Below are 112290 nucleotides of genomic sequence, written 5' to 3' on the forward strand. Positions count from 1 at the left end.
AGGCGTACTGGGGCCCGTCGGACATGAAGCAGTTGTAGGTCCTCAGAAGACGGCGAACCACATCGCGATGTAGTGGCAGATGGCGGCGACGGCGGTGCACGCGTGGAAGAACTCGTGGTGCCCGAACGTCGTCGGCCACGGGTTGGGCCATTTCAGTGCGTACAGCACACCACCGATGCTGTAGAACGCGCCGCCGACGATCAGCAGCACCACCGCTGCCACCCCGGCGCCGTGCATGATCGGGCCGATGAACCAGGCCGCCACCCAGCCCAGCAGGATGTAGAGGGGCACACCCAGCCAGCGCGGCGCCGACGGCCAGAACATCTTGAGGGCCACTCCGGCCAGCGCTCCGCTCCAGACGATCCAGAGCAGCATCACGCCGTCCTGTTCCGGCAGCGCCAGCACCGCAAACGGTGTGTAGCTACCGGCGATGAAGACGAAGATCATCGAATGATCGGCGCGCTTCATCCACTTACGGGCATCTGCGGAATGCCAGTGCACGCGGTGGTAGGTGGCGCTCACGGCGAACATCGCAACGATGGTCAGGGTGTATACCAGCGTGGCTATCCCGGCTCGGGTGGATTCCACTGCCCAGGACACCGACACCAGCGCGGCACCGCAGAAGACTGCGACGACGGCGGAGTAAAGATGGATCCAACCGCGGGCGCGTGGTTTGCCGAGGATCTCTGCAACACCGTCGGCAATGGCTTCGGGGAAATCCTCGGCGGAGTGCCGCCGCGGATCTTCGGTGCCGATCGATGCCGACATGTCACCTCCATAGCGGCCGAGACGGACCTGGCCTGATCGCCACATTAGTCGGCGGCACTGGCGGATTCCATGGCCCGCTGCTGTGGCGGTGGGCACGGCACTGCGAGCTGGCGGTCTCATGTTCAGGGTCGGCGGATTAAGGCTCGCCGGTGCCGTAGTTTTGGTAGGTGCACAGTTACATCTGCACTTCCGACGAAGCACCTGCACTCCCGACGACAGCGACGAAACCGGTAGCTCCATGGACCTGATCCCTCCGCGCCTCAAAGAGCCGATGTACCGGCTGTACGAGATGCGGCTGCGCCAAGGGCTCACGCGGTCGCGGTCCGAGCTGCCGCGCCACATCGCGGTGCTGTGCGACGGCAACCGCCGGTGGGCCCGCGACGCCGGATACGACGACGTGAGCTACGGCTACCTGATGGGGGCGGCCAAGATCGCGGAGATGCTGCGCTGGTGCCAGGAAGCCGGCATCGAGATGACGACGGTGTATCTGCTGTCCACCGAGAACCTGCAGCGCGACCACGACGAGCTGGCCGCGCTCATCGAGATCATCACCGGCGTCGTCGAAGAGATCTGTGCACCCGCCAACCGGTGGAGTGTCCGCACCGTCGGTGACCTGTCCCTGCTGGGGGAGGAGCCGGCCCGGCGCGTGCGCGATGCGGTGGAGAGCACAGTGGGCGCAGTCGAACCCCATGCGTTCCACGTCAATGTCGCAGTCGGGTACGGCGGACGGCAGGAAATCGTCGATGCCGTCCGTTCCCTCCTGTCCAAGGAGCTGGCCAACGGCACCGCCACCGACAAACTCGTCGACGCTGTGACCGTCGAGGCCATCTCGGAGAATCTGTACACCTCCGGGCAGCCCGACCCCGATCTCGTCATCCGCACCTCCGGCGAGCAGCGGCTGTCGGGGTTCCTGTTGTGGCAGAGCGCGTACTCGGAGATGTGGTTCACCGAGGCGCACTGGCCGGCGTTCCGCCGGGTCGACTTCCTGCGCGCGCTGCGCGACTACACCAAACGGCACCGGCGCTTCGGAGCCTGACCATGCTCACGCTCTCCGCAACGGTGTTCGCGTTGAGCTGGTGGTTGGGCATGTATCTGTTGGCTCGCGATCCGGGTAAACCCGTGCTGGTGCTCGCTGCGCTGGGGCTGTGCAGTTTCGCGGTGGTGGTCGCGTTGGATGCCATCCGGGTGATCGGTGTCGAACAGCTCGGTCGGATCGAGATCTACCTGGTGGCACTACCCGGTGTGGCCTGGTTCGCGGTGCTGCTGGAGTTGGCCCGGCCCGGCGAACGATGGCGGGTCAAAGAGTTCGGCTTGGTGGCTGCCGTGGCGGTGTCGGCGTTGGCGGGTGCTGCGCTGGCCGGCGGTGTGGACGGGCCGCTTCGGGCCGGGCACTGGTTGATGTTCACCGTGATCTCGGTGTCGTCGCTGGCGGCGATGGCCAGGGTGTTCCTTCGGCCGCAGCGCCCGGGGACGGTGACCGGGGTGCTGATCGTCGCGACGTTGTTCTTCGCGCTGGGTAACGCCATCCTGGTGATCCCGCTGGGGCTGCTGCCGAGTTGGCTTGCCTTGGCGTCCACGGGTTTCGACATCCTGTTGCTGGGGGTGGCCGTTGCACTGTGGGATGCCTTCGACGAGGGGCAGGCGTTACGGGCGGGCATGCTGCGCTCGTTCGTCGGCTCGGCGCTGGTGGCGGCGGTGTTCGGTGGGCAGGCGTTGATCGGCCTGGCGGTCATCCGGTCTTCGGCGGCTGGCCCGGAGGCGCAAGTGGTGGTGGCAGTGCTGCTGTTCACCACCTTGGCCGTCGCTCTGACCATCACCGTGCTGGCCGATCCGTTGGCCGGGGTGCTGGACCGGATGGCATTCGGCCCGCAGCTGCGCAAGGACCGGGCAGCGCTGCGACGCACCGAGGCGGCGCTGCCGTTGCGGGCGGCAAACCCGCTGGAGGACCTGGATGACGAGACCTTTGCGCGGCTGACCCGCCGCGCGCTGGGGCACTACGGCGACCTGTCCAAGCTCGTCGCCAGCCCGTTGACCGCGCTGCCTGTCATAGACCAGCGGTTGGCTGCCCGCGGCGCTGCGGATCAGCCGCTGGAGCGCGCCGCCGAACTCAAGGCCGTGCTGGCCGACCGCATCGCCGCGCTCAAGCCCCGCGACGGCGGCGACTTCGGCACCAGCGAGCAGTGGCGGCATTACAACTCGCTGTACTTCCCGTACGTGGCGGGAGTGCGGGCCTATGCCCAGAGCGCCACCGCAGCGGGGCTGGATCCCGTCGCCCGGCAGGCCTGGCAGTGGATGGTGACCGAGGTTCCGCAGCGCTCGCTACACAACTGGCAGAACGCGGCAGCCAAGTTGATTGCGGCCGATCTGCGCGCGCAGGTGAGCATCTGGCAGTAGTTGGCAGTGGCGTGCGTCGACCTGGCAGTGCCTTCTGAGCAGCATCGATGGCGAACCTTCGATGAAGAGGAGCCCTCATGACCGCCGTTGTCACCCCGACCGATTCCCTGCTGCGCCTCGCCCTGCGGCTGGATGCCACGCTCACCGGATTGTGCGGTGTGGCGCTGGCCGCGTTCGCTGAACCCCTGGCAGCTCTGACCGGATTCCCCCCCACCCAGGAGTACGTCGTGGGCGCAGGGCTGGTGCTCTACGGCGTGGTGGTCTATTGCCTGGCCGGGCTGCGATCGGTGCGCAGCGCGGGTCTCGGTGTGGTGGTTGCCAACCTGGTGTGCACGGTCGGCGCGCTGGCGGCGTCGGCCGTCCTACCCGTCACCACCCTCGGTGTGGCCGCGCTGTGGTTCAGCGCCGTGTACACCACGGCGTTCGCCGTCGTCCAGTTCCTGGGGGTGAGGCGTATGGCTTGATCTCTGCGCGACGGAAGAGGTTACGTCGCGTTCTTTCTGGGATTTGGGCGTGATTCCAACCGCTGAGCGACCGGAATCACGCCCAAATCACAACTTGCGCAGGCGCAGGCGGTTGATCGAGTGGTCGGCGTCCTTGCGCAGCACCAGCGTGGCGCGCGGCCGGGTGGGCAGGATGTTCTCGATGAGATTGGGCCGGTTGATCGATTGCCAGATGTCGCGGGCGGCGAACAGCGCCTGCTCGTCGGTCAGTGTGGCGTAGTGATGGAAATGCGACGCCGGATCGGAGAATGCGCCCGCACGCATCGCCAGGAAGCGAGACACGTACCACTGCTCGATGTCCTCGATGCGGGCGTCGACGTAGACGGAGAAGTCGAACAGGTCGCTGACCATCAGCGTCGGCCCGGTCTGCAGGACGTTGAGGCCCTCGAGAATGAGGATGTCGGGGTGCCGGATGACGTGTTTCTCGTCCGGCACGATGTCGTACAGCAGATGTGAATACACCGGCGCGCACACCTGATCGGCGCCGGACTTCACCGTGGTGACAAACCGCATCAAGGCGCGACGGTCATAGCTCTCCGGAAAACCTTTGCGATGCATCAGGTTCCGCCGGGTCAGCTCGTGGTTGGGGTACAGAAATCCGTCAGTGGTCACCAGATCGACGCGCGGATGGTGACCCCACCGGGCCAGCAGTGCCTGCAGCACACGGGCGGTGGTCGACTTGCCGACTGCCACGCTGCCCGCCACGCCGATGATGAAAGGCACCGGCCGGTCCGGGTTCTGCTGCGGCTCCCCGAGGAACTCCGCCGTAGCCGCGAACAACCGCTGCCGAGCGGCAACCTGCAGATGGATCAACCGGGCCAGCGGCAGATAAACCTCTTCGACCTCCAGCAGGTCCAACTGCTCACCGAGGCCACGCAGGCCCACCACTTCTTCCTCGGTGAGCTTCAGCGGAGTGGACATACGCAACGCCCGCCATTGACTCCGGTCGAACTCCACGTAGGGGCTCGGCTCGCTCAGGCGCGCCATGCGTAGTTCATACCGCATTACCGCGAGCGCACGAACGTTAGGTGGCCGCTACCGTGTCGAACATGGACTCCGACACCCTGATCCGTGAGTACCTGCTGCTGGGTCTGCGATTCGACCGCATCGAGGAGGGTTACGTCGACTCCTTCACCGGCGACCAGGCGCTGCGTCAGGCCGTGGCACGTGAGCCGGCCCCCGATCCGGCCGACCTCAGCCGCCAGGCGCGCCATCTTCTCGGCGCACTCGGCGAGACCACGTTGGAACGTCCCCGCGTCGATTATCTGGCCGCCCACCTGCGGGCCCTGGACTGTGCGGGACGGAAGTTCGCCGGGGAGGCAGTGGGTTTCGTCGACGAGGTGCGTGACTATTTCGACGTCTCCATCAGCAAAGGCGACCCCGACCGCTACCGCGAGGCGCACGCCAAGCTCGACGCCGCCCTGGGCGGCAGCGGCTCACTGCTGGAGCGCATGCAGGCCTACCGCGCCAAGGAGGAGATCCCGCCGGAGCGTCTCGGCGAATGCATCGAAGCCTTCTCCAGCGCGCTGCGCGACCGGGTGCGCGCCGAGTTCCCGCTGGATGCCCGCGAGACCATCAACTACGAGATCGTCACGGACAAACCGTGGTCCGGGTTCAACTACTACGAGGGCGACTACCGCTCCACTGTCGCGGTCAACGCCGACCTCAAGCAGCAGATGTCCAATTTGCCGCGGCTGGTGGCACACGAGTCCTACCCCGGACATCACACCGAGCACTGCCGCAAAGAAGCGGGCCTGGTGGAAAAGCAGGGGCAGCTGGAGCAGACGATCTTCCTGGTCAACACCCCGCAGTGCCTGATGGCCGAAGGACTGGCCGACTTGGCGCTGTACGCGGCGGTGGGGCCCGGGTGGGGAGCATGGGCGACGGAGATCTACGCCGACCTGGGGTTGACGTTCGACGGGGAGCGGGCCGAGGCCATCTCCGAGGCGTCGGCGCAATTGGCCGACGTCCGCCAGGACGCCGCGCTGATGCTGCACGACGAGCACCGCGACGCCGACGACGTGGCCGCCTTCTTGCAGCGCTGGCTGCTGGTCAACGACGCCCGCGCCCGCCAGGCGCTGCGCTTCCTGTCCTCACCGCTGTGGCGTGCCTACACCAGCACCTACATCGAGGGTTACCGGCTGTTGCGGGGCTGGCTGGACGCCCGGCCCGCCGAGGTGAGCCTGAGCGCACAGTTCACCCGGTTGCTCGACGAACCGCTGATCCCGTCCAGCCTGCGAGCGGCGTGACTAGCGGCTTCTCCCGCGGGATAGGCTGGGCGGCATGAGTGTCGAGTCCGATTCGTACGTGGCCCCGGGGGCCGACTACGCCGCCACCGCCAGCGAGGCATACCAGGCCGCGCTGCGCGTCATCGAGTCCGTCGAACCCCGGGTTGCCGACGCCACCCGCAAAGAGCTTGCCGATCAACGTGATTCGCTGAAGCTCATAGCCAGCGAGAACTATGCCTCGCCTGCGGTGCTGCTGACCATGGGCACCTGGTTCTCCGACAAGTACGCCGAGGGCACCGTCGGGCACCGGTTCTACGCGGCCTGCCAGAACGTCGACACCGTGGAGGCGCTGGCCGCCGAACACGCCCGTGAGCTGTTCGGGGCCCCGTACGCCTACGCACAACCGCACTCCGGCATCGACGCCAACCTGGTGGCCTACTGGGCCATTCTGGCGGCCAAAGTCGAAGCGCCGGGCCTGGCTGACCTGGGCGCCAAGCACGTCAACGACCTGTCGGAAGCGGACTGGGAGAGCCTGCGGGCCAAGCTGGGCAACCAGCGGCTGCTGGGTATGTCCCTGGACACCGGCGGTCATCTCACGCACGGATTCCGGCCCAACATCTCCGGCAAGATGTTCCACCAACGCCAGTACGGCACCGACCCCGAGACCGGTCTGCTGGACTACGACGCGGTGGCCGCCGCTGCTCGCGAATTCAAGCCGCTTGTGCTGGTGGCCGGCTACTCCGCCTACCCGCGCCGGGTGAACTTCGCCAAGATGCGTGAGATCGCCGACGAGGTGGGCGCGGTCCTGTTCGTCGACATGGCACACTTCGCCGGCCTGGTGGCGGGCAAGGTCTTCACCGGTGACGAGAACCCGGTGCCGCACGCGCACATCACGACGACGACGACACACAAGTCGCTGCGTGGTCCGCGCGGTGGTCTGGTGCTGGCCACCGAGGAGTTCGCCCCGTTCGTCGACAAGGGCTGCCCGATGGTGCTCGGCGGTCCGCTGTCACATGTGATGGCCGCCAAAGCCGTGGCGCTGGCCGAGGCCCGTGCGCCGGAGTTCGCCGTGTACGCGCAGCGGGTGGCCGACAACGCCAAGGCGCTGGCCGACGGGTTCCTCAAGCGCGGCGCCAAGTTGGTCACCGGCGGCACCGACAACCACCTCGTGCTGCTGGACGTCACCTCGTTCGGCCTCACCGGCCGCCAGGCCGAAAGCGCCCTGCTGGACTCCGGTGTGGTGACCAACCGCAACGCCGTCCCCAACGACCCGAACGGCGCGTGGTACACCAGCGGTATCCGGTTCGGATCGCCCGCGCTGACCAGCCGCGGTTTCGGCGCCGACGACTTCGACCGGGTGGCGGAGTTGGTTGTCGAGGTCCTCTCCCACACTCAACCGGAGGGAACCTCGAAGGCGAAGTACTCCATCGCCGACGGAGTTGCGGCGAAGGTGCACGCTGCGGCGTCCGAGCTGCTGGCCGCCAACCCGCTGTATCCGGGCCTGCAGTTGTAATTTGCCGTTGATTGACATCGCGGTCAATTAGCTTGCAGTTACGTCATTCTTGTGTGAGATGAATCATTTGCTGTATGCCGCTATCGGCGCACGTGGGACAGTACGCTCTTCGAAGTTAGATTCAACTGGACCCGAAGGTGCTTCGTGCGATGCGTCCCTATCTCACCGCTGGATTCGTCGTGTTCGGCGCTGCCCTCGGCGCCGGGGCCGTCTCGGTTGTGACCCCGGAACCGGATACTCAGGTGGTCGTCGGTGTGTCCGCGGCCGACGAGCCGTTACCGCCGCCGCCTGCCGCTGTCGAAACGCTGATCCGCCCGGTTCCGGCGCCCGAGACCGTCGCCCCCGTGACCTCCGTCGTCACCCCGGTGGCACCAACCCCTCCGGTGGAGCGAACCCCCGTGAAGTGGGCGTTCACCCCGAATGACATCCGCACCTCCGTGGTCTCGGGCCGGTCGGACACCGCCGCCGAGACGTCGTCGCCGTCGGGATCGGGAGGCGTGGGGTTCACCGCCGATCTTCGTCCGTTGCAGTCCGGCGGCATCGCAGCCGACGTGGCTGCCTCGTCGGAGGAGTTGATGCGCCAGTCCCGCAAGACCGTCGACGACGTAGTGTCGGTGGTCCGTCCCCCCGCCCCGAATTCAGGGACCTAAGTCCTCAGTTCGTCAGACACGCTGGCTGCGATTTCAGGGAAAGTGTTAACTCGGGTTACGGTTAACTCATGGCTGAAACACCTGTCGCCAACACCCTGACGCTGGAGCTCGAGCCGGTTGTTGCGGAGAACTACCAGCGACACGTCGACTCCGCCCATGAGTGGTTCGCCCACGACTACGTGCCCTTCGACCAGGGCAAGAACTTCGCGTTCCTCGGTGGCACCGACTGGGACCAATCCGAGGTCACGCTACCCAAGCACATCGTCGACGCCCTCGAGATCCTGCTCATCACCAAGGACAACCTCGCCGCCTACCACCGCGAACTCGTCGAGCACTTCATCCTGGAGTGGAAGTGGGGCCGCTGGCTGGGCCGGTGGACCGCCGAGGAGCACCTGCACGCCGTGGTGCTCCGCAACTACCTGGTGGTCACCCGCAACTGCGATCCCACCGCCAACGAGGATGTGCGCGTCGAGCACGTCATGAAGGGCTACCGGGCCGACCAGTTCAGCCAGATCGAGACCCTGGTGTTCATGGCGCTGTTCGAGCGCGAACACGCTGTGTTCTGTCGCCGGCTGGCCGAGCAGATCGAGGACCCGGTGCTCAAGGGCATGGTCGAGAAAATTGCGATCGACGAGGAACGTCACGAGCTGTTCTTCTCCAACCTGGTGCGGTGGTGCCTGGAGTTCGACGACGTCGAGACCATCCGGGCCATTGCTGCTCGCGCTGCCGCGCTGCAGGTGCCCGGCGCCGACATCGACGCCTACGCCGACAAGCGGGCGCTGGTGGCCGACTCCGGGATTTTCGGTCCTGACCAGCTGCGACAGGTGATCTCCGACGAGATCGTGGCGCTGGGTCTGGGCGACGAGCCCCAACTGGCCGAATTCGTAACGCGCTAGCCATATTGAGGTGCGGCGCGCCTGCTGAGCGAGATCCCCGCAACGGGGGTAGCGTCGCACTCGATGGCCAGCAACTTGCTTCGCTATCCGGGCGGTACTCCCGTAGCTACTACGGCAGGGCCGGCCCGGCCCTGGTGCCGCAGCGCCCGCTGAAATATCTCCGCGGGGCCGCGCGGAGTCGAGGAGCGCCACGTGACAAATTCGCTGGTTCGGACGTACGTGCTCGACACGTCTGTTTTGCTCTCGGATCCCTGGGCCTGCACCAGGTTTGCCGAACATGAAGTAATAGTGCCGCTGGTGGTGATCAGCGAGTTGGAAGCCAAACGCCATCACCATGAATTGGGCTGGTTCGCCCGCCAGGCACTGCGCATGTTCGACGATCTCCGACTGGAGCACGGACGCCTCGACCAGCCCATTCCTGTTGGGACACAGGGTGGCACGTTGCAAGTCGAACTGAACCACAGCGATCCCAGCGTGTTGCCGATGGGTTTTCGGACCGAGACCAACGACGCCCGTATCCTCACCTGCGCAGCCAATCTGGCCGCTGAGGGCAAGCTCGTCACCTTGGTCAGCAAGGACATCCCGCTGCGCGTCAAGGCCGGCGCGGTGGGGCTGGCGGCCGACGAGTACCACGCCCAGGACGTGGTGACCTCGGGCTGGACCGGGATGGCAGAACTGGACGTGGCCGCCGAGGACATCGACAGCATGTTCACCGACGGCGAGATCGACCTGGAGTCGGCGCGAGATCTGCCGTGCCACACCGGCGTTCGGTTGCTGGGCGGCAGCTCCAGCGCGCTGGGCCGCGTGAATCCCGACAAGCGTGTGCAGTTGGTCCGTGGTGACCGCGAAGTGTTCGGCCTCCGGGGAAGGTCGGCCGAACAGCGCGTGGCACTGGATCTGCTGCTCGACGAGTCGGTGGGCATCGTGTCCCTCGGCGGCAAGGCGGGTACCGGCAAGTCGGCTCTGGCGCTGTGCGCGGGCCTGGAGGCGGTGCTCGAGCGCCGCACCCAGCGCAAGGTCGTGGTGTTCCGGCCGCTGTACGCGGTGGGCGGCCAGGATCTCGGCTACCTGCCCGGCAGCGAGAGCGACAAGATGGGGCCCTGGGCGCAGGCCGTTTTCGACACCCTCGAGGGTCTGGCCAGCCCGGCCGTGCTCGAAGAGGTGCTCAGCCGCGGCATGCTGGAAGTGCTGCCGCTGACCCACATTCGCGGCCGGTCACTGCACGACTCGTTTGTGATCGTCGACGAAGCGCAGTCGCTGGAGCGCAACGTGCTGCTGACCGTGCTCTCCCGCCTGGGCAGTGGTTCGCGGGTGGTGCTCACCCACGACGTGGCCCAGCGCGACAACCTGCGGGTGGGCCGGCACGACGGTGTGGCCGCGGTGATCGAGAAGCTGAAGGGGCACCCGCTGTTCGCGCACATCACCCTGCTGCGCAGCGAGCGGTCGCCGATCGCCGCCCTGGTCACCGAGATGCTGGAGGAGATCAGCCCCGGCGCGCTGCCGTGAGTCTGCGATTTGGGCGTGATTCCGGTCGCTCAGCGGTTGGAATCACGCCCAAATCCCTCGTGGTTCTGCTGGCGGTGATGCTGTGGCTGGCCCCGACGGCTGCGGCGGACGACGTCGACTGTTCGGTGCACAAATGTGTGGCGCTGACGTTCGATGACGGGCCCGGCCCGTACACCGACCGACTGCTTCAGGTGCTGGCTGCTGACGACGCCCGGGCCACCTTCTTCCTGGTGGGTGACAAGGTGGCCGCAGATCCTTTGGCAGCCAAGAGAATTGCCGATGCGGGGATGGAGATCGGCAATCACACCTGGAGCCATCCCGACCTGACGACCCTTCCCGCAGCCGAGGTCGCCGCGCAGCTGAGTTCGACCACCGACGCGCTGGTGCAGGCGACCGGCGTGCGGCCCGCTGTGATGCGACCCGGTTTCGGGATGATCAACGACGCGGTCCTGGCCGAGGTCGGGCGCCAGGGGATGGCGGCGATCAACTGGGACGTGGTGCCCTATGACTGGATCAACGACACCGACATCGCGGCGTCACGCGCAATCCTGATGGAACAGATCAGACCCGGCTCGGTGGTGCTGCTGCACGACACCTTCGCCTCCACCGTCGACCTGGTGGCGCAGTTCCTGCCGGTGTTGCGCGCCAACGGGTATCACCTCGTCACCGTCAGTGATCTCCTGGGACCACGCGTCCCCGGCAGCAACTACGGTGGCCGGGACAACGGTCCGCCGGCGCGCGTGCTACAAGACATGCCATGACGGCCGAATCCGCCTTCGCCCTGACACTGCTGGTGCTGGCGTACGCAGTGGTGTCCGGAATCGTGGTCAAGTGGTACGTCGCGCCAGCCTTGATCTTCGTGGTCGCCGGCCTCGGACTCGGTCCGTTCGGCCTGAATGTCATCGAAGTCGATTACGACGCAGGTACATTCACCATCCTGGCGCAGTTGGCGCTGACCGTGATCCTGTTCAATCAGGCAGCGGAACTGGACCTGCGCAACGTGCTGCGGCGCGGCCACTTCAGCCTCCGGTTGATCCTCGTGGGAATTCCACTGACTTTGGTCATGGGCACAGTCACCGCGTTGTTGATCCTGCCGGTCATGCCGGTGTGGGAGGCCGTGTGCCTGGCAGCGATCGTCGCGCCGTCCGAGGTGGCTCTGATCGAGGCGCTACTGGAGGACCGCCGGATCCCGGAATCCGTCCGCCATGCAATGTCGATGGAAAGCGGCTGCTACGACGGATTCGCACTCGCTGCCCTGTTCGCCGGATTGGCCCTGGCGACAGATCGTTCCGAGGCCGACACCCCCGGATGGGGCTGGTTCCTGATCAAGGCGGAGTTCCTGTCGTTGGGGGCAGGTGCACTGGTCGGATTGCTCGGCGGCCTGGCCGTGGCCAGCTCCTACCGACGGGGCTGGATCAGTGAGATCTGGGCGCAGTTGGCGACGCTGGCACTGGCGCTGCTGTGCTTCCAGGTGGGGGAGATGTTCCACGGCAGCGGTTTCGTCGCCGCCTTTGCCGGCGGTCTGGCTTTTGCGGCGCTGGCGCAGCGAAGCGGCGCGGAGGTGCCGCACCAGGTGCCGGATGCCGCCGGGCATCTCCTGGAGTTGTTGGTGTTCGCGCTCTTCGGTGGGGCCGCGATGATCATCGCTTGGCGCGAGGCCGACTGGCGAGTGGTGCTGTTCGCCGTGACGGCGGTGTTCGTGGTCCGGGTGGTCGCGGTATGGCTGGCGCTGCTGCGCACCGAGATGCCCGTGCGCAGCCGACTGTTCATCGGGTGGTTCGGCCCGCGTGGCATCGGCACCGTGGTGCTCGGGTTACTTGTGGTCAAGGAAGGCGCCATCGAACAGATTGACCTCATCACCCAGACCGTGGTGGTGACCGTGACACTGAGTCTGGTGGTGCACAGTGCGACGGCGCCGCTGGGCATTCGGTTCGTCCAGCGGGACCGACTGGCGCCCCGGCATTGACATGTCGACACGGGCATCCGGCCCCGCTGGTGTGATGAGTGCTCTACGCTCAGCGGCTATGAGAGCGGCAGTGGCACTGGCTGGGGCATTGGTGGCAACAGCGATCGGGATGGCCCCCGCAGCGCAGGCCGACCAGATCGGCTACCTGGTCAACGTCACGGTCAAGCCGGGGTACAACTTCCCGAATGCCGACGCCGCACTGCAGTACGGCAACCTGCTGTGCGACCGGATCCGCGGCGGCGAGCCCTACCCGATGCTGGCCCGCTCGATCAAAGACTATTTCCACACCGATGAGTACGGCGCGTCGTACCTGCTGAGCCAGGCCACCGGTGAACTGTGCCCGGCGCAGATCTGGGCGCTGCGGCAGTCGGCCGGCGGCTACACACCCCAGCCCTAGACGGGAGTTGGGCGTGATTCCGACCGCTCAGCGGTCGGAATCACGCCCAAGTCGCTCTCAGTCGCCGTCTTTGACCTTGGCCATGGCCAGCACGTCCAGGCGCTTGTCCAGCTCGGCCTCGGACAGCTTGTCGCCGATCAGGCCCCGGTCGATGACCGTCTGCCGGATGGTCTTCTTCTCCTTGAGGGCCTGCTTGGCCACCGCGGCGGCCTCCTCGTAGCCGATCGCCGAGTTCAGCGGCGTCACGATCGACGGCGACGACTCGGCCAACTCCAGCAGATGCGCCTCGTTGGCCACCAGACCATCGATGCAGCGACCGGCGAACAGTTTGGAGACGTTGGCCAGCAGCGTGAACGACTCGAGAATGTTGCGGGCCATCATCGGGATGTAGACGTTGAGCTCGAAGGCGCCGGAGAGGCCACCGACGGTGACGGCCGCGTCGTTGCCGATCACCTGGGCGGCCACCTGGGTGACGGCCTCGGGGATGACGGGGTTGACCTTGCCCGGCATGATCGAGCTGCCCGGCTGCAGGTCGGGCAGTTGCAGCTCGCCGAGGCCGGTCAGCGGACCCGAGCCCATCCAGCGGATGTCGTTGGCGATCTTGGTCAGTGACACCGCGATGGTCTTCAACGCACCGGACGCCTCGACCAGGCCGTCGCGTGCTGCCTGAGCCTCGAAATGGTCCTCGGCTACCCGCAATTCGGCCAGCCCGGTGTCGGCCACCAGCACCTCGACCACCTTGGGGCCGAAGTCGTCGGGGGCGTTGAGGCCGGTGCCGACGGCGGTGCCGCCGATGGCGAGCTCACCAAGGCGCGGCAGTGTCGCCTTCACTCTCTCGATGCCGGCCTGCACCTGGCGGGCGTAGCCGCCGAACTCCTGGCCCAGAGTCACCGGCACGGCATCCATCAGATGGGTGCGGCCGGACTTGACCGTGGTGCGCCACTGCTTGGCCTTGGCCGCCAGCGACTCGTGCAGTACCTCCAGGGCCGGAATCAGATGCCGCACAGCGGCTTCCGTGGCGGCGATGTGCGTGGCGGTGGGGAACGTGTCATTGGAGCTCTGCGACATGTTCACGTGGTCGTTGGGGTGCACCGTCACGCCGTGCGCCGCCGCGATGGAGGCGATGACCTCGTTGGCGTTCATGTTGGAGCTGGTGCCCGAGCCGGTCTGGAAGACGTCGATGGGGAACTGGTCGTCGTGCAACCCCTCGGCGATCTCGCCGGCGGCGGCGATGATCGCGTCGGCCTTCTCGGCGTCGAGTAGTCCGAGGTCTTTGTTGACCTGGGCGCACGCTGCCTTCAGCAGGCCCAGTGCGCGGATCTGGGTGCGCTCCAGGCCCCGGCCGGAGATCGGGAAGTTCTCCACGGCGCGTTGGGTCTGGGCGCGCCACAGCGCGTTCTTGGGGACGCGCACTTCACCCATGGTGTCGTGCTCGATGCGGTACTCGACGGCGTCGTCGGCGGTCATTGGCTCCCTTTGCTCTGTTTTTACGGAAGTGGATGGGCGGCGGTCTTGTCCCCGGTGAAGTTCACCGCGGAGTACTCGTTGAGTTTGGACAGCCGGTGGTAGGCCTCGATCATGCGGACGGTGCCCGACTTGGAGCGCATCACGATGGACTGCGTGGTGCAGCCGCCGCCGAAGAACCGCACGCCCTTGAGCAGGTCACCGTCGGTGACGCCGGTGGCGCAGAAGAAGACGTTCTCACCCGAGACCAGGTCCTCGGTGCTCAGCACCCGATCCAGGTCGTAGCCGCGGTCGATGGCCTTCTGGCGCTCGTCGTCGTCGGTGGGGGCCAGCTTCGCCTGGATGGCGCCACCCATGCAGCGAATGGCGGCTGCGGCGATGATGCCCTCCGGCGTACCGCCGATGCCGACGAGCATGTCGGTGCCCGAGTCCGGCCGGCAGGCCGAGATGGCACCGGCGACGTCACCGTCGGAGATCAGCCGGATGCGGGCGCCGGCCTGACGCACCTCGTCCATCAGCTTGGCGTGCCGGGGCCGGTCCAGGATGCACACCGTGACGTCGGCGACCGACGCCTTGCGCACCTTCGCGATGCGCTGGATGTTCGCCGCGATGGGCGAGGTGATGTCGATGAAGTCCGCGACGTCGGGCCCGACGGCGATCTTGTGCATGTAGAACACGGCCGACGGGTCGAACATCGCCCCGCGTTCGGCCACCGCGAGCACCGAGATGGCATTCGGCATGCCCTTGCTCATCAGCGTGGTGCCGTCCACCGGGTCGACGGCGAAGTCGCAGTCCGGCCCGTCGCCGTTGCCCACCTCTTCGCCGTTGTAGAGCATCGGGGCGTTGTCCTTCTCGCCCTCACCGATCACCACCACGCCGCGCATCGACACCGAATTGACCAGCTCACGCATGGCGTCGACGGCCGCGCCGTCGCCGCCTTCCTTGTCTCCGCGTCCCACCCAGCGGCCTGCGGCCATGGCGCCGGCCTCGGTGACACGCACCAGTTCGAGGGCGAGGTTGCGGTCAGGGGCTTCGCGGCGGCGGGTGGGCTGCTCGGACGGTGCACTCATGAGCAGTCATTGTCCCAGAAGCCGACACCGCCGTGGGAGCTGGGATACTGGTCGTCGTGACGACGGAACCGCAGCAGACGCCGGGTGACGCGGGCCAGGCGGTCCCGGCACTCAAAGAGGCCAAGCCGCGGCTGCTGCAGGACGGTCGTGACATGTTCTGGTCCATGGCACCGCTGGTGCTGGGCTGCATCCTGCTGGCCGGTCTGCTGGGCATGTGTTCGTTCCAGCCCAGCGGGCCCACCCAGGGCTCCGTCCCGACCTACGACGCCGAGGCAGCGCTGGGCTCCGATGCGCAGACGCTGGGGTTTCCGGTCCGGCTGCCGAAGCTACCGGAGGGCTGGCAGGCCAACTCCGGCAAGCGTGACGGCCTCGACTCGGCGCGCACCGATCCGGCAACCGGCCAGCGCACCCGTGCGCTGCTGTCGAACGTCGGCTACCTGACGCCGGACACCAAGTTCATGAGCCTGACCCAGAGCAACGCCGACGAGGACCGGCTGGTCGCCTCGATCCTGCCCGGCGCGTACCCGACCGGTGCCGTCGACGTCGGCGGCCGCCAGTGGGTGGTTTACCAGGCGGTCTCCGAAAACGGCCGCGACGAACCGCTGTGGACCACCAGAATCGGATCCACCCAGTTGGCCATCACCGGAGCTGGGTCGCCGGAGCAGTTCCATACGCTGGCCGAAGCCACGCAGTCGCAGTCCCCGCTGCCTGACGCCTAGGCCGGTCGGCAAGAAGGAGACACATGTGAGCGCACCCGAAGCCGATCTGACGGGCTGGACGTGCGCGCCGTTCACGGGCGGCGGCTACACCCACGACGTCTACCGCAAGGGTGCGGGCCCGGGAGTGGTGCTGATCCCGGAGATGCCGGGATTGCATCCCGGTGTCCTGGCGCTGGGAAACCACCTCGTCGACAACGGGTTCACCGTGGCGGCCCCGTCGCTGTTCGGTACCCCGGGGCGTCCGGCGCTGCACCCGTCGGCGGTGCCGACCCTGGTGCGGGGCTGCATCGCCAAGGAGTTCTCCGCATTCGCGACCGACAAACAGCGGCCGGTGGCCATGTTCCTGCGCGCGCTGGCCCGCGACCTGAACGCGAACACGCCGGGCAAGGGAGTCGGCGTCATCGGACAGTGCTTCACCGGTGGGTTCGCGTTGGCGGCCGCAGTCGACGAGAGCGTGCTGGCGCCGGTGCTGAGTCAGCCGTCGCTGCCACTGCCGCTGACGCCGAAGCAGCGCCGCGATCCCGGGGTCTCCGAAGGTGAGCTGGAGATCATCTCCCAACGCGCCGCCACCGAGGGGCTCTGCGCGCTGGGCCTACGGTTCAGTGAGGACTGGATGAGCCCTGGGGACCGTTTCGTCAGTTTGAAGAAGCGACTGGGCGACGCCTTCGAGGTCATCGAAATCAATTCGGGCCCAGGCAATTCCGGCGGGTTCTCGAGGGCAGCCCATTCGGTGCTCACCGATCAGGTGCGTGAGGTCGACGGACACCCGGCCTACGAGGCGCGAAAACGCGTCGTCGAATTTCTGGTCGAACGGCTCGGCTAACCCCGCGGCAGTGGCGTTTTGCCCGTGCGGTCCACCTGGCGAGAGAAGTTCCAGGCGGACCGCACGGCCCCTCTAATCAAGTACCGATCAGCGAACGTTCACGCTGACAGTGGGTTTGGAACGCAGGTCGACGAACGTGGAGACGATGTTCGCGTCGTAGAGTGGCGCATCCGACAGCCGCTTGACGACAACGTGATAGCCCTGGCTCTCCAACTCGGCGATGGTGTCCTGGGCGTTGCCCACCGCGGTGGGAGCTGCCAACGCAGGGGCGGCAAAGCTCAGGGTTGCCGCGGTCAGCGCTGATCCGATGGCGATGGCAGTGGCGGGCCTGTTCATGATCTGCGCTTCTCTCCTGGGCGACGCGATTTCAATCCGTTCTATGGTTGTTCAACGGGCAGTCCGGTGCGCTGATTTCCGATTGGCAGTGATTGCGCCAGAGCTGGCAGCAATTGGGCGCCCAAAGCGGGCGACCCGCGCAAGCAGTTTCGAGTTGCGCGGGAGTTGGAACAAATTTAACTTGGACCCATCAGCCCCTTGATCTGCGCTCAACGGCGACTCGCGGTGATCGGCTGACTCGCCGCGCGCCAGCCAGCCGGCAAGACCTAGGGAGTGGTCATGGAGACAGCTGATTTGCAGGATGTCCTGCGTCGGCTGGACCGTCTGGAATCCGAAAGCGCAGTGCGAGCGGTCAAGGCGCACTATATGCAGTGGGCTGATGAGAAACGCCGTCTCGGCATGGGCGAACTGTTCTGGGAAGACGCCGTGTGGGAGGAACTCGACCTCACCGGCCAGACCGTTCCCGGGGCGCGCTGGGACGGACGCGACGCGATCGCGCAGATGTTCAACGAGAGCCCGGAGCGGCTGCACTTCACCGTTCACTATCTGATGAACGAAGAGATCACCGTGACCGGCGATACCGCCGTTGGTCGGTGGAAACTGTTGGAGCCCTGCACTGTTCGTGACGAAACCGCAGTATGGCAGGGCGGCCACTACGTCGACGACTTCGAACGCCGCGACGGCGTCTGGAAGATCAGGCACCTACGGCTGACTCTGGACTTCCAGACCCCGTACCACGATGGTTGGCTACGGACGCCGTTCCTCGAGAGCGTGCAGTCATGACGACCGGGCGGGCCGGCGTCGACGACCCTCTGCGGGTACACCAGGGTTTCCGCCTTGACCGCGGGTCCTGATCAGCGCTGAGTTCTGCCTGCTGACCGTGGTGGTGCCGGTGCCGACGTCTCGGCGTGCGCCACATTTTCACCTTCTTCCCGGCGACTGACGACAGCCTGACAGTCAGCGCCGGTACCTCTGCATCCTGCTTTGCCCAAAGGGCGCTTCGTGCAGGACTTTTCATACCTACTTTCCGATTGGGAAACTCATGCCAGAGCAGATCGTTGGGGTGACCGATGGCGACACAGTCACCTATCCCAGTGGTTGCAGTGTTGTCGACTCCGGATTGATCGCCGACAATTCCGCAGCGGCCGGTGGCGGGTCGGGCGCATTGTCACGCGGCTCGGCCGCGTCGGCGGGCGGAATGTGGATGGGGGTCAGCAAGCTCCCGCCCGGGCATTCGTCGGTGCCGCACCATCACGCCGACCAGACATCGCTGGTGTGCATTGTCGGAGGTGCCATGCGCTTTCGTGTGCACGGACCTGACGGCGTCGAGGAGTTCTCCGCCTCCGCTGGCCAGATCGCAGTCATACCAGGCGGTTTGGTGCACGAGGAGTTCAACGACCTCGACGTCGAATGCCTCTGCGTGGTGACTCGCAACAGCGAGAAGCCGATTGTCCGCAACGTCTGAGACCACCTGACAGTCCAACCAGGAGCCCTTCAGTGAACGAGATCCCACCCCTGGTCCGTGATGTCCTCGACCGCCTCGGACTGCCCGAGGCCGACGTCACCACCGCCCGCACCATGCCCACCGAGGTCTACACCTCCGAAGAGTTCTACGACTTCGAGAAAGAGGCCATCTTCGCCAAGGAGTGGCTGTGCCTCGGCCACGTCAGCCAGATCCCCGACATCGGCGACTATTTCTCCATCACCGTCGGAGACGAACCATTGATCGTCACTCGTGACAACGACGGCGCGGTCCGGGTGATGTCGTCGATCTGCCAGCACCGCGGATATCCGGTGGTGGACACCAGCGAGACCGGCAACACCAAACAGTTCCGCTGTCCGTACCACTACTGGGCGTACGGGCTGGACGGTGAACTGGTGGCCGCGCCGGAGATGAAAGAAACCTGCCCCATCGCCGAACTTCGCAAGGAGACAGCGCTTCCCAACCTCAAAGTGGAGATCTGGTTCGGCATGATCTTCGCCAACATGGACCTCGAGGCGGCACCGCTGGCCGACCAGCTGACCAAACTCGCCCCCGAGATGGAGATCTACGACGTCGCCAACCTCGAGATCACCGCGCCGCAGGAGTTCCCCGGCCTGCCGTGGAACTGGAAAGGCATGCACGAGAACGCACTCGAGCCCTACCACACCTCTTTTGTGCACATGGGCTATCACGATGTGGCTCCGGCGTCGATGGCCGAGTTCGTGGAGTTCGAGGACTCGGACAACGTGATCATGCACCCGACGAACTACCGCTATATGGATGCCGGTTTCAACCCGACCGGCAAGGCGATCCTGCCGATCCTTCCCGGCCTCGATGATCTGCACCGCAGCCGCATCATGTTCGCCTCGGTGCTGCCGACGGTGTTCTTCGCGTTGAGTCCCGAGCAGGTGTTCTACTTCCTGATCACGCCGGAGGGCGCGAACAAGATGACGCTGCGGGTGGCCTGGCTGTTCCCGGCGTCCACCAAGAAGGCTCCCGGATTCGACTGGGCCTTCCAGATGCAGAACGCCGTCAACCAGGTGATCAACGATCAGGACATGGTGACCAACGAGCGGATGCAGAACGGGCAGCGCTCCCGGTACGCCAAGCGGGGGCGTTACAGCTGGCAGGAAACCACTCTGCCCCAGGTCAATCGGTGGCTGGCACTGCGTTACCAGGCGCATGCCAAGTCGTTGTCGGCCGACGCATGATCCGCCGGGGAGGGTGACGGTGTCGGTGGGCGAACTCGCCGCGGACGGTCGACGAGCCCAAGGGACGAGGAGCAGACAGACCCGCCCGGACGAGACGGCGCGGCCTGAGGTGCGGTCGGTTCCCGGCGGTGCCGCCCCGCAGAACGGTGGTCGATTCAATCGCGCGGCGCTGGTGTGGGCGGGCTGGTGGGTCGGCACCGTCGCCGTAGTGGTCGGGCTGTGGGAGGCGGTCAAGGCCGTCTTCGCCGTGCCGGACGCCACCATGCCGCACACCTGGTCGGTGCTGGCGGCGCTCGGCGAGCGCCTGCCCAACGGTGACAACCGCGCAGTGTCACTGCTGGGGGCGCTCGCGGTCACCCTGCAGGAGGCCACCGTCGGGTTGTGGGTGGGCGTGGTGATCGGCGCGGGGATCGGTGTTCTGTCCGCGAAGTCGCGGTTCGCTTCGTTCACGCTGACGCCGGTTCTTGTTGCCACGCAGACATTTCCGCTGGTGGCCGTCGTACCTGCACTGGTGATCATCTTGGGTGACGGATGGGTGTCGCTGGCGCTGATCGCGGCGATCCTGGCGTTCTTCCCGATCTATGTGGCAGTGGCCCGTGCGATCACCGACACCAGCCGAGAGCACCGCGAGCTGTTTCGCAGCTGTGGACTGTCGAAAACCAAGGTGTTCACCAGTCTGGAGATGCCGCGGGCCACCCTGGCGGCGGTCAGCTCCATCCGCACAGCCACAGCGCTGGCCGTGGTGGGAGCCATCGTCGCGGAACTACCCAGCGGAAGACCCGACGGAATCTCCATGACGTTGTTGTCCGCGGCGTCCTACTACCTGACCGACCCCGAGGCGCTGTGGTGCGCGGCGCTGACGGCCATGGCAGGAGGCGTCCTGCTGGTGTACGCAATGTCCGGATTTGCCTCTACGGCAGCCCGTTTCGCGCTGCGCATTCCCACGGAAGCGAAGGAGTCGAGATGACCGTCGACACCAGCATCGGCACATCGGATGCAATCGTCTTGCACGACGTGGTCAAGTACTACGGGTCGAAGCTGATCCTCGATCACGTCAGCCACACCTTCGAGCCTGGTTCTTTCGTATCGCTGATCGGGCCGTCCGGCTGCGGGAAGTCGACGCTGCTGCGGATGATCGGCGATCTGGAGCCGCTGAGTTCCGGCCGGATCGACGTCGGTGCGGGCACTCCGGAGACCGCGCGGCGTGGCCACTCGATGTCGATGGTGTTCCAGTCGCCCAATCTGGTGCCGTGGCGATCGGTGCGACGCAATGTCGAACTTCCCCTGGAGGCAATGGGTCTACCCGCAGCCGAACGGAAGGAGCGGGCTACCCGCGAGCTGATCAGGGTGGGCCTCGGCGAGCACATCGAGGCCGGCCCGCGCACGCTCTCGGGCGGTATGGCGCAACGGGCGGCGATCGCCAGAGCACTGGTCAGCGACCCGCGCATCGTGCTGATGGACGAGCCCTTCGGCGCGCTCGACGAGATCTTGCGTGAGCGGCTGAACTACGAGTTGCACCAGCTGTGGGCCAGCACCGGCAAGACCATCGTGTTCGTCACACACAGCATCGCCGAGGCTGTGGCGCTGTCCACCGACATCCTGGTGATGGGCCGCGATCCCGGTCGGATCATCGGGCACATCCCGGTGGCACTGCCCAGGGAGCGCCGCCCTGAACTTGCCGAGACGGAGGAGTTCTTCAAGATCACCACCGAGGTCAGACGGCAGTTGTCGGTGGGGGCCGGCGGATGACCACACTCACGAGGACACGTGGCGGGTCCGCGCTGCGGACAGCGGCGATGTATCTGGGGCCGACCGTCACCGTGGCAGCAGTGATCGTGTTGTGGCAGTTCTGGGTCACCGCCGCCGGGATCAAGCCGTTTGTACTGCCCGCGCCGGTGGCAGTGTGGCAGACGTTCATCGAACGGCCCGCGTTCTTCTTCGGATTGGGTGTCAACACCCTGCAGGAGGCGTTGGCGGGTCTGGTCTTCGGGTGTGTCGCAGGTACTGTCACCGCGCTGGCGGTGTTCCGCACCAAGGGTCTTAGCCAAGTCACCGAAGCCATGGCGGCCGCCCTGCTCGCGCTGCCCATGGTGGCACTGGTGCCGCTGTCCAACGTGTTCTTCGGGCTGACGCCGGCCTCGCGCATCTTCGTGGTATCGGTGGCGGTGTACCCGATTGCGGTGAGTTTCCTGCTCACGGGCCTGCGTGGCACCGACCAGGGTCTCATCGAGGCCTTCCGCTCGATGGCAATATCACCGATGAAAACCACAGTTGCGCTCTATGTTCCGTCGATGCTGCCATCGGCGATGAGTGCACTGCGGGTCGCGGTACCCACGGCTTTCTCGATCGCGATTGTCGCCGAGTTCTTCGGCGGTGAGCTCACCACACTGGGCACCTTCATCAAGTCGACGGCCGTGCAGTCACGAGTGGCCGACATGTGGGGTGCGGCGCTGGTCGCCTTTCTCTTCGCCCTGGTGCTCTACCTGGCGCTGTCGCTCGTGGACAGGTGGGCGCTGCGCTGGCACAGCTCCCGCCAACCATCCTGACCTTCACCGAAACACAAACTGATACAGAGGAGTTCAATCATGTTGTTTGTCGAGAATCCCAAGAAGCAGTTGGGTGTCGTGATCGCCGGACTTGCCACCGTTGCACTGGTGGCGGGTTGCGGCGGGGGTGACGACACCGAGGCCGCGTCCGACGGTCCGGTCACCGTCGTCACCGGGTGGGTGATCCAGCCCGAGTTCGCGTCGCTGTACGCCGCCGACGCACTGGGGTACTACGAGGAGGCCGGCTTGGACGTGACCATCCAGCCCGGTGGTCCCGACGTCAACGCCGAACAGTTGGTGGGGGCGGGCAGCGCGCAATTCGGCATGGACGCAGGCAGTAACGTGCTGACGTCCAACGACGTCGGCACCGGCCTGGTGTCCCTGGCGCAGTTGGAGCAGGAATCCTCACTGCGGCTGCTGTCCTGGACCAAGGACGGATTGACCACACCGGAATCCTGGCGGGGCAAGCGAATCGGCATCTGGTCATCGGTGAACTCGCTGTACGCCTCACTGGCCAAGCACGGGATGAACAAGGACACCGACGTCACCCTCGTGGAGCAGGGCTTCGACATGCAGCAGTTCCTCAGCGGCGAGCTGGATCTGGCATCGGCCTACAGCTACAACGAGGTGGGGCAGGTGTACCAGGCGGGCGTGCCCGAGCAGGACGTCCTGGTGTACAACTATGCCTCCGACGACACCGACACCATCGGACTGCAGCTGTTCGGCAACGGTGAATACGTGGCGGCAAACCCGGAGCAGACAGTCGATTTCGTGGCGGCCACGCTGCGTGGGCAGGCCTACTGCCGCGACAACCCGGAGGATTGTGTGCGAATTGTCGGCGAGGCCGGCGCCACCATGGACGCGGATTTCATGCTGTGGCAGATGAACGAGATGAACAAGTCCATCTGGTCATCGGACAAGCCGCTGGGCACCCTGGACGAGGCGGCGTTCCAGCAGACCGCCGACGTGCTGTCCGAGACCGGCGTCATCAAGAGCGCACCAGATCTGACGACTCTGATGCAGACCGACATCTACGACCAGGCTGTCGAGAAGGTCGGCGACACCGACCTCACCAACGCCACCTTCGCGCCTCTGGAGAACGTGGCGCCATGATCTCGACCCGAGAGGTTGTGTTCGAGAACGTCTTTCACCCCCTGACCGACACCCGGTCGACGGTCAGCATGACCGTGCCCTCACCGGCCGCGTCGGCTCCCGCCGTCATCGACGGCACCGATCTGTGGGCGCTGCCGGGGATCTACGACGGTGACGCCCACATCCCCTTGCTGAAGCAGGGGTTGCGACACCAGGAGATCCACAGCCCGTTGCGTGGCGGCGTGTCGCACGTCAACATCGCATTGCAGTGGCAAGAGGTGCGCCACTTCGACGTCAGCGCCATCACGCAGTTCTGCGCGTCCACGCGGTTGCCCCGCTACATCCCGGTGCTGTCCATCGAGCCCGAAGACACCGACGATTTCGCCGATTGGCTCGCCGAACACGGTGAGCTGATCCGCACCACCTGGGCCCCGGTGTGCAAGCTGTACTCGCCGGACCCGAACTTCACGGTGAACATCGAGGCCATCTGGCGGGCAGGCCTCAAAGCGGTCGTCTACGCCTGGGACGACGAGGCTTTGGAGTGGGTGGTGGATCTGCACGGAGGGCCGCTGCATCACCGGCACGCTCGTTCCAAGGTGTCGGCAGACCTGATGCGCTCCACACCGGGAGCCACCATCCAGACGTCGCCGCACTACCTGCTGGAGCTGGCTCCGGACCGGGCCGAGCGGTTGCATGTCCTGCCGCCGGTGCCCGGCGGAGTCGAGCGCACGTCGCTGCTGGATGTCCTGGACACCCATATCGACATGATCGCCACCGATGACAATGCTCCGATCCATGGTGCCACCGGGCCTGGATTGTCCAGCCAGCGCTACCTGCTCTCGGCGTTGCTGACGCTCGCCGACGTCGAAGGTATTCCGCTGACTCGGCTCTGGCCGAAGGTGACCGAAGCTCCGGCAACCATTTTCGGGACGTCGGAGTTTGTCGAGCCGTCGACCGTCATCGTCGACCCGGCGGCCCGGACGCCGGTGGGGCTCGAGACCGGCGCGGACATGCGCAATCCCTATGTGGGGTTGGAGTTGGTGGGCGCGGTGGTCGCGATGACCAGCGGAGGGCACGGCGTGGTGTTGTGACCCTGGGGCAGCGCAGTCGGCGTCCGGCCCGCCTGCCATAACTGACCCGCAGTCACTTCTGGGCGCACAGTGGGCGACAATTCCGCCCACAGGTGACCGGCTGTCAGGCGCTGTGTCGGGTGGGGCTGGTGGTGCAGCAGCGTGGGAGCGTGGCAGCGACGGCCAGGCCGCTAGGGCTTGCCCGTCCGCTCCCGGTGTTTGCATCCCGGCCAGCAGCACGGCCGGCGCATCCCTTCCTCGAGTTCCTCTTGTGTCCGCCGGATCCGGCGCTCGCGGGTCTTCTGCTGCTTGGCGTCTTCGACCCAGCAGATGAACTCGTTGCGGGCCAACGGTGTGATGTCCTGCCACGCCGCCAACGCCTCGGCATTGGCGGCAAGCGCGGTGCGCAGATCGGCGGGCAGCTCATGCACCACGCCGCCGGGAACTGCGGTACTCATGCGTCCTCCTCGACGGGTTGCGGGATCTTTGCCTTCGGCCTGGTGAACCGGTTGAGCAATGACTTCCACAGGGAGGTACGGGGTTTCACCTCCGCTTCGGCTTCGGTGCCGATGTGGTGGTGTTCCAGTTCCACACCCTTGTATACGGCCAGGTAGACGCTGATGGTGGTGACGATGATGATCATCAACACCGGGCCCAGGATGATGCCCCAGAAGCCGAACATCTGCAGGCCCGCGAATACCGACAACAGCATCAGCGCCGCATTCAGATGTGCTTCCTTGGGGACCAACAGCGGCCGCAGCACGTTGTCGATGTTGGTGGTGACCACGATGTGGAACACCACCACGAAGATCCCGCCGACCACGTTGCCGAACAACGCCATTCCGATGCCCAGCGGAATGGTCAGGATGCCGCTGCCCAGAGGGATGAACGACAGTGCGGTGAGGAAGATCGCGAACATGAAGAACGCGTCGTGGATTCCGCCGATGTAGATCGAGATGGCGCCGGCCACACCCTGGCACACCGCGATGATGAACTGCCCCTTCACGGTGGCTTTCACCATGGCGCCGATCTTGGCGATGTAGAGGTCGGACACGTCTTCGCCCAACGGGTTCAGATGCTTGATCAGATCGATCACCTTGTGCCCGCCGATCAACAGCGACAAGAAGACGTAGAGGAAGATGATGGCCGAGGTCAGCGTGCTGAACGCGTTGCCGGCCGTGTCGCTGGCGAAGCTCAGCGCCGCCTCGCCGACCGTCTGCCCCACCTTCACCATGTTGTCGCGAATGGAGTCCATGGTGAGCTTGATGTCGAGGAAGGGGACACGCGCCAGCAGTTCGTTGGCTGTGGCCAGCAGTCGGTTGCCCAGTGCGCTGAGGTCGGTGTTGTCAACCCAATTGCTGATGCCCGCAACCATTTCGGTGATCTGTAGGACAGCCAGGAAGATCACCAGCGAGATCGGCACCGCGACCGCGGCGACGGCGCACAGCAAGGTCAGCGTGGCCGACAACCCCACGCTCATCTTGAGGCGGAACCGCCGGAATACCGGCGTGAACAGATACGCGGCGACTGCGGCGATGACGATCAGGACGAAGTAAGTGCGCAGGAAGTACGCACCGAAACCGAGGGCCAACACCGTCAGGATGGCCAGCGCCCGCTTCTGCGTGACGGTGAAATCGGTGATCATTGCGCCCAATACTAGGGGCTTATTGCGCTTGACCTGCGAACTTCATCAGGTGGTCATGGATATTGGGGTAGCGCTTCAGATGCGCGCCACCGTTGAGGTCGAGCACCTCGCCGGTGAGCCACGACGACTTCTCCGAGCACAGGAACGCCACGGCATCCGCGATGTCCTGCGGCGTGCCGGTACGCCCGAGCACCGTGTTCTCGACGTATTCCTCGACCACCCCGGGGATCATCGCCGCCGCCTCGGTGAGTGGGGTGGGCACGAAGCCGGGGGAGACGGCGTTGACCCGGATGCCGCGTGGTCCGAGTTCCAGTGCGGCGACCTCGGTGAGCATCGTCAGGCCGGCTTTCGCCGAGCAGTAGGCGCTCATCCCGATACCTGGCTGGCGGGCGTTCAGGGAGGCCAGCGAGACGATCGATCCGCCGTCACCCATCCGCTGTCCGGCGTGTTTGATCACCAGAAACGAGCCGGTGAGGCACACGTCGACCACCTCGCGGAACTGCTCGACAGGCAGGTCGACGATGAGGCCGAAGCCACTGAAGCCGGCGCAGTTCACCACCACCGCCGGCGAAACCTCGCCGAACAACGCTGCCACCGAGGTTTCGTCGGTCACGTCGACGAACGCCGATGTGTGTGGCGCGCCCAGTTCGGCGGCGCGGGTCTGCGCGCCCTCGACGTTGCGGTCGGCCAGCGTGACGGTCGAGTCGGCGGCCAGGGTCTGCGCGACGGCCCATCCGATGCCGGAGGCTGCCCCGATGACGACGGCGTGGCGGCTCATGACTTGTCCTTGGTGGCCGCCGGGCGCGGGTCGCCCCACTTGGCGGTCACAGCGCCCCACGGATCGGCATAAACACCAGGTGCCTTGTAGTACGCCGCACGGCGGGTGAGGATCTGATGGACCAGGGGTGCGGCCAGCCGCAGCAGCGGACGTCTCCAGCCGGCGTTCTCAGCGGTCTCGATCAGCATGTCGGGCCATGAATGACGTTGGAAATCAAGAATTTCCTGTGACCTGGTGGTGTCCATCCAATCGGTGGCGAACCACTTGGTGTCGCTGTCGGGGTCACCTTTGCGGCCGATGGGCAGTGCGCCCACCAAACCCATGGCCGCCGCGGTGGCTGGCGCGATGTCACCCTGGGTCAGGCGGTGGGTGCGGTCCCCGCCGATCAGCAGGGTCTCACCCAGGCAATCGGCGGTGGTGGCGGCCGCGAACGCGCGGGCGACGTCGCGGACGTCGACCGTATGGATGTGGCCGTCGGTTGGCAGGACCCCCTCGAAGAAGAGGAAATCCGGATTGAGATCCAAAGACATCCGGACGGTGAGCACCCCACCCAGGCGCAGAATCGCCCAATCCAACTGCGACGCCCTGAGCAGCGCTTCGGCTTCGACCTTGTGGGAGCCGTAGATGTCGTAGGGCGCCACGGGGGTGTCCGCGGTCAGGGCATCGGCGATGTGGTGCGGGTTGCGGGGGCCGTAGACCGCGACGCTGGAGGCCAGGACGAAGCGTGGCGGGGTGGCCTGTCCAGCGGCCGCGGCCAGCAGGTTGGCGGTGCCGCCGACGTTCACCTTCTGGGCCAGCTCGTGTCTGCTGTAGCAGTGCGGTGCGATGACGGCGGCCAGATGGATCACCGAGGTGGGCACCACGTCGGCGAACAGGGCATCGACGGCCGCGGGGTCGGTCAGGTCGGCGTAGCGCACCAGCACCCCGGGTGGCAGGTCCGCTGCGGCCTCCCGGTTGGCGGGGATGTCCAGGTCGGTGGCGATCACCCGGCGCCCGTCGGCCGCCAGGTGCGCCACCGTGGCAGAGCCCACCAACCCGAAGGCTCCCGTCACCAGTACCGTCATGCGTCTCCCTCAGCCTGAAACTGGAACGTGTTTCAGTGACCATACTGGGCCTTGCATCAGTGGGGAAGGTGCGCTGATGGCCTCCTCGCAGATCCGTGGCCTCCTTGTGGTTCGTAGCTCAGTCATCCAATGACTGCCGGTCAGACCCGCCGGATGCAGCGAAACCCGATGTGGCTCATCCCGGTGTCGACGGCCTGGGGACGTCGGGCCGACGGCCGGTAGCGCAGGCAGTAGCTGTCTGCGCACAGGAACGACCCGCCCTTGATGACCCGTCGGGCGACACCGGAATGTGGGTCGCGCGAGTCCTGGGCACAGCACGGCGAGCTGGTCCGGTCCTGGCCGTAGAAGTCTGAAGTCCATTCCCAGACGTTGCCCGCCATGTCGAACAGGTCGTAGCCGTTGGGTGCGTAGCTGCCTACCGGTGTGGTGACCCCGTAGCCGGTCTCGGGAAGGTAGGGAAACTCTCCGTGCCAGTAGTTGGCCAACCGCGCGCCGGCGGCTTCGGGCTGGTCTCCCCAGACGTAGGTGGCATGGGGCAATCCGCCCCGGGCTGCCACCTCCCATTCGGCCTCGGTGGGTAGTTCGAGATCGGCCCACTGGGCGTACGCCGCGGCATCCTCGAAAGCGATGTGCACAACGGGGTGGTGATCACGGCCGGTGAGACCGGAACGCGGCCCGCGGGGGTGGTTCCAGCACGCGCCGGGTGTCCACGTCCACCATAACGACAGGTGCCGCAGGTCGACGGGCCCGGTGGTGCGACGGAACACCATCGAGCCGGGCTGCAGGTTCTCGACGGGAGCGCGCGGGTAGTCATCGGGATCGAGGTCTCGCTCGGCAACGGTGACATAGCCTGTGTCCGTGACGAATTGGGCGTACTGCGAATTGGTCACCTGATATCGCTGTATCCAGAACCCGTCGACGGTGACTTGGTGTGAAGGGGCCTCTTCCGGGTAATGGTGATCAGAGCCCAGGACGGCGGTCTGCCCTGGGATCCACACCATGTCCTCAGTTGCCAAAAATCCGGTTCCAGTCCTCGCGCATGCTGGCCACCATCCAGCTGTCGGCCGCAGCCTGTCGGAGTGCCCTTTCCGCGCCTGCGGTGTAAGCGAATTCTCGTGCGGTGTCGTCATGCTGGACCAACATCGCCATCGACGGCCATCGACCGGACATGGTGTACTGCAGCATCTCGATGTCCCCATTGGAGTTGCCGGCCGCGAAGATGGGACGCCGACCGGTCCGGCCCCAGATCCGCACCGGCTTCACCGGACCGTCATCGAGGAATTCCGGGGTGGCCGTCGTTCTCAGATGTCCGTCCACAAAATCCAGGCCCACGGAACTGCCGATCACCCGTTCCGGTGGTATGCGGTACAACTGCGCGGTCACCGGCCGCATGAAGTCGCGGCCACCTCCAGAGACGATGAACGAAGTGAACTCTGCCTTCTCGAGGAACCGCAACAGTTCGATCATCGGTGCGTAGGTGCAGTCGGTGTAGCGGCGACCCAGAGTGGGGTGGCAGGCGTCGGCGAAGAAATCCCTGACCCGCCGCGCGTGCTCCTCGACGGTCAGTCCCGCGTAGGCGGAGAGCATTCCGCGTGCCAGGACTGCCAGCGCGGAGTCGTCTCCGTTGTAGTGCTTGGTGACTGCGTTGTCGAACCAGGCCAGATCTCCCTGAGCGGCGGCGCGATACGGCTCGGCGTCGAGCAGGCCGGGATCTGCAGCTGCCTGCTCGGCGAGTCGACGGATCAGGAAATCGAGCTGGATGTAGGCGGGCTTCTCGCACCACAACGTTCCGTCGTTGTCGAACACCGCGATTCGATCTTCGGGGGCCACTTCGGCCGCGGCACGATGCACGAATTCGATGATCGCCGACTTCGCCGGCCCCTCATTCCACGAGTCCAGCATCTAGTCCTTCGCCAGAAAATCCTGGAGCTTTTCCAGCGCCTGATCGATGGTGAAGCTGGCCGGTGGATGCCTGGGCGGGAACTCCTTGAAGGACTCGAGGAACTGCGTCACGATCACGCTGGCGTAGAACACCAGGAACGCACGGCGAATCATCCAGTCGTAGTAGGTGTTCGACGTGATATCGGCGCGTTCGAAGGGGTCGGTGCGCAGGTTGAACAGTTTCGGCACGCGTAGCGGCGTGAACGGCTCGGCCCACACTTGCAAAGTGCCCTGGCAGCGTTGCTCCTGGAAAACCACCTTCCAGTTGTCGTAGCGCAGACCCAGGACGTCGCAGTCGTCGGAGAAATAGATGAAGCCCTGGCGCGGGCTGTGCTCGTCGAGACCAGTGAGGTACGGCAGCAGGTTGTAGCCGTCGATGTGGACCTGGAATCCGTCGTGGCCTTTCTTCAACTTGTCCACGATGTCCGGATCACCCGCGGCGGCGAGGAAGGTCGGTAGCCAATCATGGTGCTGAACAATCTCATTGGAGATGGACCCGGCGGCGATCTTTCCGGGCCAGCGGATCATCTCCGGCACCCGGAACGCGCCTTCCCAGTTGGTGTTCTTCTCGCTGCGAAACGGTGTCGTCGCGCCGTCGGGCCAGCTGTTGGCATGCGGTCCGTTGTCGGTGGAGTAGATGACGATGGTGTCCTCGGCGATGCCGAGTTCATCCACTGCGTCCAGGATCTGCCCGACATGGCGATCGTGGTCGATCATCGTGTCGTGGTACGGCGACTGCCAGCGCCCGGCCTGCCCCACGCTCTCCGGCTTGGTGTGGGTGAATAGATGCATGTGGGTCATGTTCATCCACACGAAGAACGGAGTGTCGGCCTCGACCTTGCGTTTGATGAAGTCGATGCAGGCGCCGGTGGTCTCGTCGTCGATGGTCTCCATGCGCTTCCTGGTCAGCGGCCCGGTGTCCTCGATGCGCTGCTTGCCCACCGGCCCCCAACGGGGATCATCGGGCTCGTCGGACACCTCCTCGGTGGCCCAGCTGCGGATCACGCCACGCGGTTTGGCCGCGGCATACATGCGCGGGAACACCTCTGGGTCGGGGTAGTCCTCGTTCTCCGGCTCCTCCTCGGCATTGAGGTGGTACAGGTTGCCGAAGAACTCGTCGAAACCGTGCGCGGTGGGCAGGTATTTGTTCAGGTCGCCGAAGTGGTTCTTGCCGAACTGGCCGCATGCGTAGCCAAGCGGCTTGAGGAGTTCGGCGATGGTGGGATCCTCGGCTGCCCAACCGATGTCGACCCCGGGTACGCCGACTTTGCTCATCCCGGTGCGGTAGACGCTCTGGCCGCTGATGAACGCTGCCCTGCCCGCGGTGCAGCTCTGCTCACCATAGGAGTCGGTGAAGCGCATGCCCTCGGTGGCGATGCGGTCGATGTTCGGGGTGCGATAGCCCATCAGGCCGTCGCTGTAACAGCTGAGATTGGTGATCCCGATGTCATCGCCCCAGATGACCAGGATGTTGGGTTTATCGCCCGGCATGTCTGCCTCCGCCCGTGCTGGTGGGTCACTCGAACACTAGGCGATCAGGCGTTCAAAGAACATGCCGTCATGTCGGATCTCAGGAAATGCTCATGACGATCCGCGAAGGGAGTTCAAAGCGGCGAAATGTCAACGTCGGCATGGGCTTGTGTGTAAGGCTGACAGTCAGTACCGAGTCGGGACAGGAACATTTTCGAGTGCACCGCGCAGCAGGTGTACCGGTACCTTCTACGCTCCGGGCTCAGGTCGATTCGAGATGTGGCCGACTCCAGGAGGCTGACGCGGTGAACGAGGATTTTCACGGCAGGATCGAACTCGACGTCCGCGATTCTGTCGCGGATTGGACGCCATACGAGCTGAAGAAGGCGCCGGAGGGCGCGCCCAACGTCCTTGTTGTTCTCTATGACGACACCGGCATGGCGTCATGGTCGCCGTTCGGAGGCCGGATCAACATGCCGGTGATGCAGCGGTTGGCCGACAACGGCTTGATCTATTCGCAGTGGCACACCACGGCGTTGTGCTCGCCCACCCGGTCCTGCTTCCTGACCGGCCGCAACCACCACGTGAACCGCTGCGCCTCCATCACCGAGGCGTCCAACGGATTTCCCGGCTCTGCGGCGCGGTTGCCCGCCGAGTGCGCCACCGTCGCGCAAGTGTTGCAGGACAACGGATACAGCACGTTCTGGGTGGGCAAGAACCACAATGTGCCCGAGGAGGACGTCTCCAGTGGCGGCAGCCGCTCCGAGTGGCCACTGCAGAAGGGCTTCGACCGTTTTTACGGTTTCCTCGGTGGTGAGACCAACAACTGGTACCCGGACCTCGTCGAAGACAATCGATTCATCGACCAGCCCTATGGGCCCCAGGACGGCTATCACCTGTCCAAGGACCTCGCCGATCAGGCTCTGCGCATGCTGCGTGACCAACAGGCCACCAACCCGTCCAAACCCTGGTATCTCTGGTTCTGCCCCGGAGCCAACCACGCGCCGCACCACAGCCCTGTCGAGTACGCCGAGAAGTACAAGGGCATGTTCGACGACGGGTACGAGGCCTACCGGGGTTGGGTGCTGCGGCGGATGGTCGAGAAGGGAATCCTGCCCGAAGGTACCGCGATGACGCCGCTCAATCCGTTGCCCGCCGACGTGGCTGTCGAGGCGGACTCGGTGCGGCCGTGGGACTCCCTCAACGCCGACGAGAAGCGACTGTTCGCCCGGATGGCCGAGGTGTTCGCCGGATTCTCCGAGTACACCGACGCCCAGGTCGGAAGGATCGTCGATTACCTGGAGCGCACCGGCCAGCTGGACAACACGTTGATCTTCTATTGTGCGGACAATGGCGCGTCCGGTGAAGGATCGCCCAACGGGTCGGTCAACGAGAACAAGTTCTTCAACGGCTATCCCGACGAGTTGGCGGAGAACATGAAGTATCTCGACACCCTCGGCGGCCCGGACACGTACAACCATTACCCGACTGGTTGGGCGGTGGCGTTCTCGACGCCCTTCCAGATGTTCAAGAGGTATTCGCAGTTCTCCGGTGGCACCTGTGATCCCATGGTGGTTCACTGGCCGGCCGGGTTCAAGGCCAAAGGTGAAGTGCGACAGCAGTATCACCACGCCACAGACGTAGTCGCCACCATCCTGGACGCCGCGGGACTGGAGATGCCCGACACCTACCGGGGCGTGAGGCAACGCCCGCTGGATGGCGTTTCGATGCGGTACAGCTTCGATGCAGGCGATTCTCCGACCGCCAAGAAGCGGCAGTACTACGCCATGCTGGGAACCCGAGGTATCTGGCAGGACGGCTGGAAGGCGGCAGCCATCCATGTACCGCTGAGCTCGACCGGGCACTTCGACCAAGATCGTTGGGAGCTCTACCACGTCGACGAAGATCGGTCGGAATCAAAGGATCTCGCCGCAGAGCAGCCCGAGAGGCTGAAGGCTCTGGTCGCGACCTGGTTCGACGAGGCCGAGAAGAACTTTGTCCTGCCCCTCGACGATCGATCGGCCACCGATCTGTTGACCATCGAACGGCCGCAGTCCGAGCCCACCCGTAACCGCTATGTCTACTATCCGGGCACCGCACCGGTGCCCGAAGGCGTCGCGGTCAACGTCCGCGGGCGCTCCTACAAGATCATCGCCGACGTCGACATCACCGCCGACGCAGCCGGTGTGATCTTCGCCCACGGTTCACGATTCGGCGGACACGCCCTCTTCGTCAAAGACCACAAGCTGCACTACGTGTACAACTTCCTGGGCATCAAGCCCGAACAGGAATTCATCTCGGAGGTACTGAGCACCGGTCGACATGCACTCGGCGTCGAGTTCGTCAGGGAAAGTGCCGGCGAGCACGGCGAGTCACACGGCACCACGACGCTGTATGTCGATCAACAGATTGCGGCGAAGGGTTCGATGCGGGCGCAGATCGGCAAGTTCACCCTCGCCGGTGACGGGTTGTGCATCGGTTACGACAGCGGCGACAATGTGTCGTCCCACTACGTCAATCCCGGAACATTCACCGGGGAACGATTCTGGGAGTGGCGGTGGATGTCGGTGAGGAGACCTATCTCGATCTCGAAAGGGAGGCTGCTGCGGCGTTTGCTCGCGACTGAGCTTCAGGCGCGCACAGGCTCGCCCGCGGCGGCTTTCATCTTCGCGAAGAGGTCGGTGTAGTAAGGCAGGCACTCACGAAGCGCTTGCTCGGTGGTGAACAACGGTTCGTAGCCCAGGTCGCGGCGGGCCTTGTTGATAGAGAAGTAGTTGTCCAGCGAAATGCGTTCGATGGCAAGCGGTTCCAGCAGCGGCTTGGGCAATCCGAACCGGAAGTGCAAGAACTGCCACACGGTCATCACCGTCAAGACCAATCGCGCCGAGATTCGGAACGTCGGCCATGGTTGCCCGCATGCCTGCACCACCGGTCGGGAGAACTCGAACATGTTGATGGGCTCACCGTCGTTGATGAAGTACGCCTGACCGGGAGCCGTGCCGCCCGGCACCAGATGCTCGGCGGCCAGGATGAACCCGTGCACCAGGTTGTGCACGTAGGAATTGTCCAGCTTGACGTTCTTGTTGCCCACCAACACTTTCACGTGTCCAGCGAGTACCGACTCGAACACCTTGCGGAACATGGTCTGGTCGCCGCGGCCCCAGATGCCCGACGGCCGGATGGAGCACGTCAGCAACCCGTTTTCGCCGTTGGATGCCAGCACGAATTTTTCCGCCACCACCTTGGTCTCGGTGTACAGGTCGTTGAACCGACTGGTGTAGGGCATGGTTTCATCACCGCCGGAGATGTTTTGGCCGCCCATCACCACGCTGTTGGACGCGGTGTAGATGAATCGCGACACTGCGGCTCGTTGGGCAGCGTGCACCAGGTTCTTGGTGCCCTCGACGTTGACTGCGAAACTGCGCCGCCGGTACTCCTCTGTCACCGAGGCGCCACCCATCAGATCGATGATGGCCGCCGTGTGGAAGACCGTGTCGACACCCTCGACAGCGCGGGCCACGTCCGCGGGATTGCAGATGTCGCCGACGAATGTCGTCAGGTTCGGGTGGGGCTCGACCGTGGACGGCACCCGGTCGAAGGAGTGCACCTGCAGCCCACGGTGCAGGAGTTCGGTCACCAGGTTGGCGCCGACAAAACCGGAGCCGCCGGTGACCAGGACACGTCCGAGCTCGGTGGTCAACGTTGCATCGCCCATACCGGGCAGCATACGTGACGAACTGAAACAGGTTCTAGTTTATCCCGAAGGGGTATCAGTCGTCATCGGGGTCGTCCTCGTCGCCGGCCAGCGCGTCCTCCACGCGCCGACGAGCTCCAGCTAAGTGTTCCTCGCAGCGTTTGGCCAGCTTCTCTCCTCGTTCCCACAAAGTCAGCGACTGATCAAGATCCAGTCCACCCTGTTCGAGCGTGCGGACGACGTCGATCAGTTCGTCACGGCACTCCTCGTAGCCGAGCTCGCTAATGGGAGTAGTCTCCTCGGTCATTTCAGCCCCTGTCTTCTGGGCCCGGCCTACGTTCGCCCTCGTCCCCGTCTGCTTCGCCGGGGGATCTTCAGGGCTCCGAGACCGGGCCATCACTGACTGCTGTCACTGCTCCGTCCGCCACCCGGATACGTAGCCTCGTCCCGGCTGGTGCGTCGGCAACCGTACGCAACACATCCGTTCCGACCTGCACCACCGCGTAGCCCCGCGCCAGCGTCGCCGCCGGGCCCAGGGTGCTCAGGCGCGCCGACAGGTGCTCGACCCGGTCGGTCTCCGCGGCGATGAACCTGGTGACGTCGCGGCGCAGCGCCGCTCGTGCCCGTTCGATCTCGTGACCCCTGTCGTCGATCGCGCGCAGCGGATCGGACAGCACCGGACGGCTGCGCAGCTGCGCGATGTGGTGCTCCTCGCGGTGCACCCAGTTCCGCAGGGCCCTGGCGCTGCGTAGGCGCAGGTCGGCGACCAGCCGCTGCTCGGCCACCGCGTCGGGGACCACCTTCTTCGCCGCATCGGTCGGGGTGGCGGCGCGCAGATCGGCCACCAGGTCGCACAGCGGGTTGTCCGGTTCGTGGCCGACGGCGCTCACCACCGGTGTGGTGCACCTGGCGATCTCGCGGCACAGCGTTTCGTCGGAGAACGGCAGCAGGTCCTCGACACTGCCGCCACCGCGGGCCAGCACGATCACGTCGACATCCGGATCGCGGTCGAGACCCCGCAGCGCCTCGACCATCTGCGCCACCGCGGTGGGCCCCTGCACGGCACTGTTGCGGATGGCGAACCGCACCGCAGGCCACCGCGCCGTCGCCACCGACACCACGTCGTGCTCGGCGGCGCTGGCTCGCCCGGTGATGAGCCCGATCTGCGACGGCAGAAACGGCAACGGCCGCTTCAGGCGGGGATCGAACAACCCCTCGGCATCGAGCAGCCTGCGTAGCCGCTCGATCCGAGCCAGCAGTTCACCCACGCCGACAGCGCGAATCTCGCTGATACGCAAGCTGAATGAGCCATTGCGGGTGTAGAACTGCGGCCTGCCCAGCATGATCACCTGGGTGCCTTCGGTCAGCGGTACCGGCGCGTTGACCACCAGGTCACGCGGGCAGCTCACCGTCAGCGACATGTCCGCCGCCGGATCGCGAAGCACCATCCACGCCGTGGTGTGCCGCACCTTCAGCTCCGTCAGCTGACCTTCGATCCACACCATGCCGAGCCGGTCGATGTACTTGGCCACCCGGGTGGCCACGGCCCGCACGGGCCAGGGATTGTCGGGAGACTTCCCCTGTTCGGGTTCGGTCACTTGGCCGAGGCGCGGGTGATCCTGTTGGCCAGCAGGGTCTGGAACGGGGCGCGCGCCTTGGTCGACTCTTCGTAGGCCAGCAGCGCCTCGAGGTCGGCCACCGACAGCGACTGCAGCCGGGCCCGCAGCTGTGCCAGCGTCAGCGCCGTGTAGTCGATGTCTGCAACGATTCCTGGCGCGTCAGCCGAGGGCTCGGGGGTGCTCACCGTATTCACCGGCGACTCGTCCTCGGTCACCGAGTACAGCGCAAACCGGCCCTCGGTGAGGCGTTCGCCGTTGGTCTCCGGCGCCGCCGTCGGGGACTCGTCTTCGTCGAAGGTGGCCCACTCCGGGTATTCGTCTTTGGGAGGAAACAGGTTCTCCAGGGTCTCGTCGCCCTTGATCACCAGGTCAGCGACGTCCTGCTGGACCTTCATCACCAGCTGCGCCATCTGACTCATGAGCGTCATGGGGTAGGTGACGATGGTCTGCGGCAGTTTCATGGTCTCTTCGACGGCGGTGGCCGCTACTCCCACCAGCAGGCGAACTCCGTACGGTGCAGTAGACATGGCAGCCAGCGTATCTCTGACCGGTCGATGAGCCCGAGGGACGAGGGGGAGGGAGGGCCGGTCGCGTGTTTCTGACCGGTCGATGAGCCCGAGGGACGAGGGGGAGGAGGGCCGGTCGCGTGTTTCTGACCGGTCGATGAGCCCGAGGGACGAGGGGGAGGGAGGGCCGGTCGCGTGTTTCTGACCGGTCGATGAGCCCGAGGGACGAGGGGGAGGGAGGGCCGGTCGCGTGTTTCTGACCGGTCGATGAGCCCGAGGGACGAGGGGGAGGGAGGGCCGGTCGCGATTCTCTGAGCTGCCAAGTGGCCCGGTTAGACCGCGGGAAAGTACCCTGGCACCATGCCGCCTACCGTCAACATGGGGATTCCCGGAGCCACTCTGGCAGTGGCTCGATCTTCTGGGAACCAGAAGGTGGCCAAGCGAGTCCTGCTCGCTGAGCCGCGCGGCTACTGCGCCGGCGTGGATCGTGCCGTGGAAACCGTCGAACGTGCGCTCGAAAAGCACGGCGCTCCGGTCTACGTCCGCCACGAGATCGTGCACAACCGCTACGTCGTGGACACACTGGCCAAGGCAGGTGCCGTCTTCGTCGAGCAAACCGACGAGGTGCCCGAGGGTGCCATCGTGGTGTTCTCGGCCCACGGTGTCGCGCCCACGGTCCACGAGGAGGCGGCGGCCCGCAATCTGAAGACCATCGACGCCACGTGCCCGCTGGTCACCAAGGTGCACAACGAGGCCAAGCGCTTCGCCCGTGACGACTACGACATCCTGCTCGTCGGCCATGAAGGCCACGAGGAGGTGGTGGGCACCGCTGGTGAGGCACCCGATCACGTACAGGTGGTGGACAACCCCGACGCTGTGGACAAGGTGACCGTTCGTGACCCGAACAAGGTCATCTGGCTGTCGCAGACCACGTTGAGCGTCGACGAGACCATGGAGACAGTGCGCCGGTTGCGGGAGAAGTTCCCGACGCTGCAGGACCCTCCCAGCGACGACATCTGCTATGCCACCCAGAACCGTCAGGTGGCCGTCAAGGCGATGGCGCCCGAATGTGAGCTGGTGATCGTCGTCGGCTCGAAGAATTCATCGAACTCCGTCCGCCTGGTCGAGGTGGCGCTCGGTGCCGGCTCCGACTCGTCCTACCTGGTGGACTACGCCGAAGACATCGACCCGGCCTGGCTCGAAGGCGTCACCACCGTCGGCGTCACCTCGGGTGCGTCGGTGCCCGAGATCCTGGTGAAGGGCGTGCTGGAGCGGCTGGCGGACTACGGCTACGGCACGGTACAGCCGGTCACCACCGCCAACGAGACCCTGGTCTTCGCGCTGCCCCGCGAGATCCGCCCGGCGCGCCGCTCTGTGTGACGTTCAGGCGTCGTAGCGCCAGCGATCCGAATCCAGACTGTGCTTGGCGCGCGTGCGCGGCCGGGTGCGGTGTTCCACCCGATCCTCGCCCTCAGTGGTGTCCCCTCGGTAGCGCACGCGTGACACCGGGTGATGCGTGCTTCCACCGTTGGTCGCGGGACGCCGCCGCGGCGCCTCGTAGGGCTCGGGCGGGTAGGGCTCATAGGACTCATGACGATCGGGGCGCCGACGGGGCCGCTCATAGGAAGTCCGAGCATCCCACTCCCTGGGGCTGCGGTCACGCGGATCCCGCTCCCGTGGCTCGCGTTCCCGCGGGCGGTAGTCCCCCCTAGAGCGTGAACCGGGCTCACGTGGCTCACGTGGCTCACGTGGACGCCGCCGCGGAGCCTCGGGGTCCACGTCGCGCACAGGGCGGCGCTTGCGCGGCGGCTCGGCTTCCAGGTCATCGATCGGTGGACGGGCGTGCCGCGAGCGGGTGGCCGGCGGGCGCTTGGGGCTGCGGGAGCTGGTGGAACGGCGGCTGGTGCTCTTGCGGGCTGCGGACCGGTCGACCTTGTGCGCACGAGGTTGCTCGTCGCTGTCCTCGATATCCTCGGGATCGGTGCCGTTGATCAGCGCCGACAGCTTGGCGCGTAGCCCGGCGAACGCGGGTGTCGCATGGTCGTCTGCGCTCTCCTCGTCGGTGTCAGGCGCTGAACGCGAACCCAGATACCAGCGACCCGCACCGATCAGCAGCACCACCGCCGACGTGGTGAGCATCAACACAAAACGTTCGATCAACGGGTAGCCCGCGTTGATCAGGATGTCTCTGATCCCGGAGATGTTCGCCTGGTGGAACAGGAAGTAGGCGCCGGGGACCGCCACGAACAGCAGCAGTGGCGGCTGCACCACAGCGGTGAACAGACCGTTCTGCCGTACCGCCAGCACCGCCGCAACACACCCGATGACATAGAGCGCCGCGAAGACGGACGTCAGCTCCTTGTTGCCGGATCCGGCGTCGAAAGCGAACCCGATGACGGTGGCGGTGACAGCGATGACGATGGCTCCCCACCACGGCACACCGCGGAAATTCGGGTGCACCGAGCGCTGGGCGGCCGGTACCGTCGGCCTCGCTCTCTGTGCTGACACACGACGACCGTACCGGCTTTGTATGCGGGACGACGGCCAGCGCCCGTCCGACCCGCATGTCGAGTCTCTACACTTTGGGTCCTGTGAGCTTGAACCTGGGAATCGTAGGCCTGCCCAACGTCGGAAAATCGACGTTGTTCAATGCGCTGACGCGCAACAACGTGCTGGCCGCCAACTATCCATTCGCGACCATCGAGCCCAATGAGGGCGTGGTTCCGCTGCCCGATCCCAGGCTCGGTGAGCTGGCGAAGATCTTCTCGTCGGAGAAGCTGGTGCCTGCGACTGTGACGTTCGTCGACATCGCCGGCATTGTGAAAGGCGCCTCCGAGGGTGCCGGACTGGGTAACAAGTTCCTGGCCAACATCCGTGAGTCCGACGCCATCTGTCAGGTGGTGCGGGTGTTCGCCGATGACGATGTGGTGCACGTCGACGGCCGGGTGGATCCCGCGGCGGACATCGAGATCATCAACACCGAACTGATCCTGGCCGACATGCAGACACTCGAGAAGGCCATTCCGCGGTTGGAGAAGGAAGCCCGCAACAACAAGGACCGCAAGGCCGTGCACGAGGCGGCGGTGGCGGCGCAAGAGGTGCTCAACTCCGGTACCACCCTGTTCTCGGCAGGCACCGACACCGCTCTGCTGCGTGAGCTGAACCTGATGACCACCAAGCCGTTCCTGTACGTGTTCAACGCCGACGAGACGGTGCTCACCGACGAGGCGAAGATCGCCGAGCTTCGCGGGCTGGTGGCTCCGGCCGACGCGGTGTTCCTGGACGCCAAGATCGAGGCCGAGTTGGCCGAGCTGGACGACGAGTCCGCCATGGAACTGCTGGAGTCCATCGGCCAGACCGAGAAGGGTCTGGATGCCTTGGCGCGCGCGGGTTTTCACACGTTGAAGCTGCAGACCTATCTGACGGCCGGGCCCAAGGAGGCCCGCGCGTGGACCATCCACCAGGGGGACACCGCACCCAAGGCCGCCGGGGTGATCCACACCGACTTCGAGAAGGGCTTCATCAAGGCTGAGATCGTGTCGTTCGACGACCTGGCCGCCGCGGGTTCGATGGCCGCCGCCAAGGCTGCGGGCAAGGTGCGGATGGAGGGCAAGGACTACGTGATGGTCGACGGCGACGTGGTGGAGTTCCGCTTCAACGTGTGAGTCGAAGCCGGTTAGGCCCGGCCAGCGAAGCGATCTGCCATTCGCAATGTTCCGCTGACAGCGTCGCTACGCATATATATGCATAGCGGAGCTGTCAGCGGAACATTGCGGACGGGCACCGTCGCTCGGCCCGCGGCAGACGCTGTTCGGCTGCGGAATCTGGTGGACTTCCGGTTCAACGTGTGAGTCGAAGTCAAGGCGTAGACCCTCCTGCTGGACACCTGTCCAGATATCGTGGTCATCACCTTGATGAGGACGGAGATGGGGCAGAGATGAGCAAGGTTCCGAGCCGGGAGGCCCGCTTGGCGCACGCATCCAAGCACGCCGATCTGTGGAATGCGGGCAAGAAGGACGAGTGGGTGGCGTCATGGCGCACCATCTGTCCCGGGGAGGTTCGCATGTTCGACCCCGTCGGCACCGAGGAGAAACACGGTTTCGCAGCCGCCACGTCGGATGCCTTCGACATGTTTCAGTCGATCCTCAAGATCAAGATGATCACGGTTCAGGTCAATGGGAACGAGATGGCATGGGTGTGCGAGAACCACTTCGGCAAGGAACCGAATGTCGGCGTTGCGCACAGCATCGAGACCTTCGCCTGGGACGACGACGGGAACCTACTCATCAAGACCTATTACCCGATGCCGGAATCTGTCGGTGGCGATGCCGACCCATACGCCCATCTGTTGGAGGGCCAGAAGTAGTCAGCGTGGTGGAGTTCCGAGTTCATACAACGTCTGATTCGCGGAGAAGAACTGAGCATGGAGTTCAACATCAGAGATGCCACAACGGTTGATCTTGACCAGGCCGCTCGCACACTGGCTGCAGCCTTCGACACCTATGCCTGGACCCGGTGGTCGATTCCGGAGGATGGCTACCGAGGTCGCCTGGAACAGCTGCAGCGGCTGTACCTCGGCTACGCACTCGACGAGGGTGTTGTGCTGGTCAGCGACCAGCTTCGTGGAGTGATTGCACTGCTTGCACCGACGGCGTCTCCGCCGACGGCCGAGTTCCAGGATCAGGTTGCACGTTTGCACGGCGGGCGACTTGCAGACGTAGCACGAGTAGCGACTCCGGCTCCGCCGGAGAGTGCCTGGAACCTGGCCACGCTGGGCGTCCCCCCCGATGATCAGGGTAAAGGCCTCGGCGCTGCACTTGTTGCGGCCGGCCTGGCTGCGATTGACGGATCCGACACCGGCAACGTCGCGCTGGAAACGTCGGATGAGCGCAACGTACGACTTTACGAGCGTGCTGGGTTCGCGGTCACTGCAACGACAGCCATCGCTGAGGGGCCGGTGGTCTACTCCATGTTTCGCCGCGCTCGTCCTTGATGGACCTACGTCTGGGGACAGCTCCGCTTCAGGATGCAGCTGGACCGATGCCGTCAAAGATCCGACGACGAACTACTCGCCATTGCTGCCGAGCTGACAGATGCGCATGGGATTGCCGCTGCGCAAACGGGTTTGTGCACAGCGCCCACAGCTGCGGGCTACGCGGGACAAGTGCTCGCCTAGTGTCATACGCATGTCGAGTGAGGTTGTGATCCGAAAAGTTCGGGGAGCGGAGGACTTCCCGGTGCTCGTGGACATATGGCGCAGCGCGGTGGCCGCCACGCACGATTTCCTCGAGGAAAAGCATCGGGCGGACATCGAGGAACGCCTGGCCACGACGTATCTACCTCACGTGAACCTCGTTGTCGCAGAGCGCGATGGCGAGCCGGTCGGCTTCGCGGGAACGGATTCCGGGAAACTGGAGATGCTGTTCGTTGACGCCGAATCCCGCGGGAGCGGTATCGGAACCGCACTGTTGGAGCATGTAATTGCCACGCACGACGTGGTTTCTGTTGATGTCAACGAGCAGAACGACCAGGCGGTCGGTTTCTACGCACATGCAGGTTTCGTGGTGGTTGGGCGCAGCCCGGTCGACGGAGACGGACTGCCCTACCCGTTGTTGCACATGACGCTTCCTTGTGAGAGTTAGGCGAGCGCAGCGATTGGTGTCGCCAGCAGCGATCACGATCCTGCAGACAACCTCGTACTGATGCTGACTCCGCCGCTGGAGTTGGGTCGGTGGGCGTGGACGGTCCTGCTGGTGAACACGGTGAGCGTGAGAGGTGGCTCGCGCTTCGCGAGGCTGAACTGGCGCGACGTCATCGGGTGGCCGATGAACGGGAGCGAACGCCTGGACCGCATCGACGAGAAACTAGACCGGTGGCGGCGCAGGCTCCTCGGGCGGTGGTCTGAGCGCCACCACCGCGGACAGGATCAGGATGCCACCTGCCACCGTCACCCAGGTCAGTCGCTCACCGAGTAGGGCAGCCGCCAGCAGTGCCGCCGACACCGGCTCAAGTAACGTCGCGACCGTCGCCGCCGAACCGGACGTGGTGCGCAACCCCAGGTAGAGCAACCCGTAGGCCAGGGCCATGGTTGCCACCCCGAGGTACAGCAGCAGAGCCCACGACGCCGCGTCTCCAGGGAGAACGGGTTCGTCGGTGACCAGTGCAAAAGCCAGGAACGGCGCCAGCACCACCGCGCCGGCGGTGGTGGCACAGGCGTTGAGGGATACCGCGTCCACCCGGACGGCCAGGTGGTGCCCCAACACCGTGGTCGCCGCGTAGGTGGCGCCCGACAGCACCGCCAGTCCGATGCCCAGCGCAGTGTTGCCGCCGGACGTCGGGGCCACGTGGTCGGCGCCGAGGCTGACCACTACGAGCCCGGTGAGCGCGGCCACCAGAACAGTCACGTCACGCGGCGTCGGGAGTGTCCTTCGCGTCGCGTGTTCCCAGGCTGCCGTCAGCACCGGCGCGAGTCCCAGCGCGACCACCGTCGACACACTGACACCGACCATCAACACGGAGACGAAGTAGAGGCCCTGATAGATCGCGGTGCCTGAACCGACCGCGACAGCCAGCAGCGGGTGGGTGCGGAACGTGGTGACCAGGGTGCGCCACCGGCGGGTTGCCAGCAGGAACAGCAGGACGGCCACAGCGGCCAGGAGCATCCGCCAGGCGCTCGTCGTCATGGCGCCGAGCCCGTCGCGGTTGTGCAGGAGGGTCGCCACCAGACCGCCTGTGCCCCAGAGCACTCCGGCGGTGCTGACGTAAAGCAGCCCCATCCGACTGGTTCTGGATTCTGGCGTCACCGCAACAACCTAGCGTCTGCCTGTTGTCGCCGTCGCGCGCATTTCCGGGCGGTCAGGCGCGCAGAACCGAAATCTCCTTGCCCAGTTCATAACCCGCCACCAAGGGCAGGTCGTCACCACTCCAGAACGAGCCGGGATCAAAGTAGTTCTCCCGTTTCTCGGTGTTGACCAAACCCATCTCCTCGTAGGTGATGGCCACGGTCTCAGCGCAGTAGGCGGTTTCGAGGCCGACCCGGCGGGTGGTCTTGCTTCGTTCTGCAGATTCTCGAACCTTCTTGTGTACGAACGGGATTCCGCGGGTCCAATCGCTCAGCGTGGGCAGTCGTCCCCGCATCCACCGACCGGTGAGGCGGGCGGTGGTGGGGAAGGCGGTGCCGTTCATCCGCGCGATCACCTTCAGCATGGCGTCTTCTTGGGCGCGCGTGGCATACGGCGAGAGCTGGCGCAGCCAGCACCGCTGCTCGTATTTGGTCATCCACTGCTCCACCGCGGCGCGCAGATCATTGAGTTGGACGCCGCGGTGGTTGGTGCCCGTCCACAGATCCAGGAGTTTGTCACCGAGTTCGGCGTGCCAGATCAGCGGCGGCAGGTCGTCGATGGCCACGGTCATTCCCACGTGGTTCACCGGAGCGTTGGTCATGGTCTGGATGGCCCGGTCGGGGCCGGAGCCGCCGCGAAACAACCAGATGTCACCGGTTCGGGTGACTTCCAGTGCCTTCTCCAGGGACACGCTGTGGTTCCCGATGCTCGCGCTCACCCCGGCAGCTTAGGCACACTGTCGGGGTGCGCAACGTATGGAAGTGGATCGGGCTGGCCGGTGTTGTCGGGGTGGCCGCCGGCGGTGTGCTCGTCGCCCGTGACCAGCGTCGGCGAAATGCATACACGCCGAACGAGATTCGCGCCCGGCTGCATCAGCGTCTGGCCGAATCGGAGTCCGGCTCCTGACTAGTGGCTCAGGGCCCGGAACCACAATGCGGTCAGCGTGTCGATCAGCACCTCGGATTCGACGGGCACGCTGGCGTCGATGATGGCAGCGTGCACCTGCGCCTCTGTTCCAGCCACCAGCATGGAGGCCACCAGCCCACGGTTGTCGTGAGCAACGTCGAGTCGCTCGAGGTGCCGCGCAACCTCCTGGGCTATCGCGGCGTTGGCGGTGCGCAATCGCTTCAACAGTGCTTCGGACCTGGGTGCACTGTCATACAGAAGGCGGTGAAGCTGCGGTTCCTCGACGTGCAACCGCACGTTGACTTCGATCCCGGCGCGCAGCGACTCCCGCAGATCGGGACGTTCCTCCCGTAGGCGGGAGAACACCGCCATCATCGATTCCTTGGCGCCCGCCAGATGCCGGTCCGCCAAGGCGTACAGAAGTGCGTCTTTGTCCGGGAAGTAGTGATACAGCGTCCCGATCGAGATGCCCGCGGCTTCGGCGACCTTGTTGGTGGTGGTGCCCGTGTAGCCGAGCTCCTCGAAGGTCTTGGCGGCGACGTCGAGCACACGCTCGTAGGTTTCGCGGGACCGTTGCTGTTGTGGAGAGTTACGTGGTTTCGGCATCTAGTTGCATTTATGTCGGTGAGCGCGTGATCTGTGTGATCGCCACTCGCGGCGTTATTCGCAACGTACCCCAGACTGCGACGCAGGCGCATCAACTGTCGATTTCAACTATCTTCACGCTATCGCCAAGTCCGGGAACGGGTATCGATAGAAATGTGCACCGGGTCGAGGGCGTGAATTGTGGAAGCGTGGTTCTGCATTTCCTCGGGTTGCGACACAATCACGTTGACCGACAACATGATCCATCAGCGAGTGACGAACTGGACCACCGCCTCGCTGAACGCGTCGTTGTCGTCGCCGGCGGCGGTATGGCCTGCGCCGGACAGTTCGATGAACTCCGTCCTGGGAACTTTCTGTAAGAAATCGTTGACCCCCTCGGCGCTCACCACGTCGGAGAGCTTGCCGCGAATCAGCAACAGCGGAATCTGCAGGCCCATCGCTGCCTCTTCCAGCTTGTCGGTCCGTTCGAACGGGTCGTCGGCGGGTTTGGTGAGGAAGGCAGGGTCCCAGTGCCAGTACCACCGGCCGTCGCGCTGCCGGAGGTTCTTCTTGAGGCCTTCGGGGCTGCGCGGCTTGCTGCGATGCGGCAGGTACTCGGCAACGGCATCGGCGGCCTGCTCAAGCGAGTCGAAACCGTGCACGTGGTTGAACATGAAGTCCCGGATGCGAGCGCTGCCGGATTTCTCGAACCGCGGAACGACGTCGACGAGCACCAGCTTGGCGACACTTTGCGGGCCGGCTTGGCTGGCCACCAGGATGCCGGTCAGCCCGCCCATGCTCGCGCCGATGATCACCACCGGCGGGCCGACGGCTTCGATCAGTGCGTGGACATCGGCGGCCAGGCTCTCCAGCGCATAGTCGGCGTCGGGGGAGCGGTCGCTGTCGCCGTGGCCACGGGTGTCGACGGCGACGACGTGGAAGCCCCTGTCGGCGAGTACCTGCCCGGTCTTCTTCCAGGAGTGTCGGTTCTGGCCGCCGCCGTGCAGCATCAGGATCGACGGACGGGGTGGCGGGAAGGATCCAGACCCCGACTCCCGCCGGTTCCATTCGTCGGCGACCAGGGTGAGGCCATCGGCGCCGGCAAACTCGACTGTCGTGGGTGTGGTCAACAGTGCGTCCTCTCGATACCTCGGGTATCCGACGTTACGACGCCAGCTGCTCGGGCTGTACACGTGGGGGCCTGAGCTGCGTCGCCTGGCTCGTCAGGCCAGCAGGCGGCCCAGATGGGCTGCCGCGGCGTCCATCACCGCCGTCGCCGATATGTGGTCCTCGCACATCATCACCTGTGCCGCCGACTCGGTGAGCACCGCGATCAACACCCGCATCAACAGGGCCCCGTCGGCCGAGGCATCCAGGTCCAGGTCGGTCAGTAGGTCGCGGAACCAGGCCTGCATGCTGTCGCGACGGATGCGCTCGTACCCGGGCGGTACGTCGTCAGCGGAGAGGATGGCCGCGACGTCGCGGTGCACCCAGATCGCCTCCAGATAACCGCGGGTCTGCGTGTCGAAAGTGGCGTGTGGCCCTGCTTCGGCCAGCTGGGTGCCGACGGTGTCGCTGAGCCTTTCGTGGATGGCCAGGAACAGTTCCGACTTTCCGCCGAAATGGTGATAGATGCTGCCGATGCTCGCACCCGATGTGGTCACCACGTCACCGATGGTGGCGGCGGTGAAACCGCGTTCGCGGAATACCCGGGCGGCGGCATCCAGAATGCGTTGTTGGGTCGCCGTCGTCTTGGCCCAGCGGCGCCGCTTGACGTGTGTCAATTCCGGCTGGCGGCCGGAACCGCCATCGGTCGTCAACGGCGCGGTCATATACGGACGCTAACGCCGGAATCGCCATTAGTTGTGTTATTCGGAATAGCGTTCTAGAACCGTGATCATTTTCCGTGCCAATTTGTCATTCTGCAATTCTCATTCGCGCATTCCGGGGCTTCCAATTTGCTGGCGGACGGCTTGCGGAACCGATGTGACGCAGATCGCGCAGACCCTGCGCTTCGGTGCGCTCGATGTGCGAAGATCGCAGGCGTCACAGGGTGGCCGCAGGTGAGGCTTCGCCGAGGTCACGCAAAGTGTTGCTCGTCTTGAAATGCGTGGTGTACGTTCTTCGGGCGGTCTGTGTCATGAGTCACAGTTTTGGCGGGAAGAGGGTCTGTGTCGGAGGGAAATCAGCGGCTCATGCGTTTGATGCACGTCCGGTCGATATCTCAGACGAACACGGGCAGAAACGGCTACTCGGAAGGGCGCGTTTAGTGGCCACGCCGGAGTTGATCGCCAAGCCGGTGCGCTCCGTCGGGGGCTTCTTCGCGATGACGCTGGACACCTTCGTCGCGATGTTCCGCCCGCCGTTCGCGTGGCGTGAGCTGATCCTGCAGACCTGGTTCGTGGCCCGGGTGTCGATCGTGCCGACACTGATGCTGTCGATCCCCTTCACGGTGCTGTTGGTCTTCACCTTCAACATCCTGCTGGTCGAGTTCGGCGCCGCCGACTTCTCCGGAACCGGAGCCGCCATCGGCACAGTCACCCAGATCGGCCCCATCGTCACGGTGCTGGTGGTCGCGGGTGCCGGCGCCACCGCCATGTGCGCCGACCTCGGCGCCCGCACCATCCGTGAGGAACTCGACGCGCTGCGCGTCATGGGCATCAACCCCATCCAGGCCCTCGTCGTGCCTCGAGTGCTGGCCGCCACCATCGTCGCGCTGATGCTCTCGGCCTCGGTGGTGGTGGTGGGCATCGCGGGTGGCTTCTTCTTCTCGGTGTTCGTTCAGCACGTCACCCCCGGTGCGTTCGTCGCGGGCCTCACCCTGATCACCGGCCCCGCCGACGTCATCATCTGCCTCGTCAAAGCCACCCTGTTCGGCCTCTCGGCAGGCTTGATCGCCTGCTACAAGGGCATCTCCGTCGGCGGCGGACCGGCGGGTGTCGGCAACGCCGTGAACGAGACCGTGGTGTTCACCTTCATCGCCTTGTTCGTGATCAACGTGCTGGCAACGGCGGTGGGCGTGGAGGCCGACGTATGAGGATGCCAGTATGAGGACGCCAGCATGACGGCCGTCCACGGCAACAGTCCGCGCCTGCAACGGACGTTGAAGAGCTGGACCGACGGCTGGAACCGCATCGGTCTGCAGACCAAGTTCTACGGCTACACCCTCAAGGGCATCGTCGATGCATTTCTGTACTACAAGACGGAGATCATTCGGCTGATCGCCCAGATGGGACTCGGTGCGGGAGCGCTGGCTGTCATCGGCGGCACCATCGCCATCGTCGGATTCCTCACCCTGTCCACCGGCGCCCTGGTCGCGGTCCAGGGCTACAACCAGTTCGCCACCATCGGTGTAGAAGCGCTCACCGGGTTCGCGTCGGCCTTCTTCAACGTCCGACTGATCGCCCCGCTGACCGCAGGTGTCGGCATGGCCGCCACCATCGGCGCCGGCGCCACCGCGCAACTCGGTGCCATGCGCATCAACGAGGAGATCGACGCTCTCGAGGTGATCGGCATCCGCACCATCGCGTACTTGGCTTCGGCGCGGGTGATCGCCGGCGTCGTCGTGGTGATCCCGCTGTACTGCGTGGCTGTGCTGATGAGCTTCCTGGCCGCGCGCGTGGGCACCACCTTCATCTACGGCCAGTCCACCGGCGTCTACGACCACTACTTCCGGACGTTCCTCAACCCGGTCGACCTCATCTGGTCGTTCCTGCAGGCGATCGTGATGGCCCTGGTCATCATGCTGGTGCACACCTACTACGGCTTCACCGCCTCCGGCGGGCCCGCCGGAGTGGGCGAGGCAGTGGGCCGTGCCGTGCGGACATCGCTCATCATCGCCGCGCTGGTGACCGTCATGATCTCGCTGGCCGTGTACGGCCAGTCCGGCAACTTCAACCTCTCCGGATAGGCGGGGGTCACGTCATGGACTTCGCGGAGAAGGAACAGGGCAGGGGACTCCATCCCGGGTGGTGGACGGCGATCCTGCTGCTCGTGATCGCGGCGTTGGTGTTCGGCACCGCGGCCCTGTTCTCGGGGTCCTACAAGACCTACGTCCCCGTCACCCTCACCTCCGATCGCGCCGGTCTGGTCATGGAGACGGGCGGCAAGGTCAAAATGCGCGGCGTTCAGGTAGGGCGGGTCAGCCAGATCACCGGCGGATCGGAACCGGTCAGCCTCAAGCTGGAGATCTATCCCGACCAGATTCAGCACATCCCGGCCAACGTCGAGGCCGAGATACGCGCCACCACCGTCTTCGGCGCCAAGTTCGTCGACCTGATCTACCCCGAGCACCCCAGCTCCGAACGGCTGGCCTCTGGTGCGGTGGTCAAGTCCCGCAATGTCACCACCGAAGTCAACACGGTGTTCCAGAACCTCGTCGGGGTGCTCGACCATGTGGACCCGATGAAGCTCAACGCGGTGATCTCCGCGCTGGCCGAAGGGGTGCGAGGCCAGGGCGAGCGCATCGGGCAGGCCACCACCGACTTCAACCAGGTGCTGCTGGCGCTCAACCCGCGCGCCGACACCATCCGGGCGGACTGGCAGGCGCTGGCCGGCTTCAGTGATGCCTATGCCGGTGCGGCGCAGGACATCCTGTCCACGCTGAGTGCGGCATCGGTCACCAGCACGACGGTGGTGGAGAACGCCAAGCCGCTGGACGCCTTGCTGCTCAACGTGATCGGGCTGTCCAACAGTGGTATAGCGCTGCTGGCGCCCAACCAGGAGAACCTGATCAAGGGCATCAACAACCTGGAGCCCACCACCAACCTGCTGTTCAAATACAACCCCGAGTACACCTGCATGCTGGTGGGCGCAAAGTGGTTGCTGGACAACGGCGCCTACGACGCGACCGGAGGCAACGGCAAGTCCTTCATCGTCGACGGCGGGGCGCTGGCAGGTGACGACCAGTACCGCTTCCCGGACCACCTGCCGATCATCGGTGCCAAGGGCGGTCCCGGCGGGCGTCCCGGTTGTGGGTCGCTGCCCATTCCGGACCAGAACTGGCCGGTGCGGGCGCTGGTCACCAACACCGGCTGGGGCGGCGGTGTGGACATCCGACCCAACCCCGGCATCGGTTTCCCGGGCTACGCGAACTACCTGCCGGTCACCCGAGGCATCCCCGAACCGCCGAGCGTGCGCAATCTGTTCGGCGGCCCGGCGCCTGGGCCGAACGTCGGCAACCCGCCCAAGGTCATCCCCGAACCTGGCGACTGGCCTTACGGCGCACCGATGTACGCGCCGGACGGCACCCCGCTGTGGAACAACCTGCCGCCTGCGCCGCCGCCGGGGCTGCCGCGGGCACCCGGGCCGACGCCGGGATCGGAGCCCTTCTTCGTTCCGGCCCCGGGCCAGACGCCCACACCGCTGCCGCCGGTCCCGACCCCGAATCCGGCCGTCCCCGGCTCCTAGACCACCCGTCCGTTCCGTCAGCGAGAGGTAACTGTGAAAGACAACCTGGGAGGCGCCATCTGGCGCTTGGGCATCTTCCTGGTTGTCTGCTTGTTGGGTATGTTCTCCCTGTTCGCGGTGTTCGGACAGCTGCGTTTCGACAAGGAGCAGACCTACCGCGCCGAGTTCAGCAATGTCACCGGCCTGAAGGCCGACGACTTCGTGCGGATCGCTGGTGTCGAGGTGGGCAAGGTGAAAAGCCTTGCCATCAGGGATGACTCGACGGTGCTGGTGGAGTTCAGCGCCCAGGACTCGGTGGTGCTCACCGAGGGCAGCCGCGCGGTGATCCGCTACGACGACCTGATCGGCGGCCGCTACCTGCAGTTGGTCGAAGGTGCCGGCGGCACACGGAAACTGAACCCCGGCGACACCATCCCGCTGGCGCAGACCGAACCCGCACTGGATCTCGACGCGCTGATCGGCGGTTTCCGGCCGCTGTTCCAGGCGCTGAACGCCGACCAGGTGAATGCGCTCACCGGCCAACTGATCAGCGCCCTGCAGGGCCAGGGCGCCACCATCGGATCGTTCCTGTCGCAGACCGCCTCGCTGACCAACACCCTGGCCGATCGCGACCAGCTCATCGGAGAGGTGATCGTCAACCTCAACAGCACACTGGGTTCCCTTGCCGGACAGAGTGATCAGTTCGGCAAGGCGGTCACTGCCCTCTCGGAACTGGTGGCCGGACTGGCTGAGCGCAAGGACGACATCGCCACCGGCCTGGCCTACACCAACGAGGCCGCCGGCTCCATCACCGCCCTGCTGTCACAAGCGCGGCCGCCGCTGAAGAAGGTGGTCACCGAGACCGATCGCAGCGCGGGCATCGTGCTGGCCGATCACGACTACTTCGACAATGTGCTCAACACTCTGCCGGACGCGTATCAGATCCTGAATCGCCAAGGCATGTACGGCGACTTCTTCAGCTTCTACCTGTGCGATATCGCCCTCAAGCTCAACGGCAAGGGAGGCCAGCCGGTGTATGTGAAGGTGGCCGGCCAGAGCACCGGGAGGTGCGCGCCGCGATGAAACCCTTCGCTGAACGCAATTCGTTCGTCATCGGCCTGGTCGGCATCGTCTCCATCGTCGCGATCGTGCTGCTGGCGCTCAACTACAAGAAGCTGCCGTTGATCAACTCCGCGACGTCGTACTCGGCCTACTTCGCCGAGACCGGTGGCCTGGACAGTGGCTCGCCGGTGCAGGTCTCCGGGCTGCAGGTGGGGCAGGTCACCGGGGTCGAACTGGACGGCGCCCAAGTGCTGATCAGCTTCAACGTCAACGACAACGTGCGCCTGGGCAACCGTGCCGAGGCGGCCATCAAGACGAAAAGCGTTCTGGGCTCGAAGTTCCTGGAGGTCACCCCTCGTGGTGACGGCCAGCTCGATGGCCCCATCCCGACCGAGCGCACCACCCCGCCCTACGAACTGCCCGACGCCCTGGGCGACCTGACCACCACCATCAGTGGCCTGAACACCGACCAGCTCTCGGATTCGTTGCGGGTGCTGTCGGAGACCTTCTCCCAGACACCGCCGGACCTGCGGATCGCGGTCGAAGGCGTGGCCCGATTCTCCGAAACACTCAATGCCCGCGACGCTCAGCTGCGGGAGCTGCTGGGCAATGCCAACAAGGCCACCACCGTGCTGGCCGAGCGCAGTGACCAGGTGGTCTCGCTGATCGCCAACACCAACGCACTGCTCGCCGAATTGCAAACGCAGAGCAGCGCGTTGGACCAGATCTCGAACAACATCTCGGCGTTGAGCCAGCAGCTGGTCGGGTTCATCGACGAGAATCGCTCCACCATGCGGCCCGCGCTGGACAAGCTCAACGGCGTGTTGGCCACCATCGAGAACCGCAAGGACCGGGTGGCCAAGTCCATCGGCATGCTCTCCACCTATGCCATGGCGCTGGGTGAATCGGTGGCCTCGGGTCCGTTCTTCAAGTCCTACATCGCGAACCTGATCCCCGGCCAGTTCAGCCAGCCGTTCATCGACGCGGCCTTCTCCGATCTCGGTCTGGACCCGAACACCTTGCTGCCCACCGAACTCACTGATCCGCAGATCGGCCAGCCGGGCACTCCCGCGCTACCGGTACCGTTCCCGCGCACCGGCCAGGGCGGCGACCCGCGGCTCAACCTGCCCGACGCCATCACCGGTAACCCCGGTGACCAGGGCTGCGGTCCACCCGGCATCCCGTTGCCCGGACCCACCGGTTGCTACCCGTACCGCGATCCGGGACCTGCGCCTGCACCTGGTGGCCCGCCGCCAGGACCGCCTGCCGCCGCCCCGCCGGGTGTCGCGACCACTCCGGTTCCGTCGGTGGCACCGGTGGTCATCCCGGCCCCCGGTCAGGTGCCCGGCCCGGCAGATCCGGCGAACCCGGGAGGTGGACAGTGACCCTTTCCCGGAACTCCAGAATCGGTGTCGGCATCGTCATGGTGCTGATCCTCGTCGCCGGTATCGCGGTACTGCTGCGACCGGGCGGCCCCGCCAACCGGACGAATGTGGTGGGCTACTTCGCCAACAGCAACGGCATCTTCGTCGGCGACGACGTGAAGATCCTCGGCGTCACGGTCGGCAAGATCGACAAGATCGAGCCCGAGCCCGAACGCGTCAAGATCTCGTTCTGGTACGACAGCAGCCACGACGTGCCTGCCGACGCCATGGCCGCCATCCTGTCACCTGCACTGGTCACCGGACGCGCCATCCAGCTGACCCCGGCCTACACCGGTGGCCCGGTGATGGAGTCCGGCGCGGTGATTCCGCAGGACCGCACCGCAGTGCCGGTGGAGTACGACACCTTCCGCCAGCAGTTGCAGCGTCTGACCGACACCCTGGAGCCCACCGAGGCCGGAGGTGTCAGCACGCTGGGCTCGGCCATCAACACCGCCGCTGACAACCTGCGCGGCCAGGGCGCCAACATCCGCGACACCGTGATCAAGCTGTCGCAGGCGTTCTCGGCGCTCGGTGATCACTCCACCGACATCTTCTCCACCGTCAAGAACCTGTCGATCCTGGTCTCGGCGCTGCAAACCAGCACCGACCTGATGCGTCAGCTCAATCAGAACCTCGCCGACGTCACGGGCCTGCTGGCCGACGATCCCGACGAAATCGCTTCGGCCATCCGGGATCTCAACACCGCCGTCGGAGAGGTGCAGACGTTCGTCGCCGAGAACCGGGAAACGCTGGGCACCACGACCGACAAGCTGGCATCGGTGACGCAGATCCTCAACGACAACCTCGACGACGTTGAGCAGCTGCTGCACATCGCGCCGAACACCCTGCAGAACTACGTCAACATCTATCAGCCCGCTCAGGGCGCAGCCACCAGTGTGCTGGCGATCAACAACTTCTCCAACCCCATCTCGTTCCTGTGCGGCGCTATTCAGGCGGCGTCACGGCTGGGTGCTGAGCAGTCGTCGAAACTGTGTGTGCAGTACCTCGCCCCGATTGTGAAGAACCGGCAGTACAACTTCCTGCCGATCGGGCAGAACCTGTTCGTCGGCACACAGGCCCGCCCCAACGAGGTGACCTACAGCGAGGACTGGCTGCGGCCGGACTACATTCCTCCGACGCCGCCCGCCCCACCCGCTCCGGCGTCTCCATTGCCGGCCGAGGCTGCCGCACCTCCACCACCTCCTGCGCCTGCCTCGCCGTTGGCGGCAGAGGCCGTGCCCACCGATCCCGCCGCCGGTCTGCCGGGCCTGATGGTTCCGGGAGGTGGATCGTGAAACGTGTCCTCGCAGTGGTGACCGCGTCCGCAGGCGCCGTGGTTCTGTCGGGTTGTGGTGGCTGGACGGGACTGAACTCGCTGCCGCTGCCGGGCACCGAGGGGGCGGGGCCCGGTGCGTTCACCATCACCGCGCAGATGCCCGACGTCGACAACATCGAACAGAACTCGCGGGTGCGCGTCGGTGACGTCACCGTGGGCAATGTCAGCAAGATCGAACGCCAGGGCTGGAATGCATTGGTGACCATGACGCTCAACGGTGACGTGCAACTGCCTGCCAACGCCACCGCCACAGTGGGGCAGACCAGCCTGCTGGGCTCCCTGCACATCGAGTTGGCTCCGCCGAAAGACGTTGCGCCGGAAGGCCGTCTGGTGCAGGGTTCGGTGATCCCGCTGTCGTCCTCGGGTGCCTACCCCACCACGGAACAGACGCTGGCCGCGGTGTCGCTGATTCTCAACGGTGGCGGCATCTCCCAGGTGCAGGACATCACGCTGGAGCTCAGCACCGCGTTCGCCGGCCGCGAAGGCGACCTGCGCTCGTTGATCGAGCAACTCGACAAGTTCATCCAGTACAACAACGACCAGAAGAACGACATCATCGCGGCCGCCGAGAGTCTGAACAATCTGGTGGGGCAGTTCGCCGAGCAGAAGCCGGTGGTGGACCAGGCGCTGCGCACCATCCCGGACGCCCTCGAGGTGCTCAAGGACCAGCGCGAGCAGCTGTCCGAGGCGTTGGTACAGCTGGGCAAGTTCAGTGCCTTCGCCGCGGATTCGGCCAACCAGACTCGTGAGGCACTGGTCCAGGAACTCAAGGATCTGGGCCCGGTGCTGCAGTCGCTGGCCGACGCGGGTCCGGCTCTGACCCGGTCGTTGAGCTTCTTCCCGACGTTCCCGTGGCCGAAGGAGACGATCAGCAACTGGATGCGCGGCGACTACGGCAACCTGAGCCTGGTGTTCGACCTGACGCTGAGCCGCATCGACAGCGGCTTTTTCACCGGAACCCGGTGGGAGGGCGACCTGACCGAGTTGGAACTGCAGTGGGGCCGCACCATCGGTCAGCTGCCCAGCCCGTACACGCGAGCCAACCCGCTGATTGTTCCGTACCGCTGGGACCAGGGGCGCTGACATGCATCTGAGCAAGAAGATCCTGACACAGCTGGTCATCTTCATCCTGATCGCCGTGACGGCGGGCGCGGTGATGATCTTCAACTTCATCAACCTGCCCGCAATGCTGTTCGGAGTCGGGGAGTACCGGGTCACCATCGAGTTGCCCGAAGCTGCCGGCATCTACCAGCGCGGCAACGTCACCTACCGCGGTACCGAGGTGGGACGCATCGAGGATGTGAGGCTCAGCGACGACGGGGTGGAAGCGACGTTGGTGCTGCGTTCCAACCAGAAGATCCCCGCCGACCTCGACGCCGAGGTGCACAGTCAGTCGGCAGTGGGTGAGCAGTACATCGTGCTGCTGCCGCGTAGCGGTGACGGCCCGGACCTGGCCGACGGCGATGTGATCCCGATGAACCGCACCACCGTGCCCACCGATGTCAACACCCTGTTGGATGCGACAAACCGTGGCCTGCAGGCGATTCCGAACGACAACTTGACCACGGCCATCGACGAGGCGTACATCGCGATTGGCGGCCTGGGCCCTGAGATCTCTCGGTTTGTCAAGGGCTCAACGGCTTTGGCGATCGACAGTCGCGCCAATCTCGACGAGCTGACCACGCTGATCGACCAGTCGCAGCCGGTGCTCGATTCTCAGACCGACACCGCGGACTCCATCGGTGCCTGGGCGGCGCACCTGGACACCATCAGCAGCCAACTGCGTGACCAGGATCCGGCGGTGCGCGGGGTGCTGGTCGAGGGCTCGGGTGCCGCCGACGAGGTGCGCGCACTGTTCGACCGGTTGCAGCCGACACTGCCGGTGCTGCTGGCCAACTTGGTGAGCGTGGGTGAAGTGGCCATCACCTACCAGCCCAACCTGGAACAACTGCTGGTGCTGCTGCCGCAGGGTGCCGCCGTCACCTCGGCCACCGGTGTGGCCAATCGGCACACCAAGCAGGACTACAAGGGCGCGTACCTCAGCTTCAACCTGAACCTCAACCTGCCGCCGCCATGCACCACCGGCTTCCTACCGCCTCAGCAGCAGCGCCCGCCCGCCGCGGTGGACTCGCCCGACCGGGTGGCAGGCAACCTGTACTGCCGGATTCCGCAGGACTCGTCGTTCAATGTCCGCGGTGCCCGCAACGTGCCGTGTGTGACGGTGCCTGGCAAACGTGCGGCGTCCGTGCGTGAGTGCGAGAGCGACGAGGTTTACGTCCCGTTGAACAACGGCTTCAACTGGAAGGGTGATCCGAACGCGACCAACTCGGGTCAGGCGATCCCGGACGTCCCGCCCGGCATGCCACCTGCGGAAGCGCCGCCGCCGCCCGCCCCGGCTCCGCCGCCCATCGCGGCCGCCGAATACGACCCGAGCACCGGCACGTACGTTGGACCCGACGGGCATGTGTACAAGCAAGCCGATTTGGCCCGCGGTGCCGCAGAGGAGCAAACATGGCAGACGATGCTGCTGCCCCCGAAGGGAAGCTGAAGGGGGAATCCGAGGAGTCGGAGACCCCCGAGGCCGACGAGACCCCTGAGGGTGCGACGGAATCGCCTCGAGACGACGACGCACAGGACGTGACGGACTCCGACTCCACCGAGGTTGAGGACGAGAACGAGGACACCGCTGACGATGCGGAAGCCGAGGACTTCCCGGAGGAGACCCCGGCCCCGGTCAAGGAGCCGATGTCGCCGGTGAAGCTGGCGGTGATCATCGGCGTGGTGGTGGTACTGGTGCTCGGCGGCACGGTGGGCTGGCTGGGATACCGCTCTGTCGAGTCCAAACAGCTCGCCGAGCAACGCAGTGTCTTCCTCCAGGTGGGCAGGCAGGCCGCACTGAACCTGACCACCATCAACTTCGCAACGGTGGACGCCGACGTGCAACGCATCCTGGACTCGGCCACCGACTCGTTCTACGACGACTTCTCCGCACGTACCCAGCCGTTCGTGGATGTGGTCCGCCAAGCCCAGTCGACATCGGTGGGTGAGGTCACCTCGGCCGGCCTGGAGTCCGAGGACGCCGACGGGGCGCAGGTCCTGGTGGCCATCACGGTGCGGACCTCCAATGTCGGTGCGCCGGAACAGGAACCGCGAGCATGGCGGATGCGGATCTCGGTCAAGAAGGTGGGCGAGGACACCAAGGTGTCGAATGTGGAGTTTGTGCCGTGACCTCAGAGGACAAGCTGACCGAGACCACCACCGAGGACACCACCGACGTGCCGACCGACACCACCGACACTTCCGACGAGTTGATCGACAGCACCGTCGAGGAGGTGCCGCCCTCCGAGCAACCGGAGACTGCCGCGCAGAAGGCCGGGATCAACTGGCCCAGGGTGCTTGCGTTCGGCGTGCTGCCCGCGCTGGCCCTGATCCTCGGTGCTGCAGCGGGCTTCCTGAAATGGCAGGACTCGTCGGTGCGCAACGCCGACGTCGTCCGCATCGAATCGGTGCAGATCGCCAAGGACGCCACCGTCAGACTGCTGTCCTACAAACCCGACACGGTGGAACAGGACCTGGGCTCCGCGCGGGATCTGCTCACCGGCGAGTTCCGGGACTCCTACACCCAGCTGATCAACGACGTGGTGATCCCGGGTTCCAAGGAGAAACAGATCTCGGCGGTGGCCACCGTGCCCGCGGCGGCCTCGGTGTCCGCCGAACCCAACAAGGCCGTGGTGCTGGTGTTCGTCAACCAGACCGTGGTGGTGGGCTCCGATGCGCCGACCGGCACCACCTCCAGCGTGCAGGTGACGATGGACCGGGTGGGGGACCGCTGGCTGATCTCCGAGTTCGATCCGGTCTGATCCTCGATGGCCGCTGACTCCAGGTGGATCGACGTCGCTGCTTCCGGCGTGACGCTCAAGGCACTGACCTGGGGGCCAGACAGCGGCCCGGTGGCTTTGTGCCTGCACGGTTTTCCCGACACCGCGTTCGGCTGGCGCAAGCTCGCACCTCATCTGGTGGCGGCCGGGTACCGAGTGGTGGCACCGATGATGCGCGGGTACGCCCCGTCGGGCTTCCCCGTCGACGGCGCCTACCACGTGGGTGCCTTGATGGACGACGCGCTGCGGGTTCGCGACGCCGTCGGTGGTGGGGACGACGACCTGCTGATCGGCCACGACTGGGGTGCCATCGCCGCGACCGGACTGGCGGCGATGCCCGACAGTCCCTTCCGCAAGGCCGTCATCATGTCGGTGCCACCGTCGGCATCGTTCCAGCCGCTGTCGCAGGTCCCGCATCGGCTGCGACTGGCGGCTGGACTTCCTCGCCAGTTCACGCGCAGCTGGTACATCGTGTACTTCCAATTGTCCTGGTTGCCGGAACGCTCCGCCAACTGGGTCATACCGCGGCTGTGGCGGCAGTGGTCACCCGGTTATGCCGCGGACGAGGACCTGCGCCACGTGCTGACAGCCATCGGTGCGCGGGAACGCTGGCGGGCTGCGCTGGGCCCGTACCGCGCGACCATCCGCAACTACACCCCGCCGCAGCGGTATGCCGAACTGCACCGGCATTGGCTCTCGCCGCCCCGGGTGCCTGTTCTCTACCTGCACGGCCGCGACGACGGCTGCGCCTCCGCCGACTACACCGAGTGGGTGCGGCGCATTCTTCCCGACGGCAGCCGTACCGAGATTGTCTCTGCTGCAGGTCATTTCCTGCAGCTCGAGCAGCCGGACACAGTGGCGCGGCACATCGTCGAATTCGCCGCCGGCTAAGCGGTGTCACGTCTTGCGGCGGTCGACGCCCAGTCGTACTGGATGTCGGCCAAGATCCCCAACGACCAGTTCCTGCTTTTTGCGTTCGACGGCGCACCCGCCGCCGAGCCGATGCTGGCGCAGGTGAGGCGGCGGGCCGCGGTCTGCCATGACCTGCGCTTGCGGATTCTCGACGACCACCCTGCCCGGTTTCCTCGATGGGTGTTCGCCGATGTGCCAGCGTTTGCCGAGCACGGCGCCGCGGACTGGCGCGGCTGTCTGGACCGTGTAGCGGGTCTCGCCGAGCATCAGTTGCACCCCACCGTTGCGGCCTGGCGGCTGCACGTGTTCACTCCTGTCGAGGGTGTCCCGGGCGCGTCAGGTGCGGCCACTGTTGCGGTGCTACAGATTTCGCATGCCCTTGCCGACGGGACCCGCAGTGCTGCTCTTGCGGGCTGGTTGTTCGGCCGGGCGCAGGTGGTGGCTCCCGTCATCGTTCCGCGCCGCGGCAGCCTGCTGGCCCGATCGGTCACCGCCGCGCGCACCCACAACCAGCAGCTCAGCGATATCGAGTCCGGGCTGCTGGCAGCCGCGCCGGCGCCGCGACCGGCGCTGCTCACCAACGCCGCACCTGCCGGACGTCGCCAGGTGCGCACTCTCCTTCGGCCCCGCGCCGCGCTCGACGGACCCACCGTCACCGTCGCTGCCCTGGCCGCGGTCGGCACTGCTCTCGCCGACTATCTCGGTGAGCGCGGTGCCGACGTGTCGCAGCTGGCCGCCGAAGTGCCGATGGCGCACAGCGGTATCCGCCTTGCGCACAACCACTTCCGTAATGTCGGGGTTGGCCTCTACCCGGGTGTGGCAGACCGCATGGAGCTGATCGCCGCCGACCTGGCTGCCGCCAGAACCCGTGGCGAGCATCCGGCAGCAGTGGCTGCACGACGGTCTTTCGCCGCGGTACCGGCACCACTGCTGCGGTGGGGTGTCCATCAGTTCGATGCGACGGCCCGCTCGCCGGTGGTGACCGGAAACACGGTGGTCACCAGCGTCAACCGCGGGCCCGCCGACCTGTACTTCGGGGCGGCCCCGGTGCTGTTCACCACCGGCTACCCGGCACTGTCGCCGATGATGTCGTTGGTGCACGGTGTGCACGGCCTCGGGGATACCGTGGCCGTGAGCGTGCATGCCGCCGAATCTGCAGGCGATATCGACGACTATGTCGACCGTCTGGAACGCGCACTGGGCTGAGACGTAGTCTCTGACGGGCAGGTGTCCGTCGAATGTTGACCGCTGTGTGTCCATCCCACGTCGCGGACTCCGTTCTGCGCAACCACATCACGCACAATGCGACCGAGACGTGGTGCCACTACTGGACCCCACCGACGCAGGCGTCCACCCCATCGCGGTGACATTCGAGGTCTTCATGGCAGCGTTCATGGCGGGCGTCGACCTGCACTTCCTGGCGGCAACCAACTCCGGTACGGTCGCGGCACGCACCGTCGCCGACGAAATCTCGTCTGCTGCAGGCATTTCACAGCCTGACCTCACCGCGGACGTAGCCGCGTATCTGAGCCCCACCTCGGCATGGCACGTTACTTCTTCGCCACCAGTTCCACCGGGTCCGGCGACATGACCGCCGATCAACTGCTGCAGGTGGTGTCCGACGTCGGGTAGCACACCCCGGAAGTCTGGCCGGTGCCGTGTCCTGTCCCGCTGTACCGGGCACGGATGGCACTGTCGAAAGGCGAAGCGGCGCAATGGGTGCACGCAGCCGATCTGGGCTCGCCGCCTGCCAGCCGCGCGGCGGCCAACCGGATGAGCCCCGCGGGCATCAGCATCTTCGACGCCGCCAGCAGGCTGCAGTACTGCGGACTGCGGTTCCTGCAGCAGTTCGTTTCCGACGTCACCCTGCCCGTCGAACTCGACGGCCGCGAGCACATCGACTACGTGGCCACGCAGGTGTTCACCGAGTACGTGCGCTACGCGTTCCCCACACATGTCGATGGTCTGATGTTCCCCAGCACGCAGGGCGGGGGAAACAACGTCGTCGTCTTCGTCGGCCCCGATGCCTGCGCGAACGCCCGGATCTGAAACCGAGGCCACCCGCATCACGATGAACCCGCGCAGCGTCACAACCAGCAGGGTGATGACCGTCGCGCGCTGATGGATGCCGAGAACTGTTCCGAAGAACTGATTCCACCGGACTAGAACACGTTCTAATCTGACTGGCATGGGATTTCTCAAGCAGACCACCCCCCAGATCGATTTCGAGCAGTGGAGCAAGGGGACGCGAGCGGAGAAGATCGTGCCGATGGCCCGGCACTGGGCCGAGGTCGGCTTCGGCACCCCGGTGGCGCTGCATCTGTTCTACGTGGTCAAGATCCTGGCCTACGTCCTGGGGGCCTGGCTGGTTGTCCTCACCACCCGCGGTATCGACGGTTTTTTCAACGTCGGACAGTGGTTCAACGAGCCCATCGTGTTCCAGAAAGTGGTGTTGTACACCATGTTGTTCGAGGTCGTCGGCCTCGGCTGCGGATTCGGCCCACTGAACAACCGCTTCTTTCCGCCCCTGGGATCGATCCTGTACTGGCTGCGGCCAGGCACCATCCGGCTGCCGCCGTGGCCGAACCGCATACCGCTGACCAAGGGTGACAACCGCACGCCCTTCGACGCTGCGGTCTACGGCGCACTGCTGGTGGTCTTGGTGATCGCGCTGTTCTCCGACGGGGTGGGTCCAGGCGCCGGTGTGCTGCCCGCCTGGCAACTGTGGGCCGTGCTGGGTCTGCTGGCGCTGATCGGATTGCGCGACAAGGTGATCTTCCTGGCCGCACGCGGGGAGGTCTACGGATCACTGGCGGTGGCGTGCCTGTTCGCCAGCTCTCACGTCGTCGACATGATCATTGCCGCCAAACTGGTGTGCCTGGTGATCTGGATTGGCGCTGCCACCTCCAAACTCAACAAACACTTCCCGTTCGTCATCTCCACAATGATGAGCAACAACCCGGTGTTTCGGCCGCGCTTCATCAAACGTGGTTTCTTCGAACACTTTCCGGACGATCTGCGCCCGGGCTGGCGGTCACGCTTCCTGGCGCATTTCTCCACGGCCATCGAGGGCCTGGTACCGCTGGTGCTGTTCTTCTCCCACGGTGGCTGGCCCACGGCCATCGCGGCGTTCATCATGCTGTGCTTTCACTTCGGCATCCTGAGTTCCATCCCGATGGGAGTGCCGCTGGAATGGAATGTGTTCATGATGTTCTCGGTGCTGGCATTGTTCGTCGGGCACTCCGACATCGGCCTGGGGGACTTGCAGAGCCCACTGCCCATCGTGCTGTTCGTCGTCGTCGCAGGCACCGTCGTCATCGGAAACCTGTTCCCGCGCAAGGTGTCCTTCCTGCCCGGCATGCGCTATTACGCGGGCAACTGGGATACCTCCCTGTGGTGTATCAAACCTTCGGCCGATGCCAAGATCGCGCAGGGCATCGTGGCCATCGCCAGCATGCCCGCCGCGCAGCTGGAGAAGTTCTACGGCAGCAAAGAGGCCGCGCAGATCCCGATGTACATGGGATATGCGTTCCGCGCCTTCAACACTCACGGTCGGGCTCTGTTCACCCTGGCGCACCGGGCGATGGCCGGGCACAACGAGGACGACTACACCCTGACCGACGGCGAGCGCATCGTGTCGACGGCCATCGGCTGGAACTTCGGCGACGGGCACATGAGCAACGAACAACTGGTGGCCGCACTGCAAACCCGCTGCCACTTCGAGCCGGGCGAGGTGCGCATAGTCATGCTCGACGCCCAACCCATCCACAAGCAGACCCAGCACTATCGGCTGGTAGACGCCGCCACCGGCGAGTTCGAAACCGGCTACCTCAACGTCGCCGACATGGTGACCCGTCAGCCCTGGGACGACACCGTTCCCGTGCACGTCACCAGGAGCAGCTCCGTCAGGCCGTGATGGCCTCGGCGATCGGAGTGTCACCGCTGCTGAACTCGATGGTGCGCTTGATGGTGGAGTCGTCGGCCAGTGTTGCCGCCGCCACAGCGGCGACATCGTCACGGGGTACCGACCCGGCCTGGTTGATGGCGATGCGCCCGGTTCCCGGGTCGAGGGTGAGGGTGCCGGGGCCCAGGATGGTCCAGTCGAGATCGGTCTTCCGCAGGTAGGCATCGGCGGCGGCCTTGGCCTCGGCATAGTGATAGAACGAATTCGATTCCGGTACACCATGGTTGGGGCCCGCGCCGAAGTAGGACACCATCACGAATCGCTTGGTGTCGGCTTGGCCGGCGGCATCCATCACCCTGATGGCGGCATCGCGGTCCACGGCGTAGGTCCGCTCGGGGTTGCCGCCGCCGGCGCCCGCGGAGAACACCACGGCATCCTGGCCCTGCAGCAAGGCGGTGAGAGCGGCGGTGTCGAGGTTCTCGATATCGGCCACGACAGGCTTGGCGCCGGTGGCGGCCACCTCGTCGGCATGGTCGGGGTTGCGGAACACCGACGAGACTTGCTGACCGTCGGCGCTCAGGATGCGCGCCAGACGCAGCGCCACCTTGCCGTGGCCTCCGATGATGGTGATGGCAGACATGATCCTCCTCGATCTGGAGGCCGGCCCTGTGCCCTTCTCTGGGCTGGGTGTTACCCCCTGCCCGGCTCCTTTGTCGCCGCGTCGGTGACCGACCCGCTGGCTTGGTCTGTCAGTGTCCAACCCTCGGCAGCGGGCCAGAAATTCCGCCCCACATGTTCCGAGTGCCCGCACGAGGTGTTATGAACGATGCAGGCAACCAACTAACCGGTTGGGCGTACTACGAGATCTGGAGGGAAGGTCCATGGCTGAAGCCGTGATTGTCGAGGCAGTGCGGTCCCCGGTCGGTAAGCGCAACGGTGGTCTGTCCGGAGTGCACCCGGGCGAGCTGTCGGCGCAGGTCCTCAATGGCCTGGTGGAGCGCGCAGGTGTAGACCCCGGGATCGTGGAGGACGTCATCTGGGGCTGTGTCATGCAGGCCGGTGAACAGGCCCTCGACATCGCGCGCACCGCAGTGTTGGCGGCGGGTTGGCCCGAGACGGTGCCCGGCGTGACGGTGGATCGCCAGTGCGGCTCCAGTCAGCAGTCGGTGCACTTCGCGGCGGCAGGCGTGGTGGCCGGTCACTACGACGTGGTGGTCGCCGGCGGTGTGGAGTCGATGTCGCGCACCCCGATGGGCTCCTCGCTGGCCAACGGTGGCCATCCCTACCCCGACGCGTTCCGGGCCCGCTACAGCCAGACCCCGAACCAGGGCATCGGTGCCGAGATGATTGCTTCGCAATGGGGCCTGGATCGGACCATGCTGGATCAGTTCTCCCTCGGATCTCACGAAAAGGCGGCTGCAGCACAGGACTCCGGTGCGTTCGACGACCAGATAGTGGGGATCAAAACCAAGGACGCCGACGGCAACGACATCGCGATCACCAAGGACGAGGGCATCCGCCGCGGGGGTTCGGTGGAGAAGCTCGCCGGTATCAAGCCCGCCTTCAAAGAGGACGGCGTGATCCATGCCGGCAACTCCTCGCAGATCTCCGACGGCTCGGCCGCGCTGCTGTTCATGTCCGCGGAGAAGGCGAAGTCGCTGGGCCTGAAGCCTCTTGCCAAGGTGCACACCGCGGTGCTGGCCGGCGCGGACCCGGTGATCATGCTGACCGCCCCCATTCCCGCCACCCAGAAGGCGCTGCAGCGTTCCGGGCTGTCGCTCGACGAGATCGGCGTGTTCGAGGTCAACGAGGCCTTCGCGCCGGTACCGATGGCGTGGCTCAAGGACATCGGCGCCGACGAAAAGAAGCTGAACCCCAATGGCGGGGCCATCGCGCTGGGCCACCCGCTCGGCGGCTCCGGCGCCCGCATCATGACCACCATGCTGTACCACATGCGGGACAAGGGAATTCAGTACGGGCTGCAGACCATGTGTGAAGGTGGCGGCCAGGCCAACGCGACCATCCTCGAGCTGCTGTGACCCAGCTGGAGGCACCGGCTGCATTGACCGAGCGGCGCGGCAATGTCCTGATCATCACGCTCAACCGGCCCGAGGCCCGCAACGCCGTCAATGCTGCGGTGAGCACGGCCGTCGGTGACGCACTGGCCGCCGCGCAGGCCGATCCCGACGTGCGGGTGGTGGTGATCACCGGATCCGGTGACAAGTCGTTCTGCGCCGGGGCGGACCTCAAGGCGATCTCGCGGCGGGAGAACCTCTTTCACCCTGAGCATCCCGAATACGGTTTCGCCGGGTACGTCAGCCATTTCATCGACAAGCCGACCATCGCCGCCGTCAACGGCACCGCGCTGGGCGGCGGCACCGAACTGGCCCTGGCCAGCGACCTGGTGATCGCCGAGGAACGGGCGAAGTTCGGGCTGCCCGAGGTCAAGCGGGGGCTGATCGCCGCCGCCGGTGGGGTGTTCCGGATCGTGGACCAGTTGCCTCGCAAGGTGGGCCTGGAGCTGATCCTGACCGGTGAACCGATGACGGCGGCCGACGCGCTGAAGTGGGGTCTGATCAACCAGGTGGTGCCTGACGGAACCGTGGTCGACGCCGCGGTCGCCCTGGCCGAGCGGATCGCCGGCAACGCGCCACTGGCCGTCCAGGCCAGCAAGCGGGTGGCCTACGGCGTCGACGACGGCGTCGTCACCGGTGAGAAGGACGGGTGGTCACGCACCATGAAGGAGATGGTGGGAGTGTTCCGCTCCGAGGACGCCAAGGAAGGACCGCTGGCATTTGCGGAGAAGCGCCAGCCGGTCTGGAAGGCGCGTTAGACACCGCGAGCAGACACAAACTCGAGCGATTTCGCGACTGCGGGCTCGAGTTTGTGTCTGCTCGGCGTAACTAGGCCGGGGCTACCGGGACGGTGGTTGCCGTCGCCTCGGCGGGCAGGCTCTCAGTCGGGACCGGCGCAGGCTCGGTGGTCTCGGTGGAGCTGGTCTCCGTCGGCGAGGTGGCGGTCTCCGTCGGCGACGTCGTGGTGGTCGCGGTGCCGGGCAGGGACTCGGCCGGGTTCAGCACAGTGTCGATCATGTAGATCTTGGCGCTCTGTGCGGTGATGCCGCCGCACACCACCTTGGCCACGTCGTCGACCTTGATATCGCCGCCGCTGCCGGTGACGGTGAGCTGCGAGCCCTGCTGCGAGGTGAGCTTGCCCTTGATGATGTCGGGCCCCAGGTAGCCCAGCGCCATGTGGTAGTACAGCACGCTGGTCAGCTCTTCGGGATTGGACTTCAGCAGCTCCAGTTCACCGGGCTCCATCTTCGCGAAGGCCTCGTTGGTGGGAGCGAAGACGTTGTACGGTCCGTTGTCCAACACGCCCGCCAGGTTCACCGCAGGGTTCACCTGACCGGAGATGGCCTGGCTGAAGGTGCTCAGCTCGGGGATCGAGGCGATGGCCGCGGACGCAGTGAGCGCCGACGTACCGGCGAACGACCCGCTGGGCAGGGTTTCCTTGTAGGTGCCGCACTCCGGCCCCTGCGGTTCAGGGGCGTTGGTGCTCAGTGCGCCGAACGGCGGCGGCGTCGGCTTCGGGGTGGGTGTCGGCTCGGCGAACGCATTCACCGCGGTCGGGATGGACAGGGCTATGGCAGTCACCGCCGCGGCAAGGCCCAGGGATTTGGTGCGAGTCGTCACGTTGATGGGGCTCCTCTCGCCTCTTTTCGTCATCAGCCATACGTCGTTGTATCTCAGTCGGCCGTTACGCACAGAAGCTGTGTCTTATCCGGTCGGCGAGACGCGACGCGATCCGCATCAAGCCTGGTCAAATCGTAATCTCACGGTGACAGTCGCTCAAAAGCACCAGGTCAGTCGTGGTGTGGTTCAGTAACATGCGTGAGCGCGCACCCCAACTCTGCCGTCGATGAGCTTCGGGAACTGGCGCAGTTGCTGACACAGGTCGACGCAGCAAGCGCTGCCGCGGCCTGGTCGGACGAAGGCGCCCTGCAGCGGCTGGCGGCGGTCGCGGCCACCGAGTTGACTGTCGCGCCGTCGACTGACATCGCGGCGGTCGGCGGGTCACCGGGCTGGCAGACCCGCGCCCGGGAGCAGGAACGTCTCGCGGCGTTGACCCGAGACCCCTCGGCGCCCGAGCATGCCGAGGCCGACGCGGCGCTGGCGGTGGGCCTGGCCCGTAGAGCTGTCGCCGAAGCGGTGCTGGCGGTCTGTCGCGCCCAACAGCTCAGCGGCCGTCACGACACCACGCGCCGTTCGGTCTTTGCCGATCTCGGGCCGCGGTTGCGCGCACTGACCAGCCGTATCGGCACGGAGATCCGACATGTCTGGACCAGTCGCCCGATCCTGCTGCGATTGGTCATCACCTTGGCGATCGCTCTGAGCCTGGTGGTCTTCTACCACTTCACCGGAGTGGCCCGCTACGACGACGCCGGCCGGCTGACGCTGTATCTGTTCTCGGCCGTGGTCGGCAGCGTGGTGTGCACCAATGCACTCTGCTTCGAGGCGAACCGGGTACGAGCACAGCTGGGCAGCGGAGAACGGTTGTGGCGCATCCTGATTGCGAAGAACCTGGCGATGGCGGTCATGGTCACGCTGGCCGCTCTGCCGGTGATCGTGGTGCTGACGGTGGCCGACGGGGGCAACCCGGTGGCGCTGATCGACCAACTGGTCACCATGGTGTTCATCTGGCTGGGTGTGGGCAACGTGCTGTCGGTGGTGTATCCGCTTCGGCACGAACCGATTTCGGCCCGATTGCACGACGGCACCTGGAAGCCGTTCCTGTTCTCGTTCGCAATTTCCTACGGCGTGGGCCTGACGGTGAACCTGATGATCTACTGGCGACTCTGGGCCAGGTACAAGGCTTCCGAAGAGATCGCAGGCGGCGCCTGGGCGGCGTTCGCGCTGGTGCTGATCAGTGCCGTCACCATGTGGATCCTCCTGACGGTGTTCGCTGTGGCGTGCAGTCGTGAACCGCGCCTGCGACGGGTGCTGTCGCGGGAGATGATCGTCTATCGCAAGGGCTGAACCTTGCGGACCGACAGGCACATCAGCGCGGCCACCACACACAGTCCCGCGGCCAGGTAGAACGCCAGGTCGTACTCGCCCTGTAGGTCCCGGATCCAGCCGGCGCCGGCGGCGGCCACTGCTGCTCCCAATTGGTGTGAGGCGAAGACCCAGCCGAACACGATCGGAGCCTTGGTACCGAAGTAATTGCGGCACAGGGCGATTGTCGGCGGCACGGTGGCCACCCAGTCCAGCCCGTAGAAGACGATGAACACCCAGGTGCCGGCTTCGGCGTGGGGGGAGAGCAGCGCCGGCAGCGCCACCAACGACAAACCGCGACCCAGGTAGTAGATGACCAGCAGCACCCGCGGATCCACCCGGTCGGTGAGCCAGCCCGAGAAGACCGTGCCCGCGACGTCCAGGACGCCGACGACGGCCAGCAGTCCGGCGGCCACCGTGGTCGGCATGCCGTGGTCGTTGGCGGCGGGGATGAAGTGGGTGCCGATCAGACCGTTGGTGGTCATGCCGCAGATCGCGAAACTTCCTGCCAGCAACCAGAACGCCGGCACCCTTGCCCCGAGGACCAGTCCCGAGAACGCGGCACCGAAACTGCTGCCCGGTGGCTTGGGGGTGTCGACGGTCTCGGTGGCGCCGTAGGGCAGTAAGCCCACGTCCCGCGGCCAGTTCCGCATGAACACCAACACCAGCGGCACCACCGCCAGAGCGGCCGCGGCGACGATGATCGACGCCCAGCGCCAACCGTGTGCTGTGGTGACGGCGGCGACGACGGGCAGGAAGATCAACTGGCCCGTGGCACTGGCCGCGGTCAGCACCCCGGTGACCAAGCCACGTTGTGCCTCGAACCAGCGGGTCGCGATGGTCGCGACGAATCCCATCGAGATGGCGCCGGTGCCCGTGCCGACCAGCACACCCCACAGCAGCACCAGCTGCCAGCTGGCCGTCATGGTCACGCTCAGTGCGCTGCCGGTGGCGATCAGGCCCAGCGCGGCGGCCAGCACCGGGCGGATGCCGAACCGGTCCATCAGCGCGGCCGCGAAGGGAGCCGTCAACCCGAACAGCGTCATGTTCACCGACATCGCCAGTCCGACGGTGCCGTGCGACCAACCGAACTCGTGGTGCAGCGGGTTCATCATCACGCCGGGTACGGAACGGAAGCCGGCGGCGCCCAGCAGTGCCACAAAGCTGACGGCGGCCACCACCCATGCCCAGTGCAGGCGGGTCTGTGGGGCGCGGGTAACGGTCACCGAACGACTATCGCGGACGTCGGCACGGGTGACTAGTGGCAAGAATGCCGATATTCGTCAAAAACGTGCCATCATCGGGGTCATGCACCGCGTTGTCGTGTTCCTTCTCGGCCCCGTCGTGGGATTCGACGCGACCATCGCGCCGCTGCTGTTCGGAGCGGCCGTCGACGCCAATGGTGACCCGCTCTACGACGTCGTGACCTGCGGTGTCACCGCTGATCCGGTGCCGTCCACCAATGGTTTCGCCATGGTTCCGCAGGCCGGGGCGCACGCGCTGAGCAGTGCCGACACCGTGGTTGTGCCCGGCACGCGATACGCCCCGGCTCGCCTTCGCGGGGTCCTTGAGCCCGAGGTCACGGCTGCGCTGGCCACGATCAAACCGGGCGCTCGCATCGTGTCCATCTGCACCGGCGCCTTTGTGCTGGCAGCAGCCGGTCTGCTGGACGATCGTCCGGCCACCACGCACTGGCGGTTCGCCGAGGACATGCGCGCGCTGCATCCGCGGGTGCAGCTGGACGAGAACGTACTGTTCGTCGACGACGGCGACCTGCTGACCTCGGCCGGGTTGGCCGCAGGGGTGGACTTGTGCCTGCACCTGATCCGCCGCGACCACGGCGCGCAGGTGGCCAACGCCGTGGCCCGCTACTGCGTGGTGCCGCCGTGGCGAGAGGGTGGTCAGGCGCAGTTCATCGACCGGCATCTCCCCGACGAGGACTCGGCGTCCACGGCTGCTGCGCGCGCGTGGGCCGTACAGAACCTGCGGGAGTCGCTGAGCATCGAGCAGTTGGCCCGTCACGCCGGGATGAGCCCGCGCACCTTCATCCGCCGGTTCCGCGAGGAGACGGGAGAGTCCCCGGGCGCGTGGGTACGGGCTCGTCGGCTGGACCGCGCGCGAGAGATGTTGGAGCAGCACGACTTATCCGTTGACGAGGTCGCCCGGCAGGCCGGCCTGGGCACTGGTGCGAATCTGCGGCATCACCTGCGCCGCGGCCTGGGCATGTCACCGTCGAGCTACCGCAAGGTGTTCCAGGGCCGCTGACCTGAGCCGGGCGACGACGGAGCCCGGGTCGCCCAGAAGTGACGCGCGTTCACCCGATGGCGGAATTCGAGCCCAGTCTCCGCCCCTGAGTGACTGGGTGTCACTGTGGGAATCCTCGGCCCCCTGGGCCGTCGATCAACCTAGGCGAACAGCGGTGGGTTCAGCCGGGCGATGCCCTCCTGCCGGAAGTACGGAAAGTAGGGATAGGGAGCGTCTTTGACGCTGACCGCATCGAGGCGCGCGATCTGCTGCTCGTCGAGCTCCCAGCCGACAGCGCCGAGGTTGTCGCGCAACTGTTCGGCGTTGCGGGCGCCGACGATCACCGACGACACGGTAGGCCGTCGCAGCAGCCAGTTCAGCGCGACCTGTGGAACGGTCTTGCCGGTCTCGCCGGCGATGGCCTCCAGTTCGTCTACGACGTCGTAGAGCATCTCGTCGTCGACCGGAGGCCCGGCGTCGGCCGTTGTGTGCAGACGGGTGCGCTCAGGAAGAGGGGCACCGCGGCGGATCTTGCCGGTCAGTCTGCCCCAACCGAGCGGGCTCCAGACCAGTGCGCCGACGCCCTCGTCGAGGCCGAGTGGCATCAACTCCCACTCGTAGTCGCGGCCGAGCAGTGAGTAGTAGACCTGGTGGGCGACGTAGCGGGTGCGGTGTGCCGCATCGGAGTACGCCAGTGACTTGGCCAGCTGCCAGCCGCTGAAGTTGGACACACCGGTGTAGCGGACCTTGCCTTGGGCGACAAGGCCATCCAGGGTGTCGAGCACTTCGTCGATGGGGGTGTGTGCGTCGTAGGCGTGCAGTTGGAACAGGTCGATCCGATCGGTCTGCAGCCGGGTCAGTGCGGCGTCCACTCCAGAGATCAGCCGCGATCTGGACGTTCCCCAGTCGCCGGGACCCTCGCCCATCGGCAGGCCGGCCTTGGTGGAGATCAGCACGCGGTCGCGGCGGCCTTGCAGCGCGGCGCCCAGGACTTCTTCGGACGCGCCGTCGGAGTAGACGTCGGCGGTGTCGAACAGGGTGATCCCGGCATCCAGGCACAGGTCCACCATGGTTCGAGCCTCGTTCACGCCGGTGTCGCCCCAGGCTTTGAAGAAATCGCCCGATCCTCCGAATGTGGCTGCGCCGAAGCTCAATTCGGATACCACCAGGCCGGAGTTGCCTACGTGTCGATATTCCATCCATCCACTCCTTAACGGGACTTCAGTCTCTTTAGTCAAGGTAGCACACTAATGAAACTGGAGTCCCGTTAAGATGATGCTGTGTCAACACGTCCCGGCGGCCGCACCGCCGCAGTACGCGATGCCGTGCTGCGCGCCACGGGCGACCTGCTCGTGGACAACGGGTTGTCGGGTGTGGAGCTCAGTGCCGTCGCCGAACTTGCCGGCGTCGGGAAGTCCACCGTGTACCGGCGGTGGGGGACCGTGCCGGCCCTGGTGGCCGACCTGCTGGCCGACATGGCGGACACGTCGACACCTCGTTCGCACACCGGCACTCTGCGAGGTGACCTGCTGACCAGTGCCCACCTGATCCGACGTACGTTCGCCGACCCGCGGCAGGGGCCGCTGTTCAAGGCGATCATCGCCGCGGCCACCTGCAACGCCGACACCGCGGAGGCGTTGGCGAACTTCTACGACACCCGGTTGCGGGAACTGTCGCCGATGGTGGCTGACGCCGTGGCCCGCGGAGACGCCCCGGAGGGCACCGACGGCGCCGAGGTCATCCGCTACGTCTCGGCGCCGTTGTACTACCAGTTCCTCACCACCACAACACGATTGACGCGAGCTGATGCCGACCGCAGCGTCGCCGCCGCCATGGCCGCTGTGAAAGCGGGGGTGTTCGTGCGCCGCGCACCCTAGGACTCCGGAGGTCGGCCGGCTCTGCCCGCCCTCTAGGATCCCAGCATGGCGCTCATCGTCACCGTTGCCGGTCGAACACCACAGCTGCATCCAGATTCGTGGGCGGCACCGAACGCGAGCATCGTCGGCAACGTCACAATCGCAGCGCAAGCGAGCATCTGGTACTCCGCGACGCTGCGCGCCGAAAACGAGTCCATCGAGATCGGCCTCGGCAGCAACATCCAGGACGGCGCCTGCGTGCACGTCGACCCCGACTTCCCCTGTGTTGTCGGCACGGGCGTCAGCGTCGGGCACAACGTGGTGCTGCATGGCTGCACCATCGAGGACCATGCCCTCGTCGGGATGGGCGCCATCGTGCTCAACGGAGCTGTCGTTGGCGGCGAATCCATCATCGGCGCCGGGGCGGTGGTTCGGCAGGGCATGGTGATCCCGAAACGCTCATTGGTGACCGGCGTGCCCGGACGGGTGGTGCGTGAGCTCACCGACGCCGAGATTGCCGGCAACCGGCATGCCGCCGCCCAGTACCAGCAACGTATCGACGTCTACCGGGACGCAGAGGGTGCGACCGCGGCGGGGAGAGCGGCCCGGCCGTAGTGCTGGAGGTCACGGAGGTAACTGCGGGCCTGGCGGGGTAATCACCTACCGTGAAATCGATGCGCATCCTGGTCACCGGAGCCACCGGCTACATCGGATCCCGATTGGTGGCGGCGTTGCTGGCCGAAGGCCACGAGGTCGTCGTCGCCACCCGCAACATCGACAAACTGGCCGCTTTCGGCTGGCGCCACCAGGTCGCGGCCGTCACTCTGGACGCCGACTCGTCAGACTCCGCCGCTCTGGCGCTGGCCGAGGCCGGATCCGTCGACGTCATCTACTACCTGGTGCACGGCATCGGACAGCCCGACTTCCGGGAGCGCGACGTCCGCGCGGCGGCCAATGTGGGGCAGGCCGCCAGCAAGGCTCGCGTCGGCCGCATTGTCTACCTGGGCGGATTCGTGCCCGACGACGACACCCTGTCCGACCATCTGGCCAGTCGCGCCGAGGTGGCCGAGGCGCTCGAGATCGACGGGGGAGCCGAGGTGGTGTGGCTCGGGGCGGCGGTCATCATCGGCGCCGGATCGACGTCGTTCGAAATGGTTCGCTACGTGGGTGACCGGCTTCCGTTGATCCCGTTGCCCTCGTGGGCCGACCACGCCATCGATCCGATCTCGATCAGGGACGTCCTGTACTACTTGCTGGCGGCGGCCGATTCCGATGCGGTACCGGCCGGTGCCTACGACATCACCGGCCCCAACTCCACCACCTACCGGGGTCTGATCGGTGGCTACGTACACGCCGCAGGCAGCCGCCGAGCCGGTCTGCCGCTCAACGGCTGGCACGAGGCGCTGATCCCCAAGGCATTGACGGCGTGGGTGGCCGGCAATGTGGTGCCGGTGCCCACCGGCCTGGCGGTGGATCTGATCGCCTCGCTGGACCACCCCATGACGGCCTCGGGCAGCCTGTTGCGTGACATCGTGCCCGACCCGCCCGAGGGCCTGACCGCCATCGACGACGCGATCGCCGCTTCGGTGGCCTCGCCGCGGCCCAAGCCGGTGGACCTCCTGGCCGACCCCCACCATCTGGCTGACAGCGACGCCACGTGGGCCGGAGGTGATCGCTTGCGGCTTCGCCGGGTGCTCGGCGGCCTGCCTCCCGAGATCGCCCGGCCGGCTCTGTCGCTGGTCTCGTTGGTGCCGAAACCCCTTGCGGCTGTCGCGCGCACCGGTTTGGATCTGATGGTGGAGCTGATGCCGAGGACAGGACCCGCATGACCGCCGCCACCAGCCTGCGTGACGACATTCGCAGCGTGCTCACGAGTGTGGCTGCGCCACACGAGGAATCGCCTGCGGTGGTGCGCAAGCGGCGCATCATCGTCGCGGTGGTGCTGGTGCTCGGCGCGGTGACACTGGCGTTGTCACTGAACCAGACTCCGGGTGACCCGACGTTCTACTGGCTGACCTTCCTGCTGGCCGCGATCTGGGCCGGGGGAGCATTCGCATCCGGTCCGCTGCACCTGGGCGGGGTCAACTGGCGAGGCCAAGTGCGACGTCCGGTGCTCACCGGGCTCGGCCTCGGTGCGGCCGTCGGCGCGGCATTCGTGGTGGGGGCGCTGATCGCCCGCGAGATCGATCCCATCGCCGAATTCATCACGCGGGTGCTGGTTTTCGCCAACCAGGGCGCACTGTGGCTGGTTGTTGTGATCACCCTGGTGAACGGAGTCGCCGAGGAACTGTTCTTCCGCGGCTCGCTGTACACCGCGCTCGGAGGCCGGGCACCGGTGGTGATCTCGACCGTCATGTACATCATCGCGACCTCCGCCAGCGGCAACCCGATGCTGGGCTTCGCGGCGATCATCCTGGGGACGGTGTGCGCGCTGGAACGCCGCGCCACCGGCGGAGTGCTGGCGCCGATGCTGACCCATCTGGTGTGGGGGCTGATCATGGTGCTGGCTCTGCCGCCCCTGTTCGGGGTCTGAGGACGGCAGAGTCAGTCCAGCGGGTGCGCGATCTCGTCGTGGCGCATCCCGGCCGTCCACCACGCGATGGACGCGACGATGACGGGAGCCACCCCGGCCACCAGGAAGATCAGTTCCATCGAGATCACCTTCGACAGCGGGCCCGCCAGCGCCATCGACACCGGCATGAACGCCAGCGACACGAAGAAGTCCAGGCTCGACACCCGGCCCAGCATCGCCGACGGAACCCGGCGCTGCAGCAGCGTGCCCCAGATGACCATGCCGATGCCGTCGGTCACGCCGACGACGAAGGTGGCCACCATCATCAGCGTGAACGAGTGCGTCCACCCCACGATCACCAGCGGTAACGAACCGACGCCCCACACCAGCATCGTCACCGTCAGATAGCGCCGCGGCAGCCGGCCCGAGGACACCCCGATGGCGCCGAGGGCGCTACCGACGCCGAAGGCCGCCAGCACGAACCCGTACATCTGCGCACCGTGTTCGAACCGTGCCTCGGTGATGAACGGCAGCAACACCTCGAGTGGGCCGATGACGAACAACACGAACATGCTGGCGAACAACAGCGTCGCCAACAGCCACGGCGTGGCGATCATGAACACGAACCCGTCGCGCAGATCTGCCAGCGGATGTGTCCTGACCGTAGGTGCGGACATCGGAACACCCCGGGTGAAGAACAACAATCCCAAGGCGACGGCCAACACCAGCGCGACGATGACCGCGCCCAAGGTGGGAAACGTCGCGCCGATCAGCAGACCCGCGGCTGCCGGGCCCACGGCCCGCTGCAGCACCGGCCGCATCACGCCTTCGACACCGTTGGCTGCCAGCAGCTGGTCTGCCGGCAGGATCCTGGGCAGGTAGGCGCTGTAGGCCGGGAAGAAGAACGCCGCCGCGGCACCGAGCAATGCCGCCGCGACGGCCATGTGCCACACCTGCAGCAGATCCATCAGACCCAGCACCGCCACCGAAGCGACTGCGATCAGATTGACCACCTGCACGGCAATGATGATGGTGCGCTGGGGAATTCGATCCGCAGCGATACCGCCGACGAGGACAAACGCCACCAGGGTTGCGCCCAGGCAGGCCGCCACGAACGACAGGGCGGCGGGGTCGGGATTCAACGCGATGACCTGTAGCGCCATCACCACCGCCCACATGCCTTCGGCCAGGATGGTCAGCGACACCGCTGCGATCAGCAGGCGGTACTCGCGGATTCGGAAGGGTGCGAGCACACGCCAACCAGTAGGTGCCTGCTGCACCTCCGGCAGATGGTCGGCCTCGATACCCATGCCTCGATGGTCCCCGACCGGCCACCAAGCCGTCCAACGATTTTCGGGCGGCCTCAGGTGTCGGTGAAGGTAGGGGTGCGGCGCTCCTGGAACGCCTTGACGCCTTCTCTGAAGTCGGACGCGTGCAGTAGCGCGATCTGCCCTTCGGTCTCGAGGCCCAGCGCCGGTTCGAGCTCGGTCAAAGTGGCGGCGTTGACGGCGCGCTTGGTCAAGGCCTGCGACACCACGGGGCCGACACCGAGCTGGGCGATCACTGCGGCCACCTCGGCGTCGAACTGGTCGGCCGGGTAGACGTTGCTCACCAGGCCCCAGGCCAGGGCGTCCGCGGCGGAGATCCGTTCGGCCAGCAGGGCCATCCGCATGGCGCGGGCCCGGCCGACCGAGGCGGCAACCAGAGCCGAAGCGCCGCCGTCGGGCATCAGTCCGATCTTGGTGAACGCCAACATGAAGAACGCCTTGTCGCTGGCCAGCACCAGGTCGCCGGCCAATGCCAGCGACACCCCGACACCGGCGGCAGGCCCCTGCACCACGGACACCACCGGTCGCGGCAGGTTCACGATCGATCGGATGGCCCGGTTGGCCAGGTACAGGACGTCGACGGGATCGCCACCGGACTCAATGCTGCCTGCGTCGTCGGCGCCGATGCCGGCCCCGGAACTGAAGCCGCGACCGGCGCCACCCAGCCGGGCGACCTTGACGCCGGGGTCGTCGGCGGCGGCCTCGAAGGTGTCTGCGATACCGGCGAGCACGGCTGCGTTCAGAGAGTTCAGGCTGTCGGGCCGGTTGATGGTCACCGACAGCACGCCATCGGTGAGATCGACGAGCAACCCGTCGACAGCGGAAGTCGTGGTCATGATCACACTGTAAAGGCGGCCCCACCTATCGGTTGGTTGGGAGCTGTTGACAAGATGCAGGGACAGGACAGTCACACGAAGGGCGGAACACCGTGGCCGGACCATTACAAGGACTCCGAGTCGTCGAACTGGCCGGGATCGGGCCTGGCCCCCACGCCGCGATGATTCTCGGCGACCTGGGTGCAGACGTCGTTCGAGTGGACCGGCCCGGCAAAAAGAGCAGCGCCACCAGCCCGGACGCCACACTGCGCAACCGCCGCTCGGTGACTGCCGACCTGAAGTCCGACGAGGGCCGCGAGCTGCTGCTGAAACTGATCGCCAAGGCCGACGTGCTGATCGAGGGCTTCCGCCCCGGGGTCACCGAACGCCTGGGTCTGGGCCCGGAGGATTGCGCCCAGGTCAACGAGCGGCTGGTGTATGCGCGGATGACGGGCTGGGGTCAGACCGGTCCGCGGGCGCTGCAGGCCGGCCACGACATCAACTACATCTCGCTCAACGGCGTGCTGCATGCCATCGGCCGGGCCGAGGAGCGGCCGGTGCCGCCGCTGAACCTGGTCGGCGACTTCGGTGGTGGCTCGATGTTTCTGCTGCTGGGCATCCTCTCGGCGCTGTGGGAGCGCCAGACCTCGGGCAAGGGCCAGGTGGTGGACGCGGCCATGGTCGACGGGTCCAGCGTGCTCGCCCAGATGATGTGGGCGTTTCGCGCTTCCGGAATGTGGTCCGATGTGCGCGGCACCAACATGCTCGACACCGGTGCCCCGTACTACGACACCTACGAGACCTCCGATGGCCGTTATGTCGCCGTCGGTGCCATCGAGCCGCAGTTCTATGCGGCCATGCTCTCGGGACTGGAACTCGACCCGGCCGAGCTGCCCGAGCAGAACGACATCACCCGCTGGCCGGAGCTCAAGGCGATCTTCACCGACACCTTCCTGCGGCACGATCGCGACCATTGGGCGAAGGTGTTCGCCGGCACCGATGCGTGTGTGACTCCGGTGTTGTCGTTCGCCGAGGTGCTCGACGAACCCCACATCGCCGAACGCGACACCTTCTACGACGCCGGGCCCAGCGGGCTGCAGCCTGCGCCGGCGCCGCGGTTCTCTCGCAGCGTGCCCGAGGTCCCCACTCCGCCACGTGTGCCGGGGGAGGACAACGACGCGGTGCTCAGGGACTGGACGTAACCCCGCCCACCAGCTAGAAAAGATTCAACCAACCAGTAGGTCGGCAGAGCCGATCGGGAAGGAACATCGCCAGTGGAGATCAAGGATTCGGTAGCAGTCATCACCGGAGGCGCATCCGGCCTCGGCCTGGCCACCGCCAAGCGCCTGCTGGACCGTGGCGCATCGGTTGTGGTCATCGATCTCAAGGGGAAGAGGCGGTGGCCGAACTGGGCCCCCGCGCTCGCTTTGCCCAGGCCGATGTCACAGACCCGGAGTCGGTCAGCGCCGCACTCGACATCGCTGAAGGACTTGGTCCGCTGCGCATCAACGTCAACTGTGCAGGCATCGGCAACGCCATCAAGACCCTCGGCAAGGATGGGCCGTTTCCCCTGGATGCCTTCCGCAAGGTGGTCGAAGTCAACCTGATCGGCACCTTCAACGTGCTGCGCCTGGCGGCCGAGCGGATCGCCAAGACGGAGCCCATCGGGGAGGAGCGCGGCGTCATCGTCAACACCGCCTCGGTCGCCGCGTTCGACGGTCAGATCGGCCAGGCCGCCTACTCGGCGTCCAAGGGAGGCGTGGTCGGGCTGACCCTGCCGGTCGCCCGTGATCTGGCCCGAAACCTGATCCGGGTGGTCACCATCGCCCCGGGCCTGTTCAAGACCCCGCTGCTGGGCTCGCTGCCCGAAGAGGCCCAGGCCTCACTCGGCAAGCAGGTGCCGCACCCGGCCCGCCTGGGTGATCCCGACGAGTACGGCGCTCTGGCCACCCACATCGTGGAGAACCCGATGCTCAACGGCGAGGTGATCCGCCTGGACGGCGCCATCCGAATGGCTCCTCGATGAGCTTGAAGACCAAGTTCACCGAGGCGTTCGGTGTCGAGCACCCCATCGCCCAGGGTGGTATGCAGTGGGTGGGACGCGCGGAACTGGTTGCCGCCGTTGCCAATGCGGGCGCGCTGGGTTTCCTCACTGCGCTGACACAGCCCACGCCGGCAGATCTGGCCAAGGAAATCCAGAAAACCCGCGAGCTCACCGACAAGCCGTTCGGTGTCAACCTGACGATCCTGCCCGCGATCAATCCGCCGCCCTATGACGAGTACCGCCAGGTGATCGTCGACGAGGGCATCAAGATCGTCGAGACGGCGGGCTCCAACCCGGCGCCGCATCTGCCGATGTTCCACGACAACGGCATCAAGGTGTTGCACAAATGCACCTCGGTTCGACATGCGGTGAAAGCGCAGAGTCTGGGTGTCGACGGCATCAGCATCGACGGGTTCGAGTGCGCGGGGCACCCGGGCGAGGACGACGTGCCCGGCCTGGTGCTGATCCCGGCGGCGGCCAAGCAGATCGAGATCCCGATGATCGCCTCCGGCGGGTTCGCCGACGCCCGCGGCTTGGTGGCCGCGCTGGCGCTGGGCGCCGACGGCATCAACATGGGTTCGCGGTTCATGTGCACCGTGGAGTCGTGCATCCACCAGAACGTCAAGGAAGCCATCGTCGCCGGTGACGAGCGTGGCACCGAGCTGATCTTCCGCTCGCTGCACAACACCGCTCGTGTCGCTTCCAACGAGGTGTCGCGTGAGGTGGTGGACATCCTCGCCAAGGGCGGTCAGTTCGAGGACGTCAAGGATCTGGTGGCCGGAGTGCGCGGGCGCAAGGTGTTCGACGATGGGGACATCGACGCCGGAATCTGGACTGTCGGCACGGCCATGGGGCTGATCAACGACATCCCGACCGTGGCCGAGCTGGTGTCACGCATCGTGTCCGAGTCCGAGGACCTGATCACCGGCCGGCTGGGCGGGATGGTCGCCGGCGACAAGGTGGCTGTCTAGATCGTCAGGCAAACCCATACAAGTCGGGCGCGCTCTCGCTTCCGTGAGGAAGCCAGGGCGCGCCCGCTGGGTTGTCGGAGTTCTAGCTGGCGAGCGGATGCCACTCTTCGAGCTGCTCCGAGGTATCGCCTTCCACCAGGAAATCGCCGTGGTAGAGGGCGTCGAAGTCAATCTTGATGACATCTGCGTTGGTGTCGTCGATCCACATGACACTGACTCTATGAGTCACTATTAAGAGGACTTTGAGTCACGATTCTGAAAATGGTGGCAATTATTACTCCGGAGTAGCCTGACTCGGGAGTCAGATCCGAAACGTGACGTGCGTCACCCGTTTGTCGGGCTATGCGGTGGGCTTCGTGAGGTGTAGCGGGTTGCCGCCGTTGAGCAGCCACCACGTCGCGACAGCGGCCCCGATCGCCAGGATCAGCAACGCCACCGGGATCACCGTCGGCCACTGCGCCCGCAACCAGAGCAGCTGATCCAAGGAGAACCGGCCGGCGCCGGTGAACAGCACCGCGATGGCGGCGATGGCAAGCAGGAACGGAACATTGAACGGGTTGGCCCAGAATGCGTCGCCGGCCACGTTGGCCGCCCAGGCGCACAGCATCGCGGCCGTCACGCCGCAGGCCGCCAGCGGTGTCAGGATGCCCAGTACCAGGGCGAGACCGCCGAGCAACTCCGTGGCTGTCACCATGATCGCGGCCACCATGGCGGGGCTCCAGCCGCCCTGGCTCATGTAGTCGGCGACGGTTCCGAAGTCGACGGCTTTGAGTGCGCCGGCCTGGATGACCGCCGCGCCTGCGCCCACTCTGAGGACCAGGACGCCGAAATCGCTGGTCGCCGGGTTGGTGCGGATCTCGATGTCATCCTCCATGCGGCATAACACTATTGGCGGCGCGGTTTCTTTGTCACGCTGAGTGAGGCGCACGGTAGACGCCCGAATCAGGTGAGCCTCAGCTATATTTTCGCCGTTAACTTATCGCTGATAAGTTCGGTGCCAGTTGAGGTGCCGGGAAGGAACCCACGTGCTGCACCGCATTGCCCTGATGGCGATCGCCGCTCCCAAGCGGATTCTCGCCGTCGCTGCCTTGCTGATGATCGGGGCCGCGGTCTTCGGTGTCCCCGTCACCAAAAGCCTGTCGGCGGGCGGATTCCAGGACCCCACCTCGGAGTCGGCACGCGCGACGCAACTGCTCACCGACAAGTTCGGCGTCGGTGACATGCAGCTGATCCTCACCATCGGCGGACCTGGTGGTGTGGACGATCCTGCTGCCCGCACCGTTGGCGAGGAGATCGTCAAGGTCATCGAGGACTCGCCGCACGCCGCCGACGTGGTGTCGGCGTGGACGTCGCCGTCCTCGGTGGCCAAGGACCTGGTGAACGAAGACAAGTCCGCCGGACTGGTGGTCGCGGGTCTGTTCGGCGGCGAGAACGACGCCCAGAAGTACGCCGAGGCGTTGATGGACACCATCAACGCGGACGTCCTTCCCGAGCACCCCGACGTCGTCGTCACCGTCGGTGGGTCGGCCATCGTGTACTCACAGATCAACACCCAGACCGAGCACGACCTGCTGATGATGGAATCCATCGCGATGCCGTTGAGCTTCCTGGTGCTGGTGTGGGTCTTCGGCGGCCTGTTGACCGCAGCACTGCCCATGGCCGTCGGTGCGCTCGCGATCGTCGGATCCATGGCCGTACTGCGCGGCATCACCTTCTTCACCGACGTCTCGATCTTCGCGCTCAACCTGTCGATCGCGATGGGCCTGGCGTTGGCCATCGACTACACCCTGCTGATCATCAGCCGATACCGCGACGAACTGGCCGACGGCGTCGAACCGCACCAGGCGCTGATCCGGACCATGGGCACAGCCGGCCGCACCGTGCTGTTCTCTGCGGTGACCGTCGCGTTGTCGATGGCGGCCATGGTGCTGTTCCCGATGTACTTCCTCAAGTCGTTCGCCTACGCCGGAATCGCGACGGTGGCGTTCGCCGCGTTCGCCGCGATCGTCGTCACCCCGGCGGCCATCGTGCTGATGGGCGAGCGGATCAACGCCCTGGACGTGCGGCGGCTGTTGCGCAGGGTGTTCCGTCGTCCCGAGCCAGTGGCCAAACCCATCACCGAGCAGTTCTGGTACCGCTCCACCAAGGCCGTGATGAAGCGGGCCTGGCTCGTCGGCGTGGGCGGGGTGGCGCTCCTGCTGCTGCTCGGCGTCCCGTTCCTCGGCGTCAAATGGGGCATGCCCGATGATCGGGTGCTGCCGGCGTCGGCCTCGGCCCATCAGGTGGGAGATCAGCTGCGCGACGACTTCGCCATCAATTCCGACACCGCGGTCACCATCGTGTTGCCCGACGTCGCGGGGCTCGCCCCGCCGGACCTGGAGGGCTACGCCGCCGAGCTGTCCAAGGTCGGCGACGTGACAGGCGTGACGGTGCCGACGGGCACGTTCGTGGCGGGGGAGAAGGTGGGTCCTCCCGCGGCGGCCACAGGTTTCGCCGACGGCAGCGCTTTCCTCACGGTGAGTAGTTCAGCGCCGCTGTTCTCCGATGCCTCGGGTGATCAACTGGACCGTCTGCACCAGGTGGCCACCCCCGACAACCGGGTGGCGGAGTTCGCCGGGATCGCCCAGGCCAACTCCGACAGCGTCGACGCCATCATGGAGCGGCTGCCGGTGGTTCTCGGCGTCATCGCGGCGATCACGTTCGCACTGCTGTTCCTGCTCACCGGCAGTGTGGTGCTGCCGCTGAAAGCTCTTGTGCTGAACGTTCTTTCGTTGACGGCAGCGTTTGGTGCGCTGGTGTGGATCTTCCAGGAGGGGCACTTCAACGCCCTGGGCACCACATCGACGGGCACGCTGGTGGCCAACATGCCGGTGTTGCTGTTCTGCATCGCGTTCGGTTTGGCCATGGACTACGAGGTGTTCCTCATCTCGCGTATCCGCGAGTACTGGCTGGAAAGCGGCCAGACGCATGCTGATGTCGACGAGAGCGTGGCACTGGGGCTGGCCCGTACCGCACGCGTGATCACCGCCGCCGCCCTGGTCATGTCGATCTCGTTCGCGGCGCTGATCGCCGCCGAGGTGTCGTTCATGCGGATGTTCGGGTTGGGGCTCACGTTGGCGGTGCTGGTGGACGCCACCCTGGTGCGAATGATGTTGGTGCCGGCGTTCATGCATGTGCTGGGCAGGTGGAATTGGTGGGCGCCCAAACCGTTGGCGAAACTGCACGACAAGATCGGGATCAGTGAATCGGGTCCACCGGACAAGGCGGCGGTCACGCCGGAGCCGGACAATGGCTAGATGAGTGTCGGTCCGCTGAGCAGACGGCGCCGCGCCCCGCGCGGGTCCGGAGAATTGCTGCGCGACGAGATCCTCGACGCCGCCACCGAACTGCTGTTGACGGCGGGCCACGCACGCGACGTGTCCATGCGCGAGGTCGCCAGGCGCGCCGGCGTGACGTCACCGTCGATCTATCTGCACTTCGCCGACAAGGACACGCTGCTGGACGCGGTGTGTGCCCGTTACTTCGAGAAGTTCGACCAGGAGATGCAGCGCGCTGCCGCCGAGCAGACCAGCACGCTGGAGATCCTGCGCGCTCAAGGCCTGGCCTATGTCCGGCTGGCGACCCAGACCCCGGAGCTGTACCGCATCGCCACCATGGGTGAGGGCCGACCGGGCAGCTCGGTCGACGAAACCCTGGTCATTGCGGCCTTCGGGCACATCCGCGACTCGGTGCAGCAGCTGATGGACGAGGGCATCTACGCCCAGGAAGATCCCACGGTGGCGGCACTGGAGCTGTGGACGGCCGCCCACGGCGTGGTCGCGCTGCTGATCGCGAAGCCGTATCTACCCTTCGGTGATGTCGACGCGTTCGCTGACCGGGTGTTCGGTGCCGTCTGTGCGGGACGAATCGTCGCGGGCATCGTCGGCCCCGATTCGACGCCCACACAGACGGTGAACTGGTTGTTCGGGCGCTCATGAATCATCCCTTCTTCGCGTGGCTGTGGACCATGCTGTCGGCGCACGAGCCCAAAGAGACCACCGCGCTGCGGCGCGAGAACCTCGCCGGGTTGAGCGGCCGGGTACTCGAGGTGGGCGCGGGCACCGGCACCAACTTCGCGCTGTACCCGCCGACCGTCGCAGAAGTGGTGGCCATCGAGCCCGAGCCACGACTGGCGGCGGTGGCCAGGACCGCTCCGGCATCGGTGCCGGTACAGGTGCGTGAGCTGACCATCGAGGGGTGGGCGGATCCCGAACCGTTCGACGCGGTGGTGTGCTCTCTGGTGCTGTGCTCCGTCGATTCGCCCGAAGACGTTCTACAGCAGTTGTTTTCGTTGCTCCGCCCAGGCGGGGAGCTGCGCTACTTCGAGCATGTCGCCGTCGACGGTGCCCGGGGCGTTCTGCAGCGTGTCGCCGACGCGACGGTGTGGCCGCGGCTGCTCGGCAACTGCCACACCCACCGGCACACCGAGGCGGTCATCCGCGGCGTGGGTTTCGCCGTACAGAGCTCCCGGCGCGAATCCGCTCTGCCGGCCTGGGTGCCCTTGCCGGTGTCAGATTTCGCCCTGGGACGAGCGCGCCGCCCGTAACAGCCCGGGTAGGCGGTGCAACAGCGTGGGCAGCGCAGTGCTCGCGCTTTCCCGGATGGTGACCGTGGCACTGCTCGACAGCGGCGTCTCCTCGGGGTTGACCTCCACCACCACTGCGCCGCGGGCCAGAGCGTACTCGGGCAACCCGGCCGCGGGATAGACCACCGCGGAAGTGCCGACCACCACCACGATGTCGGCGCCGGCGGCAGCCTCGACGGCGGCGTTCCAGGGTCCGTCGGGCAGGCCCTCGCCGAACCAGACGATGTTCGGGCGGATACGCCCACCGCAGCCGCACGTGGGCGGCGTCAGCTCCAACACCGGTTCCGGCACGTCCTGCAGGGGGCCGGTGTAACTGGCATTGCAGCTGTCGCAACGGAATTCGAACAGATTGCCATGCAGGTGGTGCACCGGCAGGCTGCCGGCCCGCTCATGCAGATTGTCGACGTTCTGGGTCACCACGGTGACGTTCTCCACCCCGGCGAGGTGCTGCCACTGCGCCACCGCCCGGTGACCGTCGTTCGGTTCGACCTGTTTGACCAGGTGGTGGCGCCACAGGTACCACGCCCAGACCCGCTCGGGATGCTCCTCCCAGCCCTGGGTGGAGGACAGTTCGTACGGGTCGAACTTGGCCCACAGGCCGTTCTTGTCATCGCGGAACGTCGGGACCCCGCTCTCGGCGGAGATGCCCGCGCCGCTGAGCACTGTAATGCGCACCCAACCAAAATAGCTGGCCTGTTGGATACTGGTTTTTGTGGAGTTGGGGGAATGGCTGCGCGTTGATCAACGGGCGGCAAAACCGTTGTTCGACCAATTGCGAACACAGATGATCGAAGGGATCCGAGACGGCCGACTGCCGCCCGGTACCAGGCTGCCCACGGTGCGCGAACTCGCCGGGCAACTCGGGCTGGCGGTCAACACGGTCGCCCGGGCCTACCGGGAGCTGGAGACCGCGGGCATTGTCGAAACACGAGGCCGCTTCGGCAGTTTCGTGGCTCGGGCAGATCCGGCCGATGCGGCCATGGCGGCGGCTGCACACACCTACGTGCAGACGGCCCGCACGCTGGGCCTCGACAAGTCGGCGGCCTTGAGGTACCTGGACCTCGCGTTCGAGTAGACCGGCAGCCCGGAACTAGCCGAATTCCAGCAGCGTGAACGACGGACGGATCCGGTCGAAGGCGCGATTGTTGAAGATCGTTGTGATCACAGCGTTCATCACCAGACCGCGCCCCTTCGGCGTCGGCATGTCGTGCACCGCGGTGATCCCAGGGATGGAACTCTGCAATTCGGCCAACTGCCCGACAGTTCTGGCGAAGGGCATCGCCGGCATGGCATAACGCCGCGAGGGCCGCAGCCGTCCCTTGCTTGCCAGACCGGCGAACCACGGTGGCGCCAGGTCGAACGCCATCCGGCCGCCGGGAAACCGTCGGGCACATTCGGTGATCAACCCCAGTGCCTCGTCGGGCTGCAGGTACATCAGCAGGCCCTCGGCGGTGATGAACACACCCTCGCTGGGGTCCACGGCGTCCATCCAGCTGAAGTCCAGTGCGGACTGCGCCAAGGTGGTGATTCGCGGCGACGTCGGCAGGAGGCGTTCGCGGATCTCCACGACGGGCGGAAAATCGACTGTCAGCCAACGGAATCGAGCGTCGGGCAGGGCAGCGTCCAGACGCCAGAAGCTGGTCTGCAGACCCTCGGCCAGTGCCACCACGGTGGCACCGGGATGGCTGTTCAGGTAGTCCAGGGTGGCTTGGTCGAATGCTTTGGCCCGGATGGCCATGTCCTGGCGGTTGGTCTGTCCGAACTTGGCGAAGTCGAAGTCGATGGCGTCCACCAGCCGCACCGCGACGGGATCGTCGATCAGCGCGTCGGGTCGGCGCGCTTCGCCCGCGCGGACGGCCAGCGTGAGCAGGGCGGTCTCGGAGACGCCGGTCAGTTCGGCCTTGTGCCTGGTGGTCTCGTCCATCACCGTCGAGCCTACCCACGTGCCCGGAATGCACAGCCGGTCACTGTGTGGCGGAAAATCCGGTCGGATCCCGCCCGCAGTGACTGGCGGTCAGTTCTGGCGGGGGCGACGGGCCACCTCGGCGACCGGCTCAGCCGAACTCCAGCGCCGTCATGCTCGGCCGGTTGCGCCGGAACAGGCCCACCCTGTCCAGCGGCGGCCAGGCGAACACCGCGAATTCGCCGCGACCCGAGGGGTAGGGCACGTCACGGGCCGAGCGGACCCCGGAAACGGACTCCGCCAGCGCGAGCGCCTCGTCGGCGGTGATGGCGAACGGCATCGGCGGAGCCTGGTAGCGGTCGGAGAGCGCAAAACCCTTCAGCGTCTTGCGGCTGAACCAGTGCGGGATCGAATCGAACACCAACGTGCCGCCGGGAAACCGCTGCGCGCAGGCACTGATGAGGGTGTGCACGTCGGCCGGGTCCAGATACATCAGCAGCCCTTCGGCGGTGATCAACACCCCGTCGGCCGGATCGATGCGGTCCATCCAGCTGTGGTCAAGCGCAGACTGCGCCAGCGCCACGATGCGTTTGTCCTCGGGCAGCAGCCGGGCACGCAGGTCCATCACCGGCGGCAGATCCACCGAGTACCAGGTGACCTCGTCGAGCAACGCGTCGTCGTCCAGGCGCCAGAAGCTGGTCTGCAGCCCCTCGGCGAGTGCCACCACCGAGGCTTTCGGGTGCTCGAGCAGGTAGTCGGTGGCCACGGCGTCGAACGCCACCGCTCGCAGTCCGTGTGACTGGTTGGCCTTGCCGAACTTGAGATAGTCGTAGGCGATGGTGTCGTAGAGGGTGACCGCCCACGGATCGCGCAGGACGCCGTCGGGGCGTTTGGCCTCGCTGGCCCGATTGTGCAGAGTCCACAGTGTGGTCGCTGAGACCCCGCCCAGAGTGTTGCCGTCGATGACTGTCACCGGGCCGATGCTAGAGGCGGGCCTGCCGGATCGGGGTGCTACGGCAGCGCCGCTGAGTAGGCTTCCCGGTATGGCCCGACAGGTGTTCGACGACAAGCTGCTCGCCCTGATCAGCGGCAACTCGCTGGGGGTGCTGGCGACCATCAAACGTGACGGGCGACCGCAGCTGTCCAACGTGTCGTACTTCTTCGATGCCAGGGCAGTGGCGCTACAGGTGTCTGTCACCGAACCGCGGGCCAAGACCCGCAATCTGCGCCGTGATCCCCGGGCATCCATTCTGGTGAGTTCCGACGACGGATGGTCCTACGCCGTCGCCGAAGGGGACGCCGAGTTGACCCCGCCCGCCGCCGATCCACACGACGACACCGTGGAAGCGTTGGTCGCGCTGTACCGCAACATCGCCGGCGAGCATCCCGACTGGGACGAGTACCGCGAGGCCATGGTCACCGACCGGCGCGTGGTTCTGACGCTGCCGATCGCCCACCTGTACGGCATGCCGCCCGGAATGCGCTGACCGGTGTTGGGCTGGTTGTAGCCCTTCCCCGGCTCGTGCTTCGCCGCCTCGGCGACCGGTCTAGGCTGACGGTCATGGCCGACGAGACTCCCGAAGACGACAACAAGCGCAAATTCCGGGAGGCGCTCGAGCGCAAGAAGGCGAAGACGGCCTCGCGCACCGAGCACCGCGACGGCGGCGCTAAGCAGTCCAAGCAGCACGGTCCGGTCGAGAACCGCCGTGAGTTCCGTCGTAAGAGCGGCTGAGAACCCGCGCTGAGGCCAAGGCGGTCAGCATCACCGCCACGCAGTACAGGCCGTCGCCCTTCAGGCCCCACTTCACCGACACCAGCAGCGCCGCACCTGCCAAACACAGCAGCAGGCCCGTTGACGCACTGTTGCGCGTCGACACCGGCGCGTCCCAGAACGGCAGCGGATTGTTCTCCAGCGGCCGTAGCGCCAAGAACGCACCTGCCACCAGGGCGGCCATGACGATCAGGGCAATGACACTGAGCAGCAACAGATTCGGCTGACCCGGGTAGCGGTAGAGGCCGGACAGGTTGAAGCCGAGGTGCATCAGCAGCAGTGCGGGCATGTGCCACAGGTACAGCGTCATGGCACCGGAATTCCCTATGGCGACGCACCACCAGACGCGTGGTCGTTGCGCCCACCGGTTGATGGCCGGTGCGGCGGCAATCGCGAACGCGCACAACATCGTTGCGTGGCCGGCCATCAACAGCGACGGCGGTGCCATGTTGGTCAGGCGCTGGCCCTCGATGCCCACCAGGCTCAATTCGTAGGGCCCGAGAACCAGCGCTATGTTGACGGCCAGCACCGCCATGCCGAGTTTCGCCGCGCCCCGGCCGTCGACCAGCCCGCGACGGTAGGCCACCCCGAACATCCCGGGGATCAGCCAGGCCGTCATGTTCAGATAGCCCAGCACTGCCAGACCCGGCATGTGTAGCCGCACCGCGTCGACCGTCATCACCAGCAGGTAGACCAGCGTGACCGCGGCGGCCAGCCGCCAGGTGCTGGTGATCCGGTACAGCATGGGCATGGCTGCCAGCATCAGCACGTAGGCCCCGAGGAACCAGAGCAGTTGGATCGAGATCCCGGCAATCGGTTCGTAGACGTGTACCGGCAGCAGATGCACCAGCACCGCCAACGTCACCGCCCAGAACGCCAGGTAGGCGAACACGGGTCGGAACAGCCGCTGGCAGCGCCGCATCAGCCAGGCGCCCCACGGGGTGCCCGGTTGCCAGGAGTTCACGGTGGCCGCGGCGCCGGCGAAGAAGAACAGCGGCATGATCTGGAAAATCCAGGTCAGCGCCTGCAAACTCGTCGACGTCGTGAGCAGGTTGCCCCACAGGAACACGTCGTCGCGGATCATGCTGGTGGCCATCACCGTGTGGCCCACCACCACGGTGACAAGTGCGCCGATGCGCAGGACGTCGATGGCACGGTCGCGATCCGATGGTGTCTGCGCGGCGACCTCGACAGGCGTCGGGAATGTCATGTCACAAACCTAGAGGCGCCGGCCTAGGTAAAAACCCGTGATTTCGGCGTGATTCCAACCGCTGACCGGCTGGAATCACGCCGAAATCGCTACTGAGCCCGACGTTCCAGGCGCAGGATCGCGGCCAGACAGATGACGGCCAGTACACCGACGATGACGGCGAACACCTCGCCCGCGGTCTGCAGACCCCACTTCTGGGCGGCGGCGCCCATCCCGATCACCGGGACCGACAGCGCGACGTAGGCCACCAGGAAGTACGACGAGCTGACCTCGGCGCGGCGATCGGCGGGCGTGCGCTCGGAGATGGCCGCCAGCCCTCGCCCGAAGCTCAGCCCCTGGCCCGCACCGCCCATCACCGCGGCGGCCATCAAGCCGGCCAGCGACGTGTAGTGCAACGCGATGTTCAGCATCACCATGGCCACCACCAGCATGGCGCTGCCGACGGCCACCGCCCGCGCGGGCGGCACCCTCACCGCGAACGGTTGAGTGGCTGCCGCGGTCAGCACCATCAGCCCGGCCACCGCGCCACCGACGGCGTGGTTGCTGATGCCCATCAATTCGGCCACGAAAGTCGGTGAGACGGAAGCGAACATCGCGTTCACCGCAAAGCCTGCGAACGCGGCCGTCGCCGCCACCACGAACACCGCGCGCGTCTGCGGCGGCACCGACAGTCGCTGAATACCGAGTTGGCCGGAGCGCTCGGACGTCTCTGGCGCCAGCCACACCGCAGCAGCTGCGACGGCCACCAGCGCCAGGTGAATGGCGAAGCTCAGGTGCAGCGGGGCCGGTGCGTACTGGACCAACAGCCCCGCGACCAACGGACCCAGCCCCAGACCGCCGAGGTTGGCCACGGTGGCTACCGCCGCGGCCCGCGACTTCCAGTGCTGCGGGGCGGCTTCGATGATGGCGGCGGTGGCGGTCCCGGTGAAGATGCCCGCCGACAATCCGGAGAGCACCCGGCCGACCAGTAGCACCGGCACCGAGTCGGCCACCAGGAACACCACCGAACTGGCGGCCGCGAACCCGATACCCACCAACAGCACCGGTCGTCGCCCGATCACGTCCGACCAGCGTCCGAACAGCAGCAGCGCGGCAAGCACCGCGCCGGCGTATGTCGCGAAGATGACCGTCGTGGTCAGCACCGAAAACTGCATCCGGTCGCTGTACAGCTCGTACATCGGGGTGGGCAGCGTGGCACCCAGCATCACCGCTGTCAGCGCGTAGGTCAGCAGGGCAAAACCAAAGCGTCGGCGGATGACGGTCTTCTCTTCCTGAAGGGTGGCCACGGTGCGGTGCAACGCGCCAGCGCGGGTCGTGCTTCCCGGGCACAGTACCTACACAGCAAAACGGCGGCGGACCGGGGAGGGTCCGCCGCCGTAATGTCAGTGGCTCAGTGCGCTACCGCCTTCTCCGCGCCCACACCGGTCAGCGACCGCACCTCCATCTCGGCGTTGACCGCGGGATCGCCGCTGTCCTTCGACGTCAACGTCCCGATGATGCCGAGGGCGAAGGCCAGCGGAATCGAGACGATGCCCGGATTGGCCAGCGGGAACCAGGCGAAGTCCGCGCCGGGGATCATCGAGGTCTTCGCGCCCGACACCGCCGGGGAGAAGACGATGAGGACCAGCGTGGAGATCAGGCCGCCGTACATGCTCCACAGCGCGCCGCGGGTGTTGAACCGCTTCCAGTACAGCGAGTAGACGATGGTCGGAAGGTTGGCCGCGGCGGCGATGGCGAAGGCCAGCGCCACCAGGAAGGCGACGTTCTGGCCGTTGGCCAGGATGCCGAGGCCGATGGCCAGGATGCCCAGCACCACCGCGGTGATGCGGGAGACCTTGACCTGCTCGTCCTCGGTCACCTTGTGGGACTTGAGGACCGAGGCGTAGATGTCGTGGGCGAACGACGCCGACGCGGTGATGGTCAGGCCCGCGACCACCGCCAGAATGGTGGCGAAGGCGACTGCCGAGATGACGCCGAGCAGGACCACACCGCCCAGTTCGAGGGCCAACAACGGGGCCGCGGAGTTGACGCCGCCTGCCGCACCGAGAATTCGGTCCGGGCCGACCAGTGCGGCGGCACCGTACCCGAGCACCAGGGTGAACAGGTAGAACGCGCCGATCAAGGCGATGGCCCACACCACGGAGCGACGGGCTTCCTTGGCGGTGGGCACCGTGTAGAAGCGCATCAATACGTGCGGCAGACCAGCGGTGCCGAGCACCAGTGCCAACGCCAGTGAGATGAAGTTGATCTGGCTGGTCAGTGATCCGCCGTACTGGGCGCCGGGCGCCAGGACGTCGCGACTGGCCACACCTTCGGTGGTGGCCCCGGAGATGGCGGCCTGCGCGGAGGTGAGGATCTCGGAGAAGTTCAGTCCGAACTTGGCCAGCACCATGATCGTCATGAAGCCGGCGCCCGCGATCAACAGCACTGCCTTGATGATCTGCACCCAGGTGGTGCCCTTCATGCCACCGACCAGGACGTACACGATCATCAGGATGCCGACGACGGCGATGACGATGGATTGGCCGCCGCGGCTGTTGATGTTCATCAGCAGGGCTACCAGACCGCCCGCGCCTGCCATCTGAGCCAGCAGGTAGAACAGCGACACCGTGAGCGTCGAGGTGGCTGCGGCCACCCGCACCGGACGTTGCTTGAGCCGGAAGCTCAGCACGTCGGCCATGGTGAATTTGCCTGTGTTGCGCAGCAATTCAGCGACCAGCAGCAGGGCCACCAGCCAGGCCACCAGGAAGCCGATCGAGTACAGGAAGCCGTCGTAGCCGTACACGGCAATGGCGCCCGCGATGCCGAGGAAGCTGGCTGCCGACAGATAGTCGCCGGCGATCGCGATGCCGTTCTGGGGACCCGAGAACGCGCGGCCGCCGGTGAAGAACTCGTCGGCGGTGGCGTTTTTCTTGCTGGCCCGGATCACCACCACCATCGTCACGACCACGAAGAGGCCGAAGATGGCCATGTTGGCGACGGGGTTGCCCACCGCCTCGGTTGCTGCCAGATAAGTAGTCGATGTTTCGAGGTTCACAGCATCGGCCCTTCCAGCTCCTCGCGGATGGCTGCCGCACGCGGATCCAGCTCGCGGTTGGCAAAGCGCACGTACAGACCGGTGATGAGGAACGTCGTGAGGAACTGTCCGAGACCGATGAGCAGCCCGATGTTGACGTCGCCGAACACCTTGGTGGCCATGAAGTCATGGGCGAAGGCGCCCAGCAGGACGTACAGGCCGTACCAGATGAGAAAGAACGCCGTCATCGGGAAGACGAACCGGCGCAATCTGGTGCGCAGCTCCTGGAATTCGGGGCTCGCCTGCATGGCGATGAATTCTTGGCCGGTGGGGGCCGGCCTGCTTTCAGTGGTGGGCACCGCGGATGCTCCTGACTGTTCGAGTGTGAACCGCATGTTGTCGTGAGCGTATTGAGACTCACATCACAATCGAAGGGTTTCCCCTGGTGAACCAGCCGAAGCAGGTGCTCGGTGCGGTGAGCGGTCAGTCGGCGACGACGAGCGGTCACGGCGCGTCGAGCAGGTCCTTCTCGAACGGATGTGCGCCGACCCCCAGGCTCGGCGACTGGTCGTTCGGCGGACGGTAACCGGCCGACAGGTACAGGGCCACCGCCTCGGGTTGGCGTGGCCCGGTGGTCAGATAGATCCGCCGGTACCCGCGTTCTCGGGCGACGCGCTCCAACTCGGCCACCACGAGTTTGCCGTACCCGCGCTGACGGTGTGTGGCCGCCGTCCAGATGCGCTTGAGCTCCGCCGTCGTTTCGTCGTAGCGGCGAAAGGCGCCGCCGGCCACCGCGATTCCGTCCAGCATCGCCAGGATCAGGGTGCCGCCGGGTGGTGCGAACTCTTCGGCCGGATAGGCCCGCATGTCCCGGTACTCCTGGGGCAAACCGGCGCCGTACCGAGAGGTGTACTCGACGGTCAGTTCGTCGAGCAGCGGTGCCGCGCGGGGATCGTCCTGGGCGACCTCGATGAACTTCCACGCGGTGGGAGATTCGTGCACGGTCGACGGTACAACGGGACCGGTTGGGGTGACGACCACCCGTGGTCGCGGGGGCTGGATCCGCTGCATGGCGTATCGGTTGATGCCCGCGGAAGGGAGGCGCGCAGCCCTCCCGTGGGCGGGCAGTGTGAGGATGAGACCTCTGGCCGAGCTTCAGGAGTTGATGATGCCCAAACCCGAACTCGAGTTCCACACACCGTCGGCCGAGTGGTCCACCGGCGGAACCCCGGGAATCTGGGACCGCCGGCTCTCCTACGATCCCGACACCGGGGATGCCACCGGACTGCAGCGCTACGAGCCGGGCGCCGCGTCAGCGCCAGCGGTGATCACCCACGACTACTGGGAGGAAGTGATCCTGCTCGACGGCGACCTGTACGACATCACCGCCGCGAGAACGTTCACCGCAGGGATGTACGCATGCAGGCCGCCCGGTATGCCGCACGGGCCCTACCGCAGTGAAACGGGTTGCCTGATGTTCGTCACCACGAGGTACTGAAGAAGAGCAGCTCGGCATGTGCATGCGCGCGCTACCGGTGCGTTCGAGATGCGTTGGGCCCCGGCCGGCAGATCGTCGCGCAGCCGACCGCCTTCGCCGCGCGGGTTGCGCTGACTCGCCGGCATCCGTCGCACTCTAGTGCGGGTCGCGGGGTAACCGCTCCACGCCCATGCCGAGCCGCTCGGGCACGTGCATGCGTGCGAAGATGCGGGCCACATCGGGCGGTGCGGTGGATGCCGTGAGCCGGCTGACCACGATCATCGTGAGGAAGGCCAGCGGCACCGTGATAGCCGCCGGATATCCGATCAGTGCGGCGGTCCATCCGGTGTCGCCGATAGCGCCGGTGACGGAGACAGTGGTGGCGGCTCCGGAGAGCACCCCACCTACAAGCAAGCCGCTGACGGCACCGGTGCTGGTGAGGCCACGCCACCAGATGCCAAGCACCAGCAGCGGGCACAGGGTCGAGGCCGCCACGGCAAACGCCAGGCCGACGCTGCGGGACAGCTCGAGCGACGATGCGGCCAGCGCCAACGGGATTGGCTCCAGTCCACCCACCGCGGCGGCCAGTCGGAAGTCGCGGATGCGACCACGCAGTACGTCGGTGGACAGGGCGCCGGCGATGCTGACCAACAGCCCCGACGACGTGGCCAGGAAGGCCGCGATAGCACCCGCGGCCACCAAGGCCGCCAGACCCGCGCCGATCACGCCGCCGATCGCAGCGTCGGGCAGCAGCAGCACCGCGGCGTCGGCGGTGCCGGTGACGAGCAGTTGCGGAACATAGAGCCGGGCGAAAACGCCCAGCAGCGTAGGGAACAGATAGAACAGTGCCAGCAGCGCGATCACCGCCAGCGCGGTGCGGCGCGCGGCTCGTCCGTCGGGGTTGGTGTAGAAGCGCACCAGCACGTGCGGCAGGCCCATGGTGCCGAGGAACGTGGCCACGATGATCGAAAGCACCTGATAGAGAGGATGATCCCCACCGAGGCCACCGCCGGAGGAGATCCACTCGGACCCGGTGGTGGGCGCACCGGCGACCACCGGGGTGGCGGCCCCGGCAGCGAGTGTCATGGTGGACCCCTCGGTCAGCGTGTAGCGGCCCGGCGTCGACAGCGCGTTGCCGTCCACCGCGACCCCAGCCGGTTCGTCGACCTGCACCACCACGTCGGTGCCGACGGTGACGGTGGTCTGCTGTGCCACCGTCGGTGGCACGGGCGGGCCGAGTTCCGGGCGGTCGGACAGGAACAGTGCGAGCAGGGCCAGGGCGGGCACGGCGATCGCGGTCAATTTGAGCCAGTACTGGAAGGCCTGCACGAAGGTGATGGAACGCATACCGCCACCCACCACGTTGGCGATCACGATAGCGCCCACGGCCACCGGACCGATCCAGACCGGCAGCCCCAAAAGGATGTTCAGCGTCAGTCCGGCACCCTGGTACTGCGGAACCAGGTAGAACACACAGATGACCACCACCACCAGCATTGCCACGGTGCGCAATCGGCGTGAGCCCAGCCGGAATTCGGCGAAGTCGGGCACGGTGTAGGCGCCGGAACGACGCAGGGGAGCGGCCACGAACAGCAGCAACCCCAGGTAGCCTGCGGTGAAGCCGATGGGGTACCAGAGGGCATCGGCCCCGTACTTGGCCACCAGGCCGGCGACCCCGAGAAATGATGCGGCCGAGAGGTATTCACCGGAGATGGCCGCGGCGTTCCAGCGGGAACCGACGGTGCGCGACGCCACCAGGAAGTCCGAAGTGGTGCGCGAGAGCCTGCCGCCGTACGCGCCGACCAGCACCGTGGCCAGCGCGGCGGCCACCAGCGCGAAGGCGGTCAGTGGCGTCAGCGCGTTCACGGATCCTCTGGTCCTTCGTCGACGATGCCGATGAAATCGCGCTCACTCTGCTCGGCCAGCCGGACATACAGCCAGCCGACGCCGTAGAACACCGGGTACAGCAGGACGCCGAGGATCAGCCAGTTGAGCTTGATGCCGAACACCGTCAGCTGCTCGAAGGCGGGGAACGCGTTGCCCAACAACGGGATCGCCACGATGATGGTGATCACCACCAGAGCCAGCCGCAGCGCGAGTCCGAGTTGGGCCCGCACCAGCCCGCGCACCAGGGCATCGCCGATCTCGGTCTGCTCCTGCACCTCGACGCGGGTGCGAACCATGCGTGCGCCGCGCCGATGCGCGAGTACCACCCTCTGTCGCGCCGGCCGTGGACTAGTCATCGCGGTAGTTGCGCATCGGACCACGGACCAGACGGTCGCGCAGTTCGCGGGTCTGGCGACGACTGACCGGCAGTTCTACGGCGGGCGACTCGCCGTTGGCGCCGACGCGGACCAAGACACCGCCATCGGTGGTGCGCAGCCCGGTGACCAGGTGAAGCGACACCAGGTAGGACCTGTGCACCCGCTGGAATCCTCGGTTGCGCCAACGGGTTTCAAGAGTCGACAGCGGTATGCGCACCAGATGGGATCCCGATGACGAATGCAGCCGCGCGTAGTCGCCCTCGGCCTCCACCCAGCCGATGCTGTCGCGGCGCACCAGTTTGGTGATGCCACCGAGTTCCACCGGAACCACCTCGTCGGTATCGTCAACCGAGGCCTGCTCGCCTGCGCGGGTTGCCAGTACGCGCCGCACCGCCTCGTCGAGGCGCTGGGTGCGCAGGGGTTTGAGCAGGTAGTCGGTGGCACCGACTTCGAAAGCCGCCAACGCCTTGTCATCGTGTGCGGTCACGAACACCACCGCAGGGGGGTGAGAGAAGTTGGCCAATACCGCAGCCAGTTCCAGCCCGGACAGTCCCGGCATGTTGATGTCGAGGAACAGCGCGTCCAGCGGGCGTTCGGACAGTTCGCGCAATGCGGCGTTGGCGTCGCCCACACCGAAGACCTTGCCGACACAGGGGTGCTGACCCAGCAGATAGGTCAATTCGTCGAGTGCGGGCGCTTCGTCGTCGACGGCGAGGACGTCGAGTAACCGGGTCACTGGTGGTCCCTCCGCATCACACGTGCACCCCGGCGGCGAACTTCGGCACCCGCATGATCACCTTGGTGCCTGCTCCCAGCGCGGTCTCGACCACCAGACCGTAGTCGTTGCCGAATGCCGCGCGCAGCCGATGGTCGACATTGGTCAAGCCCACGTGCGCGCTGTGGTCGCCGCTGGCGTCGGGGCCCAGGGCATCGGCATGGGCAGAGCGAAGCGCGTCGGGATCCATGCCCACTCCGTCGTCTTCGACGGTGATGACGGTGTCCGTACCCTCGTCGGTGGCGATCAAGGTGATGGTGCCGCCGCGTTGGCCGGCCAGGCCGTGTCGAACGGCGTTCTCCACCAACGGTTGTAGAGCCAGGAAGGGGACGACGACATTGAGCACCTCGGGAGCCACCTGCAACCTGACATCCAGTGCGGCGCCGAAGCGGGCCCGCTCCAGCGTCAGGTAGCGGTCGATGTTGCGCAGTTCGTCGGCCAGCACGGTGTAGGGCCCGGCGGCGCGGAAGGAATAGCGGGTGAAGTCGGCGAAGTCGAGAATCAGCTCGCGGGCCCGGTCGGGATCGGTGCGCACGAACGAGGCGATGGTGTTGAGCGCGTTGTAGACGAAGTGCGGGCTGATCTGTGCGCGCAGCGCCAGCACCTCGGCACGGTCCAATCGGGCGCGAGAAGCGTCGAGTTCGGCGAGCTCGAGTTGACTGGCTGCGTAGCGGGCCACCTCGCCGACGGCGCCCAGCATGCCCGGCCCCGGTGCCGCAGCGGTCACCACCACCAGTACCCCGATGGTGCCGCCGTCTTCCGGGGACAGTGGCTGGGCGATGAGAGCGGGCAGGTCGGCACCGTCGAGCACCCGGCGTTGCCCCGACAGCGAGGCGTGGGCGGCCCGGTCGCAGCGGTGGTCGAGTGTCGGCGACCAGATGTCCCCGGCCTGGGCCAGTTTGTTGCCGTCGCTGTCGTAGAGAGCCACGGCGTCGGCGGCGGTGAGGTCACGCAGGTAGGGCACCGCGGTTGCAGCGGATTCGGCATCGAGTCCTTTGCGTAGCGCCCGTGCCGCGAGCGACGCGGTGTGCAAGGCGGCGTGCACCGCACGTTCGGTCGGGGTGGTGACGACGCGACGTGTCCGCACCACCAGCACGGCGGCGAACAGTGCGGCGAGCAGCAGCACTGCCGCCAGAACCACCGCGAACTCGCCTGACATGGGACGACATTATCGCGGGAGATCTGGAATGAATGTCATGCGCGACGCACGTTTGGTTCAGCTACTGGATGGGGCACGCGTAGGTTCGGGCCACTTCCATCACCCTGTCCTGCGCTCCGGGGCCGATGACGCCTTGTGCTGCCATCTCCAAACCGATGTACCCGGGTATGCCGCCGATACAGGCTTGGTGGGCAACTCGCCAGGCCGTGTCTGGGTTCAAGTTGTAGCCATTGCGTTGCAGGCCTTGCATGTATTCGTCAAATGCCGGGGTGCCCTGGTCGGGAATCGCTTGAGCCGTGCCGGCCAACGCAAGGGCGGTGGCAACCGCCGCGACAAGAGATGCAACCACCCGTCTCATGTTCGTCTCCTCATGGGGTGTGACCACCGGTAACGGCCTTCAGATTCGCACAGTTCACCGAGCCGGACACCCGAACCGTCATACCTGTTCACCGGTGGCCGTGATCGGCGATTCAGGATTGGCGTCGTCATAGACTGACGACATGCCGAACCTGCAGTTGGTGCAAGAACCCGCCGCCGATGCGCTGCTCACCGAGAACCCGATGGCACTGTTGGTCGGGATGCTGCTGGATCAGCAGTTCCCCATGGAGGCGGCGTTCGCCGGCCCGAAGAAGATCGCCGACCGTATCGGCGACGTCGACGCCGCGTTGATCGCCGGCTACGACCCCGACAAGTTCGTTGCGCTGTGCTCGGAAACCCCTGCCATCCACCGGTTCCCGGGGTCCATGGCCAAACGGGTGCAGGCGCTGGCACAGCAGGTGGTCGACGAGTACGGCGGTGACGCCGCGGCTATCTGGACCGACGGCAATCCCGACGGCCGTGAGGTGCTGCAACGGATCAAACGGCTGCCCGGATTCGGCGACCAGAAGGCGCGGATCTTCTTGGCGCTGTTGGGAAAGCAGTACGGGTTCACCGGAGCGGGTTGGCGTGAAGCAGCCGGCGATTACGGCCCGGACGGTACCTTCAAGTCCGTTGCCGATGTCCGGGACCAGGAGTCGCTGGACAAGGTGCGCAGTTACAAGAAGGCCGCCAAGGCTGCTGCGAAGGACAAGGCCAAGTAGTTACGGAACGACCGTCGACCCGATGGTCGGCATGAATTGGCACTGCTTCTCGGTGGTGGTCACCTGGCCGAAGATCGTCGAGATGATGCTGCCCGAACCGGTGTCGACGATGGCGGTGAGCGTGGTGGGGCCGTCGGCGTTGATGTCCGAGCGCGGCTTGAGGGTGGCGCTGCCCGACTTGCCGGTGGACAGGTTCACCCAGGTCACGTTCAGCGGCAGCTTCTGGACTTCCGCGGGGCCGGAGGTGCCCACCGCGGTGAACACGTAGGCGGTCTGTCCCGCTCCGGGACCCGGGGTCGGGATGGTGGCCGGGCCGGCGACGGAAAGCGCTGTGGCGATGGAGTTTCCACCATCGGCCAGGCAGCCGTTGCCGATCGACGGGTACATGAAGTCCTGCGTCGGAGGGGCGTCGGCGCCGAACGCAGCCGGGGCGGGACTCTCCGGGCCCGGCGGGAGTGCGGACGGGGCCTGCAACTGCGGCAGGGCCGGAGCCACTCCGGCCGCTTCGACGGCGGGTGCGGCCTCGGGGGCGGCGCCGGGCAGGTGTGAGACGGGCGCGGTGGGGACCTCGGGTGTGGACAGCGCGGGCGGCTGCACAGGTCCCACCGAGTTGGCCGGGTCGACGCCGGGGGGCAGGTGTGCTTCGAAGCCCGGGACCACCCCGGCCGGCGGCAGGTGCTGGACGTCGCCGCCTGCCGTCGGGACCGGAGTGGGTAGTACCGCGCCGCTGGGCAGCGGGATGCCGCCCGGCAGCGAGGTCGGGAGAAGCGAAGACGACCCCGGATTCGACACGAACTGGCTGACCGCGGCCGCCAGGTTCTGCGAATCCGCCGACGCGGCCGAGTTGCCCGCGAACGCCGAAGCCGCCGCCATCAGCATGGACGCCGCATTGTTGGGATCTGCGGCGGCCTGCTGAACGGCGGGACTCAGGGATTGGACGGCGGTCAGTCCCGGCGCCTGGAGACCGTCGATCGGTGCGGGCGCCGGCGGCGCGGGCTCAGCGGTGGCGATACCGCTGAACAGCAGCGCGGCCGACGATCCGACCGCAACGGCGGTGGTGGCGAACAGCGTCCGTGACATGACAGGGAGTTCCAATCCGTCGTGTGAGTTGGTTGGGTCAGGGCAGGCCGGCGACGGGGAACAGGTTCCCCAGGCCGGCGGCGGGGCCACCGGGGTGGGCGGCTGCACCGCGCCGGGCACCGTCGTCGAGTTGCCCAGGGTGGGGATGCCGTTGGCTTCGCCCATCGGGATCAGCGATGTCAGGTTGGGCGGCAGCGACACGCCGGCGGGCAGCGGAACGCCCGGGATGGCGGGAACGCTCAGACCCGGTGCGGCGGCGTTGGCCAGCGGCATTGCGCCGGTGGTCGGGTTGGGCACCGCGAGCGAGGCGGTGGCCAGCGGCGCGGGCTCTGCTGCGGCCGGCGCGGCGCCGGCGAAGTTCGTGAGCAGCGAGGACGCCGCCTGCAGTGCGCCGGCCGGGTTGGCGACGAACTGCTGGATCATGTCCATGCCGGGCACTGCGGGTGCAGGCGCGGGTGCCGGTTCGGCGCTTGCGGCGCCTGCGGTCAGCAGCGCGGCCGCTGATGTGCCTGCCGCAAGTGCGGCTCCGGTGAACAACTTCCTGATTAAAGACATGGCTCTCCCTACTCGTCGTTTTAGGTCTGAGCCCGAAGGTAGTGCTGTTACTGGAGTTACTCGAGTGACACGTGTGGCATTTATTCAACCGTTACGGGGTCGTTGGACAGAGGAGATCCGAGCGCGGGCGTGTCGCCCTGTGGGAAGAGTCAGTTGGCACTGAAGTCCCGACGCGGCGCGTCATGGGAGTTTGTGTCTGCTCTCCCCGGTTCTAGAGTCGGGCGAATCAGCGATATCACTTCTTCCCGACTGGCGACGCGTCTGACCGCGCTGGGCCCCCTGCTGCTGGTGGTCAGCATCGCGGCGCGGCTGGCCTGGACCTACCTGGTGCCCAACGGCGCCAACTTCGTGGACCTGCACGTCTACATCGGCGGCGGCGACGCGGTGGACGGACCGGGCGCCGTCTACGACTACGTCTACGGCGAGCAGACCCCCGACTTCCCGCTGCCGTTCACCTATCCGCCGTTCGCTGCGGTGCTGTTCTATCCGCTGCACTTCCTGCCGTTCTGGCTGGTGGCGCTGGCCTGGCAGCTTGGCATCATGGCCGCGCTCTACGGCGTGGTGCGGATCAGCCAGCGACTGCTGGGCATCGTCGACGGCCGGCGTGTCGCGATGCTGTGGACCGCGGTGGCCATCTGGCTCGAGCCGCTGCGCAGCACATTCGACTACGGTCAGGTCAACGTGGCGCTGGCACTGGCGGTGCTGGTGGCCGTGTCAAGCAACCGTTGGTGGCTTTCTGGAGCGCTGGTGGGGCTGGCGGCCGGGGTGAAGCTGACACCGGCGATCGCCGGACTGCACTTTCTCGGAGCCCGGCGGTGGGGTACGGCGCTGTTCTCCGCTGTTGTCTTCTTCGCCACCATCGGGCTGTCGCTGGCGGTGCTGGGCCGCGAGGCGCTGCGCTACTTCACCGACCTGATCGGTGACGCCGAGCGCGTGGGTCCGGTGGGCACGTCGTTCAACCAGTCGTGGCGCGGCGTCGTCTCACGGATCCTGGGTCACGACGCCGGACTCGGACCTCTGGTGCTGGCGGGCATCGCCGTGACGGCGGTGCTGGCGTGGTTCGCGTGGCGCAGTGTCGGCGCCTTCACCGACGACCTCGACCGGCTGGGTTCGATCGTGGTGGTCAGCCTGTTCGGGTTGCTGCTGTCGCCGATCTCGTGGACACATCACTGGGTGTGGCTGGTGCCGCTGATGATCTGGCTGCTGCATGGGCCGTACCGCTCGCTGACCGGAGCACGAGTGCTGGGCTTCGGCTGGCTGGCGCTCACCGCCATCGGTGTGCCGTGGCTGTTGAGTTTCGCGCAGCCGACGATCTGGGAGATCAGCAGGCCCTGGTACCTGGCCTGGGCGGGGACGGTCTATGTGGTGGCCACGCTGATCACGCTGGGGTGGATGGCTCGGCTCAGGTTTTCCCAACAGCGACGAGCCGATTGATGTCGCGCGCCATCTCGACGTCCTTGGCGGTGATGCCGCCCTCCGAATGCGTGACGAGTGCGAAAGTCACTGTTCGCCAACGGATGTCGATGTCCGGATGGTGGTCCTTGGCTTCGGCGTGTTCACCGACCCGGCGCACCGCTTCGATCCCGTCGAGAAACGCGGGGAACTTGATCGAACGCCGCAACGCCCCGTCGGAGCGTTCCCACCCCTCGAGTTCGGCAGCGGCGGCGTCCACTTGGTCATCGCTCAAGACGGCCATGTTTGCGAGGGTACAGCCGGAGGGCCCGGCTGGGAATTGAGCCGGGTCGATGAGCCGGCGACGAAGGAGCCGGGGAGGGAGGGCCCGGCTGGGAATTGAGCCGGGTCGATGAGCCGGCGACGAAGGAGCCGGGGAGGGAGGGCCCGGCTGAGAAAAACTGAGCCTCACGCCGACCCAACGGGGCGTTGCCGACACTGGGGCGGTGACTCAGCAGCCTGACGCGCCTGCCCAACTACTCCTGAACCGGATGGGAGGGCCGTGGGGGATCGTCGCTGCGATCGCCCCTGTTGTGGTGTTCGCAGCCATGTCGGGCCTCGGTGAACTCATCCCGGCGCTGGCGGCAGCGCTTCTGGTCGCGGCTGCCATCGCGCTGTACCGGGTGCTGCGCGGGCAGCGCCTGTTCTCGGCGACCGCGGGGTTCCTCGGAGTGGCTGTCGCGGCGTCGGTGTCCATCATCACGGGTGAGGGACGCGACTTCTACGTCATCGGCATCTGGCATTCATTGCTCAATTGCGTGGTTCTGGTGATCTCGGTGCTGGTGCGACGCCCCCTTGCCGGATACCTGTGGGCCTGGGGCGCCGGGGCCGCAGGTGGGTGGCGCACCAACCCGCGAGCCAGAACCGCGTTCGCCGTCGTCACCGTGTGCTGGGCGGCGGTGTTCGGCTTGCGCTTCGCCGTGCAACAGCACCTCTATGTCGCCGACGAGACCATGTTGCTGGGCATCGCTCGGATCGGGATGGGGTTGCCACTGACGGCGCTGGCACTGCTGTTCTCGGTGTGGGCGACGCGGTCGGCGCGGGCGGACCTGCACCGACTACCGTCACCGGCATGGCCACCCAGATCGTCGTCGCTGGCGCACTGATCAGCGACGGCCAATTGCTGGTTGCCCAGCGTGCGCGCCCGCCCCAGTTGGCCGGGTTGTGGGAACTTCCGGGCGGCAAGGCGGCGCCGGGGGAGTCCGATGCCGACGCGTTGATCCGCGAGCTGCGTGAGGAACTGGGTGTCGACGTGGTGGTGGGTCGGCGGCTGGGGCTCGACGTCCCGTTGTCGGTGACGATGACGCTGCGTGCCTATCTGGTGTCCGTGGTCGGTGGGACGGTGCATGCTCATGATCACCGTGAGTTGCGGTGGGTGTCGGGTGCGGAACTGGACACCCTTGCCTGGGTGCCCGCCGACACCGCCTGGCTGCCGGATCTCCAGGCTGCGTTGGCCTGATCCGGCTCGCCGGTGATGGCGTCGGCGTTGGTTTGTTCGCGCTCTGGCGTTCCTGCGGCGGGGAGCCCTCGTGTCATCGAGATCAGCGATGTGTGAGGTGCTTTCGGCAGTGCCAGGTACCAGCCGCCGGTCCCACCCGCTGACACTGGACTGGTACGTCTCCCGGTTCGACCGTGCCGGTCATTTCTTGCGCATCGAGGGACCCGCGGTCCGGGACAGGGCGTCAAAACTCTTGTGTCACTGCGGTATCTGGTGTCACACGGCGCGACTTTCTGTCGGACCCCAGGTCTAGTTTTTGTGTTATGTGCAGATCAGCGGTGCAGGACAGGGAGGCGATGCTGGCTGACCAAGCGCTGATCGAAGAAGCCACCGCGCGGATGAATCGGTACTCGGTTGAGGGGTTCACTCATCTGGAACTGTTGGAGCTGCAGCAGCGCCGCGAAGCGGTGGCACGATCGCAGCCGGTGCTCGATCACAACGTCTATCAGAAGCTCACGAGCGAGACGTCGCCGACGGCGTTGGGGGCCAGCAGTTTCGCCAAAGTCCTGTCCCAGCGGTTGCGGATCAGTGACACCGAAGCGCGACGCCGGCTCGACGACGCTGAACGCTTCGGGCCCCGGCGGTCGTTGACCGGTGAACCCCTGGAGCCGAAGATGCCGACGGTGGCGCGTGGGCAGGCACAAGGATTGATCGGCGCCGAGCACGTCAAACACCTCCGGTGGTTCGTGAACAACCTGCCCCTCTCGGTGGACTCTCAGACCCGGGAGAACGCCGAACAACAACTGGCCCAACATGCCTGCGAGCTCGGCCCGGAGGCGTTCCGGAAAGCCGCTGCCCACCTGCTCTACCTGCTGGACCAGGATGGTGAGTTCTCCGATGAGGACCGCCAGGCCCAGGCCTACCTACGGCGCGGCAAACAACGCCCGGACGGCCTGGTGCCGGTCGAGGGACTGTTGACTCCGGAGATGTGGGCGACATTGGAGCCGTTGTTGGAGAAGAACGCGGCCCCGGGGATGAACAACCCCGACGATGAATCGCCGTGTGTACAGGGTGAACCCAGTGAAGAGCAGAAACAGGCCGATCACCGCTCCGCAGGCAAACGCAATCACGACGCACTGCTGGCCTTGTGCCGCCAGATTCTCGCCACGATGCCGACGGGGACCATCAACGGTTTCCCCGCCAACGTCGTCATCACCGTCAGCCTGACGGATCTGGAGAAGGGCATCGGACACGGTCTGACTGCGGGCGGCGCCATGATCCCGATCTGTGATGTGCTCAAGATTGCTGCCCATTCGCGGCCATGGTTGGCGATCTTCGACGGTAAGGGAATCCCACTGCACTTCGGTCGGGCCCGGCGCACCGCCACCCTGGCACAACGCCTGGTCCTGCTGGCGAAACACCGTGGCTGCACCATGCCGGGGTGCACTGCCAGTGCGTACCGCTCGCAGGTTCATCACGCGAACTCAGACTGGAAAGCCGGCGGCCAGACCGACATCGAAGATCTCACCCTCGCGTGTGGGCCTGACAACCGCATGGTCGAGACCACCGAGTGGACCACCCGCAATCGCCCTGAAGATGGTGTGACGGAATGGATTCCGCCGCCCGAGTTGGATTGCGGGCAGTCCCGCACCAACAATCTGCACCACCCTGGACGGATCATCGGACCTGACGATCCGTGATCCGGCAACACCACCACAGCCGACGGACGCACCAGGGTCCTGCGGCTGAAGGCGCGTGCCGCTAAGCGGCGTCGGCAGTGGCGTCGGCAGTGGCCTTGTCGGGCTTCTTCTCGTCGGTGGTGCGCCTGGTGGTGTCCCTGGTCTCCGACTTGTCGGCTTCTGCACCCTTGTCGGAGTCATCCGCCGAGGAATCCGAAGAGCTGGCACCGGAGGAATCTGATTCGGAATCTTCGTCTTTCGGCGATTTCTGATCCGCCTCGTCCTTCTTCTCCGCACGCGGTTTCAGCGCGGCGCGGATCTGATCGCCGACATCACGCAGCCCACGCTCGAAGACCCGCAAAGGATCCCGCGCCGGCTTCGTATCCGACTCATCGTCATCGGGGATGCCAGCAGAATCGACTGGCGTGGAGGCGATCTCCGCGGGCTCAAGCGGCGAGCTCGAAACTCGTTGAACAGCAGCGGTATCAGCTTCATCGTCGTCGTTCATCAACGTCTCAGGAGGCTCGGGAACTATCCACGTCGGCTCGCCACGCAAACCGGCCATCATCTGGTCGACGCCCTGCGGAATGGCCTTGATCAGGTCCACGGCCAAGGTCACCGGATTGAAGACGGGGATCAGACGGAACCCGGTGGTCTGCCCGTAGGGCAGATCTCGGTTGTAACCGGTCTGCTCGATCAGCACCCGAAGGGCGGGCTCGATCAGGTCCGCCAACGGTTTCAGTCCGAGATCGTGCAGTGGCGCCACCAGGGGAAGAACGGTCGGAGTGACGGTCAGGTACTTGGTATCGCCGTACTCCTGGACATCCACAAGGTCGGGATAGAGCTCCGGGTGGTCCATCAGCCACCGCCACTGCTCGGCGGTGTATCCGCCCGGTGTCTCATCCGGCGAGGCAGCCGTGGGTTGCGGGTAGGTGCCGTGCACGTACTCGAAGCCCAGGATCGCGTTGATCATCGCCAGGGGATTGGTGACGTACAGCGGAGCGTCGGCGATGATGTCCCACTTCATCGCGATGTCCGTGGTCTTGATGCCGGTATCGGTGGGCATTGACGGCCCGAACGGGAATTCGACGATGGGAACGGAGAACCCGAGGAGGCGGGTGTTCAGACCGCCGTTGGGCCGGGAAACATTGCCGATGACGACGAACTCGATGTGCTCTTTCTCCCCGTCGGACAGCCTGTCGAGGGCCTGCTTCTGGTAGGCGAGGATGGCGCCGCTCTGCGAGTAGCCGAAGAGCACCAGATTGTCGGCGGGACCCATCACGGCGAGCTGGTCGTCGACGGCTTCGCCGAACAGTTCAGTGCCCTGCAGGATCGACTGCTTCCATGTCGGCGCATCGAGCCCGCCGTACACCGGCCACGCGGTTTCGGGTGTGTACACCGCCTCCAGATCGCAGCCGGGCGGCGCGCACACCGAATTCGGATAGATGTAGTACTGCGCAACGTTGGGGACGTAACCGGGGAAGTCGTCGGGGTTGGGTCTGCCCGTGCCGCCCATGATCAGCGCTGTGGTCGCCGTCAACACGACGGTGGTGGTCAGCGTGGACCCCAGAGCCAACGCCGCCGCGGCGATCAACGCGATGAGTGTGACAGTCAGAGACCGGATGAATGAACGCATGGCAGCCGCTCCAATCCACCGGCAACGCTGCCGGGGTCACGTGATTTTTGGTCCGGCCCTGCCTCCCCGGCTCCTTTGTCGCCGCCTCGGCGACCGGACTGAAGCGATGCTTGCACAGTCGTCGTCCACCGCGGGCGCGAATGGCCGCCGCGCCCGACGGTCGGGTCCTGGTGCTCAGTACCGCAGCTGGTCGCCGACCACCCGCACCTCGGAGATCGAGCGCGGATGGTGCGCGGAGTGCAGCGGATGCATCAACACCGGATGCCTGCAGTGCGGGCAGGACGGCTGCGTGTGGTCGGCGCCCGCGAACGTCAGATGGTGGCATGCGCCACACCTGACGACATAAAAAGTGCCCATCCAGTTGAGCAGTCCGAGGTAGATCGCCAGCGTCGCGGTGGTAGCCAAGACCACGATCACCGCGATGGTGAGTGCCATGTAAACCGTCATGATCTCTTACCTCCGAGCGCGCGATGACGGATACAACGAGGCTACTCGTCTCGGCAGGTCAGAGCTAGTTTCTCACGCCTTTCGCGCGCGTTTGAACACCTTGTCGAGGTCCTTGCCGTGGATGCCGAGAAGTTCGGCTTTGTGGACCTTGTGCAACACCAGCGGGCACTTCTTGCAGCGGGGTTTGGACCGGCAGCACTTCTTCTTGGCCTTGAGGCCGGCGTACTTGCTGGAAATCAAGAGTTCCTTTCCTCGTTTTCGCGAATGCTCACCCGCACTGCGAGAATCAACGACGTGGATTCTCGCCCCAACTTTAGAAACGTCGCCATCGTCGCTCACGTAGACCATGGCAAGACGACTCTCGTCGATGCCATGCTCCGGCAGTCCGGCGCACTGAGCCATCGGGGCGATGACACGATCGAACGCCTGATGGACTCCGGTGACCTGGAGAAGGAAAAGGGCATCACCATCCTGGCGAAGAACACCGCGGTGCACCGCCAGCACCCTGACGGCACCATGACGGTCATCAACGTCATCGACACCCCGGGCCACGCCGACTTCGGTGGCGAGGTCGAACGCGGGCTCTCGATGGTGGACGGTGTGGTGCTGCTGGTCGACGCCTCCGAGGGGCCGCTGCCGCAGACGCGGTTCGTGCTGCGCAAGGCCCTGGCGGCACACCTGCCAGTGATCGTGGTGGTCAACAAGACCGACCGTCCCGACGCCCGCATCGCCGAGGTGGTCTCCGAGAGCCATGACCTGCTGCTCGACGTCGCCTCCGACCTCGACGCCGAGGCGCAGACCGCGGCCGAGTTCGCACTCGGCCTGCCGGTGCTGTACGCCTCGGGACGCGCGGGCATCGCCAGTGTCAACGAACCCGCCAACGGGGAGAACCCCGACGGCGAGAATCTGGACCCGCTGTTCGACGTCCTCCTGGAGCACATCCCGCCGCCGCAGGGCGACCCCGAGGCACCCTTCCAGGCCCTGGTGACCAACCTTGACGCCTCGGCCTTCCTGGGCCGGCTCGCGCTCATCCGCATTTACAAGGGCAAGCTCAGGAAGGGCCAGCAGGTGGCCTGGATGCGCGAGGTGGACGGTCACCCCGTCATCACCACCGCGAAGATCACCGAGCTGCTGGTCACCGTCGGCGTCGAGCGCACCCCCACCGACGAGGCTGTCGCCGGGGACATCGTGGCGGTCGCCGGTATCCCGGAGATCATGATCGGCGACACCCTGGCCGACACCGAGCATGCACACGCTCTGCCCCGTATCACCGTCGACGAACCGGCCATCTCGGTGACCATCGGCACCAACACCAGCCCGCTGGCGGGCAAGGTGTCCGGACACAAGCTGACGGCCCGCATGGTGAAGTCCCGGCTGGACTCCGAACTCGTCGGCAACGTCTCGATCAAGGTCGTCGACATCGGCCGTCCGGACGCTTGGGAGGTGCAGGGCCGCGGTGAGCTGGCGCTGGCGGTGTTGGTGGAGCAGATGCGCCGCGAGGGCTTCGAGCTGACCGTCGGCAAGCCGCAGGTGGTCACTCAGACCATCGACGGCAAGCTGCACGAGCCGTTCGAGTCCATGACCATCGACTGTCCCGAGGAGTTCGTGGGCGCCGTCACCCAGCTGATGGCCGCACGCAAGGGCCGCATGGAGGACATGGCCAACCACGCTGCCGGGTGGGTCCGGATGGATTTCATCGTGCCCAGCCGTGGCCTGATCGGGTTCCGCACCGACTTCCTGACGCTGACGCGCGGTACCGGTATCGCCAACGCGGTGTTCGACGGATACCGCCCGTGGGCCGGTGAGATCCGGGCGCGGCACACCGGGTCGCTGGTGTCTGATCGCTCCGGGCAGATCACCCCGTTCGCCATGATCCAGTTGGCCGATCGCGGTCAGTTCTTCGTCGAGCCGGGGCAGGAGACCTACGAGGGCCAGGTGGTGGGCATCAACCCGCGCGCCGAGGACCTCGACATCAACATCACCCGCGAGAAGAAGCTCACCAACATGCGGTCCTCGACGGCTGACGTCATGGAGACGTTGGCCCGCCCCCTGGAGCTCGATCTCGAGAAGGCCATGGAGTTCTGCGCCGAGGACGAGTGCGTCGAGGTGACCCCGGAGATCGTGCGGGTGCGCAAGGTGGAGCTGACCGCCACGCTGCGGGCGCGGGCGAAGTCACGGGCGAAAGCGGCCGCGAAGAGCTGACGGGCCATATCACGGGGATGGCTACCCTGAAAGGCGTGCAGAGCCGCTCCCGCTTCCTGACGGCCGGTGCGCTGGCGTCGGTCTTGTGGGTCGGCGGGTGCACGGTGAGTCCGCCACCGGCACCGCAGAGCACCAAGACCACCGAGAGCACTCCACCGCCGCCGCCCAAGGCGACGCAGATCATCATGGGCATCGACAACATCGGGCCCGGGTTCAACCCGCATCTGCTCTCGGATCAATCGCCGGTGAACGCGGCGATAGCCTCGCTGGTGCTGCCCAGCGCGTTTCGTCCGGTGCCCGATCCGGAGTCGCCGACGGGTTCGCGGTGGGAGATGGACACAACACTGCTGGAGTCGGCGGAACAGACCGACAACTTCGGCGAGTTCACCGTGACCTACAAGATTCTTCCCGAGGCTTCCTGGACCGACAACGCCCCGATCGCGGCCGACGACTTCTGGTATCTGTGGCGGCAGATGGTCAGCCAGCCCGGTGTCGTCGACCCCGCGGGCTACGACCTGATCACCGGTGTGCAGTCGATCGACGGTGGCAAGACCGCGGTGGTGACGTTCTCCCAGCCGTACCCCGCGTGGCGTGAGCTGTTCAGTGACATCCTGCCTGCGCACATCGTCAAAGACGTCCCCGGCGGATTTCCCGCCGGTCTGGCGCGGACGATGCCGGTGACCGGTGGGCGCTTCCGGGTCGACACCATCGACCCGCAGCGCGACGAGATTTTGTTGGCACGCAACGACCGCTTCTGGGGAGAGCCGGCCAAACCGGACCAGATACTCTTCCGGCGCGCGGGAACGCCTGCTGCACTGGCTGATTCGATCCGCAACGGTGACACGCAGGTGGCTCAGGTGCACGGTGGAGCGGCGGCGTTCGCGCAGCTGTCTGCCATCCCGGACGTGCGGACCGCGCGCATCGTGACGCCGCGGGTGATGCAGCTGTCGCTGCGCGCCCAACAGCCGGCGCTTGCCGATACCGCTGTCCGCCGAGCGATTCTGGGATTACTCGACGTGGATCTGCTGGCCGCGGTGGGGGCAGGCAGCGACAACACGGTGACTCTGGCGCAGGCCCAGGTGCGGGCCCCGTCCGACCCGGGTTACGTGCCGACGGCGCCACCGGCCATGCCGCAGGCGGCGGCACTGGAGCTGCTGGAACAGGCCGGCTACGTGGTACAGCCCGACTCCGAGCCGTCCAGCACCCCGACACCGTCGGCGGGGTCACGGACGTCCACCACACCTGTTCCGCCGCCGGTGGCCACCCGCGGCACCATCACCAAGGACGGTGAGCAGCTCACGCTGGTGCTCGGGGTGGCCTCCAACGACCCCACGTCGGTGGCGGTGGCCAACACCGCGGCCGACCAGTTGCGCAATGTCGGCATCGCGGCGTCGGTGTCCGCGCTGGACCCGGTGGTGTTGTACGGAGAGGCCTTGGAGGAGAACAGGGTTGACGCAATCGTCGGCTGGCATCGGGCCGGCGGCGACCTGGCCACTGCGCTGGCCTCGAGGTACGGCTGCCGTGCGCTGGAACCGGTCGAGGTGACGACGTCGGCGCCCTCGCCGACCGAGCCCACCACGTCCGAGCCCACCCCGTCTTCGTCTGCGACACCCACCCCGACCGAGGACCCCGTCACGGCGTCGGCGACACCCACCACCGCACCGCCGGTGGCTGACGAAGACACGCTGGTGCAGGCGCCGTCCAACATCACCGGGTTGTGTGATCAGAGCATCCAGACGAACATCGATGCGGCACTTGATGGTTCGAAGACCATCGACGAGGTGATAACCGCCGTGGAACCACGGCTGTGGAACATGGCCACGGTGCTGCCCATCCTGCAGGACACCACCATCGTCGCGGCCGGACCCACCATGCGCAACGTCGCCCTCACCGGCGCGGTGCCGGTGGGTATCGTCGGCGACGCGGGCGACTGGGTCAAGCCGCCTCAGTAACTGTTTGAGCTGCAACACAATCCGGCCCCGCTCGCTGTTGCGAACGGGGCCGGATCGGTGTTCAGAGGTTACTCGCCCGAATCAGACTTCTTGCTGTCGGACTTGCTCTCGGACTTCTTGGAGTCGGACTTCTTGGAGTCAGACTTGGACTCCGA

116 protein-coding genes and 2 pseudogenes (2 of these 118 running past the window's edge) are annotated in these 112290 nt (G+C 66.1%); 69 read left to right on the forward strand and 49 right to left on the reverse strand.

Going from position 1 to position 112290, the window contains the following annotated elements; translation table 11 throughout:
- Positions 1-38: the 3' portion of a nuclear transport factor 2 family protein gene (locus BVC93_RS17745; protein WP_083738625.1), read on the forward strand. 331 nt of this gene lie to the left of the window's left edge; the window shows 38 of its 369 coding nt (coding positions 332-369); its start codon lies beyond the left edge, outside the window; the stop codon is at positions 36-38.
- 4 nt (positions 39-42) lie between these two features.
- Here BVC93_RS17745 and trhA read toward each other — a convergent pair whose 3' ends face one another.
- Positions 43-768, reverse strand: a complete 726-nt coding sequence (gene trhA / locus BVC93_RS17750; protein ID WP_083741124.1) for a PAQR family membrane homeostasis protein TrhA — start codon at positions 766-768, stop codon at positions 43-45.
- Positions 769-1006: 238 nt separating this feature from the next.
- On the opposite strand from trhA, the gene BVC93_RS17755 reads away from it, so the two are divergent.
- The 3 genes from BVC93_RS17755 (at position 1007) to BVC93_RS17765 (ending at position 3626) form a co-directional block, all read left to right on the forward strand.
- Positions 1007-1804: a (2Z,6E)-farnesyl diphosphate synthase gene (locus BVC93_RS17755; protein ID WP_083738626.1), complete on the forward strand. Its 798-nt coding sequence runs from the start codon at positions 1007-1009 to the stop codon at positions 1802-1804.
- A gap of 2 nt (positions 1805-1806) precedes the next feature.
- The gene (locus BVC93_RS17760; protein WP_083738627.1) at positions 1807-3162 is read left to right on the forward strand and encodes a hypothetical protein; all 1356 of its coding nucleotides are present in this window, start codon (positions 1807-1809) and stop codon (positions 3160-3162) included.
- Positions 3163-3239: 77 nt separating this feature from the next.
- Entirely contained in the window at positions 3240-3626 is a 387-nt protein-coding gene (locus BVC93_RS17765) for a hypothetical protein (protein ID WP_083738628.1), read from the forward strand.
- 87 nt (positions 3627-3713) lie between these two features.
- Here BVC93_RS17765 and coaA read toward each other — a convergent pair whose 3' ends face one another.
- Positions 3714-4652, reverse strand: coding sequence for a type I pantothenate kinase (gene coaA, locus BVC93_RS17770; protein ID WP_083738629.1), 939 nt, complete (start codon positions 4650-4652; stop codon positions 3714-3716).
- Between the two features lie 62 nt (positions 4653-4714).
- On the opposite strand from coaA, the gene BVC93_RS17775 reads away from it, so the two are divergent.
- From BVC93_RS17775 to BVC93_RS17810, 8 genes are all read left to right on the forward strand, one after another.
- A complete protein-coding gene (locus BVC93_RS17775) occupies positions 4715-5914 on the forward strand; it encodes a DUF885 domain-containing protein (protein WP_083738630.1) in 1200 nt (399 codons plus the stop codon).
- A 34-nt stretch (positions 5915-5948) separates the two neighbouring features.
- On the forward strand, positions 5949-7406 hold the full coding sequence (locus tag BVC93_RS17780) for a glycine hydroxymethyltransferase (protein WP_083738631.1): 1458 nt from the start codon (positions 5949-5951) through the stop codon (positions 7404-7406).
- 149 nt (positions 7407-7555) lie between these two features.
- On the forward strand, positions 7556-8056 hold the full coding sequence (locus tag BVC93_RS17785) for a hypothetical protein (RefSeq protein ID WP_083738632.1): 501 nt from the start codon (positions 7556-7558) through the stop codon (positions 8054-8056).
- Between the two features lie 68 nt (positions 8057-8124).
- Positions 8125-8952, forward strand: coding sequence for an acyl-ACP desaturase (locus tag BVC93_RS17790; RefSeq protein ID WP_083738633.1), 828 nt, complete (start codon positions 8125-8127; stop codon positions 8950-8952).
- 192 nt (positions 8953-9144) lie between these two features.
- Entirely contained in the window at positions 9145-10458 is a 1314-nt protein-coding gene (locus BVC93_RS17795; RefSeq protein ID WP_083738634.1) for a PhoH family protein, read from the forward strand.
- Positions 10459-10535: 77 nt separating this feature from the next.
- The gene (locus BVC93_RS17800) at positions 10536-11219 is read left to right on the forward strand and encodes a polysaccharide deacetylase family protein (RefSeq protein WP_083741125.1); all 684 of its coding nucleotides are present in this window, start codon (positions 10536-10538) and stop codon (positions 11217-11219) included.
- On the forward strand, positions 11216-12424 hold the full coding sequence (locus BVC93_RS17805) for a cation:proton antiporter domain-containing protein (RefSeq protein WP_083738635.1): 1209 nt from the start codon (positions 11216-11218) through the stop codon (positions 12422-12424). The genes BVC93_RS17800 and BVC93_RS17805 overlap by 4 nt, the downstream gene beginning before the upstream one ends.
- Before the next feature lie 58 nt (positions 12425-12482).
- Positions 12483-12821: a DUF732 domain-containing protein gene (locus BVC93_RS17810; protein WP_083738636.1), complete on the forward strand. Its 339-nt coding sequence runs from the start codon at positions 12483-12485 to the stop codon at positions 12819-12821.
- Between the two features lie 57 nt (positions 12822-12878).
- On the opposite strand, the gene BVC93_RS17815 is transcribed toward BVC93_RS17810, so the two are convergent.
- Together BVC93_RS17815 and glpX are read right to left on the reverse strand one after the other, a co-directional pair.
- On the reverse strand, positions 12879-14288 hold the full coding sequence (locus BVC93_RS17815; RefSeq protein ID WP_083738637.1) for a class II fumarate hydratase: 1410 nt from the start codon (positions 14286-14288) through the stop codon (positions 12879-12881).
- A 20-nt stretch (positions 14289-14308) separates the two neighbouring features.
- A complete protein-coding gene (gene glpX, locus BVC93_RS17820; RefSeq protein WP_083738638.1) occupies positions 14309-15355 on the reverse strand; it encodes a class II fructose-bisphosphatase in 1047 nt (348 codons plus the stop codon).
- 56 nt (positions 15356-15411) lie between these two features.
- Between glpX and BVC93_RS17825 the strand changes: the two genes are divergently transcribed.
- Both BVC93_RS17825 and BVC93_RS17830 read left to right on the forward strand, forming a co-directional pair.
- Positions 15412-16074 (forward strand): DUF4245 domain-containing protein, encoded by a 663-nt coding sequence (locus tag BVC93_RS17825; protein ID WP_236950011.1) that lies wholly within the window; start codon positions 15412-15414, stop codon positions 16072-16074.
- Between the two features lie 25 nt (positions 16075-16099).
- Positions 16100-16897, forward strand: a complete 798-nt coding sequence (locus tag BVC93_RS17830) for a dienelactone hydrolase family protein (protein ID WP_083738639.1) — start codon at positions 16100-16102, stop codon at positions 16895-16897.
- A gap of 87 nt (positions 16898-16984) precedes the next feature.
- Here the strand turns inward: BVC93_RS17830 and BVC93_RS17835 are convergent, their stop codons facing one another.
- Positions 16985-17233: a hypothetical protein gene (locus BVC93_RS17835; RefSeq protein ID WP_083738640.1), complete on the reverse strand. Its 249-nt coding sequence runs from the start codon at positions 17231-17233 to the stop codon at positions 16985-16987.
- 279 nt (positions 17234-17512) lie between these two features.
- Between BVC93_RS17835 and BVC93_RS17840 the strand changes: the two genes are divergently transcribed.
- From BVC93_RS17840 to BVC93_RS17870, 8 genes are all read left to right on the forward strand, one after another.
- Positions 17513-18016 (forward strand): nuclear transport factor 2 family protein, encoded by a 504-nt coding sequence (locus tag BVC93_RS17840; protein ID WP_083738641.1) that lies wholly within the window; start codon positions 17513-17515, stop codon positions 18014-18016.
- 259 nt (positions 18017-18275) lie between these two features.
- Positions 18276-18698 carry a cupin domain-containing protein gene (locus BVC93_RS33180; protein ID WP_157516977.1) on the forward strand — a complete coding sequence of 141 codons (423 nt, stop codon included), beginning with the start codon at positions 18276-18278 and terminating at the stop codon, positions 18696-18698.
- Positions 18699-18730: 32 nt separating this feature from the next.
- Positions 18731-19927: an aromatic ring-hydroxylating oxygenase subunit alpha gene (locus BVC93_RS17845; protein WP_192860024.1), complete on the forward strand. Its 1197-nt coding sequence runs from the start codon at positions 18731-18733 to the stop codon at positions 19925-19927.
- Positions 19928-19946: 19 nt separating this feature from the next.
- Positions 19947-20894 carry an ABC transporter permease gene (locus BVC93_RS17850; RefSeq protein WP_192860025.1) on the forward strand — a complete coding sequence of 316 codons (948 nt, stop codon included), beginning with the start codon at positions 19947-19949 and terminating at the stop codon, positions 20892-20894.
- Entirely contained in the window at positions 20891-21676 is a 786-nt protein-coding gene (locus tag BVC93_RS17855; RefSeq protein WP_083738644.1) for an ABC transporter ATP-binding protein, read from the forward strand. Before BVC93_RS17850 ends, BVC93_RS17855 begins: the two co-directional genes overlap by 4 nt.
- Positions 21673-22473, forward strand: a complete 801-nt coding sequence (locus BVC93_RS17860; RefSeq protein ID WP_083738645.1) for an ABC transporter permease — start codon at positions 21673-21675, stop codon at positions 22471-22473. Before BVC93_RS17855 ends, BVC93_RS17860 begins: the two co-directional genes overlap by 4 nt.
- 39 nt (positions 22474-22512) lie before the next feature.
- Positions 22513-23586, forward strand: a complete 1074-nt coding sequence (locus BVC93_RS17865; protein WP_083738646.1) for an ABC transporter substrate-binding protein — start codon at positions 22513-22515, stop codon at positions 23584-23586.
- Positions 23583-24656 (forward strand): hypothetical protein, encoded by a 1074-nt coding sequence (locus tag BVC93_RS17870; protein WP_083738647.1) that lies wholly within the window; start codon positions 23583-23585, stop codon positions 24654-24656. The genes BVC93_RS17865 and BVC93_RS17870 overlap by 4 nt, the downstream gene beginning before the upstream one ends.
- A 170-nt stretch (positions 24657-24826) precedes the next feature.
- Here BVC93_RS17870 and BVC93_RS17875 read toward each other — a convergent pair whose 3' ends face one another.
- From BVC93_RS17875 to BVC93_RS17905, 7 genes are all read right to left on the reverse strand, one after another.
- On the reverse strand, positions 24827-25093 hold the full coding sequence (locus tag BVC93_RS17875; RefSeq protein WP_083738648.1) for a YdeI/OmpD-associated family protein: 267 nt from the start codon (positions 25091-25093) through the stop codon (positions 24827-24829).
- On the reverse strand, positions 25090-26280 hold the full coding sequence (locus BVC93_RS17880; RefSeq protein ID WP_083738649.1) for an AI-2E family transporter: 1191 nt from the start codon (positions 26278-26280) through the stop codon (positions 25090-25092). The genes BVC93_RS17875 and BVC93_RS17880 overlap by 4 nt, the downstream gene beginning before the upstream one ends.
- 19 nt (positions 26281-26299) lie before the next feature.
- Positions 26300-27058, reverse strand: a complete 759-nt coding sequence (locus tag BVC93_RS17885; RefSeq protein ID WP_083738650.1) for an SDR family NAD(P)-dependent oxidoreductase — start codon at positions 27056-27058, stop codon at positions 26300-26302.
- Complete coding sequence (locus BVC93_RS17890) at positions 27055-28122, reverse strand: NAD-dependent epimerase/dehydratase family protein (protein WP_083738651.1); 1068 nt, start codon at positions 28120-28122, stop codon at positions 27055-27057. The genes BVC93_RS17885 and BVC93_RS17890 overlap by 4 nt, the downstream gene beginning before the upstream one ends.
- 140 nt (positions 28123-28262) lie before the next feature.
- Positions 28263-29123 (reverse strand): formylglycine-generating enzyme family protein, encoded by an 861-nt coding sequence (locus BVC93_RS17895; RefSeq protein WP_083738652.1) that lies wholly within the window; start codon positions 29121-29123, stop codon positions 28263-28265.
- Between the two features lie 4 nt (positions 29124-29127).
- Positions 29128-30024, reverse strand: a complete 897-nt coding sequence (locus BVC93_RS17900) for an HAD family hydrolase (protein WP_083738653.1) — start codon at positions 30022-30024, stop codon at positions 29128-29130.
- Positions 30025-31554, reverse strand: coding sequence for an arylsulfatase (locus BVC93_RS17905; protein WP_083738654.1), 1530 nt, complete (start codon positions 31552-31554; stop codon positions 30025-30027).
- Positions 31555-31712: 158 nt separating this feature from the next.
- Here BVC93_RS17905 and BVC93_RS17910 point away from each other — a divergent pair.
- Positions 31713-34159: pseudogene (locus BVC93_RS17910) on the forward strand (arylsulfatase).
- Between the two features lie 3 nt (positions 34160-34162).
- On the opposite strand, the gene BVC93_RS17915 reads toward BVC93_RS17910, so the two are convergent.
- The 4 genes from BVC93_RS17915 to BVC93_RS17930 all read right to left on the reverse strand — a co-directional run bounded on the left by BVC93_RS17915 (position 34163) and on the right by BVC93_RS17930 (position 37373).
- Positions 34163-35260 carry a 3-beta-hydroxysteroid dehydrogenase gene (locus tag BVC93_RS17915; protein WP_192860026.1) on the reverse strand — a complete coding sequence of 366 codons (1098 nt, stop codon included), beginning with the start codon at positions 35258-35260 and terminating at the stop codon, positions 34163-34165.
- A gap of 43 nt (positions 35261-35303) precedes the next feature.
- Positions 35304-35534 (reverse strand): exodeoxyribonuclease VII small subunit, encoded by a 231-nt coding sequence (locus tag BVC93_RS17920; RefSeq protein ID WP_083741128.1) that lies wholly within the window; start codon positions 35532-35534, stop codon positions 35304-35306.
- 67 nt (positions 35535-35601) lie between these two features.
- Positions 35602-36825 carry an exodeoxyribonuclease VII large subunit gene (gene xseA / locus BVC93_RS17925; protein ID WP_083738655.1) on the reverse strand — a complete coding sequence of 408 codons (1224 nt, stop codon included), beginning with the start codon at positions 36823-36825 and terminating at the stop codon, positions 35602-35604.
- Positions 36822-37373 carry a lipid droplet-associated protein gene (locus BVC93_RS17930; RefSeq protein ID WP_083738656.1) on the reverse strand — a complete coding sequence of 184 codons (552 nt, stop codon included), beginning with the start codon at positions 37371-37373 and terminating at the stop codon, positions 36822-36824. Before BVC93_RS17930 ends, xseA begins: the two co-directional genes overlap by 4 nt.
- Positions 37374-37712: 339 nt before the next feature.
- Here BVC93_RS17930 and BVC93_RS17935 point away from each other — a divergent pair, with 339 nt between their 5' ends.
- On the forward strand, positions 37713-38732 hold the full coding sequence (locus BVC93_RS17935) for a 4-hydroxy-3-methylbut-2-enyl diphosphate reductase (RefSeq protein ID WP_083738657.1): 1020 nt from the start codon (positions 37713-37715) through the stop codon (positions 38730-38732).
- A gap of 3 nt (positions 38733-38735) precedes the next feature.
- Here BVC93_RS17935 and BVC93_RS17940 read toward each other — a convergent pair whose 3' ends face one another.
- Positions 38736-39860, reverse strand: a complete 1125-nt coding sequence (locus BVC93_RS17940) for a DUF6542 domain-containing protein (RefSeq protein WP_083738658.1) — start codon at positions 39858-39860, stop codon at positions 38736-38738.
- Positions 39861-39943: 83 nt separating this feature from the next.
- Between BVC93_RS17940 and ychF the strand changes: the two genes are divergently transcribed.
- From ychF to BVC93_RS17960, 4 genes are all read left to right on the forward strand, one after another.
- Positions 39944-41017, forward strand: coding sequence for a redox-regulated ATPase YchF (ychF, locus tag BVC93_RS17945; RefSeq protein WP_083738659.1), 1074 nt, complete (start codon positions 39944-39946; stop codon positions 41015-41017).
- A 272-nt stretch (positions 41018-41289) separates the two neighbouring features.
- Entirely contained in the window at positions 41290-41718 is a 429-nt protein-coding gene (locus BVC93_RS17950; protein WP_083738660.1) for a hypothetical protein, read from the forward strand.
- 57 nt (positions 41719-41775) lie between these two features.
- Entirely contained in the window at positions 41776-42345 is a 570-nt protein-coding gene (locus BVC93_RS17955) for a GNAT family N-acetyltransferase (RefSeq protein WP_083738661.1), read from the forward strand.
- Between the two features lie 193 nt (positions 42346-42538).
- On the forward strand, positions 42539-42994 hold the full coding sequence (locus BVC93_RS17960; protein WP_083738662.1) for an acetyltransferase: 456 nt from the start codon (positions 42539-42541) through the stop codon (positions 42992-42994).
- 222 nt (positions 42995-43216) lie between these two features.
- On the opposite strand, the gene BVC93_RS17965 is transcribed toward BVC93_RS17960, so the two are convergent.
- Together BVC93_RS17965 and BVC93_RS17970 are read right to left on the reverse strand one after the other, a co-directional pair.
- Positions 43217-44128, reverse strand: coding sequence for a DMT family transporter (locus tag BVC93_RS17965; protein WP_083738663.1), 912 nt, complete (start codon positions 44126-44128; stop codon positions 43217-43219).
- 79 nt (positions 44129-44207) lie between these two features.
- Positions 44208-44885 (reverse strand): guanylate cyclase, encoded by a 678-nt coding sequence (locus tag BVC93_RS17970; RefSeq protein ID WP_083741129.1) that lies wholly within the window; start codon positions 44883-44885, stop codon positions 44208-44210.
- A gap of 53 nt (positions 44886-44938) precedes the next feature.
- On the opposite strand from BVC93_RS17970, the gene BVC93_RS33610 reads away from it, so the two are divergent.
- Entirely contained in the window at positions 44939-45100 is a 162-nt protein-coding gene (locus tag BVC93_RS33610; RefSeq protein WP_170314326.1) for a hypothetical protein, read from the forward strand.
- Here BVC93_RS33610 and BVC93_RS17975 read toward each other — a convergent pair whose 3' ends face one another.
- From BVC93_RS17975 to BVC93_RS34085, 3 genes are all read right to left on the reverse strand, one after another.
- A complete protein-coding gene (locus BVC93_RS17975) occupies positions 45101-45706 on the reverse strand; it encodes a TetR/AcrR family transcriptional regulator (protein ID WP_083738664.1) in 606 nt (201 codons plus the stop codon).
- A gap of 245 nt (positions 45707-45951) precedes the next feature.
- Positions 45952-46815, reverse strand: a complete 864-nt coding sequence (locus tag BVC93_RS17980; RefSeq protein WP_083738665.1) for an alpha/beta hydrolase — start codon at positions 46813-46815, stop codon at positions 45952-45954.
- A 93-nt stretch (positions 46816-46908) separates the two neighbouring features.
- A complete protein-coding gene (locus BVC93_RS34085) occupies positions 46909-47517 on the reverse strand; it encodes a TetR/AcrR family transcriptional regulator (RefSeq protein ID WP_083738666.1) in 609 nt (202 codons plus the stop codon).
- A 494-nt stretch (positions 47518-48011) separates the two neighbouring features.
- On the opposite strand from BVC93_RS34085, the gene BVC93_RS17990 reads away from it, so the two are divergent.
- The 15 genes from BVC93_RS17990 (at position 48012) to BVC93_RS18055 (ending at position 63601) form a co-directional block, all read left to right on the forward strand.
- On the forward strand, positions 48012-48722 hold the full coding sequence (locus BVC93_RS17990; protein ID WP_083741130.1) for an MlaE family ABC transporter permease: 711 nt from the start codon (positions 48012-48014) through the stop codon (positions 48720-48722).
- A gap of 24 nt (positions 48723-48746) precedes the next feature.
- Positions 48747-49595, forward strand: coding sequence for an ABC transporter permease (locus BVC93_RS17995; RefSeq protein ID WP_083738667.1), 849 nt, complete (start codon positions 48747-48749; stop codon positions 49593-49595).
- Between the two features lie 14 nt (positions 49596-49609).
- Complete coding sequence (locus tag BVC93_RS18000; protein WP_083738668.1) at positions 49610-51094, forward strand: MCE family protein; 1485 nt, start codon at positions 49610-49612, stop codon at positions 51092-51094.
- Between the two features lie 33 nt (positions 51095-51127).
- Positions 51128-52156: an MCE family protein gene (locus tag BVC93_RS18005; RefSeq protein ID WP_083738669.1), complete on the forward strand. Its 1029-nt coding sequence runs from the start codon at positions 51128-51130 to the stop codon at positions 52154-52156.
- Complete coding sequence (locus BVC93_RS18010) at positions 52153-53520, forward strand: MCE family protein (protein ID WP_083741131.1); 1368 nt, start codon at positions 52153-52155, stop codon at positions 53518-53520. Before BVC93_RS18005 ends, BVC93_RS18010 begins: the two co-directional genes overlap by 4 nt.
- Before the next feature lie 38 nt (positions 53521-53558).
- Positions 53559-54854, forward strand: a complete 1296-nt coding sequence (locus BVC93_RS18015; protein ID WP_083741133.1) for an MCE family protein — start codon at positions 53559-53561, stop codon at positions 54852-54854.
- Positions 54851-55978 (forward strand): virulence factor Mce family protein, encoded by a 1128-nt coding sequence (locus tag BVC93_RS18020; protein WP_269466568.1) that lies wholly within the window; start codon positions 54851-54853, stop codon positions 55976-55978. The genes BVC93_RS18015 and BVC93_RS18020 overlap by 4 nt, the downstream gene beginning before the upstream one ends.
- Position 55979: 1 nt before the next feature.
- A complete protein-coding gene (locus BVC93_RS18025; RefSeq protein WP_083738670.1) occupies positions 55980-57443 on the forward strand; it encodes an MCE family protein in 1464 nt (487 codons plus the stop codon).
- A complete protein-coding gene (locus BVC93_RS18030) occupies positions 57407-58123 on the forward strand; it encodes an Mce protein (RefSeq protein ID WP_083738671.1) in 717 nt (238 codons plus the stop codon). The genes BVC93_RS18025 and BVC93_RS18030 overlap by 37 nt, the downstream gene beginning before the upstream one ends.
- Complete coding sequence (locus BVC93_RS18035; RefSeq protein WP_236950012.1) at positions 58120-58755, forward strand: hypothetical protein; 636 nt, start codon at positions 58120-58122, stop codon at positions 58753-58755. Before BVC93_RS18030 ends, BVC93_RS18035 begins: the two co-directional genes overlap by 4 nt.
- Before the next feature lie 6 nt (positions 58756-58761).
- Positions 58762-59664, forward strand: coding sequence for an alpha/beta fold hydrolase (locus BVC93_RS18040; RefSeq protein ID WP_083738672.1), 903 nt, complete (start codon positions 58762-58764; stop codon positions 59662-59664).
- Positions 59665-59706: 42 nt separating this feature from the next.
- The gene (locus BVC93_RS18045; protein WP_083741135.1) at positions 59707-60891 is read left to right on the forward strand and encodes a DUF1298 domain-containing protein; all 1185 of its coding nucleotides are present in this window, start codon (positions 59707-59709) and stop codon (positions 60889-60891) included.
- 112 nt (positions 60892-61003) lie between these two features.
- Complete coding sequence (locus tag BVC93_RS33185; protein ID WP_157516978.1) at positions 61004-61276, forward strand: hypothetical protein; 273 nt, start codon at positions 61004-61006, stop codon at positions 61274-61276.
- Between the two features lie 95 nt (positions 61277-61371).
- Complete coding sequence (locus BVC93_RS18050; protein WP_083738673.1) at positions 61372-61734, forward strand: RES family NAD+ phosphorylase; 363 nt, start codon at positions 61372-61374, stop codon at positions 61732-61734.
- A gap of 139 nt (positions 61735-61873) precedes the next feature.
- Positions 61874-63601 carry a DUF3556 domain-containing protein gene (locus BVC93_RS18055; protein ID WP_083738674.1) on the forward strand — a complete coding sequence of 576 codons (1728 nt, stop codon included), beginning with the start codon at positions 61874-61876 and terminating at the stop codon, positions 63599-63601.
- Here the strand turns inward: BVC93_RS18055 and BVC93_RS18060 are convergent.
- Positions 63591-64229, reverse strand: a complete 639-nt coding sequence (locus tag BVC93_RS18060) for an SDR family oxidoreductase (RefSeq protein ID WP_083738675.1) — start codon at positions 64227-64229, stop codon at positions 63591-63593. The two genes, BVC93_RS18055 and BVC93_RS18060, sit on opposite strands and share 11 nt — an antisense overlap.
- A 241-nt stretch (positions 64230-64470) precedes the next feature.
- Between BVC93_RS18060 and BVC93_RS18065 the strand changes: the two genes are divergently transcribed.
- Positions 64471-65628, forward strand: coding sequence for a thiolase family protein (locus BVC93_RS18065; protein WP_083738676.1), 1158 nt, complete (start codon positions 64471-64473; stop codon positions 65626-65628).
- Positions 65625-66422: a crotonase/enoyl-CoA hydratase family protein gene (locus BVC93_RS18070; RefSeq protein WP_083738677.1), complete on the forward strand. Its 798-nt coding sequence runs from the start codon at positions 65625-65627 to the stop codon at positions 66420-66422. Before BVC93_RS18065 ends, BVC93_RS18070 begins: the two co-directional genes overlap by 4 nt.
- Positions 66423-66492: 70 nt before the next feature.
- Here BVC93_RS18070 and BVC93_RS18075 read toward each other — a convergent pair whose 3' ends face one another.
- On the reverse strand, positions 66493-67284 hold the full coding sequence (locus BVC93_RS18075) for a fasciclin domain-containing protein (protein ID WP_083738678.1): 792 nt from the start codon (positions 67282-67284) through the stop codon (positions 66493-66495).
- A 198-nt stretch (positions 67285-67482) separates the two neighbouring features.
- Here BVC93_RS18075 and BVC93_RS18080 point away from each other — a divergent pair, with 198 nt between their 5' ends.
- The gene (locus tag BVC93_RS18080; protein ID WP_083738679.1) at positions 67483-68628 is read left to right on the forward strand and encodes an ABC transporter permease; all 1146 of its coding nucleotides are present in this window, start codon (positions 67483-67485) and stop codon (positions 68626-68628) included.
- On the opposite strand, the gene BVC93_RS18085 is transcribed toward BVC93_RS18080, so the two are convergent.
- Entirely contained in the window at positions 68613-69872 is a 1260-nt protein-coding gene (locus BVC93_RS18085) for an MFS transporter (RefSeq protein WP_083738680.1), read from the reverse strand. The genes BVC93_RS18080 and BVC93_RS18085 overlap by 16 nt on opposite strands.
- Positions 69873-69954: 82 nt before the next feature.
- On the opposite strand from BVC93_RS18085, the gene BVC93_RS18090 reads away from it, so the two are divergent.
- Entirely contained in the window at positions 69955-70911 is a 957-nt protein-coding gene (locus BVC93_RS18090) for a GlxA family transcriptional regulator (RefSeq protein WP_083738681.1), read from the forward strand.
- Positions 70912-71051: 140 nt separating this feature from the next.
- Here the strand turns inward: BVC93_RS18090 and BVC93_RS18095 are convergent, their stop codons facing one another.
- Positions 71052-72089 carry an aldo/keto reductase gene (locus BVC93_RS18095; RefSeq protein WP_083738682.1) on the reverse strand — a complete coding sequence of 346 codons (1038 nt, stop codon included), beginning with the start codon at positions 72087-72089 and terminating at the stop codon, positions 71052-71054.
- Positions 72090-72170: 81 nt separating this feature from the next.
- Between BVC93_RS18095 and BVC93_RS18100 the strand changes: the two genes are divergently transcribed.
- From BVC93_RS18100 to BVC93_RS18115, 4 genes are read left to right on the forward strand one after another with little or no spacing between them, the layout of a single operon-like run.
- A complete protein-coding gene (locus tag BVC93_RS18100) occupies positions 72171-72767 on the forward strand; it encodes a TetR/AcrR family transcriptional regulator (RefSeq protein ID WP_083738683.1) in 597 nt (198 codons plus the stop codon).
- A 45-nt stretch (positions 72768-72812) separates the two neighbouring features.
- On the forward strand, positions 72813-73361 hold the full coding sequence (locus tag BVC93_RS18105; RefSeq protein WP_083738684.1) for a gamma carbonic anhydrase family protein: 549 nt from the start codon (positions 72813-72815) through the stop codon (positions 73359-73361).
- A gap of 50 nt (positions 73362-73411) precedes the next feature.
- Complete coding sequence (locus tag BVC93_RS18110; RefSeq protein ID WP_269466569.1) at positions 73412-74575, forward strand: NAD(P)H-binding protein; 1164 nt, start codon at positions 73412-73414, stop codon at positions 74573-74575.
- Positions 74572-75279, forward strand: coding sequence for a CPBP family intramembrane glutamic endopeptidase (locus tag BVC93_RS18115; RefSeq protein WP_083738686.1), 708 nt, complete (start codon positions 74572-74574; stop codon positions 75277-75279). Before BVC93_RS18110 ends, BVC93_RS18115 begins: the two co-directional genes overlap by 4 nt.
- An 11-nt stretch (positions 75280-75290) precedes the next feature.
- Here BVC93_RS18115 and tet(V) read toward each other — a convergent pair whose 3' ends face one another.
- Together tet(V) and BVC93_RS18125 are read right to left on the reverse strand one after the other, a co-directional pair.
- Positions 75291-76568, reverse strand: coding sequence for a tetracycline efflux MFS transporter Tet(V) (gene tet(V) / locus BVC93_RS18120; RefSeq protein WP_083738687.1), 1278 nt, complete (start codon positions 76566-76568; stop codon positions 75291-75293).
- A gap of 53 nt (positions 76569-76621) precedes the next feature.
- Complete coding sequence (locus BVC93_RS18125) at positions 76622-77422, reverse strand: enoyl-CoA hydratase (RefSeq protein ID WP_083741136.1); 801 nt, start codon at positions 77420-77422, stop codon at positions 76622-76624.
- 92 nt (positions 77423-77514) lie between these two features.
- Between BVC93_RS18125 and BVC93_RS18130 the strand changes: the two genes are divergently transcribed.
- The 3 genes and pseudogenes from BVC93_RS18130 (at position 77515) to BVC93_RS18140 (ending at position 80416) form a co-directional block, all read left to right on the forward strand.
- Positions 77515-78603, forward strand: coding sequence for a CaiB/BaiF CoA transferase family protein (locus tag BVC93_RS18130; RefSeq protein ID WP_083738688.1), 1089 nt, complete (start codon positions 77515-77517; stop codon positions 78601-78603).
- Positions 78604-78675: 72 nt separating this feature from the next.
- A pseudogene (locus tag BVC93_RS18135) lies at positions 78676-79427 on the forward strand (3-hydroxyacyl-CoA dehydrogenase).
- Positions 79424-80416, forward strand: a complete 993-nt coding sequence (locus BVC93_RS18140; RefSeq protein WP_083738689.1) for an NAD(P)H-dependent flavin oxidoreductase — start codon at positions 79424-79426, stop codon at positions 80414-80416. The pseudogene BVC93_RS18135 and the gene BVC93_RS18140 overlap by 4 nt, the downstream one beginning before the upstream one ends.
- 82 nt (positions 80417-80498) lie before the next feature.
- Here the strand turns inward: BVC93_RS18140 and BVC93_RS34505 are convergent, their stop codons facing one another.
- Positions 80499-80624 (reverse strand): hypothetical protein, encoded by a 126-nt coding sequence (locus tag BVC93_RS34505; protein WP_257788980.1) that lies wholly within the window; start codon positions 80622-80624, stop codon positions 80499-80501.
- Positions 80625-80756: 132 nt separating this feature from the next.
- Entirely contained in the window at positions 80757-81290 is a 534-nt protein-coding gene (locus BVC93_RS18145; protein WP_083738690.1) for a DoxX family protein, read from the reverse strand.
- A 151-nt stretch (positions 81291-81441) separates the two neighbouring features.
- Here BVC93_RS18145 and BVC93_RS18150 point away from each other — a divergent pair, with 151 nt between their 5' ends.
- The 3 genes from BVC93_RS18150 to BVC93_RS18160 are packed head-to-tail and all read left to right on the forward strand — an operon-like array spanning position 81442 to position 85001.
- Positions 81442-83712, forward strand: a complete 2271-nt coding sequence (locus BVC93_RS18150; protein WP_083738691.1) for an MMPL family transporter — start codon at positions 81442-81444, stop codon at positions 83710-83712.
- Positions 83713-84393 carry a TetR/AcrR family transcriptional regulator gene (locus tag BVC93_RS18155; RefSeq protein WP_083738692.1) on the forward strand — a complete coding sequence of 227 codons (681 nt, stop codon included), beginning with the start codon at positions 83713-83715 and terminating at the stop codon, positions 84391-84393. It abuts the gene before it with no gap.
- Positions 84390-85001, forward strand: a complete 612-nt coding sequence (locus tag BVC93_RS18160; RefSeq protein ID WP_083738693.1) for a class I SAM-dependent methyltransferase — start codon at positions 84390-84392, stop codon at positions 84999-85001. Before BVC93_RS18155 ends, BVC93_RS18160 begins: the two co-directional genes overlap by 4 nt.
- Here BVC93_RS18160 and BVC93_RS18165 read toward each other — a convergent pair.
- A complete protein-coding gene (locus BVC93_RS18165) occupies positions 84966-85715 on the reverse strand; it encodes an NAD-dependent deacylase (RefSeq protein ID WP_083738694.1) in 750 nt (249 codons plus the stop codon). The genes BVC93_RS18160 and BVC93_RS18165 overlap by 36 nt on opposite strands.
- A gap of 37 nt (positions 85716-85752) precedes the next feature.
- Here BVC93_RS18165 and BVC93_RS18170 point away from each other — a divergent pair, with 37 nt between their 5' ends.
- Positions 85753-86115 (forward strand): GntR family transcriptional regulator, encoded by a 363-nt coding sequence (locus BVC93_RS18170; protein WP_083738695.1) that lies wholly within the window; start codon positions 85753-85755, stop codon positions 86113-86115.
- 15 nt (positions 86116-86130) lie between these two features.
- Here BVC93_RS18170 and BVC93_RS18175 read toward each other — a convergent pair whose 3' ends face one another.
- Complete coding sequence (locus tag BVC93_RS18175) at positions 86131-86964, reverse strand: class I SAM-dependent methyltransferase (RefSeq protein WP_083738696.1); 834 nt, start codon at positions 86962-86964, stop codon at positions 86131-86133.
- A 130-nt stretch (positions 86965-87094) separates the two neighbouring features.
- The gene (locus BVC93_RS18180) at positions 87095-87916 is read right to left on the reverse strand and encodes a class I SAM-dependent methyltransferase (protein WP_236950013.1); all 822 of its coding nucleotides are present in this window, start codon (positions 87914-87916) and stop codon (positions 87095-87097) included.
- Between the two features lie 70 nt (positions 87917-87986).
- Between BVC93_RS18180 and BVC93_RS18185 the strand changes: the two genes are divergently transcribed.
- Both BVC93_RS18185 and BVC93_RS33190 read left to right on the forward strand, forming a co-directional pair.
- Positions 87987-88430 (forward strand): PPOX class F420-dependent oxidoreductase, encoded by a 444-nt coding sequence (locus BVC93_RS18185; RefSeq protein WP_083738698.1) that lies wholly within the window; start codon positions 87987-87989, stop codon positions 88428-88430.
- A 74-nt stretch (positions 88431-88504) separates the two neighbouring features.
- Complete coding sequence (locus BVC93_RS33190; RefSeq protein ID WP_157516979.1) at positions 88505-88675, forward strand: DUF5302 domain-containing protein; 171 nt, start codon at positions 88505-88507, stop codon at positions 88673-88675.
- On the opposite strand, the gene BVC93_RS18190 is transcribed toward BVC93_RS33190, so the two are convergent.
- From BVC93_RS18190 to BVC93_RS18210, 5 genes are all read right to left on the reverse strand, one after another.
- Positions 88611-89924 carry an acyltransferase family protein gene (locus BVC93_RS18190; protein WP_083738699.1) on the reverse strand — a complete coding sequence of 438 codons (1314 nt, stop codon included), beginning with the start codon at positions 89922-89924 and terminating at the stop codon, positions 88611-88613. The genes BVC93_RS33190 and BVC93_RS18190 overlap by 65 nt on opposite strands.
- Positions 89925-90013: 89 nt before the next feature.
- Positions 90014-91129 carry an MFS transporter gene (locus BVC93_RS18195; protein ID WP_083741137.1) on the reverse strand — a complete coding sequence of 372 codons (1116 nt, stop codon included), beginning with the start codon at positions 91127-91129 and terminating at the stop codon, positions 90014-90016.
- A 185-nt stretch (positions 91130-91314) separates the two neighbouring features.
- Positions 91315-92895 carry a solute symporter family protein gene (locus tag BVC93_RS18200; RefSeq protein WP_206780400.1) on the reverse strand — a complete coding sequence of 527 codons (1581 nt, stop codon included), beginning with the start codon at positions 92893-92895 and terminating at the stop codon, positions 91315-91317.
- 62 nt (positions 92896-92957) lie between these two features.
- Positions 92958-93248: a DUF485 domain-containing protein gene (locus BVC93_RS18205; RefSeq protein WP_236950459.1), complete on the reverse strand. Its 291-nt coding sequence runs from the start codon at positions 93246-93248 to the stop codon at positions 92958-92960.
- A 196-nt stretch (positions 93249-93444) separates the two neighbouring features.
- Complete coding sequence (locus tag BVC93_RS18210; protein ID WP_236950014.1) at positions 93445-93942, reverse strand: GNAT family N-acetyltransferase; 498 nt, start codon at positions 93940-93942, stop codon at positions 93445-93447.
- 133 nt (positions 93943-94075) lie between these two features.
- Between BVC93_RS18210 and BVC93_RS18215 the strand changes: the two genes are divergently transcribed.
- The gene (locus tag BVC93_RS18215) at positions 94076-94438 is read left to right on the forward strand and encodes a cupin domain-containing protein (RefSeq protein ID WP_236950015.1); all 363 of its coding nucleotides are present in this window, start codon (positions 94076-94078) and stop codon (positions 94436-94438) included.
- A 135-nt stretch (positions 94439-94573) separates the two neighbouring features.
- On the opposite strand, the gene BVC93_RS18220 is transcribed toward BVC93_RS18215, so the two are convergent.
- The 5 genes from BVC93_RS18220 to BVC93_RS18240 form a co-directional block, all read right to left on the reverse strand.
- Positions 94574-96283, reverse strand: coding sequence for a sodium/solute symporter (locus tag BVC93_RS18220; protein ID WP_442928962.1), 1710 nt, complete (start codon positions 96281-96283; stop codon positions 94574-94576).
- On the reverse strand, positions 96280-96660 hold the full coding sequence (locus BVC93_RS18225; protein ID WP_083738704.1) for a hypothetical protein: 381 nt from the start codon (positions 96658-96660) through the stop codon (positions 96280-96282). Before BVC93_RS18225 ends, BVC93_RS18220 begins: the two co-directional genes overlap by 4 nt.
- Positions 96653-97417, reverse strand: a complete 765-nt coding sequence (locus tag BVC93_RS18230; RefSeq protein ID WP_083738705.1) for a LytR/AlgR family response regulator transcription factor — start codon at positions 97415-97417, stop codon at positions 96653-96655. The genes BVC93_RS18225 and BVC93_RS18230 overlap by 8 nt, the downstream gene beginning before the upstream one ends.
- A gap of 16 nt (positions 97418-97433) precedes the next feature.
- Positions 97434-98615: a sensor histidine kinase gene (locus tag BVC93_RS18235; protein WP_083738706.1), complete on the reverse strand. Its 1182-nt coding sequence runs from the start codon at positions 98613-98615 to the stop codon at positions 97434-97436.
- A 61-nt stretch (positions 98616-98676) separates the two neighbouring features.
- Positions 98677-98973, reverse strand: coding sequence for a DUF732 domain-containing protein (locus BVC93_RS18240; protein ID WP_083741139.1), 297 nt, complete (start codon positions 98971-98973; stop codon positions 98677-98679).
- Between the two features lie 142 nt (positions 98974-99115).
- On the opposite strand from BVC93_RS18240, the gene BVC93_RS18245 reads away from it, so the two are divergent.
- Positions 99116-99694, forward strand: a complete 579-nt coding sequence (locus BVC93_RS18245; protein WP_083738707.1) for an HhH-GPD-type base excision DNA repair protein — start codon at positions 99116-99118, stop codon at positions 99692-99694.
- On the opposite strand, the gene BVC93_RS18250 is transcribed toward BVC93_RS18245, so the two are convergent.
- Positions 99695-100774, reverse strand: a complete 1080-nt coding sequence (locus tag BVC93_RS18250) for an Rv1157c family protein (RefSeq protein WP_083741140.1) — start codon at positions 100772-100774, stop codon at positions 99695-99697.
- A 714-nt stretch (positions 100775-101488) separates the two neighbouring features.
- On the opposite strand from BVC93_RS18250, the gene BVC93_RS18255 reads away from it, so the two are divergent.
- A complete protein-coding gene (locus BVC93_RS18255; RefSeq protein ID WP_192860397.1) occupies positions 101489-102763 on the forward strand; it encodes a mannosyltransferase in 1275 nt (424 codons plus the stop codon).
- Here BVC93_RS18255 and BVC93_RS18260 read toward each other — a convergent pair.
- Positions 102732-103025, reverse strand: a complete 294-nt coding sequence (locus tag BVC93_RS18260; RefSeq protein ID WP_083738709.1) for a 4a-hydroxytetrahydrobiopterin dehydratase — start codon at positions 103023-103025, stop codon at positions 102732-102734. The two genes, BVC93_RS18255 and BVC93_RS18260, sit on opposite strands and share 32 nt — an antisense overlap.
- Before the next feature lie 202 nt (positions 103026-103227).
- Here BVC93_RS18260 and BVC93_RS18265 point away from each other — a divergent pair, with 202 nt between their 5' ends.
- The 3 genes from BVC93_RS18265 (at position 103228) to BVC93_RS18275 (ending at position 105919) form a co-directional block, all read left to right on the forward strand.
- Positions 103228-103887 (forward strand): DUF3159 domain-containing protein, encoded by a 660-nt coding sequence (locus tag BVC93_RS18265; protein WP_157516980.1) that lies wholly within the window; start codon positions 103228-103230, stop codon positions 103885-103887.
- Positions 103854-104240 (forward strand): (deoxy)nucleoside triphosphate pyrophosphohydrolase, encoded by a 387-nt coding sequence (locus BVC93_RS18270; protein WP_083738711.1) that lies wholly within the window; start codon positions 103854-103856, stop codon positions 104238-104240. Before BVC93_RS18265 ends, BVC93_RS18270 begins: the two co-directional genes overlap by 34 nt.
- A gap of 335 nt (positions 104241-104575) precedes the next feature.
- Positions 104576-105919, forward strand: coding sequence for an HNH endonuclease signature motif containing protein (locus BVC93_RS18275; RefSeq protein ID WP_236950017.1), 1344 nt, complete (start codon positions 104576-104578; stop codon positions 105917-105919).
- A 61-nt stretch (positions 105920-105980) separates the two neighbouring features.
- Here BVC93_RS18275 and BVC93_RS18280 read toward each other — a convergent pair whose 3' ends face one another.
- The 3 genes from BVC93_RS18280 to BVC93_RS33615 form a co-directional block, all read right to left on the reverse strand.
- Entirely contained in the window at positions 105981-107534 is a 1554-nt protein-coding gene (locus BVC93_RS18280) for a PE-PPE domain-containing protein (protein ID WP_083738713.1), read from the reverse strand.
- A 174-nt stretch (positions 107535-107708) separates the two neighbouring features.
- On the reverse strand, positions 107709-107981 hold the full coding sequence (locus tag BVC93_RS18285; RefSeq protein ID WP_083738714.1) for a hypothetical protein: 273 nt from the start codon (positions 107979-107981) through the stop codon (positions 107709-107711).
- 72 nt (positions 107982-108053) lie between these two features.
- The gene (locus BVC93_RS33615; RefSeq protein WP_192860028.1) at positions 108054-108221 is read right to left on the reverse strand and encodes a hypothetical protein; all 168 of its coding nucleotides are present in this window, start codon (positions 108219-108221) and stop codon (positions 108054-108056) included.
- A 24-nt stretch (positions 108222-108245) separates the two neighbouring features.
- Here BVC93_RS33615 and typA point away from each other — a divergent pair, with 24 nt between their 5' ends.
- Together typA and BVC93_RS18295 are read left to right on the forward strand one after the other, a co-directional pair.
- Positions 108246-110183 carry a translational GTPase TypA gene (gene typA / locus BVC93_RS18290; protein WP_083738715.1) on the forward strand — a complete coding sequence of 646 codons (1938 nt, stop codon included), beginning with the start codon at positions 108246-108248 and terminating at the stop codon, positions 110181-110183.
- A 17-nt stretch (positions 110184-110200) separates the two neighbouring features.
- A complete protein-coding gene (locus BVC93_RS18295) occupies positions 110201-112135 on the forward strand; it encodes an ABC transporter family substrate-binding protein (protein ID WP_083738716.1) in 1935 nt (644 codons plus the stop codon).
- A 68-nt stretch (positions 112136-112203) separates the two neighbouring features.
- Here BVC93_RS18295 and BVC93_RS18300 read toward each other — a convergent pair whose 3' ends face one another.
- A protein-coding gene (locus BVC93_RS18300; protein ID WP_157516981.1) for a hypothetical protein crosses the window boundary here: on the reverse strand, positions 112204-112290 show its 3' end. It continues 3057 nt past the right edge of the window; the window shows 87 of its 3144 coding nt (coding positions 3058-3144); the start codon falls outside the window, past its right edge — the gene reads right to left on this strand; its stop codon occupies positions 112204-112206.

The organism is Mycobacterium sp. MS1601 (assembly GCF_001984215.1).
Lineage (GTDB): Bacteria > Actinomycetota > Actinomycetes > Mycobacteriales > Mycobacteriaceae > Mycobacterium.

Coding starts and splice junctions, on each gene's coding strand:
- trhA (WP_083741124.1), bottom strand. CDS start 768: ATGTCGGCATCGATCGGCACCGAAGATCCGCGGCGGCACTCCGCCGAG.
- BVC93_RS17755 (WP_083738626.1), top strand. CDS start 1,007: ATGGACCTGATCCCTCCGCGCCTCAAAGAGCCGATGTACCGGCTGTAC.
- BVC93_RS17760 (WP_083738627.1), top strand. CDS start 1,807: ATGCTCACGCTCTCCGCAACGGTGTTCGCGTTGAGCTGGTGGTTGGGC.
- BVC93_RS17765 (WP_083738628.1), top strand. CDS start 3,240: ATGACCGCCGTTGTCACCCCGACCGATTCCCTGCTGCGCCTCGCCCTG.
- coaA (WP_083738629.1), bottom strand. CDS start 4,652: ATGGCGCGCCTGAGCGAGCCGAGCCCCTACGTGGAGTTCGACCGGAGT.
- BVC93_RS17775 (WP_083738630.1), top strand. CDS start 4,715: ATGGACTCCGACACCCTGATCCGTGAGTACCTGCTGCTGGGTCTGCGA.
- BVC93_RS17780 (WP_083738631.1), top strand. CDS start 5,949: ATGAGTGTCGAGTCCGATTCGTACGTGGCCCCGGGGGCCGACTACGCC.
- BVC93_RS17785 (WP_083738632.1), top strand. CDS start 7,556: ATGCGTCCCTATCTCACCGCTGGATTCGTCGTGTTCGGCGCTGCCCTC.
- BVC93_RS17790 (WP_083738633.1), top strand. CDS start 8,125: ATGGCTGAAACACCTGTCGCCAACACCCTGACGCTGGAGCTCGAGCCG.
- BVC93_RS17800 (WP_083741125.1), top strand. CDS start 10,536: ATGCTGTGGCTGGCCCCGACGGCTGCGGCGGACGACGTCGACTGTTCG.
- BVC93_RS17805 (WP_083738635.1), top strand. CDS start 11,216: ATGACGGCCGAATCCGCCTTCGCCCTGACACTGCTGGTGCTGGCGTAC.
- BVC93_RS17810 (WP_083738636.1), top strand. CDS start 12,483: ATGAGAGCGGCAGTGGCACTGGCTGGGGCATTGGTGGCAACAGCGATC.
- BVC93_RS17815 (WP_083738637.1), bottom strand. CDS start 14,288: ATGACCGCCGACGACGCCGTCGAGTACCGCATCGAGCACGACACCATG.
- glpX (WP_083738638.1), bottom strand. CDS start 15,355: ATGAGTGCACCGTCCGAGCAGCCCACCCGCCGCCGCGAAGCCCCTGAC.
- BVC93_RS17835 (WP_083738640.1), bottom strand. CDS start 17,233: ATGAACAGGCCCGCCACTGCCATCGCCATCGGATCAGCGCTGACCGCG.
- BVC93_RS17840 (WP_083738641.1), top strand. CDS start 17,513: ATGGAGACAGCTGATTTGCAGGATGTCCTGCGTCGGCTGGACCGTCTG.
- BVC93_RS33180 (WP_157516977.1), top strand. CDS start 18,276: ATGCCAGAGCAGATCGTTGGGGTGACCGATGGCGACACAGTCACCTAT.
- BVC93_RS17855 (WP_083738644.1), top strand. CDS start 20,891: ATGACCGTCGACACCAGCATCGGCACATCGGATGCAATCGTCTTGCAC.
- BVC93_RS17860 (WP_083738645.1), top strand. CDS start 21,673: ATGACCACACTCACGAGGACACGTGGCGGGTCCGCGCTGCGGACAGCG.
- BVC93_RS17865 (WP_083738646.1), top strand. CDS start 22,513: ATGTTGTTTGTCGAGAATCCCAAGAAGCAGTTGGGTGTCGTGATCGCC.
- BVC93_RS17870 (WP_083738647.1), top strand. CDS start 23,583: ATGATCTCGACCCGAGAGGTTGTGTTCGAGAACGTCTTTCACCCCCTG.
- BVC93_RS17875 (WP_083738648.1), bottom strand. CDS start 25,093: ATGAGTACCGCAGTTCCCGGCGGCGTGGTGCATGAGCTGCCCGCCGAT.
- BVC93_RS17880 (WP_083738649.1), bottom strand. CDS start 26,280: ATGATCACCGATTTCACCGTCACGCAGAAGCGGGCGCTGGCCATCCTG.
- BVC93_RS17885 (WP_083738650.1), bottom strand. CDS start 27,058: ATGAGCCGCCACGCCGTCGTCATCGGGGCAGCCTCCGGCATCGGATGG.
- BVC93_RS17890 (WP_083738651.1), bottom strand. CDS start 28,122: ATGACGGTACTGGTGACGGGAGCCTTCGGGTTGGTGGGCTCTGCCACG.
- BVC93_RS17895 (WP_083738652.1), bottom strand. CDS start 29,123: ATGGTGTGGATCCCAGGGCAGACCGCCGTCCTGGGCTCTGATCACCAT.
- BVC93_RS17900 (WP_083738653.1), bottom strand. CDS start 30,024: ATGCTGGACTCGTGGAATGAGGGGCCGGCGAAGTCGGCGATCATCGAA.
- BVC93_RS17905 (WP_083738654.1), bottom strand. CDS start 31,554: ATGCCGGGCGATAAACCCAACATCCTGGTCATCTGGGGCGATGACATC.
- BVC93_RS17915 (WP_192860026.1), bottom strand. CDS start 35,260: ATGCTGCCCGGTATGGGCGATGCAACGTTGACCACCGAGCTCGGACGT.
- BVC93_RS17920 (WP_083741128.1), bottom strand. CDS start 35,534: ATGACCGAGGAGACTACTCCCATTAGCGAGCTCGGCTACGAGGAGTGC.
- BVC93_RS17930 (WP_083738656.1), bottom strand. CDS start 37,373: ATGTCTACTGCACCGTACGGAGTTCGCCTGCTGGTGGGAGTAGCGGCC.
- BVC93_RS17935 (WP_083738657.1), top strand. CDS start 37,713: ATGCCGCCTACCGTCAACATGGGGATTCCCGGAGCCACTCTGGCAGTG.
- BVC93_RS17950 (WP_083738660.1), top strand. CDS start 41,290: ATGAGCAAGGTTCCGAGCCGGGAGGCCCGCTTGGCGCACGCATCCAAG.
- BVC93_RS17955 (WP_083738661.1), top strand. CDS start 41,776: ATGGAGTTCAACATCAGAGATGCCACAACGGTTGATCTTGACCAGGCC.
- BVC93_RS17960 (WP_083738662.1), top strand. CDS start 42,539: ATGTCGAGTGAGGTTGTGATCCGAAAAGTTCGGGGAGCGGAGGACTTC.
- BVC93_RS17965 (WP_083738663.1), bottom strand. CDS start 44,128: ATGGGGCTGCTTTACGTCAGCACCGCCGGAGTGCTCTGGGGCACAGGC.
- BVC93_RS17975 (WP_083738664.1), bottom strand. CDS start 45,706: ATGCCGAAACCACGTAACTCTCCACAACAGCAACGGTCCCGCGAAACC.
- BVC93_RS34085 (WP_083738666.1), bottom strand. CDS start 47,517: ATGACCGCGCCGTTGACGACCGATGGCGGTTCCGGCCGCCAGCCGGAA.
- BVC93_RS17990 (WP_083741130.1), top strand. CDS start 48,012: ATGACGCTGGACACCTTCGTCGCGATGTTCCGCCCGCCGTTCGCGTGG.
- BVC93_RS17995 (WP_083738667.1), top strand. CDS start 48,747: ATGACGGCCGTCCACGGCAACAGTCCGCGCCTGCAACGGACGTTGAAG.
- BVC93_RS18000 (WP_083738668.1), top strand. CDS start 49,610: ATGGACTTCGCGGAGAAGGAACAGGGCAGGGGACTCCATCCCGGGTGG.
- BVC93_RS18010 (WP_083741131.1), top strand. CDS start 52,153: ATGAAACCCTTCGCTGAACGCAATTCGTTCGTCATCGGCCTGGTCGGC.
- BVC93_RS18015 (WP_083741133.1), top strand. CDS start 53,559: ATGGTGCTGATCCTCGTCGCCGGTATCGCGGTACTGCTGCGACCGGGC.
- BVC93_RS18025 (WP_083738670.1), top strand. CDS start 55,980: ATGCATCTGAGCAAGAAGATCCTGACACAGCTGGTCATCTTCATCCTG.
- BVC93_RS18030 (WP_083738671.1), top strand. CDS start 57,407: ATGGCAGACGATGCTGCTGCCCCCGAAGGGAAGCTGAAGGGGGAATCC.
- BVC93_RS18040 (WP_083738672.1), top strand. CDS start 58,762: ATGGCCGCTGACTCCAGGTGGATCGACGTCGCTGCTTCCGGCGTGACG.
- BVC93_RS18045 (WP_083741135.1), top strand. CDS start 59,707: ATGTCGGCCAAGATCCCCAACGACCAGTTCCTGCTTTTTGCGTTCGAC.
- BVC93_RS18050 (WP_083738673.1), top strand. CDS start 61,372: ATGGCACTGTCGAAAGGCGAAGCGGCGCAATGGGTGCACGCAGCCGAT.
- BVC93_RS18055 (WP_083738674.1), top strand. CDS start 61,874: ATGGGATTTCTCAAGCAGACCACCCCCCAGATCGATTTCGAGCAGTGG.
- BVC93_RS18060 (WP_083738675.1), bottom strand. CDS start 64,229: ATGTCTGCCATCACCATCATCGGAGGCCACGGCAAGGTGGCGCTGCGT.
- BVC93_RS18065 (WP_083738676.1), top strand. CDS start 64,471: ATGGCTGAAGCCGTGATTGTCGAGGCAGTGCGGTCCCCGGTCGGTAAG.
- BVC93_RS18090 (WP_083738681.1), top strand. CDS start 69,955: ATGCACCGCGTTGTCGTGTTCCTTCTCGGCCCCGTCGTGGGATTCGAC.
- BVC93_RS18095 (WP_083738682.1), bottom strand. CDS start 72,089: ATGGAATATCGACACGTAGGCAACTCCGGCCTGGTGGTATCCGAATTG.
- BVC93_RS18105 (WP_083738684.1), top strand. CDS start 72,813: ATGGCGCTCATCGTCACCGTTGCCGGTCGAACACCACAGCTGCATCCA.
- BVC93_RS18115 (WP_083738686.1), top strand. CDS start 74,572: ATGACCGCCGCCACCAGCCTGCGTGACGACATTCGCAGCGTGCTCACG.
- BVC93_RS18125 (WP_083741136.1), bottom strand. CDS start 77,422: ATGACCACGACTTCCGCTGTCGACGGGTTGCTCGTCGATCTCACCGAT.
- BVC93_RS18140 (WP_083738689.1), top strand. CDS start 79,424: ATGAGCTTGAAGACCAAGTTCACCGAGGCGTTCGGTGTCGAGCACCCC.
- BVC93_RS34505 (WP_257788980.1), bottom strand. CDS start 80,624: ATGTGGATCGACGACACCAACGCAGATGTCATCAAGATTGACTTCGAC.
- BVC93_RS18145 (WP_083738690.1), bottom strand. CDS start 81,290: ATGGAGGATGACATCGAGATCCGCACCAACCCGGCGACCAGCGATTTC.
- BVC93_RS18155 (WP_083738692.1), top strand. CDS start 83,713: ATGAGTGTCGGTCCGCTGAGCAGACGGCGCCGCGCCCCGCGCGGGTCC.
- BVC93_RS18160 (WP_083738693.1), top strand. CDS start 84,390: ATGAATCATCCCTTCTTCGCGTGGCTGTGGACCATGCTGTCGGCGCAC.
- BVC93_RS18175 (WP_083738696.1), bottom strand. CDS start 86,964: ATGGACGAGACCACCAGGCACAAGGCCGAACTGACCGGCGTCTCCGAG.
- BVC93_RS18185 (WP_083738698.1), top strand. CDS start 87,987: ATGGCCCGACAGGTGTTCGACGACAAGCTGCTCGCCCTGATCAGCGGC.
- BVC93_RS33190 (WP_157516979.1), top strand. CDS start 88,505: ATGGCCGACGAGACTCCCGAAGACGACAACAAGCGCAAATTCCGGGAG.
- BVC93_RS18190 (WP_083738699.1), bottom strand. CDS start 89,924: ATGACATTCCCGACGCCTGTCGAGGTCGCCGCGCAGACACCATCGGAT.
- BVC93_RS18195 (WP_083741137.1), bottom strand. CDS start 91,129: ATGCTGGGTGCCACGCTGCCCACCCCGATGTACGAGCTGTACAGCGAC.
- BVC93_RS18200 (WP_206780400.1), bottom strand. CDS start 92,895: ATGGCCATCTTCGGCCTCTTCGTGGTCGTGACGATGGTGGTGGTGATC.
- BVC93_RS18205 (WP_236950459.1), bottom strand. CDS start 93,248: ATGCAGGCGAGCCCCGAATTCCAGGAGCTGCGCACCAGATTGCGCCGG.
- BVC93_RS18215 (WP_236950015.1), top strand. CDS start 94,076: ATGAGACCTCTGGCCGAGCTTCAGGAGTTGATGATGCCCAAACCCGAA.
- BVC93_RS18225 (WP_083738704.1), bottom strand. CDS start 96,660: ATGACTAGTCCACGGCCGGCGCGACAGAGGGTGGTACTCGCGCATCGG.
- BVC93_RS18235 (WP_083738706.1), bottom strand. CDS start 98,615: ATGTCAGGCGAGTTCGCGGTGGTTCTGGCGGCAGTGCTGCTGCTCGCC.
- BVC93_RS18240 (WP_083741139.1), bottom strand. CDS start 98,973: ATGAGACGGGTGGTTGCATCTCTTGTCGCGGCGGTTGCCACCGCCCTT.
- BVC93_RS18245 (WP_083738707.1), top strand. CDS start 99,116: ATGCCGAACCTGCAGTTGGTGCAAGAACCCGCCGCCGATGCGCTGCTC.
- BVC93_RS18250 (WP_083741140.1), bottom strand. CDS start 100,774: ATGTCACGGACGCTGTTCGCCACCACCGCCGTTGCGGTCGGATCGTCG.
- BVC93_RS18260 (WP_083738709.1), bottom strand. CDS start 103,025: ATGGCCGTCTTGAGCGATGACCAAGTGGACGCCGCCGCTGCCGAACTC.
- BVC93_RS18270 (WP_083738711.1), top strand. CDS start 103,854: ATGGCCACCCAGATCGTCGTCGCTGGCGCACTGATCAGCGACGGCCAA.
- BVC93_RS18275 (WP_236950017.1), top strand. CDS start 104,576: ATGCTGGCTGACCAAGCGCTGATCGAAGAAGCCACCGCGCGGATGAAT.
- BVC93_RS18280 (WP_083738713.1), bottom strand. CDS start 107,534: ATGCGTTCATTCATCCGGTCTCTGACTGTCACACTCATCGCGTTGATC.
- BVC93_RS18285 (WP_083738714.1), bottom strand. CDS start 107,981: ATGACGGTTTACATGGCACTCACCATCGCGGTGATCGTGGTCTTGGCT.
- typA (WP_083738715.1), top strand. CDS start 108,246: ATGCTCACCCGCACTGCGAGAATCAACGACGTGGATTCTCGCCCCAAC.
- BVC93_RS18295 (WP_083738716.1), top strand. CDS start 110,201: ATGGCTACCCTGAAAGGCGTGCAGAGCCGCTCCCGCTTCCTGACGGCC.